The following is a 115,343-nucleotide window of genomic DNA, read 5'->3' as shown; positions in this document are numbered from 1 at the left end:
ACCAATGGAGTTATGGAGAATAGCCATTTGCTCCGAAAGCTCTTTCCCTTTTGTAACAATCAGACCCGCTAGTACATCATTATGTCCGCCCAAATATTTCGTTGCACTATGGATAACGATATCGGCCCCAAGCTCAATTGGACGTTGTAGATACGGTGTAAGCAGCGTGTTATCGACGATGGAGACGATGCCCTTTTTACGGGCCCATGTACATACAAGCTCAAGATCTGTAATCATCATCAATGGGTTTGTTGGTGTTTCAATAACAAGCCCCTTCGTATTGGACTGATAAGCACCTTCTAAAGCATCCAAATCATTCGTATCTACATAAGTAGCCGTTACACCGAAACGGGACATGATCCTTTCCAATAGACGATACGTACCTCCATATAAATCCAAGGAAACAATCAAATGATCACCTTGGCTGAAATATGCGAAAATCGTTTGCAATGCCGCCATGCCTGAGGAACACGCAAAGCCTGCATCTCCGGACTCGAGCTGAGCAATAGCGTCTTCTAGCACTTTACGCGTTGGACTCTTCGTACGCGCATAATCAAATCCAGTGCTCTGTCCCAGCTTAGGGTGGCGAAACGCAGTAGATTGATAAATAGGAAAGCTAACAGCACCTGTAACAGGTTCTTCAATAGAGCCAATTTGAGCAAGACGACTTTCGATTTTCAACAAGGGAATTTCCTCCTCAGGGGTATGTGTTCGATTTTACAATTGCGAGCTTGCCAAGCTTTCATTTATGTTTACCGTCAACTCAAAAGGTGTTTCTTGATATACATAATAGTTCAGCCAGTTCGAGAACAGCAAATTCGCATGGGCTCTCCAAGTGTTGTAAGGCAGTCTACTCGGATCGTTATTCGGGTAATAATTGTTCGGGATATCAATCGGCAGCCCTTTGGCCACATCGCGGTCATACTCCCATTTCAAGGAACAAGCATCATATTCCGAATGTCCTGTTACGAAAATATGCTTACCATCGCGTGTTGCGACGATATATACACCAGACTCATCGGATTCTGATAAAATTTCTAAATCCGGACATCGCTCAATATCTTCACGATTAATATCGGTGTGTCGTGATTGCGGAACATTGAATACTTCATCAAAACCGCGCAACAACTTCGTGTTCGGAACACTTACCGTATGTGGGAATACGCCAAATGTCTTCTTCTCTAGCCCATATTTGCGTACGCCGAAATGATGGTATAAGCCTGCTTGAGCCGCCCAACAAATATGCAGGGTGGAAGTCACATTCCGCTTGCTCCATTCAAGAATCTGCGTCAGCTCTTCCCAGTAATTCACATCTTCGAATTCCATTTGTTCTACGGGCGCACCCGTAATAATCATACCATCCAGCTTATCGTCTTTGATATCATCAAAAGTTTTGTAAAACATATCTAAATGTTCGAGGGACGTATTTTTGGAAGTATGAGTTTTCGGATGTAGCAACACGAACTCCACTTGCAGTGGCGTGTTTCCGATCAAGCGCAACAGCTGCGTCTCCGTCGTTTCTTTGGTCGGCATTAAGTTAAGCAGGGCAATGCGAAGTGGACGTATATCCTGATGATACGCGACGGATTCATCCATGGTGAAGATGTTCTCTTGGTTTAAAATTTCTTTGGCAGGCAGGTTGTCAGGAATCTTGATCGGCATCCTGTTCACTCCTCTTCTTTAATTTAGGTTTAGTTGAAAAATCTATGAGAAATGCAAAAATGACCTTCTCTGGAATCAGAGAAAGGCCATGAAAAATCAAAGTCAATGTCCTTCTCTTATCTCCCAGATTCGCTGTAAACAGCGTTTCCGCAAGAATTAGCACCGTGCTCCCCTTTTTGCAAAGGTTTGTCGGTTGCCGGGTGTCATAGGGCTAGTCCCTCCACCTACTCTTGATAAGAAAACGTAACGTATGCGATTAGGATTATCATACTATAAAATTAACGAAAGTCAAGATGGTAAGACTTGTACATGTCAGTGATCCTAAAAAAATTAGTAGTTGTAGCCAAGCTGTTATTAAAATGATACAATTTGTATTGTGGCAAGCTGTTTAAGTTTAGGTACGAAAGGTTATTACTAAGGATTAGCTTTTCATAGCAGATGTTTCTAAACGAATAAGAATTTTTGAAGAAATGAGGGCTATAATGTCAACCCAAACATCGGATAATTTCTCTGCATTCGCCTCCTTACATCGTTATTTTGCCTTTATTGAAACCGACAAACCTACACTAGAGCAAGCCCAAATCGCTGTCTCACAGCTTCACCTCGTTTATGGAGCTGAGAGCGAAGATGATCTGATGAAGCGCGGCGGTCCTGAGATCATTCAAATGTACACAGACGTCAAAAATAAGATTTTAAATGCCGCCAAGTAAGTTTTGGCGGTTTTATTTTTTTGGCACAGACTTTGCCTATTCTCCATAAGCTAACTTATCGACATTTCCCCTTGTTACATCAAACTTTTTGGCTTGAAACAGGGTATATGAACGGGTATACTAGACAAGTATTCGACACGGACGGAAAAGGAGGGCATACGCTTGGACGGAGAACCGAGGAGTAGAACCTGCAAGGCGAATAAACAATTTCAAAGTGTAGGAATGAAGTCGGTTAATCCATCATCCAGAGCATTGCTCTTCTAGATGTACTAACCGGCTGATTCCATTCAAAGGGGTGGGCAGATGAAAACACGGTTGGTTCAAAATGGTATTTTTACGTTAGTTGATGATGTTACTGCTGCGCTGACACCTCCAAGCCAAGGCTTTTACTGGATTGATGCGGGGATCGAGGACTTGGAATTACTTCAGCCTCTTTTTCATTTGCATGATTTGGCCGTAGAAGATTGCCTTAGTGAGGAAGAACAGCGTCCTAAGATTGAATTTTATGATTCTCATTATTTCATTGTTATTAATAGTATTCGTTTCGATGATGAGGAAATTTTCTTACGCGCACTTAATCTATTTCTAAGCAAACATGTGATCATTACTGTAACAAGACAAAAAATTAATGAGCTGCGCGCACTCAAACCCTTCCTATGGGAGGAAGAAGTGAACAGCGCCGATCGTTTCTTATATCATTTGGTCGATCTCGTCGTCGATAACTATGTGGCGGTCGGTGACCGAATTGAAGCCAAAATTGAGAAGCTGGAAGAAGATATTCTAATGGCGACGAAGAAGTCGCATTTGAATGAAATTATCGGTCTTCGTTCTGAAATTTTATGGCTGAAAAAGATGCTTGTGCCTCAACGTGACGTTATTGGGACGCTCGGTAAAAAAGAGCTCAGATTGATCGATCATCAGCTCCAAAAGTACTTCGGCGACATTTATGAGAATGCCGTCAAAATCGTCGATACATTCGATACGCTCCGCGATCTTATGGGGAACTTACGAGAAGCTTATCAATCCAGCCTAGCGAACCGCGCCAATGATATCATGCGCGTGTTTACCGCGTTGACGACGATCTTCATGCCCTTGACATTCATTACCGGTGTTTTCGGGATGAATTTCGATAATATTCTCGGACTGCATCTAACCCCTCATGGGGATGAAATCGTGCTAGCCTTTATGGGCGTCCTCGGCATTGCCATGTATGTGCTGTTCCGCAAGAAAGAATGGCTATGATCGACTCAGATCGATGTATAGATAAAGGGTGACTTCTAGCAGAAACGTAGGAATACTGCCTAGAAGTCACCCTTTTTAGCATTTAACTTAGGATAGCTTGATTCTAACAAATTTCCGTTTCCCGACTTGCAGAATATCGCCATCCACCGGCATAATTTGCGCATGAATATCTGTCAGCTTCTGTTCGTTGATTTTCACAGCTCCTTGTTCTACGCTTCGCCTAGCTTCCCCATTCGACGCATGCAACGATAAGCTGACTAACAACTTGATAATGGACAAGCTTCCTGCTTCCAGATCGCTGCTGTCTAGGTTTACTTCCTCAATGCTATCTGGCAAAGCGCGCTTTTGAAAAACAGTAATAAAATGCTGTTCCGCCTCCTCAGCCGCTTCCACACCGTGGTACATCTCAACATACAATTTCGCCAGCCTAAGCTTGGCATCTCTCGGATGGATCGTACCCGCTTCGAGCCCTTGCTGCAGCTCATCGATTTCCTCATTCGACAAGGCTGTCGTTAACTCGAAATATTTGAGCATGAGCGTATCTGGAATGGACATGGTTTTACCGAAAATGTCATTCGGCTGCTCATCGATACCGATATAGTTACGCAGGCTTTTGCTCATCTTCTGAACGCCATCCAGTCCCTCGAGCAACGGCATCAGGATCGCCACCTGACCCTCTTTGATCTCATATGCCCCTTGAAGCGTGCGCCCCATCAAGATATTAAAAGTCTGATCGGTTCCACCGAGCTCAATATCACTTTCTAAAGAAACCGAGTCGTAGCCTTGCATAAGCGGGTAGAAAAATTCGTGCACATGTATCGGCTGATTCGCCGCATACCGCTTTGCAAAGTCATCTCTTTCTAGCATGCGAGCAACCGTCACTTTACCAGCAAGTCTTAGCACATCGTCAAAGCGCAGCTCACCTAACCAAGTGGAGTTATAGTAGAAGGATGTTTTGTTTATATCCAACACCTTGGCTAGCTGGGTCTGGTACGTTTGCGCGTTATGCTTTACGTCTTCCTCCGAAAGCTGTTTACGTGTCTCGGATTTCCCTGTCGGATCGCCGATGCGTCCCGTGAAATCACCAATAATTAGCTGAACCTCATGTCCCAAGTCTTGGAATTGATGAAGCTTGTGTAGGACGACCGTATGTCCGATGTGGATATCTGGTGCAGAGGGGTCTAGTCCTAGCTTTACTTTGAGTGGTGTCCCTGTCACTACCGCCTTCATAATCTTCATCTTCAGCGCTTCTTCTGGCACGATTTCCGCAGTGCCGCGTTTGAGGATACTTAATTGATGCTCAACTTGTTGCTGCTGTTCCACAGTAAGCTTATCCCAAGACAACATACGATCCCTCCATTCGATTGGTTATAAAAGAAAACAAAAAAGACAACCTCAACGTCCACAAAGGGACGAGAGATTGTCTCGCGGTACCACCCTAATTAAAGAGATTGGTTGCACGCCTACAAGCATGCCACTTCTCTTTCACTTAGAAAATTAACGACAAATAGTTTGCCGGGTGTAAGCTACTAGTGCTCGATAGAGCATGTTCCCTCCACCAACTCAGAACTGTAATTCGGACAATATGCTTGCATCGGTTTGCACCTTCCACCGACTCTCTGCAGCAGCGGCATTTCTCCTACTTCGGGCTTCGCCCATGTTCGTCATCGCTTTGACGGATATTAGATTATTGACCATTTAATCATATCCCACATCCCTTTGTCAATGCACATTAACTAGCTGCTTGGATCGCATTTCTTTCCTTCTCTCTGCGAAAACGTAACCGAAGCAGACGCAGCCACTCATAAGCACGATCGAGCTCTTTCCCCTTCAGTTCTTCCGTCCCGATGAGACTTTTGAGAACAGGCTTTAAATAGCGATCACCTTCAGATTCATATGCATTCCACGCTTTAATTTGCTCCTCCTCTGATATCGAAGATAGTTCAGCTTCCACGAGAGGGTCCATATCGTAGCCTTCACGATCCAAATCTTCCACCCACAACAGCAATTCTCTCCGCGGCATCGTCAGATTCGCCTGAAGATCCGCCAAGCTCCCGCCTCCAGCAACGATTTCTAACAGCTTGCGTTTGCTGACTTCACGATCAAGCTCGATTCGCAGCTTCTGCTCCTTCTGAGCAAGGAGCCAACCCTCGAACTTCATCGTATCCACATAGTTGGCAACCCAATCCAACGGAAAGCCGTTCGTGCGTGTGCACTCGCCTATCCGTCCAAGCAATTGATCGGCGTACTGTGCCGTTTTCTGCTCACCAAACCCAGGAATCTGTTGAAGCTCTTCCTTGGTCTGTGGCAAGAACACTGAAATCATCCGTAGGACACGGTTCGTTGCAAGGATATAGGGTGCCTTCTTCTCACGAGCAGCCTGCTCACGACGCCATGCACGCAGTGACTCGAACACCTCTTCATTCGGATTCTCCTCACAGTAATACGTTAGCATTTGTGTCATTTTCGCTTTACCTGATAGTCCTTGCGTAAGATCTAATTCCGTGTGTACCAACGGCCGAAAGCCGCTTCGAATTTTCTCACGCAAGCCTTGACGGAATGCAAATAGCATCTCATCCCAGCTTATTCCTTGGAACCATTCGTCTTGCGTAAGCTTACCCATCATGTCAGGTTCACTCCAATACACACTCCAAATCCCTTGTTCTTCGACAATCGAAACCTGCGCGGAAATCACTTGCTGATCCCCTGAATTCTTCTCTAACGTGTTAAGAAATACAATGTTCATCCCTTTCCATGCCTCCAGACGTTTATATGAAATAGTGTAAGAAAAACGAAAAAGCACCTCTTCCGCCCACTAGGCAGAAAAGGTGCTTCCCATTTCCAATATCCAAATCATACCATGTTTGTCAGTTAGGCGCAAGAACCGTTTTGCCCCCAGACCCTTATCGGTTATAATAGACCCATACTAGAAAGAGAATGGAGGGCCCTCATGTCTGATTATGACTTTTTATATGATCATCAAGAAGAAACAACAACGCGTTTTGTCTGTTTCGTTGGCAATGCTTTACACCGTTTTGACCTCGCTATCATGACCACAACCCGTTATTATGGCAAGAAGCTGGTTATCGATTTGCAATCGGGCCGCAGTGCTGTTATTGGACCGGACGATTTGAACGAAGAAGGCTACCTCGAGCATGTGTTTAAGATTAACGAAGAACAAGCTCAAGAGCTTACCGAATTTTTATCTCAAATTATCGGTTCCATACATTTTACGGATATTTAAGGGATTGTCGGGGGACACTGGAAAAAGCAAAACCTGAAAAGGAGGCTTATCCATGCGTAAGAAGTCACCACACATCAACAATGTAGAGGGATTAGGCTTCCTCTCAGAAGACCGCCTCGCTGCGTACACAGACCTCAAGTCGGTAGAATCACAGCGTAATGACATGATCCCCGAGGAGTTTCCCGAAGGGCCGTATGGCACAAGTATGTTGTCAGAATCCCTTGGGAAAAGCACCCCTTGGCGAGAGGATCAACGCCCTACCAACCGTTTTGCTTATGAGAATCGTGAGCTGCACGAAGGTATTACAAGAGACTATCCTGGAGCAGATGATGCTACGGGAGAGTCTACCGAAGGCTTGTCCTAGGTAAAAGAGAAACGCCACGAACACCCGGCAAAGGGATGTTCGTGGCGTTTTTAGTTGTTGATTATTTGCCCAGCAACTCTAAGTGTCTGCCAATATGATGACGAAGTCCTTCAGCAAAGGTATCTTCTTGATCAGCCAATGTTTGGAAGAACTCGTCTGCAAATGTGCGGCTTCCGTCTTCATTTTTCACTTGAAGAAGCAAACCATACGTGATGTGCAGCAATTGACGTGCATTATTTTCTTCCATGTAATCAGGCAATTGAGCATCTGATACATCACTAAGTGGAACGATTGCGTTGATATCTGTTGTCACGTGGTAGTAAGCTGTCGCTTCAACAAAGTGGTCAAGCGCAAATTGGTGCATACGGCGATACAGCGTAGGGTTCACTTTCGCTACAACACGTACCGCTTCGAGCCAATTTGTACCCGCTGTTTTGATGTGGAACAAACCATTCGTGTATTGCCCGATCAATGGGAACACACTGAATTTATCACTGCCGGAATGGATGCTTAGCTTGTATTCAAAATGAACAGCAATCGCAGCATGACTAGCTAGCTCACGCTCAAATTGCGCGATATCTCCGATGTAGTCGATCCCTTTTTGGAACTCACCACAGAAGCGTGGCGCCATGCTGAAAATCGTAACACCACGGTCACGTAGCTCATTGGCTACCAAATAATGTGCCTCTGGGGAAGTTGGCGTCGCTGTTTCATCAATGGAAATTTCGAAATCAACCGCACGATCAAGTGTAACGATATACTTACGGTAGATCGCTTCCATGAAATTAATAGCTGCATCATAGATCAGCACATCTTTCTTCAAAGCTTCCGCTGTATAAGCAAGAGTAGCTCCTGGTACATTTGGTGCTGTTTGCAGGTAGCGCTCTTCATAGCGGCTGCGCAGGCTAGCAGGCAGTTGCTCATATTTTGCTGCGATTTCTGCTTCGCTCATGGATTCAATCGTGTTGTCGATATTCTCGGAGCAATCTAGCGTCAACATCGTAAAACCAAGACGCAACGCGTACTCGATGTCCTCTTCTTTCTTCAAGTGGTCGCCATCAGCACCGTATCCGTCTGTATAGCCCTCTTGCAGAACCGCATAAGCCGCTGCATCCAATACATCCTCATAGGTGCGACCAGTCAAAGCTAGCTCACGAATACTTTGTTGCGCCAATACAGGACGAATATCTTTGCCGCGGATCGTTTGGATATGACCAGGACTTGCGATACCAAGTCGATCGCCTAAACCCATTGTTGCTACTTGTGTTCCGAACGCTTGTGGTGCTGTGTATGGCAAAAATTGATTGATAATCAAGCGATTTTCATGTGTAAGTGGGGCTACTTTCTCTCCATCTACGATTTCACCTTGCAGTTGGTCGAACAATTCGCCAGATCCTACGACGATTAGTCGTTTTCCCTCTGTTGTGCGTACCATAAGCAATGTTGTATCTCCCACTTGGGTGAGGGAAGATGTATACACTTTAATAACCTCGGATGAGAAGTCGTTTACTTTTCCTGCGCGTACTGCTTCTATAAGTGCGTTCATGTTCAATTTCCTCCTATTTGTGCAAGCGCTTGCTATTTCATCTATACATCCATTTTATCGCAAGTAAGGAGCGTTTTCTCTTCATCTATTCCTATTTTTCGCGAGAACTGTTCATATTTTTCACTAAAAAATATGATATACTTCAGTTACCTCATTTCCAAACAAGGAGCAGCGCCTATGTCACGTACCGTCACCTTCGGCAATGAAGATGAAGGCCCTTTCTACATCCAGCATATTCATCGCTCTGGATCTTTTGAGAGGACCCAGCACATGCATGATATGTATGAACTCTACTATTTATACGAAGGAGAACGCATGTATTTCATTCGTGATCGTTCCTATCTCATTCTTCCAGGAGATTTGGTCCTCATCAATCGACGTGAACTTCATGCCACCTCCGACTCAGATAAACTCGGTCATGCGAGAGTCGTCATTAATTTTAGCGACAGCATTTTGGAAGATACGAAAGAAGCGGCACCTTTCTTACTGGATGCCTTCACGCATGATACGCCTGTATTACGGCTCGATCTGCCCACTCGGCGTCTTGTTGAAGACATGCTAGGTAAATTAATCCATGAAGCCAAGGAGCCTGCAATGGGGCAAACTTTTGCCATGACACACTTTTTAATCGAGTTGTTACTATTCACGGCACGTTTCGTTCGCATACATCCGGTCACCTCACCCGAACACGTTTCTCCCCTGCACCGGAAAATATCTACTATCGTGCGATTTATTAACGCCCATTTCGCTGAACCGATGAGACTCGAGGAGCTTGCAGAACGATTCGAAATCAGCTCCGCCTATTTAAGCCGAATGTTTAAGGAAATCACCGGATTTTCGCTGGTTGAATATGTGAATCTCGTTCGAGTACAAGAAGCTCAGAGGCTGTTAGCTACAACGAGGTTGAAAGTCATCGTGATCGCTGAGCAAGTCGGCTTCGGTTCCCTCGTGCAATTCGGACGTGTGTTCCGTCAAATGACGAAAATGACACCGCTGCGTTATCGGCAGTCGGCTGTTTTGCAATAGATAGGTAGAACGAAACCGTGTTGCTTAGCTCGTTTCGAGACAATCTAAAAAGCCCGCACAATGCGGGCTTCACTTCCAAACTATTCTAACCGTTTAATACGGATCATTATACTTTTATAATCACCACGCAGGCTTACAGCAACACCAAGGTTCATAAGTGTTGAGCCCTGACGGACGAAGGGTTCTCCTTCATCTATATTCACCTCATAGGAGGCATGAGACACTAGGCCCTGTAGAAGCAAATGCCGAACTTCAGAGCCAAAATGTTGCGATTGCAGGAACGTAAACACAACGCTCTCGCTACGATCCTTGCTGTTATACTGATAAGCCGCTACATTCGAATCTCGCAATGATGACAGCCGATACATATCACCATTGAGAATAACCGGCCTGATCTCCTTATATAGCTCTACATATCTCTTCGCTTTCTCCATTTCTTCTGTCGACCATTTGCTGATGTTCGCCCCAATGCCCAAACCGCCCATCATTGCGCTATGGAATCGATAGGATAGAGGAAGACTCCTGCCGTTAAAACCGTGTGGTGATTCCGTCACCCAACACATCATGACGGAAGGACTGTAGGCGTAGGAGAACCCCTCCTGAATCGATATACGGTCGCGTGCATCCGTGTTATCACTTATCCATGCTTGATCAGCATAGCGCAGAATGCCTAGATCAATTCTCGCACCGCCGCCCGCGCAAGTCTCAAATTCCACATGGGGGAAGCGTCCCCTGAGTTCAGCCCAAATGTCATACAAGTGATCGACATGTTTGATCCACATGGAAGCACCCACATCCTGCCCCGAGGCAACCGTACCAGGCTCTGTTACGGTTCGGTTCATATCCCATTTGATAAATCGGATATCATACTTTGTAAGTAAGGTCGTCATGAAATGAAGGACAAATTGTTTCACTTCTGGCAGCCCCAAGTTCAATAATAATTGATTTCGCAGCTGCGTACCTTCGCGTGTCGGGAATTGATACACCCATTCCGGATGTGCTCGGAACAAGTCGCTGTTCGGATTGACAGACTCTGGCTCGACCCATAACCCGAATTCCATGCCCAGTTCCTTTACATAGTCGATTAACTCCTCAAGACCGTTGGGGAATTTCTCCGCATTGACATACCAGTCTCCTAAGCCCGCTCGGTCGCTATGGCGCTCGCCGAACCAGCCGTCGTCAACAACGAAACGTTCCACGCCTAGACGAGCTGCCTGCTGGGCCAGCTCCTTTTGCCCTTCTACAGTTACGGCGAATTCCGTCGCCTCCCATGAATTGTACAGCACTTTGCGCAGCTCACTTGTCGGCAGCACGTAATCCCTTTGGTACTTGTGCAGGTTGCGGCTCATCTGACCGAATCCACCAGATGTAAATCCGCCGACGAATACAGGTGTAGCATACACTTCACCAGGTGCGAGCACAAAGGCGCTGTCAAAATCATTCACGCCGCCTACAATTCGCACATGCCCGAATGTCGATTTCTCCGCAACGATTTTCCAGTTGCCGCTCCAACCAAGTGCCCCAAACCACACACTTCCCGAGGTTTCGTCGGCTTTTCCATTGTCGATAGCGAACCATGGATTAGCATGAGGCCCCGTAAAGCCTCTGCGTGATTCCAGCACCTTTTTCCCTTCGGACAAGACCGTCGATCTTAATTGATATTCCCCTGCCCAGCGACCTGTCACATGCGTCATTCTGTAATCAGGTAGAGCCTGCACCGTCCAGACTGCCGCCGTGACCTGCTCAATGCGAACGGACTCTGTCTGCGAATTACGCACGTGCACAAAGCGCTCAATCAGATCGTACTCAGGGATCGCTTTATAATGAACTTCGATATCTAATGGATAGTAACTATCCACCATCCGCAGTACGATTTCATTTTCGCCCACAACTCGATATCCTTCATACCTCAGCTTCAAGTCACGTACACCGTCTGCAAATGAAACTTTCAGCGCTGGTTCAGCATAATTACAGCCACCCCAGCCTCCATACTCCTCCGTTTCCCGATCGATTTCTGCATCGAATGAGCTGTGCAGCCTACTTTTCAATAAATACCCACAATCCGCTGCTTCAACGTGTGCGCCCCAATATAAGTGCTGAATGATGCCTTTCTCATTAATCCCGAACACATACGAAGATTTATCAGTGCGAATTTCGAAGATGTTCGCTTGTTCCAAAACCGTTACAGACACCTATACCGTCCCCCTTATGTCTCCATGAATCTATCCCTTGATCGCCCCAGCGGCAATCCCTTTGATGATGAATCTCTGCATGAATAAGAAAAAAATGATGATCGGAATCATGCCCATAACCGCATAAGCGAAAGCAAGATTCAAGTCACTGCTGTATTGACCGAAAAAGAAGTACTGCTGCAGGGGAATGGTGCGGTAGTTTTTGTCCTGCAGGTAGAGCAGTGGAAGTAAGAAGTCATTCCAAATGTACAACGCATTCAGGACGAGTACCGTAGCCGTTACCGGCTTGAGCAAAGGCATCACAACTCGGATAAAAATACCCGGTGTCGAGCAGCCATCAATCCTAGCAGCTTCTTCAATTTCACGTGAAATACCTTTCACGAAACCTGTGTAAAACAATACACCCATCTGCACGCCGAAACCGCCATAGATCAGCGCTAGTCCCCAATGTGAATTCACGAGATGGAATGATTTGCCGATCTGGTACAACGGCAGCATGATCACTTGAAAAGGGACCATCATACCCGATAGAAATAGGATAAAAATGAAGTTGTAAAATGGCTTACTTCTGCGCGCAATTGCATATCCAGCCAATGCAGAAGCAAAGATAATCAAAGCAACCGAGATGCCGGTTACAATCAAGCTATTTATAAATGCTGCGGGATACTTGGACGTACTCCAAGCGTGCGTGTAATTAACAAAATTCAAGCTCGTCGGCAGCGAATAGAAGGAATCGAAGGTTTGCTTCGCTGTTTTGAGTGACATCAGTAAGGCAACATACATCGGAAACACAAACAGAATAGCCAGAATTGCAACCGCAACAAACGTGCTGTATCGTGTGATTTTCATTACATCTCCACTTCCCGTCTTCTGAAAATGGATAATTGTACAATCGTCACGATGACCAGGATGACGAAGAAAATCATCGATAACGCCATGCCGTAGCCTGCTTTAAAGGAGTTAAAGGCTGTTTTATAAATGAAGGTTGTAATAACCTCCGTTGCAAAGCCCGGTCCCCCCTGAGTGGTTACCCAAACGAGATCAAACACTTTGAGCGAGCCCGTCAACACGAGCAACAGATTAATTGTAATCGACGGCGCAAGCAGTGGTAATGTCACATGCCAAAACGCTCGACCTGCTCCAGCACCATCCATTTTGGCACTCTCTACAAGCTCGCTCGGAATGCCCTGTAAACCAGCGATATAGATAATCATAGGTGCACCTACACCCTGCCACAGGGCTACAAGAATCAATCCGAATAAAGCATGATCGGGATTGCCAAGCGGACTTGTCACATCCAGACCGAATAGGGTCAGCAGCTTGGGGAAGCCTGTGCTGAAGTTATATTTCCAAATAAATCCAGATAATACAATAGAGAGAATACTCGGCAGGAAGAAAATCGTCCGAAACAAGTTCTTAAACTTCAAATAAGAATCCAGAAGCAACGCCAGTAGAAGAGATAGCCCATTCACAAGCACCATTAGAATAAATGCATATTTAAACGTATTTCCAAGCGCGGCCCATACATCCGAGTCTTGAAAAGCATGCACGTAGTTTTCCCACCCAATATATGTCAGCTTCCGTGATACACCATCCCAACTTGTGAAGGAATATCGCGTTCCTATCACAAATGGAATGAGGACGGCTAACGTAAATAACAGAATACCCGGAATAAGGAACAGAACATACCAGAACTCACCACGGATCATTCGTTTCATATTTCCCATAGGTTAAATTCCCTTTCTGATAAATAACGGCATAGGCAGTAGCCTATGCCGTTATAACGCTGTCGTTATTTGTGGTTTTTGGCAACCCAGTCATCCAGATCCTTAATGATTTGATCAGGTGTTGCTTTCTTGAAGAACACTTTTTGAACATATTGCGTAAATTGTGAATTCCAATCAATGGTCGTCGTAATAAAGGATTGCGAATCATACGTTAACCCTTTATCAAAATACGGCTTAAGATCATTGACCGCTGGCGCGATGTCTGTTGAGGCACCTTTGACAAAGCTAAGCGAGTTAATATTTTTCACCCAAGCATCTCCGCCCTCTTTGCTGGCCATGAAGGCAAGGAATTTCAACGCTGCCTCTTTATTCGCTGATTTGCTGTTTACGGCAAGAGAGGCATCCGGGTTGAATTCAAGCTTATTCAAGCTTTCATCATTGCTGAACGGATACGGGAAGTAGCCCATGCCTGTTTTGTATAATTCCGGATTCTTCTTCTGAATATCCGCTAAAGGCCAAGTTCCCATGTACATCATTCCTACATCGCCTTTGGAGAAGAGGTCTACGACGCCATTGTAATCGACGCCAAGCTGATCCTTATTACCGAGGTCAAACAAGTCTTGTGCATGAGCAATAACCGTTTTGGACGCAGGGTTGTCAGCGAATTTCGCTGTGCCCTTTTCTATTTTGGTGAAAAAGTCCGCCTGTTTCTCTACCAGTGTTGTATTACTTGGCAGGTCTCGGCTCAACCACATGCCTAACGTCCAGTTATCTTTCCAGCCAAGGGCGAAAGGAGTTTTGCCCGCTTCCTTTATTTTTTTGGCCGCAGCAATCATCGCATCGTACGTCCTAGGAACCTGGAGGCCGAGATCGCTGAATATTTTTTTGTTATAGAAAACGGCAATTGGGGTAGCGTTAACTGGCATGATATAGTTTTTACCGTCGGTTGCTTGCGCTTTCAATACGCTAGGATCGAAGTTGGACATGAAATCCTTACCCGTCAAATCCTCAAGGTAACCGCCATCATGGAGCAGCTTCGTATTGCTGCCCGCATTTAATGTAAACACATCCACGATGTCGCCGCTGGCCATTTTCGTTTTCAATAAAGTGTAGTAATCATCATATTTAACAGGCTGTACTTCGACCTTGATGTTAGGGTTTTGCTTTTCGAACTGCTCGACGATTTTGGCTACACCGTCCGTAACATCACTTTTGAAATGCATAAACGAAATCGTAACTGGCTTCTCTACTTTTGCCGTTGCGGTCGCAGTAGCAGCTGACTTAGTCTCGCTGCTTGCAGCTGGTGCTGCCGTGCTTGCCGTATTGCTGTTGCTGCCGCATGCTGACAATAATATAGCCACCATCGTTGCCGAAACACTTACACTTGCAAACTTGTTCATATCTGTAACCCCTCTTCCTCGTTTTCGGTTTAGAACAGTGCACGCTCGTTCTGAATCCTATCTTACGCTCTGAAAGAAGGAATCGTAATAAAATAAATTGTCGTTCTGATGTTCAAAATTTTGGTAGTTAAGTCTTAGCCGCATACTTCTCTCGGTATTCTGAAGGCGTTTGTCCCGTGAACTTTTTGAACACTTGGCTGAAGTATCGTTGGTTCTCATAGCCCACAAGCTCGGATATCTCACTAATTTTATATTCGGACATGTGCAGCAGCTCGCATGATTTTTCCATCCGTTTACGCGTCACATACTCAATAAAGTTCTCAGAGGTCACGGATTTAAACTGCTTGCTTAAGTAACTTGGGTCGAGATGAAAGCGAGTAGCGATGTCGATCAGACTGATGTCTTCAAAATAGTGCGTATCCAAATAGGCAGCAATCTCGTGCATAGAATGAACGGATGAGGTCGTCCCCTTGCTCGCATGATACTCCTCAGTAGCCTCGGAGAACTGTTCGATGAAGTGGTTGAACTGACTGTGATCCACGATGCCTGCAAGTGAACGTGCATCAAATAGCTGCGGATAAACAATCACCATGTCTGACATCTCAGCGGCGGCCATTTCTGTTAGCTTCTTCAGCGATCGCTGTCCCTCACGGATGGTCAATCCACTCATTTTATCCGCTTTGCGCAGCAAATTCCGCAGCAGCTCGCGACACTCGCCCCCATTCCCTGCCGCCAATGCTTGCTGCAAGGTCTTCAGCTCAAACACCGTTAACAACTCCGATGCAGCAGGGGACGCTCCTGTGTATTGTTCCTGGGAGTTCAGTAAAAAATCGGTCGCATACAGCGTATTATTTCTCAACTGATCATTGGCCATGTCATAAGCCTCTGGCAGCCGTTCCAATTTAGTGAACACTCGGCTTAAACCAGCTACCACGTCAAGCTGCAGCATCTGGTTTATCACGTTATGGAAGGACGTAAGTAAGTGTCGGATATGCTTCTCATCATAGGATGACTCTGGTGCGTATAGACAAAGACTCATCCTATCGTCCGACTTATAAATAAGCGGTGCAACATCCAGTCTTTCAGAGGAGAGTACCTCAGCCAAAATATTTTCGATACTATACATTAACAAATCTGCATTCCCATGAAATTTTTTTATAGAGATGTCCTGAAAGTTGCGGAACATACAGACAGCTAGCCGAAAACTGCCTCTGGCGCTAGAGATTGCAAGTTCTTCCGCTTGCGTTTGGATATCTATGACATTCGTGATACGGCGGCTCGTGACATGTTGGAAGAACACTTCTCTGCGGAGCTGCCACATGTCTTGGGTGAATTTCTTTTGCTGCTGCAGTGTCAAATGGTTGTGGCTTGCCTCCATGGCTTTCACCAACGCACTTTTCAAATCCAACAGGGAAATCGGCTTCAGCACGTACTCACAAGCCTGATAAGTCACTGCCGCTTTCATATATTCAAATTGCGAGTAGCCGCTAATGACAATCACCTTAATCTCGGCATAATTGGTATACAAGGCTTCTAAAAACTGTTGACCGTTCATGACCGGCATGTTCATGTCCGTCACAATAATATGAGGCTTGCTAATACGTATAAGCTCCAACGCTTCTTCGCCATGTCGCGCTTCGGCAATAACCTCCACGTCCAGAGCTAGCTCACTAATCATTTTGCAAACGGACTTCCTTCCCAATGATTCGTCATCCACGACCATTACTTTGTACAAAGCTGTCACCCCTATAATAATTGTACGGAATTCGTATGCGAATCGCCGTTCCGATGCCTAACTCACTCTCCACCTCAAGGCCAAATGGCGATCCATAAACGAGTCTTAATCGTTCATGCACATTTTTGAGCCCGATGGATACTCCGTAGAAAACGTCGGACGATTTGTTCTCGAACGATGATCGCAGCGCAACCAACTTATCGGTTTCGATGCCTGGTCCGTTATCCTGCACCGTCAGCACAATGGAATCCGATTCCCGCAGCACGCTCACGCAGATCCGCAGCGACTGCCCCTCATCCCGCTTGCTGAACGCATGCACAATAACATTCTCAATAATCGGCTGCATGACGAATCGAATGATCGCACAGTCCATCAGATCAGTTGCGACGTCGAACTCAATCTCCAGCGTCTCCTCAAAGCGGAGCTGTTGGATGTACAAGTAGTTATTCACGTGCGCAAGCTCCTGACCAATCGTCGAGGCGACATTGCCTTCATAGAAGCTGTACCGAAACATGTCTCCTAACGCACGGCACATCTCGTGAATTTCATAATCCCCGATCAGTACAGCTTTGCCACCGATCGTCTGCAACGTATTGTAAAGAAAATGCGGATTAATCTGCATTTGAAGCGCTAGAATTTGTGCTTCTTTATTGAGAAGCTGCATTTCGTATTTGGATTCAATCAACTCACGAATTTTATCTGTCATGAAATTAAAATTGCCCGTCAGCTCCGAGATATCATCACGATAATTGACATTCTGAGGCAGACTGACATGGAAATTGCCTTTGCGAACAGTTTTCATCGCTTTTCCGAGCAGCTTGATGGGTCGGGTAATATAATGCTGCGCGAGAATCGAGAGCAGTGAAATGCTCAGCATCACGAAAATAAACGCCCCAATCGTAGTAAGCAAAATGTTCCTGCGGTTCTGTTCAAGTTCAGGATTCGGATACACAATGGAAAGCGAAATATTGCCATAATTGAGTCGGGAGGTAGCGACGAATAAATCTTTCTTTTTCAAAAATTGAATGTTCTTAGGATCATTTTGTGAGCTGATCTCCGGCTTTTCATATTTCGGTATGATATCCGCATATTTGCCATTCGTCTGATAAAAGGGCTCGCCGCTGGCGTTCTGCAAGACGATGATGTTCGGCGAATGATTATTCGCTTCAATCATCTTCGATAATTCCTTGCTCTGAATGTAAAATACGAGCGTACCGAACTTCGTTCTATAGAATGGATCATAAATAGGAATGGAATAAACAAAAAAATCCTGCTGTAGTGTGACATCCTTATAGGTAAACATAAGCGCCTGTTGAAATGGCAAATCGAGCATCTCCTTGTAATGAGGAATGCTCTGATCCATTTTGACGGACTCGTAGCTAGCCGCTCTAGACCATGAATCTTCCAGCTTATTTTCTTTGCCGAAGATCATGATCTTAATAATGTCTTTGTTTTTATTCTGTATCAGCAAATCATAGTTCTTAATCGATTCCCTGAGCAAAATGATATCGGCATCATTATAATTAGCCCCATGCTCCATGAGATTCAGGATGCGTTCGAAACCATATATTTGTAGGGCAGATGAAGAAATATTGCTGAAATATTGATCTAAATACCCCGATAAATACTCGGCATTCTGATCCGAACTTCGAAACATCGAATTTTCCAAAGAACGCGTACTCGACTTAAAAAAAATCATCGAGAGTACAAGCATGGGGATCAAGGAGATCAGGACACTGCTCCAAACAATTTTCGTACGGATGCTCCTATTAATAAATAGCCACCTGATCATGCCATCCCAACTTCCCTGTTGTTCAAATTAAAATTGGATCGATTATACCACATTGTAACATCAATCCTGCTGCTTACAAATTCAACTTTTTGTAGTCTTGATGTTCAAATTTTTGGTTTACTCATAACGCTAAACAGGTACCCACCGTCTAGACACTTGTTCAAAGTGTCCAACAATGAGTACCTGTTTTTTTTAAAATCTCATGTTACTTTTTGTTTTTGTCCAAGATCGCTGTTGCATCTTTACGGAAAGAGACTGCCGCTTCTTGAACCGTTATTTTCTTGTACATTATTTTCTCAGCTGTATCTTTTAGCAGTTTCTCGATTTCGATGGAACCAACTGGGTTCGGAGGATCCATTGGCGCACTGTTTTTCTCAGCCCAAGCGACATAGTCAAATACTTTGATTTCATTCGGGCTTAACAGCGGCTTCAAAGATTCTTTCACTTTGGATGCTACTGGTACTCCACGCTCGCCTTTAATGATTTTATTCGCTTCAATATCATTGATCCAGAAATCAATAAATTTAGCAGCTTCCTCTTGTACTTTGGAACTGCTTGATATAGACCAGTACATACTTGGTTTCAAGAATAACCCTTTGTTTGCATCAGGACCTGGCATTGGCTGCAGAACAAGCTCACGTTTCGAAGCTGTAGCTAGACCAATAAATTGATTAGACCAACCATTGGAGGAAATGGAATTACCCAATGTCAACTCGTCATCTTCTGGTGTGCCTTTCTTTTGTGCAGCCTTATCAAGCGCCAGCACGCTTCCAGCGTCATAATATTTCTTAGAGCGAGTGAAATAATCAACAAACAGCTTATCGTCGGTATAACCTAGGGCTGTGCCTTCTGCGTTATACATTTTTTGCCCAAGCGTACGCAGGTAATATGGGAAGAAAACGTCATCTCGGAATCCGCCCGTGATTTTGCCTGCGGCTTTCGCTTTTTCAGTAATCGCATCCAAATCATTCCATGTCCAGTTCTTTTCAGGAGGCGTAATATTTGCTTTTTTCAACATCTCGAAGTCCATAATGCTGGTCAAAGCATTAACCCCTATGTTCATAGCTACGAGCTTCCCGCCTACTTGACCACCTGAGACAGCATTTGGACTAACGTCATCCACGTTAAGAATTTTGCTCTTCGTAAAAGTCGTCAAATCCGCCAATTGGTTTCTTCCACCGTATTGTGTCAAATAAGAGATGTCCATCTGTATAATATCTGGCAGTTGATTCGCAGCAGCTTGAGGAGCAAGCTTCTTCCAATAATCATCGAAGGCTGCATATTCAGCTTCAATTTTCACGTTCGGATGTGCTTTCTCATACATTTCAATAACTTTCAGCGTATAATCGTGACGCGCTTGACCGCCCCACCAGGCCATGCGAAGCTTTACTGGGTCCTTACTTGCACTTACTGTTGCACTAGGAGTCGTTGTTGTTGTTGGCGCTGTTGTAGCTCCTCCACTTTGGTTACTAGAAGTACCCGAAGAACAAGCGGTTGCTGTGAAAATCATGGATAATGACATTAATGTAACTACTGCCTTTTTCATGGTTTTTCTCCCCTTTGTACGTACATTTCGAAATCGTAATCGCTTACATTTCTATTATCTGCTAAAAATTAACATTCGTTAATCAAAAAAACCGTCATCTTTGTTCAATTTTCAGTTTCCGCTACGGGTAGCAAAGTAAAAAAGACAGCACCTGAGTACAGGCACTGTCCCTATTTAATGAATTATCCGATCAATCTTATTAATCCTTTATACGCAATTTCATCGAATTTGCTAATGACCTTCTCCCGATCCATCGCCCACGCGCAATCTTCAAGTGCACAAGCGACCGGCGCATCCAAGCGAATTGTCGCCAGATCAAGCGAAAGATGCAGCATATCCAGCTCCGCTTCGATCTTCGCACGCACGCCTTTCGGAAGTGCAGCTAAGTTCTCGAGGATACCAGCAATGTTCACATATTCGTTGAGCAATTTGGTTGCTGTTTTTTCCCCAATTCCTTTGACCCCTGGATAATTGTCTGCGGTATCACCCGTTAACCCCTTCAGATCAATAATTTGGGCTGGAGTAAGGCTTTTCTCCTCCATGAGTGTTTCTAGCGTGTACACCATGTAGTTGGATTGCCCTTTTTTCATAATAATAACTTCGGTATTCTCATCCACGAGCTGGAGCATATCATGATCCCCGGTTAAGATCTGGACTTTCGTGTGGGGGCTATAGAAACGAGCCAAGGTGCCGATACAATCATCTGCTTCATAACCTGGGACGCCGACATTCGGAATATTGAAGCTGGCTGTCACTTCTTTGACCAGATCAAATTGTGGGATTAACTCTTCTGGAGCAGGTCCACGATTCGCTTTGTAGGCTTCAAATTTCTCCGTACGGAAGGTCTTACTTCCCATATCCCAACAACACACGACGTGAGTCGGTTTGAACGTGCCAATCGCATCAAGCAAATATTTCAGAAATCCGTACACACCATTGATCGGCACGCCATGATCAGTTCTCATGATATAACCACTTGATGATGTTGCATAATAACCGCGAAATAATAAGGCCATGCCGTCTACGAGCAGCACAGATTCAGATGAATTTTGTGACATTAATAATAGCTCCCATTCCTGTGAAAATATGAATTATTCATTACAAGTAGTATAGCACGCCATACAGGTTCCCGACACGCAAAAACCCGCCATCAGCAAAAGTTACCAAGGACGGGTTAGCGTGTGCTATATAATTAGCGGCTCGTATGCCATTTAATTTCCTGAATGAATTCCGACACGGACTCTTTCAAACGCGAAGTGATTTCATCATCGAGGATCGCTTGTCCTTGATCTCCCCATGTCACTTGTTTATCCAACACATACACACCTTGTAAAATATTCTGTGCGCCTAGGACAGACAACACTGGTTTGAGTGCATAATCAATCGCGAGCAAGTGCGCGTAGGTTCCTCCAACCGCTAATGGAAGTACGATTTTACGCTCGAGTCCTTTTTGCGGCAGCAGATCCAAGAATGCTTTCAACACGCCTGTGTAGGAAGCTTTGTAGACGGGCGTAGCTACGAAAACAGCATCTGCTTCAGCCACACGCTTACTCGCATCTACAATGGCTTCACTGTCGAATTTCGCATATAACAAATCCTCAGCCGGCAGGTCGCGAACCTTGATCCAATCTACTTCTAAACCTGCTTGCAGAAGCTCGCTCTTAGCAACTTCAATTACACCATGTAATCGGGAGGTTGGGGTTGGACTTCCTGAAATAATTACTACTTTAGCCATTTGATTCACGCTCCATTAGCAATTTGTGGGTGAAAAAAGAGACTCCGCCTCCATGTATTCGGGTACATAGTGGGAGTCTCCTGCTGTTCGGTCGACTTATTTCAATTCATAGTAATTCACTTGGAATTATATTACCATGGCTTCTATGTGACGTCAATCCATCATCTCAAAAGAAATTCCAGCCCGGCAACCATCTTAAAAAGAACGAGTATTTCGCTGGTATAATCATCCCCGATAGAATCGGATAGAACAGTGCGAATAGCACGAAGACGGCAGCTAAGTAGCCGTAGACCCATCTTCTTCGCTGCAGCGGTCCTTGCTCCAAATAGTCCTTGATGTAATAGGTCAAGATCAGTACCAAGAACGGTACCATTGCAAAATAGTGATAAATAAACGTTAGTCGCGGTACCAACATCCAAGGTAAGTACTGTGAGCAGTAAGCAATAAGCAGCATGCGCAGCAATTTATCCTTGCGTTTGAATGCGAGATAGAAGGACATCAGCACGGTAATAAAACCTGGCCACCACACCAACGGATTACCGAAGGAAACGATGCTCGAAAGCATGCCCTGCGGCATCAGCTTCGCTTGATAATACCAGATCGGGCGTATCATCATCGGCCATTCCCACCATGGTGAGGAGAACGGATGCGTAGCGACGAGATCCTTGTGGTATTTGTACATATGAACCTGATAAGTGACAACATCCTTCAACTGATGTCCAGGACCTGGAACCATCATGAAAGGGATATAGGATAGTGTATAGACGCCTAACGGTACAATAACAAACATGAGTACGCACCATAGTATGGTAAGCAATGTGTTGCTTACGAAAAGCTTTTGTACCCTTAGGAGCTTCGTAGATTCTTCCACCGAGAGAAGATCATCATATACGCCCCCGCTCTCCTCCATTTCAACTTCATCACGACTGTTCTCCCTCAGTACGCGCTTGGCAAATTGGTACTCTCTGTATCGCTCCCATAACGAGATGAATAAGAGGACGGCCAAGCCGGCACCGCCGTAAATGACAATCCATTTGGAAGCAGCACCGATCCCGAAGAACAAACCGGAAAGTCCCAGTGGGATTAGCGTCGTCCACAGCTTTTCACGGAAGAAGCTCAACGTTGTATACCGATACATGAAATAGAACATGAGCATAATGAAAAATACACCGTACACATCAATCGTGGAAATTCTTGTTTGGGCAAAATGCATGAAATCAAAGCTGAGTAAAAAGGCAGCAATAAGGGCATATTCGGAACGGCCAAACATCCGCTTCGCGAACACATACATAATTGGAATCATGCCTACTCCGAATAGCGTACCGATAATACGCCAGCCGAATGGATTTAAACCGAACACGTAAATACCGATGGAAATGAATATTTTGCCCAGCGGCGGATGTGTGCTTTCATAAGGCTCAATCTTGTGAAGATGCTCATACGCTGTTCTTGCATGATAAATCTCATCGAAATACGTGCCATTCATGTATGTAGGTGTATAGGGGACGACACTTGGCTCATCAAATAAATGAGCTGTTTTCCCGTTATCGGCAGCGTCAACATCTACTTCCTTCAGACTAGCGATCTGTAATGGCGTCGTTCCCCCATCTCCGAAAATTCCGATTTCATGAAGATGCAGCTTCGCACTCTCTTGTGTATCGATCACAATTTTGACATAGCGAGCTTCTTTATTCGCTTCTATGGTATGCCAGGTGAACACCTTCGTGTGGTCGGATTTAACCGCCATGGCGTCCTGCCACTGTTCACCATCATTCGAAAACCAATACGAGTAAGCACCTTCCCCAACGCCAGCAAAGCTATTAATGCGTGTAATCTGATGCGTGCTGCCGAGATCAGCAATGACCGTCTCTCCTCCACGTGTTGGCTGCCAGAACGTCGTGGGATCCTTATGTCCGCCTAGATGGAATAGCGCAATGATCGCATAAACCACCATAAGAACACCTAAATATAAGACATCTTTACGCGAGAAAAAGCGCCCGCGCTTCCCTCTTTCTATATGATCCTCTCCCTTATGGAAAATTGCCTTCCAAAGTGAGGTTTCTCTGAGATTCGTTGCTTTCTCTTCCAGATCATCTTCCATTGGAAGAACTTCGACCTTGTTGTCAACTAGAGGCATAGTTTCCTCCACAGTTTCATCCCCATCTGATTTCACGAAAAGCCTCCATCCCAATATACAAGCATAAACAAACATCATAACATTGATCGCCGAAACCGTCAGCATCAAAGGATTATATCGCGGAATGTGATAGTCCTGATGAAAGCTCCGCAGGAGTACATCACCAATATTGATAAAATGCGTAATACTAAAGCCGATAAACAGCCATAGAATTCGGCGATCCTTTAAGTATATGAAGCTCGTTAATGCTAACAATAGACCGTAGTGCAAGTAGCGCTCATGCATTTTGGTCATACACATAAACATTGCCGTGATAAATACGAACGATATGTATAAGACGGCACCGCGTTTATTTTTACCTAGCCAATAAAGTAGACAGACGTATCCGATGGACAGAATCATTAATACGACTCCGATCCATTTATAAGACAAATGCCAGAAACCACTGTTGATGTCCACGAAGTTCCCGCCAAGAAGTGCGAACAGATTAAACGCGTTGAGTGATGCATATGGATAGGAAGCTAACGTGCCCGAGTACAATTCGATCATCCAGCCATAGCCTCTGCCCATTGCAAAAGGAAGTGAAAGAACAGCCATTGTGGCTACGCCTGTCAACACGCTAAGCAGCCAAACCATCAACTTGCGTGCCCTTATTACATCTATCAATAGGAAAATACCGAACAGCAGCGCTTGAGGTTTAAGTAACAGAGCAAGTGCGATAAAGAACGCGGCTTGCGGCAGTTTGCCTTTCATCTGCATCAATAACGTAGCCACAATAAATAACATGAAAAAAGAATCTACCTGTCCCCATACCGCGGAATTCGCCCAAATGGCTGGATTGAAGGCAAATAGGGCAGCAATCCAGAGCGCCTGTTTCCAGGTACGTGCTCCCTCATGTTTACTCATCGCTAGTCGAAATAACAGATAAATAGTCCCAAGATCTGCAAGGATTGCTGGAAGCTTAAGAATAAGTAAGGAGCTGCTGCTTTCCCAAGGAATAGACAGCTTATGATGTACAAAGCCCACAACGTATAGGACATACATGTAGCCAGGGGGATAATCTAGAAAATAATCTTTGGCATTCGTATATAAGTCCCTTAATCCTACTGTATAAGCGCGATCTGCCCACGCCATGAACGTTCGCACGTCCGTATCATAGCCTACCCATGTGGGGGCCAAAACCAGTCTAAGTATGAGGGCAATCAGAAGCATGAATCCTAAAAGAAAAAATGTATAGGGAGCTACTCCCCGTTGCTTGAACCAGCTGACCATGCGACATCTCCTTAGCTTGAACTATTCTCATTATACCTGTCCACACTCTTGCAGAAAAGGAAAAAAGCACCGACGGTTAGTCAGTGCTTGGGTTCAATCTTTTCGATGCGCTCACAAATGTCATGCAACCAATCATAATCCCCTGTCAGTGAGGCACAGAGCGATAAATTTTCTAATTTTAATCGATTCCATACATAAGTCGCGTTCGCTTCCATGCATAGCATTAATTCCTCTTGCTCGCCTCGAGTTAGCTCTCGGGCTCTACGTAGTGTCCATAATTCCGCCATACGTTGATGAACGGCTAACATCATTCTTAGCCCCCTGCCGGGTGGAGTCGCTTTCATTAGCTAGTATAGACAAACTTAGAAGACTCGAAACAGTGTCCTACTCTCTTTGTCGTCATTGCTTTTTATGTGAAAAAGGAAGAAAGCAAGAGAGCTCGTCCACTCTCTTGCTCCTTCTTGCTCTCAATTGGGTACGATCATTAAGGAATATGAACAACAGCAATTTTATCAATTGGGAAATAGAATACAGTACCAGCACCATTAGCAATAACAACATTGCCATTTTGGATACCTAGAAATCTACCTTGATGATTTGGTGTAGTGCCAGCATGAATCGTAATAACCGTACCAAGTCCAACATGAGCCAAAGTAGCATATACGGAGCAACTCATTGTGTTTTCCTCCCTTCAAACTTTATATGATATCGTATGCTAGTTCTTTATTTTTGGTATAGACAAATGAATACTAGGATTCGTATATTTTGAGAATAGTAATCTGACGAAAGGTATACAAACGAAAAATAACCCCTTCAGTCTCAATTCTCATTGAGATCGAAAGGGTTATTGGTTTCTAGCTATGCAGAGGATACTTCTTCAGAATCACTAGCGGAATCCGTGCCTTCTAGGAAGAATTGCACGAGCTTTGCATGTTTTTTCAACGATTTCTCGTGAATGAGGTTAATTTTCCCATTATCCAACGAGCCAAATACATAGATTAACTCTTCATTGTCATGTGACCAATCGAAGCCTTCTAGCAATTGTAAGGACTGCGTCCACTCATCATTATATTCGCCATTCGGGAATAAGAATCGATTCGCATACAGGGCAATACTTTCCTGAATCACACGGTTCGCGGATGTATATTGTGCCAAACCTGGCTGCTCTGGCATCATTGGTAGAATCGTATTGAAGAATTGATGCAAGATTTCAACATACGTCGATGGATCATGTCGAATTTTACGTTGCAGTTCATAAGAAGGCTGCATTCTACCCGAGAACAGCATCGTCGCCGTTGCATACAACCAGCTGAAACATGTAAAGTTACGGTTAAAAGAGGTCAAGTTACTGCGTCTCTCCACACCCGCCGCCTTCAGATACACATTGTGATCTACGACCTGCTGAATAACTAGATTAAGCGGATCAATGGAGTCAAAGGAATGACCGAGTTCTTTACTAACCAGCTGCACTTTGGAGTTGATGTCACCAAATAACTGCTGCTCTTCTTCCTCCGTTAAGCCGATATAAATTTGCACAGCAAGCTGTGTTTCCATCAGGTCCAAACGTCTACCCTCAAGTTGATTAATCGTGCCTTCTGTTTCCTCAACCTCTTGCTTAATCTCCGCATCGTCACTAAACTTCCGTTGCTTAATCTTCAGCAGAGCCAGCTTCTTCTCATAGCGTCGTACTTCTTTCTGCATCTGATCGTTCACATAGCCAAGTGCTAGAATCCGATGCTGACCATCTAGGATGGAAAGCTTAGAGCCGTGTCGCAAGAGGAATTCCTTCGCTCCCTTAGAGAGTTGGTTCACTTCGCGAAGCGATAAGGTAACAGGACCGAAGAACACATGGTCCAATTCGCGTTCTTGCAAATAAGTCGAAATCTTCCTGCGCTGCATGTTACTCAGCTTCCGTTGAACCATGGGATCGATCATCGTATAGTTCAGCAGGTCCTGAACGCGCAAAGCTACAGTCGCGAGACCGAACTTTTCGCAGAAAGGATGGATAGTCATTTTTAGGCGTAATCCTTCCATTAGCTCACGTCCTCCTTATTCGCAAAACTAGCTTTATAGTCTTCTGCATCACTGATTAGGAATGCATTCTGATCTTGATAGAAGCTCTTAATGTGGTTGTAAGCTTTCATGATACGTGTACGTCTTGGGAGACGATCCTTCTCTTCTCCAGCATAAATACTGTTCCAGTTGACATGCGGCAATATTTTCAAAGCATGCTCAAGTGCATAGCGATTAAAGCTGCCTGTTTTCGTCGCTTCTTCATGCATGAAGAGGGCTAACGCAATTTGGATATTCTCAGACCACACAATTTCACCCTTAGTCGGTGATGGCAAGTGTGTCAATAATCCGTTAAAGTAGCCGCCTGCCAGCGAAATAAGCTCCTGCAAATCTTTGTCCGCATATTGATAGTTGTTATTACGAGCAGCCGATTTCATTCGTCCTTCAAACAATCCCACTAGAATTTCAATCAACAAATGGTAGGAGAATAAATACTCCGGCGATTTGCCACGCTCTGAGAACATATCCACAGTTAGCTTCTGCATCGCAGGCGCTTTCGCTGCTAACTCTGTAGCTGCCACATGATAGAACCGGCGTTGATCACGAAGAACAGCCAAGTTGCCACCAAGCTTACGAGGAAGCTTGTTAATATCGGAGAATAATTGACGTTCTTGACGCGCATTAATGTCTAGATAGGTCATTGTTGAGATTGGGAACGCATATAACCGACGCAACTTCTCCGTAATCTCATCCATTTTGTCATATTCACGACGATCTTTCGCTCGTGCCATCTGACTTTGCAATGTTTCCATAATCCGTTGGAAAGCTGCCAAGCGATGCTGACCGTCAACGACATACAATTTCTCAATCGGCTGTAAGCGAAGGGCTTGATGGTCCTCATCGTAATGTCCTGCGCCTCTTGCTGAGAAAATGATGCCAGGGAAATAGATTGGCTGGCGATCTTCCAAATATAAATTCACATAGTCAATTAACTTTGAGAGGTTCCGCGGAATAATCGCACGTTGTACTTCTAAATCCACCTCAAAAATAGAAAATAGTTTGCTAATAGGTAATGTAGCAGCGATTGTCGCTTGACCGAACGTCTGTCCTAAAATTCCGGGAATCTCTACGTACGATGACGGCTTCTGTTCAGCTAACAGCTCCGATAGTGAAGAAATGGCATCCATATACTTACCCCTTTCAACGTATAAATTTTCTCAATCTTATACCTAAATATGTCTCTCATTCTCCTATTTTTACCAAAATCTCTAACTTTCATTCTAAGGTCCGAAGCCAATCTCCTATTCGCCTTGCTGCCTCAAGTAATCGAGCTTCTTCTTGCACTAAAGCAATACGGACAAATCCTTCTCCTTCAGCGCCAAATGCATCGCCAGGAATAACAACAACACCTGTCTGAAACAACATTTCCCGGGAAATTTGTCGAGACGTCCACCCCTTAGGGACTTCCGCCCAAATAAACATTGTTGCTTTTGGTGGTGGAATGATCCAACCCGCATCATTTAATGCCGAAATAAATGAATTTCGTCTTTTCTCATACATACTTGAGACAGAATGATCGCTTTCCATATCTTCTTCTAATGCTGCAATACCTGCTGCTTGTATAGCCCCAAATACCCCGTAATCAATATTCGATTTCAGCGTCTTCAGTGCCTTAACTGCATCTGCATGACCGGTTAGAAATGCGATGCGACAACCTGCCATATTGAAGCTTTTCGATAAAGAATGGAATTCAATAGCAACCTCCTTAGCACCTTCAATCTCCAAAATGCTCATGGGCTTATAGCCGTCAAAAGCCATTTCGGAATAGGCAAGATCATGTACTATAAGCAAATCGTGCTTCTTCGCATACGAAATCAAATACTCAAAGAAAGCATGATCTGCAACAGCAGACAACGGATTGCTTGGGTAGTTTAGCAAGATGAATTTCGCCTTAGCAGCCACGTCATCTGGGATGTCCTCTAGTTGCGGTAAAAAATGATTTGCTGCACGCAGCGGTAGTAAATAGGGTTCAACCCCTGCCAAGACAAGGCTTGCCGAATATATGGGATAACCTGGATCAGGGACAATGGCCATATCCCCAGGATCACAGAGAGAAAGCGCTAAGTGAGCAAGCCCATCTTGTGAGCCCATTAAGGTTAAGATCTCAGTTTCAGCATCTAGCTGCACACCGAATCGATACTTATACCATTTGGCTACCGCTTCGCGAAAGGCCAAACTCCCTTCGGATGTTGGGTAACCGTAATGTGTAGGATTACGAACTGCCTCTGCCATTGCTTCCAAAATGCGATCTGAGGGAGGCTGGTCAGGACTTCCTATACCTAAATCTATGACGTCTACCCCTTGGTTCATAACCTCTCTCTTCCATTCAGCAACTTCCGAAAAAATAGCCGAGCCTAGCTGCTGCAGCCGTCTGGATCCTTTAAATGTCATAGATAGCTTCCTCATTATGTGAAATGTGATGTTAGGAAATGATGCCGACCTGATGAACGAGTCTTATCATATAGAGCAAAAACAAGATTAATACCAAATAAGAGATCCCAAACTTCCAGCGGGTCTTAACGGGTACGTCATAATAGCTTTCTTGCATCCCTAGTGGTGAGTATTCCACTTGAACCTGGAGGCCGAGATGCAAGCCATCCTCTTTATTCATGCGTTCTGCTTTTACTAGTTGCACTCGCTTAACAATCGCCTGCACAGGCAAATATGCGTGCCCTTCGAATCCAATCGCATGCCATGACATAATCAAAGTTTGTCGGCCCGCACCTGGTCCTTGCAGCTCCGAATAGGTGATATAGTCCAAGTCACGTGTATGGCTTTCACCTGGGATCATATAGCCTTGTTGCAGCAAATGATTAGCCGGAAATTCGAATCGTGTAGCGACAGTTACGCGTTCTTCTTTATGGCGATACCGCACATATTTCTTGTATAAATCCCAGGCAAACATCGCCCAGATGATCAAGAAAATAATCTTACTCGAAAAGTAACTATCGAGATACACAATAAGGATGAGCCCGCCAACTAAGCCAACCAACCATAACCAGCGTGTTACGGCTGTTGAGATTCGTCCGCCGTCCAAGGGATGTATTGGCAGCAAGTTGATCAGATTCAGATAAAAAGCAGCGTAGGCAACGGAAACGATCACTGCTGAATCAAAATAAACACCTACACCAAAAGCGGCAACGCCTCCAAGAGTCCCCAGAACAGGACCTCCTATACCTATAAAGGCTTCCGTTGCTGCATCAGTTGGATTCTTTTTCATCGTGATCAACGCACCGAGGAATGGGATGAAGACTGGTGCCGAGACGGGTAACCCCTTCATCTTCGCTGCAAGCACATGACCTAACTCATGGATGAGGATCATAAGTACCAGACCAATGGCAAACGGCAATGGCGCCAGGTAAGCGTAAGCCCAGATCGTGATAAACATCGAGATGACAGCGCCGCCAATTTTCCCAAACTTCAAAGCGGCAAGCAGCAGCTTGCCTTGTGATAAGAGGACAGCGATAAATCCGCCAATGGCTAATGGTGACTTCTTGCGTGTTGGTTTCTGGTTGTCTCCCACGTCCTTATCACCCTTTCGCCCAAACATCCTCAAACACATCTTCTTTGAAGCCTACGGTCACTTTATGTCCATCCGTTACAATAGGTCGCTTAATTAATCGCCCATTCGAGGCTAGCAAATCAAGCATTTGTTCTTGTGACATACCTGGCAGTTTGTCTTTCAAATTCATCTCTTTGTAGACATCACCTGATGTATTGAAAAACTTCTTAATCTCAAAACCACTTAGCTTAAGTAATTCTGCAAGTTCTATCGCTGAAGGTGGCGTTTCAAATAAAGGGACCTGCTCTGTAATCTCAATTTCATGTGCTTTCAGCCACTTTACAGTACTCCTACACGTCCCACATTTATCGTAACCATACACTTTAACTCCCACGTTGTAATAACTCCTTTATGCTGTATGTTGATCAAATAGAACTACTTAAAATTTTGGGCTAATTATGAAGGAAAGTCAAGTAATTGCAAAGAAAAACCATCCAAAAATTGGCATGGTTTCGGTTTTATTACCTTTTTTCATCTAACCATTGCTCAAGTTGAGATAAATCGGCAGGTAATGGCGCGTTAAATTCGGTCCATTCCCTTGTACCTGGGTGTACGAAGCCCAGTTTATACGCATGAAGTGCTTGACGAATCAAGCGTTCGCCAGCTTCTAGTTCAGCTGCAAGCTCCCCGTACTGAGGCAATGTGTACATCTTATCCCCCAACAGTGGATGGCCCAGATGGCGCATATGCACACGAATTTGATGCGTACGCCCCGTTTCCAGCCAAATTCGGACAAGAGCAGCTTTCTCGAATTGTTTCACGACCTCATAGTGGGTTACCGCACGGTATCCGTCAGGCCTAACAATACGCACATGCGGCTGCTCGTCATCACGATCAATGGGCTCATCGATCGTTCCTGTAGGCGCAGCAACCGTACCCCAGACGAAGGCGAGGTACTCTTTTTTCACGAGATGCTGAATCATTTGTTCAGAAATTTGTTGGTGCACATAAGGTGTTTTCGCAATGGCTAGGACACCCGAAGTTTCTTGATCCAATCGATGCACCGGGCGGAAACGGCACGTAATCCCTGCTTGCTGCCAGTGGAAAACAACGCCATTCGCAATTGTATTCACATAATGACCATGTGTCGGATGGACAATGATGCCCGCATCTTTAGCTAAGATGAGCAGATGCTCATCTTCATGTAGAATGTGCAGCGGAAGCTCCTGAGGCAGAATATCCTCCGATTGCTCTTCCTCCATCCGAATTTCTACACGATCGCCAGCCTTCACTTTGATATTGATGTATTGCCTTTCCCCATTAACCGTAATCCCACGCTCTGTAAGCTTGATTCGAGATAACAATTTCCGTGAGACCATCAATCTTTTTTGGAGCACCGTTTTGAGAATGAAGCCTTCTTCCTCTGGCGGAATAACGTATACTAATGGTTCATAGTAGCTCATGATTTACGTTTAAACACCTCAGCACTGCGTATATATTCTACATCAGCAATTCCCTCTCGGAAGTTCGCTGTGCGAGCAATCGTGAAGAAAAAGTCCGATAATCGGTTCAAATAGCGGCGCACCTCGGGATTAATCTCCTGTGTACGGGCTAGTGTAACGACAAGACGTTCAGCTCTACGGCAAACCGTACGACATACATGTAACGTAGAGGATACGGTCCCGCCTCCAGGCAAAATAAAACGAGTGATATCTGGCGTCTCAGCATCATATTTATCAATCCAAGCTTCTAACGCATCTACCATATCTGCCGTTACTTTATAAGGACGCAAATCCTGCTTCATCAGTGCAAGATCTGAACCGCAATCGAACAGCTCATGCTGAACTTGCAGCAAATCAGGCAATAAATCCGGGTATTTCTGCGGATCCATGAAACTCATCGCTTGACCTAGAAAGCTATTCAGCTCATCCGTCGTTCCATAGGCCTCGACACGATCATCATCTTTGTCCACACGACCACCAATCACACCGGTTTGGCCAGCATCTCCCGTACGCGTATATATTTTCATCTTAAAACCCCTCCCGTTTCGTAGGATGTGTTACATCCATCATCTCATAAACGCGCTTCATATCCAAGTGAGCTCGTACATGGTCAGCCAATCGATCAAATGCAGCTTCCCGGCGCTCCTTATAACGTAGTCCTTGTAAGATTGGGGATAAACCCTTTTGTAATCGAATCTGGTTCAACCAAGCTCTACGGAAATCATCATTGTGCAAAATACCATGGATATAGGTTCCCCACACACGGCCATCTAGCGAAACGGCTCCGTCAGGATGCAGGGAAGTTTCATGAGGTTCCTCTAATTCCGTGCTTAATTGAGGAGCTATTTGAAAAGGAGGTACGTTTTCATGCACATATTGCGTCCTGCCCATGTGAATTTCATAGCCGTCGATCACAAAGTTCGATGCGAAAAGCGTGCTGGCACCTTGTACCCTTACCGTTCGTTTATCCGGTGTGAACACCGTTTCTGTCGGAAGCAGCCCTAAGCCTTCAAGCCTAGCATGCTCCGATTCGTACCTGCCAGGATCCGAGAGTGTGACACCTAGCATTTGATAACCTGCACAAATACCAACAATCCAACCTTTGTCCTCATGAGCAAAAGAAACTAATCGCGCAGCCAGTCCCGACTCCTTCAGATAGTGCAAATCTTCCATCGTATTCTTACTTCCTGGAAGTAAGACGACGTCCGGCTCTCCCCATTCAGCTAAGGAATCAATATATCTGAAATGAATGTCGGATTCTTCTTGCAGCGGATCAAAATCTGTGAAGTTCGAAAGACGAGGCAAACGAATGACTGCAACGTCCAATTGATCTGATTTTTTTCCTTGATGGTTCGTAGACCTTCTGCTTTGCGTACGTTTGGAATCGAGTGATGCTGAGTCCTCGTCCTCAATACCAAGCTGGTGCAAATAAGGAATAACGCCAAGCACTGGCTTCCCTGTGCGCTCTTCCAGCCAATCCAAACCAGGCTTCAGCAAGCTGACATCCCCGCGAAATTTATTAATAATAAAGCCTTTCACCCGGTCTCGTTCCTCTGGGGTCAAGATTTCAAGCGTACCCACAATGGAAGCAAAAACCCCACCACGATCAATATCAGCAACCAGCAGCACCGGTGAATCTGCCCAACCAGCCAGCCTCATATTGACGATGTCGCGATCTTTCAGATTGACTTCCGCCGGACTTCCTGCCCCTTCTAGAACGACAATGTCATATTCGCTTCGCAAGCGTTCTAAAGCATCTTTCACGATCGCTTCCGCTTTTGGCAAATAAGACTCTCTATACGCCCGTGCATCCAAATCTGCATAAGGCTTCCCATGAACAACAACTTGAGCGACCATGTCTTGTTTAGGTTTGAGCAGAATCGGGTTCATATCTGTCGTAGCGACAATTCGGCAAGCATCTGCTTGCACACCTTGCGCTCTGCCTATTTCTTTGCCATCGAATGTGATGTAAGAGTTGAGGGACATATTTTGCGATTTAAAAGGCGCTGTCTGCCAACCGTCCTGCACAAAAATACGGCATAAGGCCGCCGTAAGAATACTTTTGCCAACATCGGAAGCTGTGCCTTGAATCATGAGAACTGCTGACTTTGATTCACGCATGGCCTGTACCTCCACTCCTTGTTAAATCATTCATCATCCTGCGTAAGGCTTGTAGTAAACCCTCATTATCCTCGCGAAGACGAATGGCTACGCGACAATAACGTTCATTCAACCCTTCGAATAATGAAGCATCCCGAATTAGAATTCCTTGGCGCCCCATATACTTTTGAGCCTGTTTTACACTAATCCCACTCGACACAGGAAATGAAAACAACAAGAAGTTCACATCACTTGGTACTACTTCCAAGCCGATATGACGCAGTTGCTCTATCAGCCAAGGCTTCTCGACGTTCAGCCACTCCATTGTGGACTGTTCGAACGCTTCATCTCCCAGCACTGCAACCCCCATCTGTTGAGCGAGATAATTCACACTCCATTGTACCTGCTGCTGTCGCAATTGCTGGATAAGATCAGGGTGAGCTACCATAAAACCTAAACGAATGCCTGGGATTGAATAAAATTTCGTCATTGAACGGATCACAATCAGGTCTTGGTTTGTTGAGGCAAGTTTCAGCAGCGAATGTTCAGACTCCTGTGGAACAAAATCCATAAAAGCCTCGTCGAGCACAAGCTTACGCCCACTCTGAAGCAGATTGCTTAGCACGTTGCGAGGAATCAGTTTACCTGTCGGATTATTGGGATGCCCGAGGAAAAACAAGTCAACTATTGGCAGCGCTGCTTCGACATCTTGCCATTGTAGTTCAAATTGATGCTCAGGAAGTAAGGAGATATTCGTTAGCCTGCCACCCGTTTTGTGAACCGCTTCCTCATACTCGCTAAAAGATGGCCTAGCAAGCCCCGTCACGCTTGGCTTCACTACCCGGATGATCAAATCAATCAGCTCTGCGGCACCATTTCCAACTAAAATACTCTCTGGATCAATCTCATATTTCTGAGCTAGTTTTCGGCGAAGCTCACGCACCGCAGGATCTGGATATTTGACGATATCGCGCCAGCTCGCTGTTAGAATCTCCTTGACCACCTCAGGAGGCCCAAGAGGATTCATATTCGAGCTGTAATCCAGAAACTGTTCCTTAGGCAGATTAAAAGCTTCTTCCGCTGTCCACAGATCACCTCCATGTCCATAACGCTCTAACATAATGGTCATTCCTTTCACGAAAAGATGACAGATCCTATCCTACATACCAAAGATGATAATGACAGCTAACAACAGCACGCTCTCCAGCAGCTCATTTAAAGCGCCATATGTATCTCCTGTAAGTCCGCCAAGCTTGCTGCTGATATAAGCTGCAATTCCGCTTCCAACTAACGTGGTGATGGCCATAAAGCTTATAACAATACTCCAGTTCGGTAACGAAATTGTGTAGTTATTGTAAATGCATAGCGTAGTCGTTAATAGGGCTACTAAAAGAGATACTGTGACATGCTTGCTGTTAACACCACGAAACAGACTGCCTAACCCCGAATTCGGCCTTGCATAAGGCCAGATTCGAATGGCTGCCACCATAAACCAACGACTCCATATCGGCACGATGGCCAGTAAGAGAAGCATGTTACCTCGTTCCCCTGCTTGGTTGGCATCCAGTATGGTATAGAGCAAGGAAAATTTTAGTAAAAGATGCAGGACGCACACAATAACGCCCATTGCACCCACGCGGCTATCTTTCATAATCTCAAGCATTTGCTCGCGAGGACGGTGACTGAGAATCCCATCTGCCGTATCCATTAGGCCATCCAGATGCAGTCCGCCTGTGAGAATGACCCATAACGTTAGGAGCAGGATGGATGCTGGCATGGTTGGCAGCACGTGGGAGAGCCCAGTTCCCGCCAACAGGAGAAGCAGTCCGATTATGAAGCCAACAAGCGGGTAAAACATAGAGCTGCGCTGAAATACGCGCTCGGTATAATCAATCTGCACCGGAATCGGCAGACGCGTTAGGAATTGAAATGCGGCTACACAGGCTCGCAGCCAGTCTACCAAAGCATGAGTACGACGCACAGGAGTCCTCCCATCACTACAAAACTGACGCCGTAGAGCATGCTCACGGCGTTCACGATATCCCGCTGCGTTCGCGGACGCAGCGGCCAGCCCAAGCGGGCGCGCTCACTAGCCGCGCCGCCATAGACGTTCAGCCCGCCGAGTTCGATCCCGAGTGCCCCGGCTACCGCCGACTCCGGGATCCCGCTGTTCGGGCTGGGGTGTAGATGCGCGAAGCGGCGAATCGCCGCCGCCGCGCGCGGAGCTGAGAGGCCCGGCTTCGCCAGGGCCACGAGGATCAGCAGGATCCCGGTGAGCCGCGCCGGGATCCAGTTCAGGGCGTCGTCCCAGCGGGCCGACGCGGTGCCGAAATGACGGTATCTGTCATTTCGGTAGCCGACCATCGAATCCAGCGTATTCGATGCACGGTATAGCATCGCCAGCGGGGCACCGCCGATGAGCGCATAGAACAAGGGCGCGATGACCGCGTCCACGATGTTCTCCGCGACCGTCTCCACGACGGCTCGCGTGAGCTCCTCCTCGTGGAGCGCATCGGTATCCCGGCCAACGATGTAGCCGGTGTACTTGCGAGCATCCACGAGATTGCCCTCACGCAGCGGATTGTAGACCAGATACGCAGCATCCTTTAAGCCTTTGATCGCCACCGTCGTGGAGATGAGCCAGGTTGATACTGCGTACCCTAGCCACGGATGAATATCATTTGCGAAATGTACCAGCACAAGAACCACAATAAAACTCAGTGTAATTGTGGACAGCATGAGTAGGAAGCCCTTCAGGCGCAGCCACTTTGGATGGTTACCTTCTATGGGACTCGATATATCTTCTCTCGGATGCAGTCTATCTTCTACCCAGCGGATCCAGCGTCCAATGAGTATAACGGGATGCGTGGGCCATTTCGGATCACCAATCAGCCAGTCTAATGCTATTGCAGCAGCCGTCATCCAGACGATTTCCTGCCATGTATATATCCACATAAGGGCTTCACCATTCCGTACTTACTTCTCGATTAGTCTAAAATATAGGCATTACTTTTTAATTCGATCGGAATACCGACCGTAACCAGAAAAACCTGCAGACAGACTTCAGCTACACGCTGATTCATCCGTCCAGCCAAATCTCTGAATTGACGGCCAAGCGGGTATTCCGGCACAATACCGTCGCCCACTTCATTCGTAACTAAAATAAGTTGTCCACTGTAGGAGGACACGACATCCACGAGCTCGTCAATTTGATTGGATACGAGTTGAACTGCATGGCTCTCCTGCTCGTAATAGAGCAGCCAGTTCGTCAGCCAGAGTGTCAGGCAGTCCACTAACACCACGGCATCCTCGCCGCTCTCCTGAAGCTGCGTGAGACAGTCTCGCAGCGCATACGGCTCCTCCCGGGTTTCCCAAGGGAATCCCGAGTGAAGCCTCGTCTGCTGGTGCAGACCTACCCGCTCCTTCATTTCCTCATCGTAGATGTGGGAGGTCGCGATGTAAACCCCACGCTCGCAGCGATGCATCGCCAGCTTCTCCGCAAAGGAGCTCTTGCCGCTGCGCGCGCCGCCCGTTACCAGAACCGCCATCGTGTTCGCCTCCTTCTCTCTGCTTGTTACTCCCTCGAAACGCCTGCGCTTTCGAAGGTCGCCATTTCCTTCATGATCTTGCCTGCGGCATCGATCAAGTTGAACACAAGCACTGCGCCTGTGCCTTCGCCAAGTCGCATATCCATCTGCAGCATCGCTGCGAGGCCAACCGACTCGAGCACCTTCGCATGCCCCTGCTCCTGCGATAAGTGCGAGGCGAGCATGTAGGACGCGCTTAGCGGAGCTAATCGGATCGCCACAAGCGCTGCGGTCGACGAGATGAAGCCGTCGACGACAACCGGGCAGCGATGCTTCGCTGCGCCCAAGATCACTCCAACGAGACCGGCGATCTCCAATCCGCCGACCTTACTCAACACCTCAAGCGCATACTCACCACTTGAGCCTTCTTCTGCACTTGCACTTGCACTTGCACTTGCACCAGCACTCGCTCCTGCCCCACGCTCACGTAACCCATTCACGTCCAGCGCCGTATTCACAACCGACTGCTTATGCAGCCAAGTCGTATCATCAATGCCCGTTCCACGGCCTACAGCAAGACAAGTGTCTAATCCCGTCAACGCGCACAAAATCGCTGCGCTCGCCGTTGTATTACCAATCCCCATTTCGCCCGTAGCGAAAAGTCGGTACCCTTTTGCCACTAAATCGTCCACAATTTCACTGCCAGCTACTATCGCTTGGGTCGTCTCCTCCAAGGTAAGAGCCGCTTCCTTCGCCATGTTGCGCGTGCCTTTTCTAACTTTGCGAGAGACAAGATTCGGATGCTCCAAATCTGCATTAACCCCCATATCCACACAAACTACATCAGCTCCGGCATGTCTAGCAAGAACATTAACAGCAGCCCCGCCATATAGGAAATTAAGCACCATTTGCGGTGTCACTGCCGCTGGGAAGGCACTGATGCCTTCCTCACAAACACCATGATCACCAGCCATGACAATAACCGCTTTTTTCTCAAAAGTCGGCATCACTTCACCTGTAATCCCAGCGACTTGGCGTGCGATATCCTCAAGCTTTCCCAAGCTTCCTTGCGGCTTCGTCAATTGATTCAAATGGTTATTGGCTTGAAGAGCCACCTCTTGATGGATCGGTTCAATCGCGTTAATCAAGTTATGTAAATTGTTCATTATCATCTTCCTCCGGACTCTCATTATTTCCCAGGTTGTAATAATATCTGCGGTACCTCACTAATAGGATGCTTAAGAACAATCGGCTCTGTTCCGTATACTTCAGCTATTTGTGTACTTGTAATAATTTCTGCAGGCGTTCCAAGGGCCGTTACTCGCCCCTCATGTACGATCATCAATCTCGTGCAATACTGCGCTGCCAAATTCAAATCATGCAGAACAGCTATAACCGTTAGTTCCGACTCCTGCTGCCAAGAACGAATATAATCCATCATCTGTATTTGATAACCGATATCTAGAAAAGTAGTTGGCTCATCGAGCATGAGCAAGCTTGGTTGCTGGGCCATCACCTTGGCCAACGCAACGCGCTGCCGCTCCCCGCCACTCAGACGTTCAATCGTACGGTCTACAAGCCCTTCCAACTCAAGCTTTGTGATAATAGCATCAATGAGTCCATCCGATTCAGTCGTATCTTCCCCTAGCCAATTCTGGAACGGGTAGCGTCCCATCTCCACGACTTCACGAACTGTGAAGCCAACTGGGGGCAAAGCATCTTGCTGAAGAACAGCGAGCCATTTGGCAAGCTCTTTTCGCGAATACGAGGATACCTTCTTTCCTTTTAAAAGCACACTGCCACTACTGACAGGATCCATGCCTGAGAGAAGTCGAAGCAGGGTAGATTTCCCGCTGCCATTGGGTCCAATAATCCCAAAAAACTCCCCCTGCCCAACCTCAAAACTCATATTATCCAGCACTTGTTGCTCTCGAAAGCTCTGAAAAAGCCCCTCCACTTGAATCATCGTGATCAACCTCTCAACGTTTTCTTATCTTTATGGAGCAGATAGGCAAAAAATGGTGCACCCAGAAACGCCGTAACCACTCCGAGAGGAATTTCTGTAGGACTAAGGAGAGTTCGGGCCAAAGTATCTGCCCATAACACATAAATCCCACCGCCGATCGCAGACAAAGGAATGATTAGTCGATAGTCCGGACCAACCAACAGTCGTACCAAGTGCGGTACGATCAGCCCAACAAAGCCAATCACCCCTGCTACAGACACAGCAGCCGCCGTAATCAACGTGGAAGCGATCAGTACGATCAGTTTCGTACGCTCGACATGAACACCGAGATGAGCAGCTTGGCGCTCTCCCAATGCCAGCAGATTTAAAGATCTCGCATAGCTTAGCAGAATCACGATGCCTATTACGAGATAAGGTAAAATCATATACGTATATGACCATCCGCGCATCGATAGACTGCCCATAAGCCAGAAAAGAATTTCATTAATCGTTTGATCCGATATCGCTACCAAAAAGGATACAAACGCACCTAGAAATGCTTGCATAACAACGCCGGATAAAATCAGCGTTTCCATCTTCAGCTTCCCATCAATCATCGCTAACTTCAAGACTAAGAATAGGGAAATAAGGCCTGTCACGAAAGCCACAATCGGAATCGACCATTGTCCGAACCAAGCATATTGCAGCCCGAAATAAATAAGAAAAGCAGCCCCGACAGAAGCTCCTGAAGATACACCGAGCGAATAAGGATCGGCGAGTGGATTGCGCAGAACCCCTTGAAAACCAGCACCGGCTATGGAGAGTACTGCCCCAACAAGGATACCCAGAAGCAGGCGAGGGATTCGTACTTTATTAATGATTTGTTCAGACGATTGTGGCCAGTCCACCTCAATATGACTTCCTATCCAAGGAAGATGTTTCGCCAGAATCCCCACAATATGCGAAATTGGAAGCTGAGCTGAGCCGATGGATAAACTCACCACAATAGAAAGAAGAAGGAGTATAACGCCTACTCCTCCTCCAAGCATTAATTTTCTTTTCATTATTTCACCAATTCAGGATAGATCCCTTTCGCTATTTCCAGCAGCCCCTCCGTCAATCTCGGACCTGGGCGACTTACGGAGTTCTGGTCGAGACCTACCACACGTTTATTTTTCACGGCATCAATGGCATCCCACCCACCGCGTGAACGAATGATTTCTTCTAACGGCTTTTTACTTTTGAAATCGACAATTCCATTCGCGAACAAGATGACATTCGGATTTTGCTGAATGATCTTCTCTTCACTGATCTCGTACCAGCCAGCTTTATCCGCAGCAACGTTAATCCCCCCAGCTAGGGTAATCAATTCATCCATGAACACGCCGCTGCCCACAGTCCAACCTGGTGCAAACTCGATGTATACTTTTTTCTTGTTCTCCTGCTTCACGTCTTTCACGGCATCAACAACCTTTTGACGATCCGTTTTCATTTTGGCAACAACTTTTTCCGCTTGCTCTTGATGATCCGTAATCTGTCCGAATGTTAGAATATTGTTCATGGCATCATCTAACGTTTTGGGATCTACTTTAAATACGTTAATGTTCATCGTACGAAGTTTCTCAACGGATGTAGTATCCATCGAAACACCAGTGATAACAACATTCGCATTCGTAGCAATGACAGCCTCCACGTTTGGCTTTGTAATGCTGCCTAGCTTCGGCTTCGATTTAGCCGCTTCGGGATAATCATCGAAATCCGAGACACCAACAATATTGGCTTCTAGTCCAATGGCAAACAGCGTTTCTGTCTCTGATGGCGACACGGATGCGATTCGCTCTGGCGCTTTATCGAACGTAAACTCTTTGCCTGTTGCATCTTTTACTTTCAAAGGATATGTCGTTTTCTTTGCTGCAGCAGGTGCTGCCGACGATGTCGTAGTTGGCGCCTTCGTCCCCACACCGCCTAGTTTCGATGGATCCGTTATTTCTGTTTCCTTCTTCGCACAAGCCGCTAACGAGATCGCGGTTGCTACCGCTAGTGTAAGAATAAGACCCCTTTTGAAATTGCTCTGTTTCATCACTTAAACCCTCTTTCCTTATTTTCAATTCATAGTCTAAAATAAAAAAGTCCCCTTGTTCACTAGGAACGGAGGAGACGATAAATCGCGGTATATGGCAACGGACTTACGTGCGCTGCTTCCTGATTTAACGCGATCCTTTTCCTCGAAGGATGTTGTATCGGCACCATAGGCAGGTATCCTGACTCTTCAGACTTATACAAGACTGAATTACAGTGGCGGGACCGTGCCGGATTCAAACCGGCTTCCCCTTAACTAATAATGTTCCATTTGGAGCATTACCAGTACCTATAGTTGCAAATTAAGCTATTTGTCGATTATAGACGTTCTCTTATTTTTGCGCAATAATTTGGATGACTTTCAATGCCTCGTCCATTTTCGGAGCATTCTGTGGAATGAACGCATATAACCCTTTACCTTCAAAGCCTTGCTCTTTCATCCATTTGTTTCCAGCAAGCGGAATGCCGTACAGATGCTTCTCCGCGGCCTTACCTTCTTCTTTGATCTCGATAACCCCATCTGGGTAATCCTTAGGGTTGATTATGTTATCCAATGAAACGAATCCCGCTTGGTTGCTCAAGCCTTTGAACTGCTCTTCTCCCAAGATGAAGATCCCGTTACCACCAGCAGCTAGCTCCACAATCATTTTTTCCAATGAAAAAATAGGTGATGTATTCAGCTTTACAGTAGGAATTTCGCCTATCTTGGATTTCAAAGATACTTCCAACTTCTCCGCCGCATCACTTGGAAACCCGTTAGGTCCCATCATAAACACCGATACATCTGCCTTCGGTCCACCACAAGCTGTAAGCATTAACATCATTCCTAGCATGACAACGAATAACCATTTTGCTTTCATGTGTTTGTAATTCCCTCCGTAAAGTACTCTCTCTTTATCGATAATCGCCAGAAAAGTCGGTTTTCACCGACTTTTCTTTCCAGATGTCATATATTCATTTATTTTTTGATCCAGCATCGTACTTAATTCAACAACCGCATCAGATGTCATTTCTCGACCTTCCATGACCATCTGTTCCATTTTACGCCTCAACGTATTGATCTCTTCTTCAAGTAAAGCTAGGGAATTTTGCTTCTTGGCATTTCTGGTCAGCCAACGCTGTCCGAACTCTTGCTCGCGAATTTGAAATTGCTTCTGAAAGTTAGTAAGCTGATATTCCATAAAAGCCACGCTCATCCCTCCTTACTCTTAGAATACCAGTTTTCGTCTCCTATGAACATATGAATTTATAAAGAATATTATAATTTCCTCAAGAAATTACCGATTCTCTCTAATGCTTCATTCAGTTGGGAAACACTATAGGCATAAGAGCACCGTAGAAATCCTTCTCCACCTAAACCAAATACATCACCAGGTACTGCAGCTACCTTAGACTCATACAAAAGTCGCTGTGCGAATTCGTCTGAGGTTAATCCTGTTGCCACAATGCTTGGGAACGCATAGAATGCGCCCTGTGGTTCATGACATTCAAGTCCGACTTCACGGAAGCCTTTGACAACTAATCGTCTCCGTTGATTATAGGATTCAATCATCCGGTCTTTCTCTTCCAATCCATTCGTCAACGCTTCATGAGCGGCTACTTGCCCCATGACAGGTGCACACATGACCGTATATTGGTGAATCTTGGTCATTGCCGAGATTAGCTCTCTGTGACCGCAAGCATACCCCATCCGCCAGCCTGTCATTGCGAAAGCCTTGGAGAATCCGCTAACGAGAATCGTCCGATCCTGCATCCCAGGAACTGCTGCGAAGCTCACATGCTTCTGCCCGTACGTCAATTCCGCATAAATTTCATCAGAAATGACAATCAGATCATGTTCTTCAACAACTTTCGCAATCGGCAACCAGTCTTCATACGTCATAATGCCGCCAGTTGGATTACTAGGATAGCAGAGAATTAATATTTTGGATTTTGGCGTAATCGCATCGCGAAGTGCCTTTTCCGTCAATTTAAACTGATCCTTTGCAAAAGTTTCGATACCCACTGGCACACCACCACTAATAGCCGTGATTGGCGAGTATGAAATATAACAAGGCTCAGGTATCAGAATCTCATCCCCAGGTGTAATGAGTGAACGCAGCGCTAGATCGATAGCTTCACTGCCGCCTACCGTTACAAGCACCTCGTTCGAAGGCTCATATTTCACTTTAAAAGAGGTATACAAATAGTTCGCAATCGCTTCTCGTAGTTCAGGAATACCAGAGTTTGGCGTATATTTCGTTCTGCCGCGCTCCAAGGAATGTACAGCTGCTTCACGAACGTGCCAAGGTGTGGAAAAGTCAGGTTCGCCAACACCTAGTGAGATGATGTCCTCTTTACTATTGCTTACGAGATCAAAAAACTTCCGAATCCCAGAAGGCTTCATTTCACGTACCGCAGGAGCGAGGTAGTCCTTCATCGATTTTTTGCTAGTTTGAATCGTAGTCTCATCCTTGATCATAGCGCTACCTCTCCCTTACGGCGAAACAAGCATTCGGTGATCATCTTCTTGATCTTCGAAAATAATGCCGTCTTGTTTGTATTTTTTCAAAATAAAATTCGTTTTCGTAGAAAGCACACGGTCGATTGGCGACAACTTGTTGGAAACGAATGAAGCCACCTGTTTGAGCGAGCTCCCCTCAATCTCAACGAGCAAATCATACGCGCCAGACATGAGATAAACCGATTTGACTTCCGGATATAAATAGATCCGTTCCGCAATCGCATCAAACCCGCGCCCGCGCTCCGGCGTAATTTGTACTTCAATTAGGGCGGTAACCTTTTCGTCATCTACTTTGCTCCAGTTCACGACCGTCGCGTATTTGACAATGACCTTATCCGCTTCCATCTCGCTTATCGCTCGCGCAACTTCGGCCTCCGCCGTTCCTAACATGGTGGCGATCAGATCCGCGCTCCTGCGGGCGTCTTCCTTTAGTAAATCGAGAATTTTAAGCTTCAAAGTATCCATGGTTAAACCTACCTTTCTGAGATATGTTTCGTTCATCCATTCATCTTACAATGAATTGCTGTCCTAATTCAATTACTGATCGCTGATGAAAGCCAGAATATTTATATATATTTGAAAATTCCGCTAGGATTGGCAAAATAAAAAGCCACTGGATAACCATCCGAGTGGCTCAATGCTCCCAATTCACCTCGTATAAGGGTTAAAAGAGATCCATACTTAAATATCGCTCGCCTGTATCTGGTGCAATACAAAGCACTCGCTTTCCTGCCCCGAGCTTTCTTGCAACCTGCATCCCTGTCCATACTGAGGCTCCAGCAGAAGGACCGACAAGAATGCCTTCCTTACTCGCCAAATCCTTCATCATTTGGATAGCATCCTCATCTGCTACTTGTACAATCTCATCATAGATGCTTGTGTTCAAAATAGCCGGGACAAAGCCTGGACTTGTTCCCACGAGCTTATGTGGTCCAGGGCTTCCACCTGAAAGCACAGGTGACCCCTTCGGCTCCACCACATAAATCTGGATGTTCGGCAAATGCTCACGAAGCACTTCACCAGTCCCCGTAATCGTACCTCCAGTTCCTGAGGTAGCAACAAAAGCATCCAGTTTGCCCTCCATTTGCTGCAAAATTTCAGGTGCAGTCGTTACGCGATGAATACTCGGATTCGCTGGATTTTCAAACTGCTGTGGAATAAAGCTGCCAGGGATTTGATCCCGTAACTCCACAGCTTTCGCAATGGCACCTGGCATCCGCAAAGCGGCTGGTGTTAGAACCACTTCGGCACCATAGGCTTTCAGGATATTAATGCGTTCCTTGCTCATATTGTCCGGCATAATCAAGATGGCCTTGTAGCCCTTGGCCGCCGCGTTCATCGCGAGTCCGATCCCCGTATTTCCGCTAGTAGGCTCAATAATTGTCGCACCTGGCTGAAGTTGTCCTGACTTCTCAGCCTGATCAATGAGATTCCATGCAGCCCGGTCCTTCACGCTTCCGCTCGGATTGAAATACTCCAATTTCACATACAACTCAGCAGCTTCCGGTTCCAATAAGCGATTTACGCGCACCGCGGGGGTATCTCCGATCAGCTCTGTGATGCTATTCACCATTTTTGGTGGCATTGGTGCCCCCTCCTCATCCCTTACTCATGCTACTCACATTTTCACGCTGAAACCTAGCCGCTGTCAAGACTTGACTGCAGGTAACTGGTTTCGAATGAATACCCAAGAGAAAAATGTTGAGCTTCCGATGACGAGTAACAGCACATTGATGACAAGCGGCTCTTTACTCCAAGAAATAACACATATAAATAAAAGTACGCCACATACGCGCCCTACATTCAGTGATAACTCACGCAGAACAATATACTCTTCTCGCTGTTTGGCACTTTCATCATCCGATCCAATTAAGTCAAACACAACGGACACCATTGGAATGGAGTACATGGGGAAAAAAAGTGCAGAACCGATCCCGAATATCAGCAATGTGCTGAAAGACATTTTCCAGAAAAATGGCAAAATCACAAGAACAACCATCACCGAGCCAATGAACATACTCATTTTCCGAAAAGAAGGACGAATGAAACGCCCTGCTGCCCAGAAGCTAACTAACGCTACGGATGAAGTAATTAGAGCGAAATTACCTAGACTGGCTTCACTTGAAGTCGATATGTACACGAGCAATCCAATCATAAATCCAAATACACCCTCACGCACGCCTTGAAAAAGTAAAGCCAGACTTACTCGCTTCCAAGGTGTTTGAGGTTGCCTAAGGATTCGCAGAGGCAATAGCCATTCGTAGGTGCCACTCAATTTCCTCTTCTTCAGAAAAAAACTGACCACAACGCCTAATAGAAATATGCCTAACGAGATGGAAAAGATAAGACGATATCCCGCTCCATCCCCTAACGTAACGATGAGTAAACCTGAAATCCAAGGAGCGATAATCCCTGCACCAGCACCCAATAAGCCAACCCAACCATTGAATCGATCTCGATTATCTGGATCTGTCACTTCAAAGTAAACAACGTTGAAAGCAATCCAGAACAAGCCTACAGAGATCCCTTGGACCATACCTAACCAAACGAAGTAGTGGACACTGCTAGTCCCCATCCAGAGCACCAGCATGTAAAAACACGCTGATATGGATACACCAATACGTAAGCAATTCATTTTATTGTGTTCTTTTACCCACTTTCCAGCCAACCAAAAGGTAATAGCCATCGTCAAATGGGTTGTTAAGGTAAACCAGCCGATTAACGTAAAGTCATTTTTGGCTTTCCACAAATAAACACCGACGAATGTACCCGATAAGGCATTTGCTCCGCCGAATAGTGCATGAACAACGAGCAAAAGGATCGCTTGAGCATCCAGTTTCCCTTTACTTTTCACATTCGTTTGATTCGTTTGCATACTCCTCCTCCTAATTGAGACCGATTATAGGCTTTTGTTAACCTTCCCCTTTGGAGTGAAATTATGAGGCGAATGCACGCAAAAAAACCGAATCCACAAGGACTCGGTTTCATTTCTAACGATCTTATTCTGATTTGATGCGTTCAACCATCAGTAATCGGTCCGTGTCTGAAAGCACTTTCTCAACTCGGAAACAAGATGGACACACATAAACATCCGTCGTGAAAGGGCCTGTTAAGAACGCACTCCCTAACGTTTTGGGAATCGTGGGGGTGAAGGAAGCTCCGCTTGTCACTTCAGTTCCAGCTAGGAGCAAGAATTCATGACAACTTGAGCACTCAGGTGCTTCTTCCTGCTCATCCGTTAATTGTTGGACCTTCTCGCCATACTTATCAAGTGGCTCATCGGAATCATCCCAAGCCAATGATAAATCCTCATCGGATTCGGCATATTCTTGCTCATTGAAACGAAGCTTCTGCCCTGTTTGCTTAACCTTCAAATCAATGCTGCGGTAATCATTCAATTCATTAAAACAGTGTGGACACTCATCCTCTGGTCCAATTTCGGGATCCCAAACGATCTCGGTTTGACACCACGGACATACAACTTCTTCATTGCTACTCATTGCGAAATCCTCCAGCTAATTGCATCTAGGCATATTTCCATACATAATAAACCCCTGCCGCTACAAACACAAGCGCGATAGCAAACAAGGTTCCCCACAGGTATTTCATTGTTCAAGCCTCCAAGACTATGTATGATACTAAGTTACACATGCTCCAACCACATAGGATAAGGAGACAGACAACGTTAAGGATAAGAAACCTACCGCACGATTATCCTTCTTAATTTCCTCATCAATTTTGAAATAAGGCGTTAGGAACTCAAAGATAAAGTATGCGACCAACAACAGCACGAAGCCATATCCGGCCCAAACGAGAGAGTGAATCATGGTGTCATTGTTTAAAATGGCGAAACGGAACAAGTTGCAAATCCCAAAAATTTTCCCACCAGTAGCCATGGCGACCGATAGATTTCCTTTTTTAATTTCAGCCCAATCATCATACTTCGTAACCATTTCGAAGATAGTAAGGAAAACAACAAGCGCGACCACTGCTACAGCAAAAAAAGCAAGCGTAGCTAAATACGGATTACTTAACAAGACATCCACCTCTTCGTTCATATCATCTCCTGCCTTCCTTTACACAAGTAGAGAGATTTTAACGAAATCCCTTATTCCCTATATATGGTAGTAGAGACTGAGTATGACTCAGTCTCTCGCAGGTACAACTAGTATATCATTAGGATTGTTTTTTTTCAGCAAGCTTAGCTTTCATTGCAGCCAATTCATCATTGATCTCACTGCTGCTTCCACCCAAACCAGCAATCTCATCATCTAAGCTGCGGTTTTTGGAGCGAATCTCTCCACTTGCTTGTGCTTCAGCTTCCATTTGAAGAACCTTTTCACTCATACGATCAAAGCCTTTAGCAGCATTGTCTGTACCAAATCCAGACATTGCTTGGTTGATTTGTTTTTGTGCTTTCGCTGTTTCTGCGCGAGCAATTAACAAATCTTTTTTGTTTTTCATTTTATTAAACTCGTCTTTCATCTCCGCCAACTGCCCACGAAGCTGATCCGCATTTGTTTTGGCTAGATCATATTGACGTTTCAGTTCATCATAACGACCTTGGTGCTCTTTCTTATCTTCCAGTGCGCGGCGGGCCAAATCTTCATTCCCTGCTTCCAGGGCTTTCATAGCCTGCTCTGTACGTTTTGTAACCATCTCTTCGGACTCTTCAAATTGCAATTTAAATTTCTTCTCGATAGCAATTTGTTTCGCAACTGCCGTTTCAGCTTCCAAAATATCTTCTTCCATATCGCGTAAAAACTGATTTAACATTTTGACAGGATCTTCTGCCTTATCCAATAAATCATTAACTGAAGCCATTGTCATATCACGAAGTCTTTTGAAAATTCCCATCTAAAATTCCTCCTAAGGTTTAATACTCTTTTATATCTATTTCATACGCATTACCGAAGAATGAGTTTCAAAAAGGATCAAAAATTTAAAAGTTATTTCAATTCGACAACCGTAACCCCAGCTCCGCCTTCATTGTAATTGCCCATCCGATAGCTCTTCACGTGTCGATGTCGACGCAAATATTCTTGCATTCCCGTTCTAAGGACACCTGTTCCTTTACCATGAATCAAATACACTTGGCCAAAATTACTCAAGAAGGATTCATCTAAGAAGCGGTCTGCCTCAATCAAAGCTTCTTCCATATTCATGCCGCGCATATCCAATTCCATTTTGACATTATCATCGCGGGTTCGCTTGAGAGTCGTAGCCACTTTCTGCGGTTGCTTCGACTGTGGCGCATTGCCAGTTTTTTCAAGGTTGGATAACTGAACTTTCATTTTCATAATACCCAATTGAACATTGGCTTCGGTTGTTCCCACTAGCTCAACAACGTGTCCTTTTTGTCCTAATGAAATGACTCTGACTTCATCTCCAGCTTCTATTCGCTCAGGACGCTTCTTCAATGCACGCACTTGCTTGCTGCGCAGTTCTGGTGTTGCTTGATCCAGACGTCGCTTCGCCTCAACTAGCTTGTGGTCCTTGACACCACCGGCTTCTTCCAGTGCCATGCGACGCAGGTCCGCAATGACTTCGTCAGCTTCGCGGCGAGCTTTGACAACAGCTTCGCGAGCATCGCGCTCCGCTTTTTCGAGCAGCTTATCACGTTGCTCATCGAATTTGAGCTGCTGAGCCTCCAACGATTTGCGCATCGCTTCAGCTTCTTTACGCAACTCTTCCGCAGCATAACGTTCAGATTCTGCGATCAGGCGATTTTCCTCGAGGGACGCAATCATCGACTCTACGCGCTGATCTTCCTCTCCTACCTGTGTTCGCGCATGTTCAATAATGCGACGAGACAATCCAAGCCGCTCAGCAATAGCAAAAGCATTACTTCGCCCAGGAACACCGACTAACAAGCGATATGTCGGACTAAGCGTTTGAATATCAAACTCCATGCTAGCGTTAATCGTACCTTGTTTCTGATAAGCATACGCCTTCAATTCCGAGTAATGCGTTGTTGCAATAATGCGGCAGCCAATTTGATGAATATAGTCCAAAATTGAAATCGCCAGTGCGGATCCTTCAGCAGGATCAGTACCCGCGCCTAACTCATCTAGCAATACTAAGCTTTTCGGTGTCATATCGCGCAAAATGCTAATGATATTCGTCATATGACTCGAAAACGTACTTAAGTTTTGCTCAATACTTTGTTCATCGCCAATATCCGCATAGATGGCATCAAATACGCAGAGCTGCGTCCCTTCTTCAGCGGGTACAAACAGTCCAGACATCGCCATCAGACTCAGAAGTCCAACCGTTTTAAGAGAAACCGTCTTACCGCCTGTATTTGGGCCAGTGACGATAATTTGTGAGTAATCGTTGCCCAACTCCAGATCGAGTGGCACAACGGCATCCGCCGCGATCAACGGGTGTCTTCCTCTTTTAATCTTAATAAAGCCTCTATCATTCAATCTTGGCATTGTAGCCTTTAATTCTCTAGCTAGACCTGCTTTGGCAAAAGTAAAATCAAGCTCTGCTAACTGATCCACATCCAAAACAAGCACTTCCACTTGTTCAGCAACTAGCTCAGTCAATGCCCGCAGAATTTTCTCAATTTCAGCCTCTTCTTTAAATTTGAGTTCACGAATTTTATTATTTAATTGCACGATAGCATCTGGTTCTATATATAGTGTCGCACCCGAAGCTGACTGATCATGAATCATTCCGCCAAAGCTGGAACGATACTCTGATTTCACAGGAATAACGAATCGGTCATTCCGAATCGTTATGAGCACATCCTGCAGCATCTTCTGGACAGAAGAATTACGAATCATTTGTTCCAATCTTTCGCGCACTCTACCTTCACCTGTGCGAAGCTCACTTCGAACTCGCCCTAATTCAGGGCTAGCTCCATCAACAACTACTGCATTTTCGTCGATGCAGCTATTGATTTTATCTTCTAGTTGTTTATTTTCTGTCAACAACTCCACTTGCGCCTTTAACATTGGGATCGCATATTCCTCATGAGCAGCAAGCACAAATCGCTTCAATCTACGCGATCCAAACATCGTAGTTGAGATTTCCAACAGCTCTGTCGGATTCAGCATGCCACCAATTCTAGCTCTATGCAGAGGCGCACGAATATCTCGGATGCCCCCGAAAGGTGCATTCCCTTTTAACCTCTCTACATTTACCGCCTCATCAGTAGCTTGTAAGCGAAGCTTAACGAGTTCGAAATCTCCTTTAGGTTCCAGCTTCTCCGCTGTCTCTTTACCTAATGATGTCGAAGCATGATGAGCTACTTTATGTAAAATCTTCTGATATTCTAATGTTTTTATTATTTTCGGATTCAATGTTCCAACCTCTTTTCTCTACCCTATATTATAAACCAAATAGATCCTGATTAGCTACGGAGACAATGATTATATGGAAGATACTGCCCACCATAATTATTACAAAGTTGGATACACTAAGTCGTGCATCTAATCCTCTGCCAAAGGAATTGCAAATCTTCACAATCAAAGCATCTTTTCAAAAAATCGTTTTTTTGTCAATGGTCCTATTCCATGACAGAAAGAAGGAGGTTCACGACATGCATCTTCTTGGACATCTGGTAAGGTTTATTGTTTCAGCTTTGGTTTTAATGTTTGTAAGCTGGTTAGTTCCAGGGTTCTCAGTCGGCGGATTTTGGAGTGCATTTTTCTTGGCACTCGTTATCGCAATCGCGGCTTGGATCATTGAAGGAATCTTCGGCAAGCAAATCACCCCATTTGGCAGAGGACTCGTAGGTTTTATTGTGAGCGCATTAGTCATTTGGGCCGCTCAATTTATTGTGACCAATGTGTCTACGAGCATGATAGGTGCCATTTTAGCTGCTTTAGTCATTGGGATCATCGACCTATTCATTCCAGTGAAAACCCCTTTCGAACAGGGGATCACTGGTAGAGAAGATCGTCGATAAACTTGTCAGTTTCCATAACTGATAGCTAAAGTAAAGCCAAAAAAAAGATCGGCCTGCAGCGTTCTCACTCGCCGGGCCGATCTTTTCTTTGTGGTTTCACCAGTTTGTCACTGTAATTTGGAAATAGGTCGTGTACAATAATAAAGATATTATTATGTATACGGAGGGGTACCCATGAAAAAACTTACAATTCTTATGATGGGACTAGCAGTACTTATTGCCATCACAGCATGTGGAAACAAAGACTCCAAAACAACAACAGAAGCTACAACAACACCAGCTACAACTACGGCAGCCACAGCTTCCCCAGCCGCTACTACGAAAGCTGCAGCAGGTGGACAAGAAGTTGTATTAAAAGCTACAAATTTTCAATTTGATAAAACCGAATATCGTATCAAAAAAGGCGAGTCTGTCACAATCACACTTGACAATTCTCAAGGTATTCACGGAGCATCCATTAAAGAGTTTAACATCAACCTCAACAATGGAAATAAAACCGTTACCTTTACACCAGATAAAACAGGATCATTCCCTATCACTTGCTCCATCATGTGCGGATCTGGCCATGCGAATATGAAAACGACGCTTATCGTTGAATAATTACTAATACTTGCTCAATTAACCTTTTCACGACTTCTGTGATAAGGTTTTTCTTTATTTTCAGACGACTTGAAAATATCGTAAAAAATGCGGATACAAAAACACAGATATACACGCATTCATCCACTTTTTAAACATATCTTCTTCAGCATATTTAACGTCTCTAGAAGTCCTAAACAGGAAGCTTGCTAGAATGCTCGTATTCTTCCTAACTCTGATGCTTTTCTCTTCACTCTTTGGTTGCTCAATATTGCCTGCTTTAGATTCTGCAGTTAGCATTTCTGTCTTAAGCTTCCCCATTCGGGCATATTGCTTGTGTAAGGCTAATTGAATTTTTTCAAGTATCAACTTAGCAGTCCGATAGTTCACACTAAGCAAATTTGCAAAAGCTGGGACCGAATAGGTAAATTCATCTTGAATCAATATTCGAATGGCTTTGAACCAGAGTAATAAAGGTAACTTCGATTTATGCATGACAGTACCAGCAGTAATAGATATTTGAGTCCGGCACTCCTTACATTCGAGTAAACTACGTGTTTTCACTTTATAAAATGAATTATGATCACATCTCGGACAAGAGAACCCATTCGCCCAACGACTTCTCATTAAGAACTGCTCACACTCTTCCTCTGATTGGAAAGCATTACTCATTGAACCTATTAGATGCATTTCCATATCAGATCCACCCCATCAATAGAACTTGTGTTCCTATATGTATTATATCGAACATTTGTTTCCATGTAAAGAAAAAAATGTTTATTTTGGCGAGAGTACTCTGGATTATTATCTTTTCTGAGATACCTACAATTGATTACCATTGTCCACTTGTTTAAGCTACTTTTGATACAACACTCAAGGCGCCTCGTATGGGGAGGAGATCTGTAACAGCTTTCAATGGAGATGCGCCCTTCCTTTAAGGAAGAAGTGGGTTCGAGTTAGATTTCATTGTGTACCTGATTTGTGTAAAATGGAATTCTTTCGGGGTAGAGTAAGTGATGTGGGTTCGAAATAAATTGCCTAATTGCTTAACCGTTTTGTTAATAAATCGAATTATTTTAGGTGAGTAGTGATGCGGGTCCGAGTTGGACTGACTCATTATTTACCTGATTTGTGTGGGAGTGGAATTATTTGACGATGGAGTAGTGATGCGGGCTCGATTTCGATTTACTTACGTTATCTATTTGGGGGAATCGACTAATTTTGAAATTGTAGATACTTCAGAAAAAATGTTTCGCGATATAGCTGCCCCACGGCAGGCCTACCGATGCTACTTGAACCTCAACCTCTCACTCTACACCTCCGCTCTTCTCTACCCTCTCTTCTCTCTTCTCTCTTCTCTCTTCTTATCTCTTATCTCTTATCTCTTATCTCTTATCTCTTATCTCTCATTCCTTATCTCTCATTCCTTATCTCTCATTCCTTATCTCTCATTCCTTATCCCTTATCCCTTATCCCTTATCCCTTTTCCCTTTTCCCTTATCCCTTATCCCTTATCCCTTATCCCTTTTGCATTATATATGTCTCCCCCTAAAACAAATAAAAACTACCGCACTTTTTTTCAAAAGGCAATAGTTTCTATAGGGAGATTCCTTGTTTCCACAGGTCATGAAGTTTCCCCGCAACCTGCGGCAGCTCGTTAATTAAATACGGAGCTATAGATGAGCTTGCTAGCAGCTTCTGGGGGCCATCTGATGGAATGATAGTCATCACATTTACAGCAATTACAATGATGAGCAGTGCTTCTGCTAACCCCAGTAATGCGCCGCTCCAACGGTTAATGGTGCTTAGCCCTGGAGTTTTGGCAAGAACATTCAAGGCTCTGCCAATGACCATGAGTGCAAGTTTAACACCAAAAAACAGGAGCGCAAAGGCAATGGCATTTAGAATATAAGTATCTAAATTGAGTCCTTTTACGATGAATTCATATTTTTGATAATTTTGATAAGTTGGTAATGAGATCGCACTCTTGAGTAACGGAGCAAGATCCTTGTAAAAATAAAAGGCAACTAGATAAGCGAGAATCATACCCGAAATAGAAACGATTTGTGAAATAAATCCTCTAAAGTAGCCAATCAACAGTCCTAAGGCAATGACAGACATTAAGACGTAATCAAGTAGGTTCACTGTCACTTAGGGCTACCCAATTGGACTATCAGCTTCTACAAGCTCAATCCATTCGTTGTATTCGATTTGAAGTTTAGCATATTCTTCACGCAATTTTCGGTATTCCTCTTTGACTGCATGAAGTTCTTCTTGTTGAGCTTCGTCGTTCATACTCAGCTGTAGGAGCTCTTCTTTTTCCTGCTGAGCTTGAGCCCAAATAAGTTCTTTCTGCTCTTCAAATTCTTGAGCTCGTGTTTCTCGTTCTATCTGCATTTGCGCAAGTAATTCCTCAATTTTCCCTTGATAATGCTGAATGATCGTTGCCTTTTGCTCCTCAAGCTGTTGTTGGAACGATGCTTGTTGTTTGTGATAGTGACCTTCTAGATCACCCTTCGCCTCTTCAAATCGGCGGGCTTTAGCCTCTTCTTCTTCCTGATATAACAACGCGAGCGAGTCAATATCCTCTTTATGAGCGCTCGCTGCTACTTCTAACTCAGCTTGGTGTTTCTGTTTAATCACATGAATCTCAGCATGATGACCACGCACGATGGCTGCTATTTCGTTATGATTTTTCGTATTGTTCAAGGTTAACTCATCTCGGTGCTGCTTAGAGAGCGATTCCAATTCATTGTGATGCTTCTCTGAAATTGAACTTAATTCAGATTGGTGCAGTTCCGAAATTGCCTGCAGTTCATTTTGGTGGTTCTCAGAAATTGCACTCAATTCATTTTGGTGTTGATTTGTGAGAAGAGCAATCTCATTTTGATGATTTTCTGTCAGAGAAGCAATTTCGAAATGGTGCTCATCAATTTGATTTGCTAATTCACTTTGGAGTTTATCCGTAATTACTGTTAACTCCGTTTGGTATTCCTCTGAAATTGTTTCAATTTCATTGAGATGACTATCTGAAATAGCTACTAATTCTGCTTGATGCTCTTCTGACATGATTGCGATTGCTGCTTGTTGTTCTTCAGTTAAGATCGCGGTTGCAACTTGATGCTCCTCAACCAAAAGTGCTATTGCAGCTTGATGCCCGTCTGTAAGTGTCCCAATAGCGGATTGATGCTCTTGTCTCAAAGACGCTAATTGAGATTGATGCTCCCGAGCCATGGAAGCTTGTACTTCCTGGTGCTGCACGGTTATAGATTTGATTTGTGCTTGGTACTGCTTATGGATGACATCGATATCAGAACCGGTTTGCTTGGATAGTAATGCCAACGCATCTTGGTGCTGAAGTTCTGCGTTTTCTTTATCTTGCAGATGTAACTGGATAAGTGATTGTTTCTCTTCTTGCATCTGTTGGTGCAAACTTTCATTTTCTTTGCGATGTGCTTCCGCGATGACATCTAACTCAACTTTATGCTGTTCAGTTAACTTAAGAAGCTGTTGCGATTTATGTTGCTGCGCTTGCTCAAGCTGCTTTTTGCTTTGTTGATACTGTTGTTTTTCTTGATCAAGCTGCTGCTTGCTTTGTTGATGCTGTTGTTTTTCTTGGTCAAGCTGCTGTTTGACTTGTAAGCCTTGGCGTTTCTCCTGATCAAGCTGTTGCTTGAGCTGTTCTATTTGTTTATTTGCTTGCTCTTGTTGTTGTTTCACTTGATCATTCTGTTGTTTGGCTTGTTCGATCTGTTGTTTCGTTTGATCAATCTGTTGTTTGGCTTGAACCTGCTGTTGCTTCGCTTGTTCAAGTTGTTGCTTGGCCTGCTCTAACTGTTGATTACTAAGTTCATACTTCTGTTTCATTTGCAGCATTTGCTGATTCGATTGTTCTTGTTCTTGTCTTACTTTTATCATTTCTTGCTTATATTGTTTTTCTAGTTCTGGGATTTGTTGCAGCTTCCCGTTTTGCTCAGCGAGTAAGGCTTGGTTCTTGTCATCCTCTTGCTTTAATTCGTGATACCGTGTTGTGAGCTTCTCGTAGGCGATTTTCGTCGCTTCCTGCTCTTTCTGAACTTTGCTAAGCTCTTCCAAAATTTCATTCATTCGGAAGCACTCATCAGCCATGTTTACTGCGGCTAAAACAGCAATCCGCTGCGAATCCAAACGGGGGTAACCTTTGGCAATGCGGAACATTTGGTCATTCACATATTCTGCAACGGCCTTCATATGGTTGGTGCTTGTATCTGCTTTGAGCTTGTATTGGTGTCCATATATATCAACAGTAATTCTTGTTTTATCTTCAGTAGTCAAATTAAAATCCTCCCTTAAGATGAAAGGCTGGCCCTATCGAGAATAATTTCGATAAGACCAGCCTATATTCCTGCAACCTATAAGGAAAGTTACACTATTTTCTTAACTCTGCCTCAAATTGTTGTTCAAGTATTGCCACAACTTTGGCGTGGAGTTCAGTTACTTCTTCATCAAGCAAAGTTCTGTCTGCATGACGGTACACAAGTGCGATTGCTACGCTTTTACGATTAGCACCAAGGCGCTCTCCCGTATAGATATCAAATACCTGAATGGACTCCAACAATTCCCCTGCAACCTCGGAAATCGCTTGCTCCATAAGTCCAACTGGGACGCTTGTATTCACCACTACGGCAATATCACGCCCAATAGACGGATAACGAGGTAACAGCTTATAAACAATCTCCTCGCCAGCAGCTTCCAAGATAGGCGCTAGTTCAACTTCAAGCACATACGTATCGTCCAGATCACGCTGTTGTTGTGCAGTCGGATGTAGCTGGCCTATACGACCAATGACTTTTGGACCTTCAGCGGAAGCCAGTGAGATTTCAGCTGTACGACCTGGGTGGAAGCCTTCTGGTGCTGCTGACGTATATGTTAGTCCCTTAATTCCAAGGTACGCGATTAAACGATCAAAGATCCCTTTGATGTCGTAGAAATCAACAGCCTCTGCCTTCTGAGCCCAGTGAGCTTGGCGGCGTTTACCTGTCAATACGATCGATAGTAACAGTTTTTCTTGCGGTAGAGCCGTAAGCACTGCTTCGTCAGTAATGAATGCTTTGCCAATTTCAAAAATAGCGACATCATCCATCGTACGATTGCGATTATAGCTAACAACATCAAGCAAATGTGGTACTAGGCTAGTGCGCAGCTGACTGCGGTCTTCGCTCATCGGCATCGCGAGTGGAATTGGCTTCGCTGCCCGGTATAGACCAGGAATAGCATCTACTTGCGCTTGTGGATTCACCTCAGCATCTGCGACACCGTGAGACCGCGGGTTGGTGAAGGAATAAGTAATCACTTCATTCAATCCACTTTGCGTCAAGATATTGCGTGTAATCCGGCGGATGGATTGCTCTTTGGACAGTGACCCTGGCGTCGTAACACCGGTCATCAAGGTTGTCGGGATGTTATCATAGCCGAAGAGACGTGCCACTTCTTCGATCAAATCGACATCACGCGTAATGTCTCCGCGGCGGCTCGGCACATGCACGAGCAGCTTGCCTTCGCCAGCTTGCTCGAATGTGAAATGCAAGCGCGAAAGGATTTGTCCCATCTCGGTCAAGGAAAGCGATGTGCCGAGATAGTTGTTCACGCGGTCAGCAGCAAGCTCGATGCTGACCGCCTTGTGCGTTCCGCTAGCGGCTTCTACGATGCCGTCAGCGACTTTACCTCCTGCGTATTGCGCAATCAGCGCAGCAGCACGATTCAGTGCCGGAATCACCGATTCCGGGTTCACTTCTTTCTCGAAGCGAAGGCTCGCTTCCGAGCGCAGACCTAACTGGCGCGATGTGCGGCGCACAGAGCTGCCAGCGAACTTTGCGGATTCCAGAAGGATCCGCGAAGTTCCATCAGTCACTTCGGAGTTGGCTCCGCCCATAACTCCAGCGATCGCAACAGGCTTGGTGCCGTCCGTGACGAGCAGCATGTGCGGTTCAAGGGTACGTTCCACATCATCAAGCGTAACGAGCTTCTCGCCTGCTTCAGCGAGTCGTACGTCGATGTGTCCGTTGTTCAGCTGCTCCGCGTCAAACGCGTGAAGCGGCTGGCCGTACTCCAACATCACGAAGTTGGTGATGTCGACGATGTTGTTGATGGGGCGGATGCCCGCAGCCATCAAGCGGTTCTGGATCCACAGCGGAGAAGTGCCCACGCGCACGCCTTCGATCAGGCGAGCCGCGTAGTGCGTGCACTGCTCCGTCGCTGTGATCTTCACGCTGATGCGGTCCGCAGCCTTCACACCGGCAGTTCCTGCCGCTTGAAGCGCAGCTTCCGCATCAGGCAGTTTTACTTCGCGGCCAAGGATCGCCGCGATCTCGTAAGCCGCTCCGAGCATGCTCAAGCAATCGGAGCGGTTCGGCGTCAAGTCAAGCTCCATGACTTTATCGCTAATCGCCAATACATCTAGAATCGATTGACCAATTTCCGTATCCTCCGGCAATACCAAGATACCTTCTTGGATTTCCTTCGGAAGCAATTTATCGTTCAATCCAAGCTCTTTTGCGGAGCAGATCATCCCTTGGGATTCTACACCGCGCAGCTTAGCGCGCTTGATTTCCAGTCCACCTGGAAGAACAGCGCCGATCATCGCGACAGGAACTTTTTGACCAGCATCAATATTTTTGGCGCCGCAAACGATTTGTAAATCTTCGCCTTGCCCGGCATCAATCACACAAACGCTTAGTTTGTCTGCATCTGGATGCTTCTCACGGGATTTTACAAATCCAACAACGACGTTGGAAACACCTTTATTGCGATCCTCGACGATATCCACTTCGATACCGCTGCGGGTTAATTTTTCAGCTAATTCCTCGGCTGTGAAGCCTGTTACATCCACGTATTCGGACAACCATTGATATGAAACGTTCATGCTTATACCCTCCTTTTCCTATTGCTTACACATGTAAAAATTGTTTTAAGAAACGCAAATCATTCGTATAGAAATGGCGAATATCTTCGATACCATATTTCAACATAGCGATACGCTCAACACCCATACCGAATGCGAAGCCTGTGTATTCCTTCGGATCATAGCCACCCATTTCAAGAACTCGCGGATGAACCATGCCCGCTCCGAGAATCTCCAACCAACCTGTTTGCTTACACGTACGGCAGCCTTCCCCCCCACACATTGCACAGCTCACATCGACTTCAACACTCGGCTCTGTGAAGGGGAAGAAACTTGGACGCATGCGAATTTTGGTCGCTGGGCCATACATTTCTTGTACGAACTGTAGCAATGTCCCTTTGAGATCACTCATCCGCACATTGCGGTCAATGACCAGACCTTCAATTTGTTGAAACATGTGTGAGTGAGTCGCGTCGTCGTCATCGCGGCGGTATACTTTACCCGGACAGATGATTTTGATCGGAACTTCCCCTTTGCGCTTCTCCATTGTTCTTACTTGAACAGGGGATGTTTGCGTGCGCATCAAAATTTCTTCCGTAATATAGAACGAATCCTGCATATCACGAGCCGGATGATCCTTCGGCAGGTTCAAAGCTTCGAAGTTGTAATAGTCTTGCTCAACCTCTGGACCCTCTGCAATGGTGTAGCCCATCCCGATGAAAATATCTTCAATCTCTTGAATAACTTTGCTTAGAGGATGTACAGCACCTTGCTGGGAAGGACGTCCTGGTAACGTAACGTCGATCATTTCAGAACGAAGTCTGTTTTCAGTTTCTTCCTTCGTGTACGCTGCTTGTTTCTCTTCAATAACAGCTTCAATCGCTGCGCGAACATCATTCGCCACTTGGCCAATGACCGGTCTTTCCTCAGCACTTAACGCGCCCATGCCGCGAAGAACTTCGGTTAATGGTCCTTTTTTGCCCAAATATTTCACTCTTAAATCGTTCAGTTCCTGCTGACTTCCTACGCCGCTTAGCTCCTGCAGCGCTTCCTGCTTCAAAGCTTCTAACCGCTCTTTCATCGAAATCCCTCCTGATTTAGGCCTCTGAATCGCCCTTTATGAAAACACAAAAAAGACTTTCCGCTCCCTCGCAAGGGACGAAAAGCCGTGGTACCACCCTAATTAGATTCGTCTATGTCCAGTTGACAAATAAACGAGTCTCACTTCATTCCAGATAACGGACGATGTGTCCGGTTCCCTCTATTGAGAAGCTGCTTAGCGCTTCTGTTCAAAGGACTGCTCGGGAGTGAACTTCCACAGCCTGATTCTCGGGGCCAGCTCTCAATCATTGGCTTTCCCTCCCTGTCAAGAAGCACTGCGTACTCTTCTCCGTCAAAGCATTTCCACGTATATGTACCAGTTATTATATGCAAGATACAAAGGATATGCAAGTACATCACTCCTTGGTTTTCTGAAATTTTCAGAAATATCCTATTGACTTCATTCATCGACAGGTTTATATTTTACTTAAACAGTTTAAATATTATTAGATTTAATTATTATATTATTTAATTATTAGACAATTCTAACAATTCACAAGGAGGTCATAACTTGGAAGATGAATTGACTGACTATACCAATCGCTTCCGCACAGCATTTGAGACGGCGCATCGCAGATTAGCTCATGTGGTAATTGCTGAAATAGACTCAGAGCTAACACCACGGCATTTATTTATGTTAGCGATGATCTCAAAGGAACAATCACCGAAACAATCTCAGCTTGCAGAGAAGCTAGGTGTAAAGCCAAGTGCAATAACCGTCATGATTGATCGACTTGTCCAAAGTGGGCATGTTATACGTAAGCATCATGAGACTGATCGCCGTATTGTACTCGTTGAAAATACGCCTAAGGGAAATGAAATTCTCGCTGAAGCCACCGAAATTCAGAAGAAAGTAATTGCTCGCGGATTATCTCAGCTTCCCCCGGATGAACTTCATATTTTCGTAAATGCATTCGAAAAATTTACTTCATTTTATTAATTTCATTACATCAAAGGAGCGATACAGATGGAAAATATTCAAAAAGCAGCGCCTAAGGATGTCTCCGAAGCAGCTGCACCTGAGCTCAAAAACAGGGGACTCCTCCTCACTGGCTTGATCATTGCTATGCTGTTCGGAGCTTTGGACGGTACGATCGTAGGAACAGCAATGCCGCGTATCGTTGGTGAGTTCGGCGGACTCGGACTGATGACCTGGTTAACGACAGCTTACATGCTGACTTCCACGGTTATCGTACCCATCGCTGGTAAACTGGCTGATTTAATGGGCCGCCGCGTCATCTATGTAACAGGACTCATCATCTTCATCGTTGCTTCAGCGCTATGCGGAATGTCTCAGAACATGACGGAACTTATCCTGTTCCGCGGTTTGCAAGGTCTTGGCGGTGGTATCATGATGCCGATGGCTATGATTATTATCGGGGATTTATTCACAGGTAAACAGCGTGCCAAATGGCAAGGTGTTTTTGGAGCGATATTCGGTTTATCCTCCGTTATCGGGCCACAAGTTGGTGGTTGGATCGTAGATGCTTGGGACTGGCGTTGGGTGTTTTACATCAACCTGCCTGTTGGTATTCTAGCTGTTATTCTGATCTCGATTGCCTTACCGAAGCATAAATCAGTAGGGAAAGTTAAGTTCGATATCCCAGGTATCGTCACCATGATTGTCGGTGTAGTGAGTTTACTTCTTGCGCTTACGTTTGGCGGTAGTGAGTATGCTTGGGGCTCTTGGCAGATTATTGGCCTGTTCGTACTAGCTGTCGTATCCTTAGTTGCCTTCGTATTCATTGAAAGCAAAGCACAAGAGCCAATCCTTCCTGTGCGTTTGTTCAAAAATAGAACCTTCTCCACCATTAACGGCGTAGGCTTCCTGATGGCGGTTGGTATGTTCGGTGCTATAATGTTCGTTCCTTTGTTCATGCAAGGGATTGTCGGAATTAGCGCGTCCGCTTCTGGTACCGTTATGACACCACTCATGATTACAATGATTGCTGCCAGCGTTGTTTCAGGCCAATTGATTGATAAGATTGGTGTTCGAAGACAAATGCTCATCGGTATGATTGTCATGGCTGTTGGCTTTATTTTCCTTAGCACAATGGGTATTTCTACGACGAAGTTGATCGCTTCTAGCTACATGGTTCTACTTGGTTTAGGAATGGGGCTTGTTATGCCAATTCTGACCCTCGCTTTACAAGAGAGCTTCCCGAAATCGGAGCTTGGTGTGGTAACGTCTTCCAGCCAATTTTTCCGTCAAATCGGCGGTACCTTCGGGATGACGATTCTCGGCGCTATTATGAATCATAAATCAACGATTTTGCTTGAACAAAATTTAGAGCCAGTAGTGAAACAGTTCCCCGCGGAAGTAGGCAGTCCGTTAATTGACATGATTCATAAGAACCCGCAGTCGCTCTACTCCTCCCTATTAAGTCCTGAGGCGTTGGCCAAATTGCCAAAAGAATTAGTGGATAGGTTGCCAATCATTAAAGATGCACTTGTTTCCTCGCTTCATCAAGTGTTTATCTACGGTCTAGTATTCGTGTTACTCGGCGCGATCCTTACGCTATTCGTTGGGAACATTAAACTTTCGGACCGTAAATCGAAGAAAAAAGAAGATGGTGAAGATGATAACCAAGTTTCCCCTCATCTTGCTCACTAAAAAAAGCTCCCTTCCTCTACTTGAGGTTGGGAGCTTCTTTCATGTTAATCAATGGTCCCCATTTGACTGAGAGGGAAAATGCGAAATACGGCTTTGCCGATAATATCTTTTTCAGCTACAAAAGGTGTTGCCGGCCACAAATGAGAATCATAGCTGTCGTTACGATTATCGCCTAAGAAGAAGTATTTCCCTTCGGGCACAGTCACTTCGTGAAAAGTATATGTCATAGGCGCTTGGATATAGGGCTCGTCTACTTTAGCTCCGTTCCTATATAAAGCTCCATCTCTGACCTCAATCGTGTCGCCAGGCAATCCAATCAAACGCTTCACATAGCGATCCTTATTCCCTTCAATCGGGGGCCAAAACACTACGATATCGCCGAATTCAAAGTCAGTTAAAGGCTTCATTTTCTCAACAATCAGCTCGTCTTGTAATTGAATAGTAGGCAGCATCGAACCGGTTGGAACTGTCATTGCTTGCGCAACATAGGTATTAACGACAAGCGCGATAATAACTGCAAACGCTATAGTAGGCACCCATTCTTTCAATAGGCCTAGCACATTTTTTTTGAACAATAGAAACAACATCCTTTCTCCTTAAATTACTCTTATTTACACAGTAACCCATTTATGAAAAGCTTACATTAAACTAAAATAAAATGTTGTTGTATAATGAATTTGGATACCTTAAATAAGGAGAGTGCTTAACATGAAATATCGTAGACTTGGTAAAACAGATCTGAAAGTTTCCATCGTAGGTGTTGGTACTTGGCAATTCGGCGGTGAGTGGGGATTAACCTATACACAAGCAGAAGCGGACGCGATTTTGGATCAAGCTGCAGAGCTTGGTATTAACTTAATTGATACGGCAGAATGCTATGGTGATCACCTTTCCGAGTCATTTATCGGTAATTATTTATCCCGCCGCGATCGCTCTAAGTGGGTTGTAGCGACAAAATTCGGTCATCATTTCCATGACTTATTCACACGAACTGATGAATTTAGCGCAGAAGCCGTCATTAAACAGCTTGACGCATCTCTTGAAGCTTTACATACGGATTATATTGACTTATACCAATTCCATTCCGGACCTGATGCTTTATTCGATAATGATGATCTATGGACGACCCTTGATAAACAAGTACAGGCTGGCAAAATCCGTCACCTAGGCACGTCGATCGGCAGTAATGCCAATATTCATCAAACTGCCGCATCCACGAAGGTGAATTCCAAAGCGATTCAAGTTGTCTACAACCGTCTGGATCGTGCGCCAGAAGATCAGGTTTTCCAATCTTGTATCGATCAAGACCTCGGCGTACTCGCACGTGTACCGTTAGCCAGTGGCTATCTAAGCGGTAAATATAAACCAGGCGCCGTATTTAGTAACACGGACGTTCGGCATCGTCACGATGCTGACAGCGTAAGACAGAAGCTAGAGGAAGTTCAACGTATTCAGCAAAACGAAGTGCCAGAAGGTATGGATATGGCCAAGTGGGCATTGGCTTGGTGCTTGAAGCATGACGCGGTTACATCCGTTATTCCAGGCTGCAAAAACCCAGAGCAAGTCATTGCGAATGCAGCAGCAACAGAGCTGATTAGCGACAATCATCCGCAAGCTTGGAAAGCCTAGAGAAGAGGAAGGACTGACTTCGCCATGCCTCACCAACAGCACGATGAAACCTGGAAGAAGCTTCATAGCCACATCGACGAATGGGTTGCTGTTAGCAAAACGCATACGTCAGAAGGTCATGTCGCTTCCTATATTCCTGAGCTAGCTAACGCTTCTGAGGATATTCTCGGTTTATGCATCATGGATAGCGAAGGGCAAACGATCCTATCCGGTGATTCTAACTTTTGCTTCACCTTGCAAAGTATTTCGAAAGTCTTTTCACTCATTCTTGCACTCATGGATAATGGCGAAGACGTTGTATTCTCCAAAGTTGGAATGGAGCCGACTGGTGATGACTTCAACTCGATGTTGAAGCTCGAGCTTATCGAGCCAGGCATCCCATTCAATCCGCTTATTAACGCCGGAGCGATTGCGATTTCTTCGCTAATCGCGGGGAATAGTACGGATGAACAGGTCGAACGTATCCTGCATTTCTTCAGGGAAATTGCAGATAACCCTTCGCTCTCCATTAATCAAAATGTGTTCAAGTCCGAGTCAGATACGGCTCACCGCAATCGTTCTTTAGCTTATTTCCTCAAGGATAACGGTGTCTTGGACAAGGAAGTTGACGATGTCCTTCGTGTATATTTCAGCCACTGCTCCATCGAGGTGAATTGCACGGATCTAGCCAGAATGGCGCTCGTACTCGCTCATAACGGTGTGGATCCGATCCGCAAGCAACGTCTCATCCCGCGGCGCTTCGTGCAAATTGCTAAGACCTTCATGTTTACCTGTGGGATGTACAATGCCTCTGGTGAATTCGCCATGAATGTCGGGCTACCTGCGAAAAGCGGTGTGTCCGGCAGCATCCTGACGATGGTGCCGGGACAATACGGCATTGGCATCGTTGGACCCGCACTGAACCGTAAAGGCAACAGCACGGCAGGTGTGCATCTGCTTGGCATTCTGTCGCAGGAGTTCGACTGGAGCATGTTTTAACCCGGCTTCCTCCATGCGTACAAAAAAGAACCTTCCCATCCGACTTTCGTTAAGTCTTGGGGAAGGTTCTTTCTTATGTGTATGTGTATACCTTTATTGCATCGATTGCTTGATGCGTTGGAGGGCTTCTATTAATTCATCCACTTCGTGCTCATTCAGTCGAATCGTCACATAGTTCGGTGAAATGCCGCCGTCATTGACTTCAATTAGAGCGGAATCATCTTTGTCATCGAGTTTAACGGAGAGATGGTCTTTATCTAGGACTTGAACCCAAGCCATGGTTATCCTCCTCGCATAGTCAATCTACCTTTCAAACTTAATACACAATGAAGTCTTTGGTATACACTGTCTCATTATCTTCCGTATCCATGACGCGCATTTCTAACTCCCAGTTGCCTCTAAAAGGTAGGTAAGGCCCTTCCGATTTGTAACTAAATTTAGCAAAACCGTAGGACTCCTCTTCCTTATTATCTGTATAGATCGTTAATGGGATAGAAATCGGTGCAATCTCTTTATCGTCCTTATTATGCAAAATCAAGAGAACCTGCTTAGGTTGACCTGACTTTTCAGGCAGCCATACTTTGGCGACGAAGCTGTTATTGCCTGGAATTTTGGGCGTAATATCAACCGAAACATGGACCTTCTCTCCCATCTGATGCCACTGAAGCGGCTCATTAGCAGGAATTGGTGCCATATAGGTAAGCAGTCCCACAAGCACAACAATGATGACCATAAGTGATAAATCCAGCTTTACCCAAACAATTGATTGATTGACTTGCTTTTTGCGTAGGAAGAGTCGAATCACGAACCCCAGCACGGCGACAAGCACCACTACGCCTACCTTCACAAGCAGGAGAATTCCCCACGTTGTGTACGTTAAGTAACGCAGATTGGGTAAGAATAGTAAAACAGAAAGGATCCCTGAAACGGTTAAAACAAGGATCGAGATCAGTGCGAATTTGGAAAACTTCTGCATGTAACTACCTAGCCCCGTCTTGTTATGGCGCCATTTTACATACAGGAGAATTAATCCGCCAACCCAACAAGCTGCGGCTACGAGATGAATAAAATCGAGCCCAATCGTCGCCCACAGAGGTGAGAAGGAGGCTGCGTGGCCGCTGAAGCTTTTGACTGCCAGAAGAGCCAAGGCCCAACTCACATCCAACCATGCCACCCTGCCCAGTATTACAAAGCCTATAAATGATAAGACAAGAAGAAGTACCCATGAAATCCCAATATTAGTCGCACTTAGCAGCTGCCATATTTCATCCACACCGCCGCCGCCCAATAAATCCTCGATATGCGTGAAAATGAGCAGCAATAGGGCAACAATATGTCCGCGTTGCAGATTGAGCGACCAAGCAGAGAGAGATTTCTGAGCTTCTTCACCTTGGGTTCTCACCAATCGTAACCAGAATGCCCAACCCGTCAAGGCCAACAGCATCAGAAACCATAAGCCGCGGGAAGCGTATTGCAGCAACCCCTTGGTCGTCAGCGGCCCTGCGCTGTGATCGTGTCCCGTATGAGCGGATGGTACATCAAGTAGATCCTCCTGAGGCGGATTCCCAACCGTGATCGGATAACTTCCACCCACAGGATGACCATCTGCTGAGATGACGTGGTAACTAATCAAATACACGCCTTCTGCCAACTTCGGCACATCCAGCTTGATCCCCATTTGATCCTTATTCATTATCGCTTTGCGATTCGTTATCTCAGCTCCGCTATGATCATAAACCTTAATATAAAAGAGTCCGCTGTCTAATTGTTCATTGAACGTGACGGACACCACAGCTGGCGAGCTTTCAAGCTTGGCTCCCGCTTCTGGTGTCGCTTCAACTAATGAAGCATGCGCAGAGACGGATTGGGGCACAAGGACAGCACTCAAAAGCATGATCGCTAACACAGCAATCAAGCCCATCGGCAATCGTAGAAACCACATTTTGCTTCGTTGTTGTAATAATCCCATCATCAATATCCCCTAATCCGCTATCGGTCTACGGCCAGCAAACCCATCTTGCTCTCCGTGATAATAACGAATCTGATCCTCTCCTTGCTTCCAACACAGCAACACTTCTTGTCCATTCATGACAGCCGGGAAATCAACAAGTCCTGTATCGATATCCTTCAGCTCGATTCCTGTTTTCTGAAAACTTTGAATGAGTCCACGCGCTTCAATTTGAAGAAATTCCAACGCGGCTTCCAGCACGAAAAAGGGATCCTTTTCCGTGCTGGGCATCGAAGCATATTCATTCTTCTTATGGCGTAACTCCATATATTTGTCCTCAAATTCACGCTTCAAGGCTTGCATCTTCTTCAATTCCTGATCAACAAACGGCAATAAATGATTGGCCTCTTCCAAAGAGAACCATCTCTTCTCCGACATAACGCACCTCCATATCCTTTATTTTAGCAAAAAAACAGACGAACTACGAATTCCACTACTCCGTCTCCGCCTTATCATGAACGTGATGATGCCCATGATGATGACTGTGTCCATGACTTTGACTATGCTCATCCACATGTGTAACAGACAGCTCCGCGTAGGCAACACCTTTTAACACTTGTATGCGTTGCTGCAGCTCTCGAAGCTTCTGCACTTCACCGCGAACAACGAGTATTTCCAAGCATTGCTGATGGTTTAAATGGATATGCATCGTTGAAATAATGGCATGATGGTAGTCATGTTGAAGATCCATTAGCGTGATCGGCAAATCACGGCTATCGTGGTCATATACCATAACAATGGTGCCCGCAACCATTTCTGTTGGCTGCATACTGCTTGAGGTCAAAAGCGCCTTGCGTGCCAAATCACGAATCGCCTCCGAGCGATTATCATACCCTTGTAAAGCAATCAACCGGTCGAATTGCTCGATTAGAGATTGCGGCATCGAAATTCCAAAACGTACCAGATTGTCTTTATCCGACATTGATCTTGCTCCTTCATATGTATCTTCGTCTATCATTCTACTGTATCAGAAAGTGCTGAAGTCGCAAACCTCCTTCAAGGGAAATTGAACCCTAGACAACGTTCATGTGGCGAAAATGCAAAAAAGGAGAGGACATAGCCCCTCCTTTCCTAGACAAGTTTCATTAACTGTTTGACGCGATTCTCCAGCTCCACGAGTGAGAATGGCTTCGTCATATAATCATCGGCTCCCATTAGCAGACCTTTCGCGACGTCCGCTTCCTTCTTCTTACCAGAAAGCATCAGTACCTTCAGATCCTTGGATCGCGCATTCGTATCCGTCTTGAGCTTCTCTAAGATCGTAAAACCATCAAGTCCAGGCAAGATGCCATCCAAAATACAAGCATCGAAAACTTGATCACTCAATAGCTGCCATGCGGCTTCACCATCAGAAACCTGCGTAATAACAATCGGCAAGTGCTCCAACTGCGAAATCAGGATCGCTCTGAGAATCGGATCATCGTCTACGATCAAGAGCTTTTTCTTCTGCAGCTGGGCATTCGCATGGGCAACCAACTTCGTGAATTGTGCACCCTCATCTTCTAGGTCAGCCAGAACAATGCGATTCTTGCCTTGCTGCTTCGCTTGATACATCGCATCGTCTGCTTTCGCTACCCACTCTGCAATTGTGATCCCTGCCTGCCATTCCGCTACCCCAGCTGAGAACGTAATGGAGAACGTTTGACCCTCATTCTGTGCTACGGGCTTCACACGAACTTTATCCAAAACATCTTGCATGATAGACCTAGCTTGATCCACCGTCGTATTCGGAAGTGCGATTACAAACTCTTCACCACCAAAACGTGCCAATAAATCTGTCGAACGTAGATTGACTTGCATCAAATGAGCCAAGCCTTGGAGCACCAAATCCCCTACGTGATGTCCATACGTATCATTGACGTTTTTGAAGCTGTCAATATCGATAAACACGAGAGAAATTGGCGCTGGATAGCGCTCGATACGCTGTAACTCTAATCCAATCTGCAGATCAAAATAACGGCGATTAAACACACCTGTCAGCGGGTCTCGGAAGGCCAACTGTTCGAAATTCCGTGTCCGCTTGAGGAGTCCGTAAATGCGCGCCGCCAATTCTTCATATTGAAATGGCTTCGTCACATAATCATCCGCCCCTAAATGGAAACAACGAACTTTATCGCTGATATCATCACGACCGGATAGCACGATAAGCGGCAGCCATTTCAGAGTAGGATCTTCTTTGAGAAAGTCAAATAGCTCATAGCCTGACTGAGGGTGCATCATAAGGTCTAGGGTAACAAGATCATACGTATGCTCACGCAATAATCTTTTCGCTGACTCCACATCAGCAGCTTCATCAACGACACAATCATCAAGTTGCAATCGTCTAGTCAAATAAGATCGAAGCGCATCGTCATCATCAACAAGTAAAATACGACTTTTGAGCGTTCGAAGCATGGAGCCTGTAACAGGATCCTTTTCCTCATCCATCTGAATTTCCGTTAAACCGATATCCAATTCCATTTTCAATTCAAGCAATAATTCAACCGTTCGTTCAATGCTTTCATGTACAGGACTCGTCGAAAGAAGCAACTCATTATCCTGCTTCTCAATGGCTAGGGTCCATTCCCATTTCCGTACGATGTCTTCTGCTAATTTACCGATTCTTAAATAACCAAAGACTGGCGCACTCCCTTTGAGAGTATGTGCAATCCGATAGCATTGTTGCAAATCCTCAAGGATTGGCTTCATCTGAACCGCTGTCAGCAAGGACTGCAACTGCTGCAGTTGCTTATCATATTCACGAATAAACAGCTTTCTTCCTTGTTTAAGGATTCTTGCATCACGATCGGATTCAAAAGCTGAATCTTTGGATCTCTCTATATTTCTGTGGCTCATAGCAGACAATCACCCTTTATAAGCTTAATCTAACTGATCCTAGTGAATCTATATCCAACCTAGCGTTGCAAGAGCTGCCCGATGGTATCTAATAATTGAAGTGGACTGAAAGGCTTTACAATGTATGTGGTAACACCCGCTGCCTTCGCTTTCTCTTTATCTTTCTCCAGCGCTTTGGCTGTCAGCAGAATCACCGGCAAGTCCTTGTTCACATTATCACTTTGTCTCAACCAGGAGCAAACCTCTACACCCGTACGCTCCGGCATCATGTAATCCAGGATAATTAAATCGTAGGCTTCCTTGCTGAGCTGCTCAATCGCTTGTTGACCATCCTCAACCTCGGTGATGACGTATCCCTCATCCGATAACGTCTCCGTCAGCAGAAAGCGAAGTGCCAATTCATCATCGGCTAGCAAAATTTTGTAAGCTGACATGTTCTCTCTCCTCGAGTCCATAAATTAGTACTAATTATAGCATCATATCTGAGGCCATGACAGGAAAATGTCGGAAAAACTCGAATAGAGTCACGCCTACTTATTATGCAGGTGATATTTCCATGAGGAGCCATGAATAGCTGGAAGTCCACGCGGATTAGGATAACAATACACCCACCCTTCCTTCTCCAAAATGGCGTCTTTTACCCAAATACGCTCGTATTCATTGTCCGCGTGATCTGGACCGTAATACGTTTCCAAAATGTCCATAGCAGCCAGTCCCTCTTCGGTTACTTCAATCCATTCCCCTTCAACCTTATGTTCATCGTCTGTAAGTACTAACGCAGGATAAGGCCCTACATCATATAAACGTCCATAGATCGCGCCAGGTTGCACTCCCAGTAAATACGGAGAGACAACATGATGATTGCTTTCCCCCACCAGTAGCGTGCCATATACAAATACAGATATCATCTCTCTGTTCCTCCTATACATCTACATCCTCTGTATGAATTATTTCGGCATGTAAACTAGGATTTCCTACAAAAAAAAAAGCAGCATCACGATGGATGCTGCTGCTATGCCTGATTGGTTGTTAATTCACGTGTTTTGACGATAATTTTGCGGATGCTGTCTTCGGACAAATGAAACACCTTGATCAGCTCCAACACCGTCGAACCCGTTTGATACAAACGGAAAATCTCACGATTTCTCCGCTCAATGATGATGCGAGTGCCGTTATTTTCTCCCCAGCCAGCACGTTTCTGCTCTTTTTTAGGGATATAGACGATTTCGCCTTGGATATATTCTTGTAATTGTTTTAATAGGTTAGGGGGAAGAACATCTTTCCCGTTCTTGTAACTCATGGATGAAAACCTCCTCAAATTGTGCAAAGCTTAACTTTGACTGATTTGCAGAGAGTATCTTCATCGCCCCTTAACCTCCTACCATTCTCAAAAATGGAATAAAAAAAACACGATCATAATCGTGCCTGTCGGTTGTATATGCAATTATACAATTCAGGTGAACGGTTATTCCACGAATGATATTCAGTTAGGAGACGAGTACCTCTGCGGCGGCCGCAACATTCATCGCTACTGTCATTGTCATTGTGTTCATTAAAAAGCACTCCCTTCACCGTAGTTTATTGTTGTGTTCACTTCGTGTTCACATTTCTCATTATATGTAAAAAGCTTCTCGCTGTCTACTCGTTCGTAAAAGTTATGCGAGGGCCTAGTGGCCCCCGCTTGGAACAGTGACCTCTGCTTACGCAGAGATCACCTCTGTTTGCGTTGTAATCACCTTGATCACTCCTTTCCGAAGGCATTAGCCGGCCGGCTACATACCTATTAACTCATATTGCCGAGCAGGTCTCAAGTGAAAGAATGGTTATAGGAATTCTTTCCTTGTGAGCGGGAAGTGAGTGACGACTTTCGCTGCTCATTGCTCGCGGCTTCTGCGAGTTAGCTGGAAAAGCTCCAGTTAATTTCCTCATTTTTCGGTAAAAAACAGATTTAACGGGAAAACCTACAGCTAAATTTTGAATTTAACCCGCTTTATGATGAAATCGGATAAATTAGCTACAGGAAATCCAGTTATTTTCTAAGAATGAGATAAAACCCTGTGATTAGCTGTAGGTTTTCCAGTTATTCTACTTTACAACAATAATCTTAGGTCCCGAGTATTGGCAATACGAGCAGGACGGTTGGGATGTGTAGAGTGTTTCTGCAAGTTGTTGGAGGATGTATTAGGAGTAGAACTGTATGATGAGTGGTAAGTGATTGGTGTTAGCCGGTTGAGTATGAGTTTGGGACGATTAGGACTGGCTGGCGTAGAGTTTAGTTAGGTAGATGAGGGGGCTGGTGGGAATTGTTGTGTTGACTAGCTAGTGGGGTTGTGGGGAGAAAAAAAGACCTAGCGAATTCACTAGGTCCCCAGCGGCTTGATTTCGATGCCGCTTTTGTTTAACAGCGCGCGGATATCGCGCGCGAATTCCACGGCGTGCACCCCATCGCCGTGGATACAGATCGTGTCCGCGCGCATGCTCAGGTCCTCTCCCGTAAGGGAGAGAACCTTGCCTTCGCGGACAAGCCGCTCTACCTGCGCCGCAGCCTCGGCGGCGCTTTCAAGCAGCGCCCCCGCCTGATCGCGGGGCGTCAAAGAGCCGTCCCGCTGGTAGCTGCGGTCCGCGAAAGCCTCGCTCGCGGTCCGCAGCCCCGCGGCGGTGCCCGCCCGCAGCAGCTCGCTGCCGGGCGGTCCATACAGCGTCAGCTCCGTGCTGACGCTGGCCGTTGCAGCCGCAATCGCGGCGGCTATCTCATGGCGCTTCGCGGCCATGTGGTAAAGCGCGCCATGCGGCTTGACGTGCTGCAGGCGTCCGCCTTCGGCGTGGACGAACGCCTGCAGCGCCCCGAGCTGATACAACGTCAGCTCGTAAGCCTCTGCCGGCGTGATCGCGATCTCGCGCCGGCCGAAGCCTTGCAGATCGGGAAGGCCCGGATGGGCCCCGATCGCAACGCCCTTGCGCAGGCACAGCTGAACTGTGCTGCGCATGGTTGCGGGGTCGCCTGCGTGGAACCCGCAGGCGATGTTGGCGGAGCTGACGTAGTCGAGGAGCTCCGCGTCGCGGCCGAGGCGATAGGCGCCGAAGCCTTCGCCCATGTCACAATTCAAGTCAATGCGCAGCATGACGATTTCACTCCCCATTTAGATGAATGCCACTCAGCATCACTATTCACTCATTTTTTACTCATTTCTTTCTTTACTCATTTCAATCTTCACTCAAATCACTCTAACGATTACACTTACTCATCCCATTCACACATTTCCTACTCAATCCACTGTAAAGTGCATTTTTATCATTCTTCGGGGTGTGGGAGTGGAGAGGGCGTGGGGGTACTATCGGCAGATGTCATGGGAGTCATTCAGATAATTGAAGATCATTTGAGTAATTTTACTAAATAACTGTATTTTCTCCATCTAATCAAGGAGCATTTGGGCAAATTTACGATTTAACTGTATGTTCTCCAGTTAATTTTAACCATTTCCTTCCCATTGGATGATTTAAGGGAAATTAACTGGAGTTTTTCCATTTAAATACCAGAAACATTACAAAGCGCCAAAAATAGCTGGAGATTTTCCAGTTAAGTTGCTAAGGGGGAGGCAGGTAGGGCTCGTCAGGCTCAAAGGGTTCTTAAAGTTAGTCGGGTACGTCAAGTTAGTCAGCTTCTTAGGCTTCGTAGGGTTCCTCGGGCTATGGATTCGTCATGTTCACAAACCCCTTAACCAAGCCCTTATCCCCGCCCCCATCACCTTAAGATCCATCGCCTGAAGCAACAGCTGCTCCTGTGCTTCCAGATGTGTAACCTCCTGAAAGCGAAGCTGTCCACCTGGCTTCACCTGTGCCATCAGCGGCAGATCTGCCGTGATTACGTGACCGATGCGGGGGTATCCACCTGTTGTTTGACAATCAGCCATCAAGAGAATGGGTTGTCCACTTGAGGGAACCTGGATCGTGCCTGCAACGACAGCCTCAGAGATCATTTCGTAGGATAAGCCAGACTCAAGCTCAAGCTTAGGTTCACTCGATAGCCGATACCCCATTCGATCGGATTGGGAGGTCACGAGAAAGCTTTGAGAAAGCAATCTCGACCAGCTGTTAGGTGTAAATGAGGAGGCTTCCTTCCCCTTCACGATCCGTATTATCGGATTGTCGCGATAGTCAGGACGAATCATTGAACTCACAAACTTGCTGCCTCGTTCAACCTCGTTCACAACTTCTAAAGCCAGCCCATCCTTCTCTACTTCCAATACATCCCCAGCACGAATTGCCCTTCCTTCATATCCACCAATAGCCGCTCGCTGATAGGTGCTGCGACTTCCGAGTACGTAATCCGCCTTGAACCCACCGTACACAGCTAGATACGTTCTACACCCATGGGCTGCATATTGTAGGTGCAGCTCATTGCCTGAATAAAGGATAAAGGGCTGCCATAAGGGTGCTGCCATACCATCTACTTCTGCCCTCATGTCTGCTCCACAAATGGCCACCAGCATATCACTTTGTGCAATTAGAATCGGCCCCTGAAGTGTCATTTCCAAGGTAGCAGCTTCCGGGCCATTACCAACCAACAGATTGGCTGCCCGGTGTGCAAACTGATCCATCGGTCCAGACACAATGACACCATGTTTGCGAAAACCATAGCGGCCCTCATCCTGAATGGTGGACAATAGGCCAGGTTTAATGACCTCAAAGCTCATGACTCGCATTCCCTTCCTCTAACGCATGAAACTGCTCTGATGTGATCGCCACAAATTTCACTTGATCACCAACCTTGAGTAAAGATGGGGGAACATTGTCCGGACGAAACATACGAAGTGGCGTTCGACCGATAAGCTGCCAGCCTCCAGGTGTTTCAAAAGGATAAATACCCGTCTGCGCCCCGCCAATACCAACTGAACCGGCTGGAATTTGTGTGCGCGGCACTGATTTACGCGGTGTAGCAAGCCTTTCATCCATCCCGCCCAAATAAGGAAAACCAGGTGCGAAACCAATCATATAAACGGGATACACACGAGAAGTATGCCAAGACACAATTTCTTCCGTACTCACCTGATGATAATCCGCTACATCTGCCAGATCAGGTCCAAATGTAGCCTCATAACAGACTGGAATTTCCCTGATAGCTCCTAACTTCCCGACTAACCCTTCACTATCTCCCTGCATATACGCATCTAGTAACTGCTCAATGCTTTGCAGGACATCGTCATACGGAAGCCATTCTGCTGTCCCATTGGATCGCCCACTTTTTAACACAACGTCAGAAGAATAGTTATAAATGCGGAATGCATCATAATAAATTGTAATGGTTGTATAAGCGGCGACTAGCTCAATGAAGCCATCTCGCCAGTTATTTTCCAAATAATTCACTACTTGCCTGACCTTATGTAGATTCGTTAACGAAATGTCTTCACCTATGCGAATCACAATCGCTGAGTCTCCAAGCGGATGGCATTCGTAGGTAAGTTTGGTCATGCGAAATGCTGCTTTTTCAACCAATTAGCGCAAACATCAGGCCAAACATACGCTTCTGGATGATCGGCTGCGATTCCAATGCCGTGTCGTCCTGATTCGAAGACATGCAGGTCGAAAGGAACGTTATTACGGCTAAGCGCGCTGGCAAAAAGCAAACTATTTTCAACTGGAACCGCTGCATCATCTGCTGTGTGCCACAAGAAGGTTGGTGGCGTATCTGTCGTTACTTGAAGTTCATTGCTTAAGTTATTGACTAATTCTTCACTAGCATCTGCGCCTATCAAATTAATTCGTGAACCTTGGTGCGCGTTCACACCAAATGAAATAACCGGATAACACAGCACCATCAGATTCGGACGGGAGCTGTGGTGTTCAATTGGATCCGCGGAGGTTTGATCTCCCGCATCGTAGTGCGTACCCGCTGTTGCTGCCAAATGCCCGCCTGCCGAAAAACCAAGAATGCCAATGCGGTTCGCATCGACTCCCCATGCCTCGGCATGATGTCTCACGGTACGAATGGCCCGCTGCGCATCTTGCAAGGGAACAGGATGTTTATAGGGTGCTACGCGATAGTTCAACACATAAGCGGATATGCCTAAACCATTCAGCCATTTGGCAATAGGGTCGCCTTCATGAGGGGCACGTCTGCCGTAACCACCGCCTGGACATACAATAACTGCTGCACGTAAGCCGTCTCCCTCTGCTGGATATAAGGTTAAGCTTGGGCAGCCTTGGTTTTCCTCACTTTGACTGTCTTGTGTCGCTCCTGGCCATAATTCAATCGTCGTCCCTGTGTTCAATGTGAAACCCCCTCATGTGATTAACGTACTAAGTTAATAATAGCCAATCCTTACCCAGTAGAAAAGCATCTATTTCAATTCTGAAGGAGCGATTCAACATGATTGTAGTTACAACAGAAACCATTGCCGGTTATGAGGTTACAGAAGTTCTAGGCAGTACCTTCGGTGTCGTCGTGCGGGCCCGAGGCATTGGCGGAGATATTATGGCCTCTCTTAAAGGGTTAATCGGCGGAGAAGTCACGCAGTATACGCAAATGGTGGAGGATGGACGCAGGCAAGCCATGGACCGGTTGGTCAAGAATGCCGCTGCCATGGGCGGGGATGCGATTGTCATGATGCGGTTCGACAGCGGGGATATTGGTCAAAATATGAGCGAAATCGTCGCGTATGGCACTGCCGTTCGGACGCGAAGGCTATGAGCGGGGAATTATCTATTTTGCTCGTATACGGTTTGTGGGTTTTAGGCTTCCTTATACTACTTCTTCTGGGTTATCTCGTTTACGACAAACGCTACAAAACAGATGGGGCCGCGACACCGCAATCGCCTCCAAACGGATTTCTTTTTACACCTGAAGTTTTCATAGATCCCAAAGACGGATTCACCTATCGGGTTTACTACAATCCTCGAACGGGAGATCGTGCTTATATTCGTGAAAAGTAGCTTTTTCAGAAAGAAAAAGCCTGGCAAAAGCCGAGGATCTTACGATTCTCTTGCTCTTGTCAGGCTTTTTACATACATGTCGAAACTATTTCCAAACAACTTTCCAGTTATGGTTTACGCTCGCCTCGATCGTCCCTCGTTCCATAATATAGCCTGCCAGCAGCTCAGCTACATCTGTTGGAATATCTTTGACAACGGGCTTATTCTGGAACATGGCATAGTTGCCTCCGCCTGCAGCGCGATAATTGTTCATGACCACATCGAATGAGGCGTCGAGCACAATCGGTTCCCCTTCAAAATCCAGCTGAACAACCCGATCCCCAACTGGACGAGTAACGTTTAACGTATAGGAGATTCCCTCCCACATATCGTAATTGTAATGGGCAGGCTTCGGTTCCATGAAGGACTTGCTTACTTGCAGCTCTCCATTTTCCGCTGTTTCAAAATACTCCGCAGACTGCTCCAAGGCATCCTTAATATCTTGACCTGAGATTCGAATGACCTTGAGCGTGTTCGGATAGATATAGTTGGAAACGATATCCCGCATGGTAATATCCGATGGAAATCCAGGTGAAACGTTATCGAATAATGCTGTGTTCGAAATCTGAGCACCCGACAGTTCCATCTGTACCTTGTTAATAAACTCAATCAATGCATTGTCTTCCGTACGAATCTGCATAGGATCTCTGACGAGCATGTCACCCGTAAGCTTCCCAATGGGTTGATCCAACCACAACTGTGTCTTCGCCTCGTAAGAACTGATCTGCTGAAGCAGCTCCACGTCTGGCTCCACATTCGCAACAGATAGAAGCTCCGATTGCTTAGAAGCAATTCGCCATTTCCCTTCTACCTGCTCTAGCACGATGTCCACCTTCCCTAGCGTTACACCGGCTGTTCCAGGTTGAACGATGGTTACACCGTTAATTTGGACCCCAGCAATGCTTCGATGCTGATGACCTGTGAGCAGAACGTCTATCCCTTCTACTTCCATACACAGTTGATACCCTTGATTCTCGCCTGTCAGCGGTTCCGTAGGCTCACCAGTTGCGATATCTCTTTCAAATCCACCATGGTAGGAAACAACAACGACATCTACCTGTTCCTGCTCTTTAAGGAATTGTATCCATGTACGAGCAGCGGCAATAGGGTCTTCAAAACGCAGACCGACAATATGTTTCGGGTCTTCCCAATTCGGAATATACGGCGTTGTTAAGCCAAGAATCCCTACACGCACGCCGTCCGCAAATTGCTTAATCAGATATGGTTTACCAAAGAATGGCTCTCCCGTCTCCTCATTCACAATATTGGCACACAACCAAGGGAAATTAGATTCTCGAACTGCCTTCTGGAGCACGTCCATGCCATAATTGAATTCATGATTTCCCAGTACAGCCGCATCATACTCCAAATAGTTCAGACCCAGCACCATAGGATTCATAGGTTCATTATCCAAGCGTGCGTGGTGATAGGCGAGAGGCGTTCCTTGAATCAGGTCCCCGTTATCCAATACAATGACATGCGCTTCCTTGGCGCGTTCCTGTGAGATTAGGGTCGCGATTTTCGACAACCCCACATCATTGGGATGATTATTTGCATAATGAATGGGAAACATATTCCCATGGAGGTCGCTCGTTTCTAAAATCGTAATATGACTTGTTCGTGCTTGTCCAATCTGCGTCAAGCGATTCACTCCAGTTCTTAATTATTGTAAAGTTTTACATATCAGTTGTCAGTTTAACAAATACTTCACACTATCTTCCATATATCTTATGATAATGTTATAGTACAACATAGATAAAAAGTAAATATTTAAACGGAGGTCAAAAAAAACATGAAAAAATTAACAGTACTAAGTTTGTCCATGGTTGTAGCTGCAGGTGCACTTGTTGGCTGCGCGAAAAAAGACGAAACTCCAGCTGCTTCATCAACTGCTAAAGCTACTGCTGCAGCAACAGCGGCGGCAACGGCTACTCCGGCGGCAGCTGCAGGTTTCATTCCTAAAGAACTTAAAGTACAATTCGTACCTTCCCAAAATGCAGAGACACTTGAAGCAAAAGCTAAGCCGCTTGAAAAATTGCTTGGAGATAAACTAGGAATCCCAGTAAAGGTTTCCGTTTCCACAGATTACAACGTTGTTATCGAAGCGATGTCCTCCAAACAAGTTGATGTTGGTTTCTTGCCACCAAGTAACTATGTTGTTGCCCACGATAACCGTAAAGCTGCTGATCTTCTTGTACAAGCACAACGTTTTGGCGTTGATGATGCAACAGGTCAACCAACGAAAGAACTTGTTGATTTCTACAAATCCGAAATTCTTGTTAAAGCCGATTCACCAATTAAATCCGTTGCTGATTTGAAAGGTAAGAAAATGGGCTGGCAAGGTGTTACTTCCGCAGCTGGTTATGTATACCCAGGTCTTGTATTGAAGCAAGCTGGTGTGGATCCAGTGAAAGATGTTACAGGTGTTCAATTCCAAGGACATGACAAAGCGGTTATCGCACTTCTTAACGGCCAAGTTGATGCAGTAGGCGTGTTCCAAGATATCCGTACTAACATGTTGAAAGATTACCCTGAAATCTTCAAACAAACGAAAGTTCTTTCTTTCTCCGACAAAATTCCAAACGATACAATCGCTGTTCGTTCCGATATGGATGCGGCTTGGAAGAAGAAAATTCAAGATGCTTTCATCGCGATCGGTAACGATCCAGAAGGTAAAAAAGTGATCATCGATGTATACACACACCAAGGTTATGTAGCTACGACTGATGATAAATTCAACATCGTTCGTGAAGCTAATAAAGCAATGGGCTTGAAATAATTTCAAAATAATTGTAAATTAAATTACACACGACAGAACAAACCACCGCAGCATGTGTCTAACATCCATGACGCGGTGGTTTTTCCCTTCTAAAATTTACATTCTATACCAGACTTTCCTTGCATATTATGAATGTGGCACGCCCGTCCAAGCTCATCGTTTACTTTCATCTATCAAACGTTTACTAAGTCGGTCGTGTCATAACTCATTGTGGGGTGAAAAACGGGATGTACGAAATGCTGATCATGCGTAAAACAGAAGTGATTATTCGGTGCGGCACCGATGAAGTTCGAGGCGTCATTGCGCAGTATTACCCAGAATTTCAGCTTTTAAAAATAAACAACATTATGATCCCAATCACCTTAATTGAACAAATTGAAATTATAGGGCCGGATGAACCCCTCACGCAAGCTACGCATCGGCTACGTGAGCCTCGTATCCTCCATTTGGTTGCGCAAGGTGGAGTCATCAGTAAGTAAAGTGGCTCTTGAAGTAAAAAGGCAGTTCCTGAAGGTTATAACCTTCAGGAACTGCCTTTTTTGTTCGTCTAGCTCATAGGTTATACGATTCGTTTCCGCAGTGTTCCCGAGATATAGTCAATAACCGATACAGTGACGATAATCCCAATTAAGATAATACCTACACGCGGCCACTGCCTTGCATTCAATGCGAAGATTAACGGTGTCCCTATTCCTCCAGCACCAATGACGCCAAGTAAGGTTGCGGAACGGACATTAATTTCAAAACGGTACAACGTATACGAAATGAAATCTGGTATGACCTGTGGAATAACGGCGAATGACATCCGCTGCCAGAAATTCGCTCCAACGGCTGTCATGGCCTCGGTAGGCCCCATATCCATATTCTCAATGGCCTCGGCATACAATTTGCCCAACATCCCTACAGAATGCAAGCCAAGAGCCATTACGCCCGCGTAGGCGTTCGGTCCAACTGCTTTAATAAAGATCAAAGCCATAATGATTTCTGGAATCGTACGAACGACGCTTAGGAATAGCTTCCCAGTACCAGAAACAGCACGGTACTTGCTCATATTCGCCGCGGCCCAGAAAGCAAAAGGAAGACAAACGATCGCGGATACGAAGTTACCTAAATAGGAAATCGATAAGGTTTCAAGCAAGGAACGAAGTAAATCTTCGCCTTCTGGGATATAGACATATGCCCAGTCTGGGTGGAATAATCCACTGATCATCGCTTTTGTAAGAATCCAAGTGGTTGGTTGGAATCCAGTTAGCTCCAAGCCAGTTAACGCCCATACAAGAAGACCGATCACAGCTACTACGCCAATAATTTTATACGTGTTAGCTTGTGTTTCAGACATCGGTTTGGCACTGCCTTTTAGCAAATACGTGCGGAATCGTGTGCTCACCAAATCAATGATGACGACGATCAATAACGTATAAATAACAATGGCACAAGACTGATCATAACGGAACAGATCGAGTGTGTTTTTGAGCAATAAGCCAATACCACCTGCGCCAACCAGACCGAGGATTGCAGATGCACGAATACTCACTTCAAAGGTGTACAAAAAATGGGCCAAGTACGTAGGAGCAACTTGTGGCAGAACCCCAAAGCGGATCAGCTTCAGTTTATTAGCTCCAACTGCCGTCATCGCTTCAAGAGGACCAGGGTCGATCGCTTCCGTTGATTCATAAGAAAGTTTTGAAATAATACCAAAAGTAAAGAAAATTAGAGCTAACGTACCTGCTGTTGGACCAAAGCCTACTAATACGGCAAATAAGGCTGCATAGAGCAAATCAGGAATGGTACGAACAAAATTCATAATAAATCGAGCAGGATAGGACAACCACGGCGACGATGTTACGTTACGTGCAGCCAACAACGCCATTGGGAACGCGAATAACGCTCCAACAATTGTGCCTAGGATGGACATTTGTATGGTTTGGGCCATCGGCTTCCAAATATCAGCGAAGAATAGCCAATCTGGCGGAAACATTTCTGCGATGAATTTCATGATCTCCGGCGTACCAGTAGCTAATCTTGTCAGCGTCGCATCTGTCTGATAAATGCTGCCGATTAAGAAAAGCACCATGATTGCGATGATCATATAAAACTTGGTGCGCGGAGGCTTTTTGACGGTTGCTACACTCATCCCTCCTGCACCCCCAGCAGCTCATCTTTCTTGATGGCGCGGCCGTAGATCTCGGAGAACACATCATCCGTCGCATCAGCAACAGGTCCATCGTACACGACCTTCCCTGCACGAAGTCCGATAATGCGTGTCGCGTACTCGCGTGCCAAATCGATAAAGTGAAGGTTGACGACGGTTGTTATCCCGAGGTCTTTGTTAATCCGTTTCAGATCATCCATAACTTGACGAGTCGTAAGCGGATCCAATGACGCGACCGGCTCGTCCGCCAAGATGATCTTAGCTTCTTGTGCCAGCGCTCTTGCAATGGAAACACGTTGCTGTTGACCGCCGGACAATTCATCAGCGCGCGAATACGCTTTTTCACGGATATTAACCCGCTCCAGTGCTTTGAGCGAAAGCTCAAGGTCCGCTTTAGGGAACAATCCAAACATCGTGCGAAGGGTGGAATGATACCCAACGCGACCGGAAAGGACGTTTCGAATAACCGTGGATCTTTTGACTAAATTAAAGGTCTGGAAAATCATCCCGATGTCTCTACGCATCCGACGCAACTGTGCGCCATTCGCTTTGGTAATGGATTTCCCATCGATTAGAATCTCACCGCTTGTCGTCTCATGCAGACGATTAATTGAACGTAGCAGTGTGGATTTACCAGCGCCTGATAAACCTACGATTACAACGAACTCCCCTGGGTGTATGGTAAGGTTAATGTCATTTAGGCCAACAGTACCATTTGGATATACCTTTGAAAGATGTTTAAACTCAATCATGATTCGTCCTACTTTCTTTTACACAATTTCAAGTGCTAGACAGACTACTTTCAACGAATAATTGAAAAATCCTTTTTTCTATCATTACCTTTAGAAAAAATTCATATTCCATTGTTCACCATGCACAAAAAAATGACCTCATGCGCTTGCGCAGAGGCCCCCATCTCTTTTATGGATTGTACTTTGCACCCCAGCGCTCCTCAATCTTCATGCCTCTCCAGACGGCAATCGAAACGATCCACGCGACGACGAACATCCCAACCAGAATAAAGCCTAACGTACCAAAATCAATCTCTTGCAGCCACGTCCAGAACGTACCTTCCATACTGAATTCCTCGGAAAGCACCTGTCCAAGCTCGATCACACCAATTATTAACGCCGCTACAACCGCAAGTGCAGTAACGGTCAAATTGTAATATAACTTGCGCACTGGCGTATGAAAAGCCCATTTGTACGCTTTTGTCATAAACATACCATCTGCCGTATCGAATAGGCTCATCCCAGCTGCGAACAAGAGCGGCAGCGAAATTACACCAATGAACGGAATTGCATCCTTCGCCGCATGAGCGGAAATAGCCAGTAAGGCGATTTCACTTGCCGTATCAAAGCCTAAACCGAATAGGAAGCCTAACGGATAGACATGCCAGCTTTTAGTGATGAACGAGAATAACGGTTTAATGAGTCGCGCAATGAACCCACGCGATTCTAACAGCTCTTCAAACTCGTCGTTATCGTATTTGCCGCCGCGAAACTTCAGAAACATTTTATAGAGGCTAATAAGGATTAACAGATTGATAATACCAATGATGACCAGGAATAGTCCAGAGACAGAAGCGCCGATCACACCGCCAAAACGCTGCATCCATGGAAGCTCACGAGCTGCCCATTGCACGGAGAAGGCCGTTACAATCGCCATGACGAATACGACTGACGAATGGCCTAATGAAAAGTAAAAACCGACACCAAGTGGATTTTTCTTCTGTTGTACTAGCTTACGTACCGTATTGTCGATAGCAGCAATATGATCAACATCGAACGCATGACGCATCCCTAACGTGTAAGCCAGTAGTCCGATCCCCCAGAAAGCGGGAGATGTTTTGGCCACGGTATATAAACCGATCAGCCCTAATACGTGTAGGAGGATGATAAAGCCAACGTATCCGGCCCAGCTTTTCCTATCCTCCAGCAAAGATTTCCACATGGTAAATTAACCCCACCTTCCCCATTCGTGTTACGATTTACTAATAATGTAGCACAAGCGTGTGGGAATTGAGAAGTACCGCATCTATTTTTTGTGAAGAATTCTAAATGAGATCTGATATAATAGAAACCGTTCCAATCCTACAGCTATCATTTCTTGGGAAGTCTATTCCATACTTTTATTTTATTAAGGAGCTGATCCTCTGCATGACTATGCGAAAATACAAGCTTTTTACGGTACTGGTGCCCGTCTTTATTATTGGCGGCTTTGAATATATTCGTCATGAATTTTTACTGCGCTATTTGACGATGGAAGCCGGCAATTTCACGATCACAGTAATTACGCTGCTCCTCTCGTATCTCTTCGCTTCCTGGATGTTTACCAGCATGGAACGCAGCAATGAGAAAATCCTACTCAGTGAAGCCCGCAGAGCGGTCTTCGAAGAGCGTGAGCGTCTGGCTCGGGAGCTGCATGACGATTTGGCGCAGACCCTCTTCTTCTTGAACGTGAAGCTGCGTCAAGGTGACATCGAAGAAGCAAAAGCCGCTGTTTCCGAAATCGACAATTCACTTCGCCAAGCTATTTTCAATCTGAGAACGCCGCCAGAAGAAGGTACTTCCTTTGGGCAACGCATTCATACCTACTTAGACAATTGGCGGTTAGTCACAGGCATTGAACTCCAAGAAACCGTGAAAATCACCGAAAACAGCTTCTCACCTAATGAGGAAATCCTCCTTTTCGGCATTATGCAAGAGGCTTTCACTAACATCCGCAAGCATTCGATGGCAACAGATGCTACTTTCCATTTGGAAGATGACAACCATCACTGGCGAATGCACATCACGGACAATGGGTGCGGACTGCAGCCCGATACGAAAGCTAATGCTAAGAGCACGACTTACGGCATCGATCTCATGCAAAAACGAGCTTCCGAGCTTGGGGCTACGCTTGAGCTTCTGAGCGAGAAAGACGCTGGCACGGAACTGATTGTACAAGCTGAAAGAAAGGTGAACAGCTAATGCCCGATCTTATGCCGTTTCGCGTTCTTATTGTTGATGATCATCCCTTAGCACGCAAAGCGATACAAAGCATGCTTGCGCCATGCGCTGATTTCTTCATTGTTGGAGAAGCAAGTACAGGAGAAGATGCCATTCGACTTTGTGGAGAGCTTGCTCCCGATGTCGTCTTGATGGATATCCATATGTCACCGATGGACGGATTAAAGGCTACACGGCACATTAAACAAGCCTATGGCGGGATACGCATCGTTATGCTCACCGTTTCGGATGATGTTGCTGATCTCTTCACGGCTTTGCAATTCGGCGCACAAGGGTATTTGCTCAAAAATATGGATCCCGATGAATGGCTCAGCTATCTGCGTGCCCTGCTTGATGATAATTCAGAGGTGGCGCGCGGCATGGCAGACAAACTATTCGAACGTTTCCGTTCTCCGGTTGGCGCGCAAACAGAAGGCCCGAGCCCTCACATGCTGACGTCACGCGAACAAGAAATTACCGCCTATGTCGCACAAGGGGATAATAATAGAGTCATTGCCGAGAAGCTGCTCATCTCCGAGCATACGGTGAAAAATCACATGAAAAATATTCTCGTGAAGCTATCCTTAGAGAATCGCGTGCAGCTCACCGCATTCGCCATTAAACACGGACTGACACGAAAAGGACAAAACTAGTCGAAAAAATAGCCCAGTCGAGTCATACTCTTATGCTTGTCTATCAGGTAAGATGGACAACATGGTAAGAGTTGATATCGAAAGGGGAAATAAATGCCATGTTTAAAAAATTCATGTTAACCGCAAGCTCGATGATGATCGCATCCTTGCTACTAGTGGGAATTGCTAGTGCTCATGTCACTGTATATCCGAAAGAAGCTACCCAAGGCAGCTATGAAGTTTTCACTGTACGTGTACCTTCTGAGAAGGAAAGTGCTACTGTTAAAGTCGAGGTCAAATTCCCTCTTGATTCCGTAGCTGTATCTCGTTTTGAACCTAAAGCAGGTTGGAAGTACGATATCGCCAAAGACGCTGCCGGCAAAATCACTGGCGTTACTTGGACAGCAACGGGTGATGGACTAGGAGCAACTGAATTCGGTGATTTCAGCATGCAAGGTAAAGTCGCTGATACCGCTACTCAAATCGTTTGGAAGGCTTACCAAACTTACAAGGATGGATCTGTTGTAGAATGGGTTGGGGCGAACGGCTCCGACAAACCCGCTTCTGTCACTACCGTTAAAGCAAAAGCTGCCGCTGGTGCGACTACAGATAGCCACGGGAATGTAACGGCTGGCACAGCATCTGCTGGAGATAGTTCGGAATCGAACACGTCGCTGTACCTGTCCATTGCTGCTGTTGTTCTTGGCGCGTTAGCGTTGATCGTATCGTTGGTTAGAAAACGTAAATAAAGTGAGTGAAACTTCTTCATGAACGAAAGCCTCCAATCGTTGCTCTGTTTCGGACAGAGTAACTACTGGGGGCTTTTGCGCTCGAGTTAGTCGGTTTCATCGACTAACTACACTCCAATTGCCTCTGGTGTGCTCATGTTAGTCGGATTCATCGACTAACTACACTCCAATTGCCTCTAATGCACTCGAGTTAGTCGGTTTCATCGACTAACTCCTCTCCAATTGCCTCTGGTGCGCTCGAGTTAGTCGGTTTCATCGACTAACTACACTCCAATTGCCTCTGGTGTGCTCATGTTAGTCGGTTTCATCGACTAACTCCTCTCCAATTGCCTCTAACTCCACTCCAATTACCTCTAGCGCACTCGAGTTAGTCGGTTTCATCGAATAACTACACTCCAATTGCCTCTAATGCACTCGAGTTAGTCGGTTTCATCGACTAACTCCTCTCCAATTGCCTCTAACGCACTCGAGTTAGTCGGTTTCATCGACTAACTCCTCTCCAATTGCCTCTAATGCGCTCGAGTTAGTCGGTTTCATCGACTAACTCCTCTCCAATTGCCTCTAACGCACTCGAGTTAGTCGGTTTCATCGACTAACTCCTACCCAATTATCCAGTGAAGCCGTATTTGTTACTTATTAATCAAAAAGCCTTGAGCACCCATCTGTGCAAAAACAGTGGGAGTGCTCAAGGCTTTTTTTGTCAGATGACCTAATTCCGTTCGTAAATTCGGAAATAGTACTCATACGGATTCTTCTCGTTACGCTCGCCTTGCTCCGACGATACCAAAGTCCAATTGGACAAGTCGAGATCCGACATAAAGGTATCCGCTTCAAACTCATCCTCGATGTAAGTGATGTACATACGATTCACATGGGAGGCAAATAGTTTGAAGATCTCTGCTCCGCCGATGACGAACAGTTCCTGGTCACGGAATGCATCAATCGCTTCGTCTACCGAGTGAATAACTTCGCAGCCCTCGGCTTGGTACGCGGTATTTTGCGTGAGAATGACATTTCGTCTTCCAGGAAGCGGCTTGCCGATCGACTCGTACGTTTTGCGTCCCATCAGGATGGGATGCCCCATCGTCACGTTTTTGAAAAATTTCAAATCGCCTGGCAAATGCCAAGGCAGCTTATTATTGACGCCAATGGCGCGGTTACGATCCATGGCAAAAATAAATGAGATACTCATACGGCGAATACTCCTTTCGTTACAGCAGTTTCCTTAGATCGCAATCGGCGCCTTAATGCCCGGCAGCGGTGTGTAATTAAGAAATTCAAAATCATCGAATTGGTATTCGAAGATGGAAGCTGGCTTCCTTTTGATTTGAAGCGTTGGCAGCTCTTGCGGCTCTCTCAGTAACTGTTTATTCACTTGTTCAACATGATTCTGATAAATGTGCACGTCGCCGCCGTTCCAGATCAGATCCCCTACTTCCAGATCACACTGCTGAGCAATCATATGGGTTAACAGGGCATACGACGCCAGATTAAAAGGCAGACCCAAGAACGTGTCCACGGACCTCATTTGAAACATGCATGATAACCGACCGTTCGCTACATAAAATTGAAACGCATAGTGGCAAGGCGGTAACGCCATGTTATCCACTTCCGCAGGGTTCCAAGCGCTGACTAAGTGTCTGCGTGAATCTGGATTCGTCTTGATTTGATGAATCAGCTTCTCAATTTGATCGATAATTTGCCCATTTGGCGCCAGCCATGTACGCCACTGTGCACCGTATACGCGGCCAAGATTTCCATTTTCGTCAGCCCACTCATCCCAGATCGAAACACCATTATCGCGCAAATATTGAACATTCGTGCTGCCGCTTATGAACCACAGCAGTTCATGAACAATCGATTTGATGTGCAGCTTCTTCGTTGTTAAAAGAGGGAAACCTTCGCTCAGGTTGATTCGCATCTGACGTCCAAAGACAGAAATCGTTCCTGTTCCCGTGCGATCTCCCTTTTCTACACCTTGATCTAAGACATCCTTAAGCAATTCTAAATAAGCTTTCATAATTTAATCATTCCCCACATTTTCGACATATCTTCTATTATAACATCATCCAATTCGACAATTCATCTCAAATTCCACCCGTATACAAGAAAACCAGGTTTGTTCATAATTAAATATGAATTACCAACTATTACCAAGGAGTGATTTTATGTCCAAAAGGATCTTATTTCTAACTGGTGATGCTGTAGAAGTATTGGAAGTATACTATCCCTATTACCGTGTACTAGAGGAGGGATACGAAGCTGTTATCGCATCTCCTACGAAGAAAGTACTTCGTACCGTCGTTCACGATTTTGTTGAAGATTGGGAAACGTATACCGAGAAACCTGGGCATCTGCTTCCCTCCCACGTCGCTTTCGCCGATGTTGATCCCAGCCAGTTCGATGGACTCATCATTCCGGGCGGTAGAGCTCCCGAATATATTCGTTCGAGTGAAGATGTTCCACGCATCCTTCGTCATTTCCTTGAAGCGGATAAGCCGATCGGTGCCATCTGCCATGGTGCACAAGTATTCGCCGCTCTGAAAGACAGATCCCTTTTCGAGGGGCGCACATTAACGGCGTATAACGCATGTCGCTTGGATGTTGAAGCACTTGGAGCGACCTATACAACCGATACGCTTCATGTCGATGGGAAACTCGTCAGCGGTCATGCATGGCCGGATTTACCAGGCTTTATGCGGGAGTTTTTGAAATTATTGGCCTAATCAGATTACATAGATTATAAAAAGAAACGGGACTGTCTCCTAAGTAGTCTACACTACTCGTGGGACAGTCCCATTTCCTTACTCCGCCACCATCCGATTGGTCAGTGCTCCGAGTTTCTCAATCTCAATCGTCACGATATCCCCATCTTTCAAATATACCTGTTTGTCTGGCGGATACCCTAAAACAACACCCTCAGGTGTCCCTGTTAAAATGATATCTCCCGGCATTAACGTCATATGCTGTGAAATGTAGCTGACGATTTCATCGCAATGGAAGATCATATCCGAAGTATTCGAGTGCTGTCTTACCTCTCCATTTACAACCGTTTTAATCTCAAGATCGTTCGGGTTGCCAATTTCATCAGCTGTCACAATATAGGGACCGATAGGCGCAAATTGATCACACGATTTCCCCAATAGCCATTGCTGCGTCCTTACCTGTAAATCGCGGGCAGACAAATCATTCGCATTACAGTACCCAAAGACGTGAGAAAGTGCTTGTTCCTTCGAAATATATTTCGCTGTTTTACCAATGACAATGGCTAATTCCGCTTCATAATCCACTTTCTCCGAAACCTTAGGTAACGAAATGTCCTCCCCATGACTCGCTAAGGCGTTATTGAACTTGTTGAACAGAATGGGAAATTGCGGGATTTGTGCATTCGTTTCCTCCGCATGTCTGCGATAATTAAGTCCCACGCATATGATTTTATTCGGATGCGTGACGCAGGGCCCAAGGGTTAATGTAGATTCATCCAATAGATAAGCGGTTTGATCTGCATCCGAAACAAGGACCCATTCTATAAATGAAAGCAGATGGTTCAAAGCCTCGGCACCGCCATAAATAACCTCATGGATGGTTGTCGGAATTGCTTTCTCTTCCGTAACTGCGGAGAGTGCCGCCACAACATCGACCACACCTTGCTCTATTTTGACACCTAATCGGTAGTCACCTTTATGAAGAAACGAAAGGAATTTCATGTGCCGTATACTCCTATCATTAGATTATTGATTAACAAGTTCCTTCAACACGGACTCGATGATCGTAAGTGTTGTGTCGACGTCCTCATCGGTATGAGAGTAACTAATATGATTGCGTTTAATGTTCATCGGCATTTTGAAGATGCCCTTCTCGATCAACTTCTTACGATAGGTTACGTATAGCTCTGCATCATTTTGCTGCAAATCCGAGTAGTTCTTCGGCTCGCTATTCATAAAGTATGTCGTCCATACGGAACCAAAACCTGCCACATAAGCCTCGATGCCAAGTCGTTCATGAATGCCACGTATGCCCGAACGCATCTTCTCGCCCAACCGGAAAATATGCTCATGTACCGGTTCGTTCTCCATCAGTTCCAGTGTTGCAATTGAAGCTGCCGTGCCTACGGAGTGCCCGTTATAGGTGCCTGCAAACCACACATCTCCACCTGGGTACGTATTGAAACGCTGCATATATTCACGTTTACCCGCTACAGCGGCGATCGGATAACCATTCGCCATCGCTTTACCCATCGTTGTCAAATCAGGTGTAACGCCAGCAACCTTCTGATAACCGCCAATATCATGGCGGAAGCCTGTAATTACTTCATCAAAGATAAGCAGTGCTCCATGTGCGGTGCAAAGCTCACGAAGCCCTTCCAAGAAGCCAGGCTGCGGCATTACGCAACCGATGTTATGGGGAATCGGCTCAACAATCAACGATGCGATTTGCCCTTTATTCTCACGGAAGGTCCTTTCAACATCATCCAGATCATTAAATGTACAAACTAAGGTATTATCAATCGCTTCATCTAACATACCAGCAGAGCCCGGATCCCTTTTGCCAATCATATCCCAAGAACTAAGCATGTTACGTGCGACATAATCGTGCCAGCCGTGATAGCAGCCTTGAAATTTGATCAGCTTGTTACGTCCTGTAATCGCACGGGTTAAACGAATCGCATGGTAGGTGGCTTCAGATCCTGAATTACAAAAAAGCACTTGTTCTGACGAAGGGACGTGCGTACAAATTTTACGAGCTAATTCTACTTCTAGATCCGTACAGCCGACGCCGTACAAATCCGTTCGTTCAATGGCTTCAATCACTTTACGATTGACGTAGGGATGGCTGTGCCCCAAAATAATCGGGCCAAATGCACCTTGATAATCGATGTATTTCTTGCCATCTGCATCATAAATATAAGCGCCCTCACCTTTCGTAAACACCTTCATAGGATTCACGTTACGAATGGACGTATGTACCCCACCTGGCGAGTATAATTTCGATTCCTCATACAGCTCAATATTCTTTGACATATCTCATACCTCCTGAAAATGATTTATTATAGGGATGCGGTCAGGCCGAGTATCTCTGGCGTGTTGCGATGAATGATGTCTTCGATGATCTGCTCTGGAATGTGCGGCATCTTCGTACCTTCAACCAAGTGATTAATATTCCGAAACAAGTCAATGGTTTGTTGTGTGCTGAAGAAAGGATAATCGGAGCCGAATAAAATCTTATGTGTGACCCCATACTCCATGGCTGAAACGAGTGCGTTATAGAACTGCCATGGTCGTGAACCTAATGCCGATAAATCCATATACATATTGGCATTTTTGCGAACTACAGCAATACATTCATCCACCCAAGGATGACCCATATGTGCAATAACCATTTTCAGATTAGGAAATGCGCGGGCTATTGGATCTAATGCTGCTGGCCTGGACGCATCGAGGTATCCTTCGGGTACAAAAGAGGTGCCTTGATGCCACATAATGGGCAATCCCAATTCATCCGCTTTGGCATACAACTCAAAATGACGTTGCTCACCAGGGTAAAAATTCTGATAAATCGGCCCCAGTTTAAGTCCGCTAAGGCCATATTCCTTGATAGCCTCTTCTAGCAGCCGATCCGCAGCTGGCCTGTTTGGGTCGATGCTTGCAAAGCCGAATAATCGTCCACGATGCTTAGTTACATACTCAGCAACAACCTGATTAGGTACTTGGATGCCGGTAGCAGGAGCGTCAAAAGCAAGCACGATAGCCCCATCAAAAGCACGTATATTTTCTTCATGCATCTCTGGCGTAGCGATGATATCCATATCCTCTCCCCAACTGCGCTTTACCGCAGCTAGGAAGGGGCCATTGGTTTGACCGGGAAGAAATAAATGTGTATGACAATCAAAAATCATCTTCTGCACCACCTTTTAGCTAACATGTAGTCTTTCAAAAATGCGTTAATGCCGTTTTTATGGCATCGGAAAGAGACCGTACTCCATCCGGCAATAGCCCTATCGAGTCGATCTGTTTCATTGCTATATTTTAAAGGGAATTATTTATCGTTTATTGGCCTCATCCATGTGAGAATCCTTACGTGACTGCAGGGAAGGGTGTGTCTCATCATCCTCCATGAAGCCCTTGGTTCCTTTCTTGAACTCCCTTAAGGTCTTGCCAAACGCACGACCTAATTCAGGCAGCTTCTTGGGACCGAACAATACCAGTGCAGTTATAATTAGTAACATAATAGTTGAAGCACTAAAATGCGGCACATAACTCACTCCTTCTGGTTAGACAACTTTTGAACGACAACGTTCGTGATTGGATGCTGTTCTCACACAGAACTAACGGTTAGACGCTCTTCGATATGAGAACACAATACCTCTTCCGTTTCCAAGCCTGCCCAATACATTTTGAGTTCTTGGTTTATACCTGATAACTCGCTTGCACTTATAGCTAAATCCGTGAAATATCGAAAACCAGGTATCGTCTCGCGAAATAGTGAAAATCTGGACGGCAGATAGCGTTTCTCTTCCCCGACCCACTCTGCGGCAGATTTTCTGGCGGGAAGACTGTACGTGTGCTGACGAACGAAAAGTTGGGCCTTATAGCTAGTTAGATATTCCACTAACTTGACCGCCGCGTCCTTCACTTGTGACTTCCGATTAACAGCAAGTCCCGTGTTAAGCAGCATCGTCATCGGTGTACCAAAATGCGGTACAGGGGCAATGTCAAAGGACAGCCTCTCACCGAGTAAGTAATTTAAGTAGAAGTAACTGGTCATGATGATCGACGCTTTGCCTTTGGCTAAGAGCAGCTCGGATTCACCCGTTGTAATGCCTTCTGATAAAGAAGGAATACTGTGCTTCATCTCACCACAATAGCGAAGTGCATCCATCATAGCTGTACCAGCAAGTTTAAGTCTGCCATCTTCATGACGCTCGAACTTCCCGCCTGTCTGCAACAGAAGCAGTGGCCAACGATTTGGCGAATACAAGTCACAGTGAAAACCGAGGCGTTCATTTGGAATCGCCAGTTTTGACGAATAGGTGATCAGATCCTTCCACTGCCAGCTGCTATCCGGCTCCGGCAAGTTCGCCTCATGGAAATGTTCCCGGTTATAACAAAGAATAAGCGGTGAATAAATAAAAGGTTGCACAAGCTGACGACCATCTGCCACAAAAGCATCCGATAAGAATGAATACAGTTCTGGATTCCGTTCCGTCGGCTCCAGCATACCTTCTTCACCCATTTCTACACATTCCTGAAAATCCTTAAAGTTCATCATGACCACGTCGAGAAGACCGCTGGACAAGTACTCGCTGATATAACTGTAATTATTGCTTGAAGTAGGAACAGCTTGCACCCGAATATGTGGGTTTTCCTTTTGAAAACTGGATAGCAGCCTGTGGATATCCGCCTCATCCGTAACGGAGCTATGGAAGCCAAGCTTCACTGTGACGAAAGCGCCTTCAGGAGCACCGACAACCTTGGTTCCGACACGAGGGATTTTCTCAATAAGTCCCTCTGCAACCAGAACGTCCAGCCCTTTTCGTACCGATTGATTGCTTAAATTGTATTCCGCGGCGAATGTTTTCTCGGAAGGTAAATATTCCCCTACCGGCCGCTTTCCTGTCAAAATATCTTCTCTCAATGTGTTGACGAGTTCGCTCAGGCGCGTGCGAGATGAGCTGCGAGTTGTCCGTTTTTCCATCTATAAACCTCATTTCCATCCGATACACTGACAAGATCAGGAAACATGGGCACATCCTGTATCTGCATTGTTATTTGTATTATAGCAACGACCCACCATCACATGTCAATGTACATCAGGTTTCACAACATAACGTTACCGGATATGCGATGAAACCCTTCATTCCATTAATTCTGCCTGTTTTTCTTATGCCTACTATCAAGAAATCGATAAATTGCCTACACTATGTTTCACCGTATCACTTTCTGCTGGAAGTGCAGTCCGATTGACGCCTTCTTCCACGCAAGAAGTCATGAAGAAGTAGGTACCGTTGCCAAATGCGTCAGCCGACACTTCATACTTCCCTCCAGTAAATTGAGAGCCGATCGCTTTCAATTTATTCATCCCACCTTGAATGGAGAAATGTGCTGTACTAGCATCCGAGGCAACACTCGTACAGTTTCCGAAATTCCAAGTAACGACATTCGTTGCATCTACACTTTTCAAAAACGCCTTCTCACCATTTACTCCGCTGAATATCGCACTGCCGTCAATGGTGATCCATTGGTCAGGCTTATTCTTCGGATTGTTGACATCTCCCACCTTATCCCAAGCACCGGTGAGCAAGAAGCAGCAATCCACGAGACCGCCACCTTGCATGATAATTTCACGCGTACCAACCTTCACAGTACCTCCTACTTGAGGGAGGCCTTTGAACCACGTATTAATGAGTGTAAGTTTATTAATGCTTCCGAGTGTGACCTCTTCAATATTGTAGAATTCACTGTTAAGAATAGTGAGTTCACCGTTGCTCGGCGTATATCCTACTTGGGTCGTTCCACTGCGGATCGGACGGGCGATTTCGTAGCCCTTCAGCATGCCGAAGGAGCAGCTATCGATGATGTTCTTCCTTTTGGCACGCGAGGAGCCTTTGGATATCGTCACCATCTCTTGCGCCGTACAGCCTCTCATCTGCAAGCCATCCATATTCACCCAGAATGAACCTGAATTAGCCATTTTCACACCAGGTTTGGTGTACGTAACGACGGCATGGCAATCCTCAAGTGTCAAGTCAGTTAACCGCTTGCTCGCGACAATTCGCGATGCGATATGCTTCTTAACGGTCACACGCTTCGCGCTGTCCCCCCAGGTCGTGCCGCTGTTTGCAAATGATAAAAGCCCAGAGTTGTTGATGTAAGTCAGATCATGTTCGTATTGACCGTGCGTAACGAACGGACCGTACTCATCGCCATCACCGTGACAGTTCTCAACCATACAATAAGCTGCACAGGTAAAATCATTCAAGTGACGTGCATTGCTCGTATTGCAATCTCGGATATGCCCATACAACACGTTGATCTGCTGCGTCAAATAGCCAGTTCCGCCCCAATCGCGTTCTTCTGGGTTCATCAATTGGCAGCGTTCTGTCACATAATGCGTATTGTATCTCCGCATAACGACAGGCCAGAATACTTTGCTAGCCTTGATACCCGATGCATCGCATTCTACAGCGAATTCATAAGCGACCGGATTCGAACCAATCTGATCCCATGTCGGAAATGGCCTGAGACTAGTGCCGTTAGGCGGCACAGGTATACCGATAAAATTCATGTTGCGCACATGGCACCGGAAGGCAGGATTCACTTTTTTATATGTAATCGGACGCCCCTTTGCAAGCAGCCAACCGAGCTTATAGTTAAACCTGACGTGGGTGGCATCGAGAATTTCGGTCACTTTGATCAGGTAATCTAGTTCACGTTGAGCACCGCCAGCCGCGTTGTTCTTAATCTGCGCGTGCCACCAGCTATCCACTTCAAACATCGATGAATCAGCCACTTCAAATATATCTGAATATTCAGATATATCTTCCGTTAACGTAACCGTTTGCGTCACACCAGTTGCGACACCTTGGAAAAACATGACCGCTCCGAAGGGGTTATCCAACGTGTTCAGTTCGATCCCCTCGGTCGTGACGGTGTGGCCGTGGAAATCAATTTCGATATCGCTGCGGTGATACACATGGCGCTTTATGAAATTAAGGTCTGAGTGCGCTTCGACACGGTGAATCGTTAAATCGTTGATCAACACATCCAGCGCAACATCTGCATTTATACTCTTGTCGAAAATGCCAAACCACCGGAAGTCGCCTACTCCCTGATGTACGACTTCAAAGCAACCTTCTCCTTTGGGTGGCTTGACTCCCTTAGCTGCATCATACTGCTCGCGTCCATTGCCGCCATTCGTCAACCTGTGAACGGTACCGCCATTGTCAGCTTTGGTACTGTCCGCTACAAACCGAACCAGTTTGCCGCCTCCGTCACCGCTCTTGTTGTAACCGCCAACGAACACATGCTGGCCGTCTTTCATCTGACCCATTGGGAGTGATTTTAGTTCAGCCACATTGATAACTTGCAGTACGCGATCGCCGTCCTTACTGTCTTTATCGTCTTTGCCATCTTTGTCGTTCGACGACCCATTATCCGCCGATGCGAATCGGGGGCCTAAGACACTGCCAGCCAACATGACGCCGCCAAGCCCTATCGTTGCCAAAACTTTACGTCTACTGATGGCCTCATTCGACTTACCGTTCGTATGATTCTCCTCGTTGCTTACGTCTGTCGCATTCGATTTTCCCTTTTTGTCATCTAGGAAGAACATCGTTGAACAACTCCTCTTCGTAAGGGGGATAGGTAAGACAACTATTTACATCGCTACTTGCGAAGCTCAGGCGGCAATAGGAAGTCAAAATCGCAGCCCTCATCCGCTTGCAGCACACGTTCCAAGAATAGGAGACCATACCCTCGATCATAGGCAGGTGGAGGAGCCTCCCACTTCGCTTTGCGTTCTCGAAGCGTTTCTTCATCTACATGTAACTCCAGCTTGCGCATATCGATGTCGAGTTCGATCTCATCGCCGTTCTGCACGAGCCCTAGTGGTCCACCGATGGCTGCTTCAGGAGCAACATGCACAATCAAGGTGCCGTACGAAGTACCGCTGATGCGGGCATCCGAAATACGTACCATGTCGCGCACCCCTTGCATGAGCAGCTTCTTCGGAATTGGGATTTGCCCGATTTCCGGCATCGCTGGCGCGCCTTTCGGTCCAGCGTTCTTCAACACGAGGACACTGTTCTCATCGACATCCAAATCTGGATCGTCAATCCGTGCATTCAGATCGGCCGGCGATTCGAAGACGACGGCGCGTCCACGGTGTTTTTTGAGATGCGGTGAAACCGCCGTTTGCTTGATTAGTGCACCGTTCGGAGAGAGGTTTCCGCGCAGCACCGCAATACCGCCTTGCGGAGCAATGGGCTGCTCAAGCGGATAGATCAGCTCGCGGTCAGTTACTAGCACGCCTCGCAGGTTCTCTGTCACTGTTTGGCCAGTAACGGTCAAACAATTGCCGTTTAGCAGCGGTTCAATTTCCTTCATCAGCGACGGCACGCCGCCTGCTTCGAAAAACTCTTCCATTTGATATTTGCCAGATGGGCGAACGTTCAGGATAAATGGCGTCGTTGCGCTAATTTCATCGAACCTTTCAAGCGGTAATCGGTAGCCAAGTCGTCCAGCAATAGCTACCAAATGGATGATTGCGTTGGTTGATCCTGCGCATGCCATCGTAACTCGAATTGCGTTATCCAGTGATTCCTTTGTAATAATGTCACGCGGTCGGATGTTGCGACGGACGAGCTCCACGATCTGTTTCCCTGTCTGCTCGGACATATGTCGCCGTCTGGAATCTGGGGCAGGAATTGCCGCACAGCCAGGGAGTGCCATACCAAGCGCTTCGGCAATCGCCGCCATTGTACTGGCCGTCCCCATCACCATGCAGTGACCATCACTGCGGCAAATAGCATTCTCAGCAATGGTGAGCTGCTCGTCTGAGATGTTGCCCGCTTTGTGCTCAAGCGTAAACTGATAACAGTCGGTGCAGGCACCAAGCGTCTGGCCGTTTAATTTGCCGTTCAGCATCGGACCGCCGGTAAGGACTATCGCTGGAATATTAGCACTCACCGCAGCCATCAACTGCGCAGGTACCGTTTTGTCACATCCGCCCAGAAGCACAACGCCATCGATCGGATGCGCTTTGACCATTTCTTCCGTGTCCATCGCCATGAGATTCCGAAGCAGCATCGTCGTTGGCTTAACATATGGTTCGCCAATCGAAATAGTCGGGAATTCCATGGGCAGACCACCGGCTTGCCATACACCACGCTTTACATAGTCAGTCAATTCTCTAAAGTGAGAGTGGCATTTATTCAACTCGCTGAATGTGTTGCAAATACCGATGACCGGCTTTTTTAAATCGTCGTCCGTGTAGCCCATGGATTTCGTAAATGAACGATGGATAAACCCCCAAAGCCCTGTGTCGTTAAAATATTTGTCACCACGAAGTTTATCTTCCTCATTTACCCCATGCTTGTTGTCCTCATCTGCCATGTTAGTAAGTCCTCCTTGCACGCAATCCTGATGTATGGTTACAAAAGTTTACAAATCACAAGCATTGGCAAGATGACCTCCGTCCACAACTAGTGTCGTGCCCGTTATGTAGGATGCTTCGTCTGATGCCAAGAATAGAAATGCGTTCGCTACTTCCTCAATGGTACCGAGCCTGCGCATCGGGGTTCGTTCCGTCAATGAAAGTGTGACTTCCGATTTCTCCTTCAGTTCGCGATCCAGCGGTGTATCGATGAAGCCAGGCGCAACGCTATTAACACGAATGTTATTCTGAGCCAAATCAACAGCCATCGACTGCGTTAGCAAAACAACGCCGCCTTTGGATGCATTGTAATGAGCCAATACGGCACTTCCGGCTAAGCCATTTTTCGAGGCCATATTGACGATCGAACCGTGAATCCCACCAGCAATCATCCCCTTCGCCACCCATTGGCTCAGTTGGAACGCCGCATTCAAATTTATGTTGATCACCTGCTGCCAACGAAAGAGAGGGATGTCAATGAACGACTCACGTGTTGCAATGCCAGCGTTATTGACCAAAATGTCGATGCCATCCCAGTAAGCCCACGCTTTTTCAGCAGCCTTGTCCACTTGCTCCGGCACACTTAAGTCACAGACGACGGTTGCAACTTGAGGTGTTTGCCCCCTATCTATGGCTTGCTTTCGAATTGTGTCTGCAGATGCTTCAAGCTGATCCGCCCTGTAATCAAGCAATACGACACTTGCTCCTTCTTGCACGAACTTATGTGCAATCCCTTGACCGATGCCTCTGGCACTTCCTGTAATCAATGCTCGTTTTCCTTGCAATCGCACGCGGGAAGCCCTCCATTCCCTAGGTAGTTCACAAACCTGCAAAGTCAGACTGGCGAACATGCCATGCATTCGACAGTCTGAGTTGCTTGATCCGAAGAACGACTACGATTTAGTTGTCCGATTTAAACTTAATCGGTTTGCCTTTGGCTGTGGATGTAAGTTCCGCATAGTTATCGAAAATCGCTTTGCCGCCGAATTTCGTCATCACTTCTTGGCGATATTGCGGCCAGTTAGCAGCGTCCTTCTCTTTATACAAGATTTGAACGTGCAGCTCATTCATTCGCTTGCGCATGGCTCCGATATCCATACCTTCTTTAACAGTAAGAGCGGTACCCACTGACGGAAGAATCTTATATGAGTTGATTTTTTCAACAATTTTCTTATCTCGCTCGGTTACTTTAGGATCAATGATATTCAAACTGAACACTTCCGGTTTACGCGGTGTAAACCAACCATACACTTCAATAAAGTTGTTATTGTCGATCACATCTTTTTTGTAGGCGTCCTGATTGACTTCGATGTCTTTTCCATTACGTTTGTAATCCACGTTTTCTTTCCCGTAACGCGTCAGCAAGAAGCCTTCCTCTCCAGCGAGCCAATCCAGAATTTCAATAGAGCGCTGTACTTTGGCATCTGAGCTTTTGGAGCTGATCAAGAACGGGTTTTGTGGAATCGTCTCTACCCAAGTACCGGTTTTCTCCCACGGATGGAACGGCTCCCAGTCTGCTGTTGTTTGACCTGCAGCCTTCGCTTTCATTTGCAATCCAGCCGGATTGTTATCGAAAGCAAGGTCTCTGCCTTGACCAATCACAATACCTGCTTTACCTTGTGCAGCTTTGTCAAAATGTTGACCATACTTGTTCAGGAACCAGTCCGGATCGACAACTTTCATGTCCAGTAGTGCCTTGATATCTGTAAGCACATTTTGCATGCGGATATCGGTACGAACGTCGATGAACTGGTCATTTTCTACATATGTGTCACCAGCAAAGCCGTTTTTCAGGAATTCTGGGAAGTCCATCGAAATGCTTGCACCGCCGCCTGCCGCTGTAAAACCATACGTATCGTTCTTGCCATTACCGTCTGGATCATTGAACGTAAAAGCTTTCATGACACTCACTAGCTCGTCGTAGTTCGTCGGCATTTTTAAATTAAGCTTGTCGAGCCAGTCTTTCCGAATATAGAAGGTACGGTAGTAACTAGTTTCGTACGGAACAGGGGCACGCTTGAATGCACCTTGTACCTGATACGACTTCAACGTTGCTTCCGACACCCAATTCTTGAAGTAGTTTGGCATTTTGGCCGGTGTGACAATCCCCGTCAAATCTCTCGCAACACCATCACGGATGTAATTATTAGAAGGTACACCGTCTGCGTAGAACACGTCGGGAATGTCGCCAGATGCGATCATCGTATTCAATTTATTGGTATAGTCTTGGCCAAACGGCAAGTAGGTCATTTTCAGTGAGACATTGAATTTCTCTTCAATCGCTTTCTTCACGAAGTCTTTATCGGCCGAAGGAAGTTGGGCGCTTGCATCTGCGATAACCATCCAACTCAGGTCTAGTTTTTCCTTCTTGGCATCTGGGCTCGACGACGTTGTCACCGCCGTATTAGTTGGGGAACTAGAAGCCTCCTCTTTCGAACTCGTGCATGCGACAAGGACCAGCGAAGATGCTAATAATAGCGTAGTTACTTTTGATAACGTTTTCAAATGAAAGACCCCCCTGTTCGTTTTAGAAGAATGAGAACGCGTATGAAACTACTTTCAAGCCATTACTTCCGTCAAATCAATGGATACGAATCGTTTGCGTAATAACCACTGTAGATCTACTTCCCGTTGTCACCTCCTCGTACTTAATACGTGACTGGCTTACAGCCAATTGTAGTAAAGTTGCTGTTAGGCTTATCCTTTGACAGCACCTAACAGCATGCCTTTGACGAAATATTTTTGTAGAAACGGATACACGATTAGAACTGGTATGATCGCCACCACAACGGTTGCCATCTTGATGGTTTCCGGCGGCATGGTATTTAATGAAGATTGAGAAATCGCAAGCTCCTGACTAATGGCCGGTGACACAATCATATTCCGCAGCACAACCTGTATCGGATATAGACTGCGATCATTTAAATACATGACCCCGCCGAAGTAAGCATTCCAGTGATTCACACCGTAGAACAATCCCAACGTTGCCATAATCGGCATCGAGAGCGGCAGCACAATCCGCATAAGTGTACCAATGTCGCTGCAGCCATCGACTTTCGCCGCCTCTTCAATTTCATAGGGAAGGCCTTCGAAGAAGGTCTTCATGATCAGAATATTAAAGGACGAGACAAGACCTGGAATGATAAGTGCCCATAATGAATCCATCAAGCCCGTGGCTTTCACCGTCAAATACATGGGGATGATCCCCCCTGAGAACAACATGGTAAACACGATGCCCATCAGGACGATATTGCGCCCCGGTAAAAATTTCTTCGATAACGGATAGGCCAGCATCGTCGTAATGGCTAGGTTGCACGCTGTACCAACGACCGTTACGAATATCGATACTTGCAGAGCTTTGGGCACAGTGTTGCTGGAGAAAATCGTTTTGAATGCTTCGAATGTGATCGCATGCGGTACGATGACAAATCCACCGTTCTTGAGCACTTCCGTATAGGGTGTGATGGACATAATGAAGACAAAGTAGATTGGAAACAGCGTTGCTAAACAGAAAAGTCCGAGTACGGTGTAAAGAACGGCATCTACAATGCGGTCTGATTTGGTTTTCTTAAGCATGAATGGCATAACGATGCCTCCTTTACCAGATGCCGGACCCGCCGACTTTTTTGGCCAGTTTATTCGCTCCAATAACGAGCACTAGACCGATTACTGATTTGAAAACGCCCATAGCCGCTGGGACACTGAATTCCATTTGTTCAATACCTCGGCGGAAGATCCAGGTGTCTAGGATATCTCCCACATCGTAAACGCGTGCGTTCAAGAATATGTATACTTGTTCGAAGCCGGCATCCATAATATGTCCGATTCGCAAGATTAACAGTAAGATGAACACTTCGCGAATACCTGGGAGCGTAATATGCCACAATTGCCGCCAACGACCTGCGCCATCTACAACAGCTGCTTCATATAATTCGTGGTTGATCGAGGCCAGTGCTGCCAAATAAATGATGGCTCCGAAACCAGTGCTTTTCCAAATATCTGACGTTACTAGCAGGGAACGGAAATAGTCCGAGTTGGTCAACACATCAAGTTCTCCCCAACCCATATCTCGAAAGAACGTCGTAACTAGCCCCGCACCAGGCGCAAAGAATGAAAACACAAGACCGTACACGATAATCCATGATAAGAAATGAGGCCCATAGGTGATCGTTTGTACAATTCTTTTGAACCAAGGAGCACGAATTTCATTTAAAATAAGTGCCAACATGACGTCTGGAAGCATGTTAAACAAAATACGATACACACTGATCAGAAGCGTATTTCGGACTAAACTAGGAAACTCCGGCGAGGCGAATATCGTTCGAAAATTATCGAAGCCAACCCATTCACTCCCCCATAATCCCTTCATGAGGTTATACTTCTTAAACGCAATCACGAGTCCGAACATCGGCACATAGTGATAAATAATGTAATACGCGATCCCCGGAACCATAAGTAAATACAACCATTTGTATCGGAGAAACGTTTTCCAAACATGCGTGGTCATTCGTCTTCTTCCTATGTGTTCACCAGATATCGACTTCACACTTGCTCGCATACCCCATCACCTCCTTTATTAATTGTTAAAGGAATCTGCTACTCCGGCGGGATTGGGTTGTTCATATCGCACGACAATACCCATCGATTTCTGCGGCTTTTCAAAGCAGCTTTGATACATGGTAGGTAACTCTTCGAGTGCGCACTCATTGGTAATCAGCGATTGAATATCAATCCTTTTCTGTGCGATCAAACGTAAAAACTCCCCCATGTTCCTGCCTTCCGTCCAACGAACATAGCCTATCGGGTAATCGACCCCTTGCTGCTCATAGGTTTCCTCATAGCGACCAGGACCGCCCGCACGTGAAATATGAACACTCGCTTCTTTCATAAATAGCAGATCCCGATCAAATTCCGTTCCAGTATCCCCGACGATCACAACACGACCGCGATCCCGCAGCCAACCAATTGCATCATCTATCATACTAAACTTCCGGTTGCTCGCACAAAGCATAACCGCATCTGCACCTTTACAGCCTGGATCGGATTCCACAGCCTTCTGAAGCTCATCCTTAGTGCGGCAGGCAATTGCACCAATAGCCTCAAGCGTTCGGCAGCGTTCCTCAATTAACTCTAAACCAATGACTTTATAAGACGCTGCATGCGCAATACGGGCAATGACTTGCCCAAGTATGCCAAGCCCCGCGATAATAATCGTTTCCCCAAAGCTTAGTTTAGCTTGACGCAAGGCATGAATCGCAATAGCACCAATACCGACAAATGCCGCTTCCTCCTGAGTCACGCCTTCTGGCACAGGTACAACCAAATGCTTGGGAACAAGCAGGAGTTCCCTATGCGCTGGCACCCCATAACAAGCCACTCGTTGTCCAGGGATGACGTGTGTAACACCTTCCCCTATCTCCATAACAATGCCACTAGCACTATAGCCTAAATTGGCATCCCCATTATTGGTTATCATCATTAGCTCGGTACCTACACTAACGACTGAGTATTCCGTCTTCACTTTGACAAATTGAGGAATCATTTCCGGGTTCGGAAGCTCCAACACTTGTGCTGACCCATTGATGCCCTTTACTGCTTTCATAACCCCTACCTCTTTTCTGGTTTATTTCTAATTTATAAAGTACATCACAATGACTAGTTAATTCTTTTGTGGTTTGTTTCTGATGTTTTTTATTATAAGTAGCTGACATGCGTGTTGTCAATAACTTTTTAATTTGGAATCGCTTACAGTGTTAGTTATTCTAACATTAAGTAACCAATTTCCCTTCATTACATAACATGGATATGACATAAAATAAGCCTATCTATGAAAAGACAGGCTCCAAAGGTTATTAAATTATGATGTTTCCCTCTTTATGTCTCACCCTATCCGATTCAACCGGAAGAGATGACCTATCGACTCCTTCTTCTACACAGGCCATCATGAGTAAATAGGAATCATGGCTGAACGCTCTCTCCGCAATCTCATACTTGCCTCCAGAGAAACGAGAACCTATCGCTCTCATTTTATTAGAGCCGTTATGTATGTTGAAATGCGCCGTCTCGGCATCCATTGCTGAGCTTTTGCACTCGCCGATCACCCACGTTACGATTCCTGACACGTCGCCTCGTTTCAAATAGGCCTTTGCTGCATTCGTCCCACTGAACACCGTGCCGCCATCGACCGTAATGGACTGGTCACTTGCACCTTTCTCATAGGGATGAAATGCGCCCATCAAAATCATGCCGCTATTTTCACAACCACCGCCTTGCATAACCACTTCAGGACACCAAACTTGAATGGGTTTTGCCTCTGGAGAAGCTCCTTTAAACCATGTATTCATCAAAACTAGTTTGTTAATACTACCTAGGGAATTATCATCAACGTTGTGAAATTGGCAATTCTGCATCGTGAAATCCGTCATAACTGGCCGAAATCCTACATGGGGATTATCGGGCATACGAGCGATTTCAACCCCCTTTGTCATGCCAAATGAACAACCATCCGCAAGATTACTTCGCTGTGAACGAGATGAGCTCTGTGAAAGTGTAAGCATCGTGTCCGCCGTACAGCCTCGCATTTGCAGCCCATCTGCGTTAGCCCAAATCGTACCGGAATCCACTAATCCCTCTTTCCAGACGGCATGAACATCCTCCAGTGTCAAATCTGTAATTCGCTTGTGTGCAACTACACGCGAAGCCACATGCTTTTTCACGGAGATTCGTTTCGCACTATCTCCCCATGTTGTACCACTGTTGGCAAATGATAATAAACCTGAATTCCCGATAAACGTCAGATCATGCTCGTATTGACCGTGTGTGACAAAAGAGCCATGTTCATCACCATCACCATGGCAGTTCTCCACCATGCAGTATGCTCCGCATGTGAAATCGTTTAAGTGACGGGCGTTGCTTGTATGGCAATCTCGGACATGACCGTACAACACGTTGAGTTGCTGCGTCAGGTATCCGGTTCCTCCCCAGATCACTTCCTCTGGGTTCATTAGCTTGCAACGCTCCGTCACAAAATGAGTGCAATAACGCCGCTCAATGACCGGCCAGAATACCTTAGTGGCTGTGACGTCGCTAACATTGCAAGCAACGGCGAATTCATAGGCAATGGGATGTGATCCTATCTGATCCCAATCTTCAGATGGCTTTATGCTCGTCGACCCATTATCAGGCACAGAAACACCTATAAAGTTCATATTCCTGATGTGACTGTGTATGACAGGCTGCATTTTCTTGTACGTGATTTCCCGTCCCGCAGCAAGCGTCCATCCGAGCTTATAATTCACACGAATATGGCTATCGTCTATGATTTCTGTGACCTGCACCATATAATCCAACTCGCGCTGCGCATAGCCTTCCGGATGGTTCTGAATCCTCGCTACCCACCAGTCTCCCACCTCAAAAGACGTCGTATCTAGCACCTCTAGCACGTCGGTTTGCTCTAGAAGATTAGCAGAGAGTGTAAGAGTCTGTGTTTCTCCTGTTGCTTTCCCCTGAAAAAAAATAACAGCTCCGAATGGATTGCTTTTCGCATTTAGCTCGATCCCGACTGTTGTGACACGACGCCCTCCAAAATCGAGTTCGATGTTGCTGCGGTCGTACGTATGTCTTCTGACAAAGTTAAGATCAGAATGTGACTCAATCCGATGAATCGATACATCGTTCACCATCGCATCCAAGGCGTCGTCTGCATCCCTTGTCGCGTCTAGAATGCCGAACCACCGAAAATCTCCTACCCCGTTATGTACGGTCTTCCATCGACCGCTCCCACCATGTCTAGGATCATGAATCGTGCCGCCGTTGTCGGCTTCGGTGCTGCCAATCATCCAACGAACTAGCTTGGAGCCACCGTCTCCCTTTTGATAATACCCATCCACATAGACAAGCTGCCCATCCTTAATCGTATTAACTTGATACGCTAATAACTCTTCCAGATTTGATAGTTGTATCATCCTATGGCCTCCGTTTACTTCACTTTGCCTTCGAAGCGAATTTTTCAAATCCCATTCTGATTCTCATCTAGTTCACTAATAAAACCTATTCACTTGAATTCCATTGTATCTGGTTTGTTTCAGATTTGTTTCCAAGTTCATAATTCAATAATTCCACTCCGTTGTCAACCTTTTTCTACAAGCATCGATCTATTCAAATTAGCTGTCGCTTACGTTCATTTTGTGCAGATATTGTTTAGGTGTACAGCCGTTGAATCGTTTGAACAACTCATAGAAATGCGCCATATTTCCTATTCCAACCGACTCTGCGATTTCGTTCACACTCCGTTTTTCAGTAACGAGCAGCCGCTCCGCTTTTGAAATACGCTTCTGGTTAACATAGTCGATAAATGAGGCTCCCATCTTGTTCTTAAAATATTTCGAAAAGTACGAATAACTCATACCAGCGATTCGACTGACCTCTCCCATATCGATCTTCTCCGTCAAATGCTCGTCCACATAAACAACAAGCGACCGAATGATATCCGCATCCCCATCCACATTGCCATGTGTCGTTAACAGATCCCGATTGTCATGGCGAAGCAGCATTAAGAGCAGATGCTTGATGTGCATGCTCACCGCAATTTCATACCCTTTCTTAGTTCCCATAACTTCATCATGGGTATCCGTAATAATCTTGGCAATTTCTTTCTTCACTTGATCATTTTCTTGGAAAATATAATTGAGCGCTTCTAACGGATGAAAAATCTCCAAAAAATCTCGATAATACCTCATCATTGCCGGATCAAAATAAGGCTGGAGGTCAATGTGTAGAACGATATAGACGAGATCCTTATCACTTATTTTGCGTCCTCTATGCAGCTGGGAGGAGCCGATTAGCATCACATCCCCGGCTTTGAGCGAGTAGACTTGATTCGGTGTCTGAATTTCGTGGATACCTTGCTCAACTAAAATGAATTCAATCTCTTTATGATAATGCCAGGTATTTCCGTACTCTTTTTCTGCCCCTGACTGGGTGAATCGCCACACTTTCATGCATAATGAGGGGTTCTGATAAGGGATAGGCTCTTTATAAATATGCATGGCTCACAAACACCGCTCTTTCCCTGATGACAAATTTGGATATAAACTGAATAAATGTCCGCATATACGCTACCTTACAATACCTATATCATATTACTTAGTTACATATTTTCATACGATAATATGAGGAGTGAATTTGGCATGAAAATAGCGATCGTTGGTTGCGGGGGGATGGGGAATGTGCACGCCCTCAGCTATGTCAATATGCCTGATGTGGAGTTGACAGGTGTATGCGATCTGGATATCGAGCTAGCACAAGCACTTTCCGTTAAGACAGGAGCACCTGCTTATACGACTTTTGAAGCCATGCTGAACGAGGCTGATTTCGATATCGTCAGTGTGACACTGCCAAGCTACTTACATAAGGAATATACGTTAAAAGCGGCACAAGCTGGCAAACATGTGATATGCGAGAAACCACTTGCCCTTAATTTAGAGGATGCAGCAGCTATGATCCAAGGTTGCGAGCAATACGGCGTCCGCTTGTTTGTCGGACACGTCGTTCGCTTCTTCCCTGAATATGTACAAATGAAGCAAGCCATTGATGAGGGCAAGTTAGGACGAGTCGGCGTCATTCATGCCAAACGAATCGGTTCACACCCTGGTGATGTCAGACCATGGTTCAAAGATTCCGAGAAAAGCGGAGGCGTCATTACCGATCTCATGATCCACGATATTGATTTTCTACGTTGGGCTATCGGCGATGTGAAGTCCGTATATGGCTTGAACCAACGCGTCAATGACTTGGATTATGCGCTAGTCACACTTCTTTTTGAAAACGGAGCCGTTGCCAACGTGGAAGCCTTCTGGGGTTACCAAGGACCGTTCCAAACCGCCGTGGAAATTGCAGGCAGCAAAGGCATCATCCGCAGCGACAGCCAAAAAAGCAGTTCACTCCACATCTGCAAAGCCCCTTCCGATTCAGAAGGCAGACGTTTCGCGGAAGTTCCGCAAAGTCCGGGATACGCTAGTCCTTATGATTTGGAGATTGCCCATTTCATCCAGTGCATCCGAGATGGAAGTGAGCCTATCGTTACTGCGAACGATGCCTATAAAGCACTAGAAATTACGATGGCTGCACTGGAATCAGTTCGTACGGGGAAATCTGTCCAACTGAAGACGAGCTCAACGTTCGGGGAGGAAACAGTATGAAGAAATTAAAAGTAGGTATGATCAGTTTCGCGCACGGCCATGCATACTCTTATTTGGAATCACTACGAGCAATCCCGCAGGTGGAGGTCACGGGTTTTGCAGACGAGAGTCACAGCCGCGTGGAAAAAGTAACCGCTGCATACGGATTGCCTCATTATGAGCGTTATCAGGATTTACTCGCTACGGATCTGGATGCTGTTGTCATTTGTTCCGAGAACGTGCACCACGCAGAGATCACGATCGCAGCGGCGAAAGCAGGCAAGCACGTGCTTTGTGAAAAACCGCTTGGCGTTTCAGTCTCGGAAATGGAGGCCATGATTGCCGCCTGTAAAGAAAACGGTGTTCAATTGATGACCGCATTCCCTTGCCGCTATTTGGCCTCAGTTGTTAAAGCCAAGGAGGCAATCGAACACGGCGAAATCGGTGAGATCGTGGCCATAAAGGGAACCAATCGTGGCTCACTCCCTTCAGGCTGGTTCCTCCAGTCCGAGCTATCTGGCGGCGGTGCCTTATTAGATCATACTGTACACGTCATGGACTTGATGAATTGGATGACCCAATCCGAAGTGAAAGAAGTCTATGCTTATGCGGCTACATTATTCAATGAAAATTTAGAGATCGATGATGCGGGCATGATCCATGTCAAATTCGCGAATGGGGTAATCGGCGTCTTAGACACAAGCTGGTCGCGGAATGCCGCTTTCCCTACTTGGGGAGATGTGACGATGACGATTGTGGGTACGAAAGGAACGCTCTCCATCGATGCTTTTGCTCAAAAGAACGAGCTATATAGCTTAGATAACGGAAAAGGCCAATGGAACTTCTGGGGTGACTCCATGGATGCTTACTTAGTGAAAGCATTTGTTCAAGCGTTGCTGAATGGCGAACAGGTGCCGATCACAGGGGAAGATGGATTACGTTCAACTGTTGTCGCCTTAGCGGGTTACAAATCCGTGGCACTAGGCCAACCCGTGTTGCTGTAAGCGTAAGCTAGACGATATGCACAAGTCAGTAATAATTGCCACCCGGCCCAAAGATGCTTTTTCCTGCAAAATATGATACATTTCATGAAATAGGAAGTCACCTCTATGAGCGGACCTACGGACCTATCTGCTTATAGAAGAGGTTCGCAAACTCCCTCTCTAAAAAACTATGAAATGAGGATTTACCCATGGCAGGAAGAAGTAATGAAGACTTGAAAGAGATTACCCTTCTGGGCAATCAAGGCACGAAATATGTGTTCAATTATGACCCTACACTCTTAGAAGCATTTGATAATAAACACCCCGATCGGGCTTATTTCGTCAAATTTAACTTCCCGGAGTTCACAAGCTTATGTCCTGTAACTGGACAACCGGATTTCGCTACCCTCTACATTTCGTATATTCCTACGATCAAAATGGTCGAGAGCAAGTCCTTGAAACTATACCTTTTCAGCTTCCGCAACCACGGAGATTTCCACGAGGATTGTGTCAATATTATTATGAATGATCTCATCGATTTGATGAATCCGCGCTATATCGAAGTATGGGGCAAGTTCACGCCTCGCGGCGGCATCTCCATTGATCCTTACTGTAACTGGGGTCAACCAGGTACGAAGTACGAAGCCATGGCTGAGCATCGCTTGATGAATCACGATCTATATCCAGAGAAAATTGATAACCGCTAAGATACTAGCAGAAATAAAAAAGCTTGATCAATTCCCAGTAGTGCACTGGGCTTGATCAAGCTTTTTTATTTCTTATATATCCTTGTCTTTGTCCTTGCCCCGGATTACCGTCAAGAGATAAGACATCATGGACGAATCTTCTGCGGTAACGACAATAGCAATTTCATTCGGACCAGGATGCAATTTGATTGTTTTAGAAGGAGAACCGCTTACAACAGTTCCTCCGTCTACGGTCACGGTAGCTGTGCTATCTGATGTGGTTGGTGTTACTTGTATTTTAGAATTCCCAGTAGATACATTGACCGTTTGGGTTGTAAGCAAAGGGTTAAATACAAACGTACCCACGTCGATAGTTAGGTTACCTAAATTCGCATTGTCTGAGAGTAAACGCGTTACCACTAGTCGATAAGTCTTCGTCGTTGTATCTTCTGCGGTAACGACAAGTACTATGACATTTTCACCAACCTGCAGTTGAACGGCATTGGAAGGTGATCCACTAACAACTGGAGCACCGTTTACGGTCAAAGCAGCCTCGCCGCTTCCTGTCGTTGGTGAAATGATAAGCTCAGACGTGCTTTTTGGAACAGAAGACACATACTCCGTCACTGCTGGATCAAATGCCGGGCTTAATGTACCAGCATTCACCTCCAAACCACTTAACGTACTGTCCGTAGAAGGCCATACCTCTGTCGCAGTAACTCCAGCTGCCTTATCATAATTGGTGCCCAAATTGTTTAAGCGATTCTTATTTACCAGAATGTTAGCGCCAGCTTGTAATTGAATGCCATTTGCATTTCCAGTAAGGACATTTCCTTCAATTTGTACATTCTGAGGATCACCAGCGCCGATAAAGTTAGCATTCTGATCCCCTCTATCATGCTCCAGCAAAATGCCCCAATAATTAGACGCCGTATTATTTCGAATGATGTTATTAACAATACGAGTTCCCGGCCCATTTAGAATATTGATACCTACTGCATTTTCGACCGATGTTGTATTTTCGATAATATTGTTCTCAATCAACGTTTCTGGCGTACCCATCGTGACAACAATGCCTTCTCGCGAATTACGGATCACATTGTCATGAATGTGGTTATTTGGGCCGGATTTACTATGATTAGAAGGAGCCGTTCCCCCCGTATTACCAAGGCCCACACCTCCGCCTGTCAAAATATTCTCGATGGTGTTGCCGTACACCTCATTTAAATATTCTAACTCACCATGAAGATCAATGGCGTCTAATTTGGTATTCATATAATGATTGTTACGCAAAACGTTATTGTGCGCGACATTTTGGATTAGGGAACCATGACGTAAATACGGTCCTTCAAACGTTGAATCTTCAACAACATTCCAATACGTATCATTGTCGAAACCAAGTCGATCCACCTTCGGCATCCCTTGAATGGAGGTTCCGTAACCTGCTCCGCCTCCACCTAGATCTGTTGCATTTCGGAATGTGCTGTGGCGAACAACCACATCATGACTGTTCTCAATACGGATAGCCATCCGTCTAAAACGTTCCACCGTAACATGATCAATCGTCACATTATAGGATGGAATTTCTCCATAGTTAGCTATAGCAATGCTGCTATCGGGACCACCTGCATCGGGATTGTTCGTTGCATGCTCGAGAGAGAATGAGCGATTCCAAGTCGATGTGATCGTCAAGTTTGAAACCTTAATATCGTGTTGACTTGATGACTTCACAACGGAACTATTTTTAATATCATCGATGCTGGATTTCAAGATAGTGCCACTTTCACTTTCACCACGTAAATTCACGCCGGACTTCAACTTCAAATTCACAAAGCCATCTGGCGAAGTGATTAGGTTATACACACCGTTTGGCAGGTAAACTTCGTCTCCTGGAGAAGCAGCATTAATGGCATTTTGAATCGCAACACGGTCATCATTCGCATTATCTGCAGGATCCGCACCATAACTAGTTACATTAAGGGTTGCTCCTGTGACAGGGTTCGGTGTATGCAGCGCATGTACAGTGCCATCTGGATTCGTTAATCCTGCTTTGGTGAAAGGAACCGTCACTGGAGGAGCAGTTGGTGTAATGTTCGGTACTATGGCAACTGGAGTGTCGCCTGTTAGATAGGGTGCATAGATCATGACATCCGTTAAGCTGGTAAACGTGCTGCCATCTGAGTTCCCATGTCCTATGATACGCACGAAACGAGCATCCGTATCTGGAATATCAAAAGCTTGCATATTCGCTGTGGTCGCACGGCTGTTTCCACTCCATACATTTGTCCATGCTATAGCATCATTAGAAGTCTCAATATCGATTCGAGTGGAGCGCAGATCACCTTTATAAAATGCAATACCTACATAGCCGATTCGTTTGGTTTGACCTAAATCAAACATGATATACTGACCGTCACCTGATGCTGACCAACGACTGTATAAGTTATTATCTAATGTATTGCTCTCCACATTCCCGTCACTGCTGCTCGCATTTACATCGACAATCGGAATCGGTGTAACAGGCGCTGACAAGGTTGTTGTGTTGTAGGTCAAAGGTTCTGTAGAGTAGTTTCCAGCTACGTCTCCAGCATAGACGGCATAAGATACACTAGTATTCGGTGTCAGGCCTTGAGCCGTATACGTGTTACTGCCCGCAATGGTCGCTGTAAGTGCGCCATCTTGGTAAAGCTTATAGTTTGCTACGGAGCTATCATCTGTTGCTGCTGGCCAAACAAGCTGCACAAAGTCTGTACCTAGATTCATTGACTTTAAGGCAGCACCTGCAGGCCATTGTGGCGGCGTAGTATCGCTTTGCACAATGCGCTTCACAAGAAGCTGCGTTTCCGGATTAGAGACGGAGGTATTATCTTTGGAATAGATGTTGACTGATTTCCCTGATGATAGCGAATCTGCAACCACAAAGGATACGATGCCATCCGCTAAATGTTGCCTCACATAGTCAGAGACATCAATGTCATGATAAATCGGCTTAGCGCCATTTAAGGTAGTAATCGTAAATTGACTGACCTGCTCCATTTGCTGAAGATCTTTTTGAAGGGCAGAAGCATTGTTCCATGTAAACGTATTTTCCTGCCACGAATTGTCGTTTAATCCGAAAACCTGAAAATCCGCTGTCGTCAGGTTGGTTCCTAATTTAGCAGATACTTGCAAAATAAATTTATAACTCGGATCTGAAGCTGCCGTCACATCAAATTTAAAATACATGTATTTCTTTTGGGTACTCGTAGAAGAGATACTGAAGAGTCCGTCCGTTGTACCATTCCTTCTATCGTAATTCGTATCCGCGAGTGTTGGCGTAGCCGTATCTCCGCTCTTCCACGCGATCGCTGCATCCGCCGCAGGGGGAAGTTTCATAACCTCAACCTCAAGATCTGCTGCCATTCCTGCTATAGGAAGGAGCAACGACAATATCATGGAAAACATAAGCATGATTGCAAACTTTTTTTGGACATTATGAAATTTCATTGTAGCAAAACTCCTTATCCTTAAATTATTATAATTGTAAGCGTATACATAAATGATGATACATGCTTTCCGCTCGATTTAATTGTCATTTATTTAGGTTCGGGAGTGACTAAATTCGGATTTCCACAAAAAAACCGATCCCAGAAGGATCGGTTCAAGTTCATTCATCCACCTTATCTTAGTACAAAGGCTGTGGTGTATACGGCTGCGGACATTGCGGGAACGGCAAAATATCTCTCACTTGATTAAATGTATAGTGCTTCGTAGCGAATTGCGTATGGTATAAATATTCAATGACGTAGATCGAGCCACCTTGTACACTGCACAAAATGCCGGATACCCCGGTACCATCCATCAGGGAAATACCAACCGGCCTCCCGATTAAAGCGTAAGCTTTTTGCTGAATAGGCATAAGTCATCATCTCCTGATCTCACCCTATGTCATCATCCGCCCAAAGGTTCAAGATCATTTCAACTTTTCCA

106 protein-coding genes, 3 riboswitches and 1 other annotated feature (2 of these 110 only partly in view) are annotated in these 115,343 nt (G+C 45.6%); of the genes, 22 read left to right on the top strand and 84 right to left on the bottom strand.

Features of this window, described 5'->3' with window-relative positions:
- Nucleotides 1-681, bottom strand: the 5' portion of a protein-coding gene (locus ASL11_RS03055) for an aminotransferase class I/II-fold pyridoxal phosphate-dependent enzyme (RefSeq protein WP_056609647.1). 489 nt of this gene lie to the left of the window's left edge; only the first 681 of its 1,170 coding nucleotides appear in the window; the start codon lies at nucleotides 679-681; its stop codon lies off the left edge, out of view.
- A gap of 36 nt (nucleotides 682-717) precedes the next feature.
- A complete protein-coding gene (gene metA, locus ASL11_RS03050) occupies nucleotides 718-1,662 on the bottom strand; it encodes a homoserine O-acetyltransferase MetA (protein ID WP_056609483.1) in 945 nt (314 codons plus the stop codon).
- Between the two features lie 113 nt (nucleotides 1,663-1,775).
- Nucleotides 1,776-1,902: riboswitch (SAM riboswitch) on the bottom strand.
- A gap of 242 nt (nucleotides 1,903-2,144) precedes the next feature.
- Between metA and ASL11_RS03040 the strand changes: the two genes are divergently transcribed.
- Both ASL11_RS03040 and corA read left to right on the top strand, forming a co-directional pair.
- Nucleotides 2,145-2,372 (top strand): hypothetical protein, encoded by a 228-nt coding sequence (locus ASL11_RS03040; protein ID WP_056609479.1) that lies wholly within the window; start codon nucleotides 2,145-2,147, stop codon nucleotides 2,370-2,372.
- Nucleotides 2,373-2,675: 303 nt separating this feature from the next.
- Entirely contained in the window at nucleotides 2,676-3,614 is a 939-nt protein-coding gene (corA, locus tag ASL11_RS03035) for a magnesium/cobalt transporter CorA (RefSeq protein WP_056609477.1), read from the top strand.
- Nucleotides 3,615-3,701: 87 nt separating this feature from the next.
- Here corA and tyrS read toward each other — a convergent pair whose 3' ends face one another.
- A complete protein-coding gene (gene tyrS, locus ASL11_RS03030; RefSeq protein ID WP_056609645.1) occupies nucleotides 3,702-4,958 on the bottom strand; it encodes a tyrosine--tRNA ligase in 1,257 nt (418 codons plus the stop codon).
- Between the two features lie 61 nt (nucleotides 4,959-5,019).
- Nucleotides 5,020-5,281, bottom strand: a binding site (T-box leader).
- A gap of 65 nt (nucleotides 5,282-5,346) precedes the next feature.
- Nucleotides 5,347-6,360: an HRDC domain-containing protein gene (locus ASL11_RS03025; RefSeq protein ID WP_056609474.1), complete on the bottom strand. Its 1,014-nt coding sequence runs from the start codon at nucleotides 6,358-6,360 to the stop codon at nucleotides 5,347-5,349.
- Nucleotides 6,361-6,564: 204 nt separating this feature from the next.
- Here ASL11_RS03025 and ASL11_RS03020 point away from each other — a divergent pair, with 204 nt between their 5' ends.
- The gene (locus ASL11_RS03020) at nucleotides 6,565-6,858 is read left to right on the top strand and encodes a DUF3055 domain-containing protein (protein WP_056609472.1); all 294 of its coding nucleotides are present in this window, start codon (nucleotides 6,565-6,567) and stop codon (nucleotides 6,856-6,858) included.
- Nucleotides 6,859-6,910: 52 nt separating this feature from the next.
- Nucleotides 6,911-7,222: a hypothetical protein gene (locus ASL11_RS03015; protein WP_056609470.1), complete on the top strand. Its 312-nt coding sequence runs from the start codon at nucleotides 6,911-6,913 to the stop codon at nucleotides 7,220-7,222.
- Nucleotides 7,223-7,283: 61 nt separating this feature from the next.
- Here the strand turns inward: ASL11_RS03015 and ASL11_RS03010 are convergent, their stop codons facing one another.
- On the bottom strand, nucleotides 7,284-8,768 hold the full coding sequence (locus ASL11_RS03010) for a tagaturonate epimerase family protein (protein ID WP_056609467.1): 1,485 nt from the start codon (nucleotides 8,766-8,768) through the stop codon (nucleotides 7,284-7,286).
- Nucleotides 8,769-8,945: 177 nt separating this feature from the next.
- Here ASL11_RS03010 and ASL11_RS03005 point away from each other — a divergent pair, with 177 nt between their 5' ends.
- A complete protein-coding gene (locus ASL11_RS03005; RefSeq protein WP_056609465.1) occupies nucleotides 8,946-9,794 on the top strand; it encodes an AraC family transcriptional regulator in 849 nt (282 codons plus the stop codon).
- An 80-nt stretch (nucleotides 9,795-9,874) separates the two neighbouring features.
- Here the strand turns inward: ASL11_RS03005 and ASL11_RS03000 are convergent, their stop codons facing one another.
- The 38 genes from ASL11_RS03000 to ASL11_RS02815 all read right to left on the bottom strand — a co-directional run bounded on the left by ASL11_RS03000 (nucleotide 9,875) and on the right by ASL11_RS02815 (nucleotide 51,871).
- Nucleotides 9,875-11,986 carry an alpha-galactosidase gene (locus ASL11_RS03000; protein WP_056609463.1) on the bottom strand — a complete coding sequence of 704 codons (2,112 nt, stop codon included), beginning with the start codon at nucleotides 11,984-11,986 and terminating at the stop codon, nucleotides 9,875-9,877.
- 30 nt (nucleotides 11,987-12,016) lie between these two features.
- Nucleotides 12,017-12,835, bottom strand: coding sequence for a carbohydrate ABC transporter permease (locus ASL11_RS02995; RefSeq protein ID WP_056609461.1), 819 nt, complete (start codon nucleotides 12,833-12,835; stop codon nucleotides 12,017-12,019).
- A complete protein-coding gene (locus ASL11_RS02990) occupies nucleotides 12,835-13,713 on the bottom strand; it encodes a carbohydrate ABC transporter permease (protein ID WP_056609459.1) in 879 nt (292 codons plus the stop codon). The genes ASL11_RS02995 and ASL11_RS02990 overlap by 1 nt, the downstream gene beginning before the upstream one ends.
- Before the next feature lie 65 nt (nucleotides 13,714-13,778).
- Nucleotides 13,779-15,113, bottom strand: a complete 1,335-nt coding sequence (locus ASL11_RS02985; protein ID WP_056609457.1) for an ABC transporter substrate-binding protein — start codon at nucleotides 15,111-15,113, stop codon at nucleotides 13,779-13,781.
- Nucleotides 15,114-15,240: 127 nt separating this feature from the next.
- Nucleotides 15,241-16,848 carry a response regulator transcription factor gene (locus ASL11_RS02980; RefSeq protein WP_082595214.1) on the bottom strand — a complete coding sequence of 536 codons (1,608 nt, stop codon included), beginning with the start codon at nucleotides 16,846-16,848 and terminating at the stop codon, nucleotides 15,241-15,243.
- A complete protein-coding gene (locus ASL11_RS02975) occupies nucleotides 16,823-18,640 on the bottom strand; it encodes a sensor histidine kinase (protein WP_056609453.1) in 1,818 nt (605 codons plus the stop codon). The genes ASL11_RS02980 and ASL11_RS02975 overlap by 26 nt, the downstream gene beginning before the upstream one ends.
- A gap of 205 nt (nucleotides 18,641-18,845) precedes the next feature.
- Nucleotides 18,846-20,186, bottom strand: coding sequence for an ABC transporter substrate-binding protein (locus tag ASL11_RS02970; protein ID WP_056609450.1), 1,341 nt, complete (start codon nucleotides 20,184-20,186; stop codon nucleotides 18,846-18,848).
- Between the two features lie 182 nt (nucleotides 20,187-20,368).
- Nucleotides 20,369-21,244: a 5'-3' exonuclease gene (locus tag ASL11_RS02965; RefSeq protein ID WP_056609449.1), complete on the bottom strand. Its 876-nt coding sequence runs from the start codon at nucleotides 21,242-21,244 to the stop codon at nucleotides 20,369-20,371.
- 134 nt (nucleotides 21,245-21,378) lie between these two features.
- A complete protein-coding gene (gene ssuE / locus ASL11_RS02960; RefSeq protein ID WP_056609446.1) occupies nucleotides 21,379-21,921 on the bottom strand; it encodes an NADPH-dependent FMN reductase in 543 nt (180 codons plus the stop codon).
- A gap of 166 nt (nucleotides 21,922-22,087) precedes the next feature.
- On the bottom strand, nucleotides 22,088-25,330 hold the full coding sequence (locus ASL11_RS02955) for a glycosyltransferase family 39 protein (protein ID WP_056609445.1): 3,243 nt from the start codon (nucleotides 25,328-25,330) through the stop codon (nucleotides 22,088-22,090).
- A gap of 80 nt (nucleotides 25,331-25,410) precedes the next feature.
- Entirely contained in the window at nucleotides 25,411-25,641 is a 231-nt protein-coding gene (locus ASL11_RS02950; protein ID WP_235550349.1) for a DUF7667 family protein, read from the bottom strand.
- Nucleotides 25,642-25,814: 173 nt separating this feature from the next.
- Nucleotides 25,815-26,006, bottom strand: a complete 192-nt coding sequence (locus ASL11_RS02945; protein ID WP_056609441.1) for a hypothetical protein — start codon at nucleotides 26,004-26,006, stop codon at nucleotides 25,815-25,817.
- Between the two features lie 182 nt (nucleotides 26,007-26,188).
- Entirely contained in the window at nucleotides 26,189-27,364 is a 1,176-nt protein-coding gene (locus tag ASL11_RS02940) for a DNA sulfur modification protein DndB (RefSeq protein WP_056609439.1), read from the bottom strand.
- A complete protein-coding gene (locus ASL11_RS02935; RefSeq protein WP_056609438.1) occupies nucleotides 27,364-28,530 on the bottom strand; it encodes a DNA sulfur modification protein DndB in 1,167 nt (388 codons plus the stop codon). Before ASL11_RS02935 ends, ASL11_RS02940 begins: the two co-directional genes overlap by 1 nt.
- An 88-nt stretch (nucleotides 28,531-28,618) precedes the next feature.
- Nucleotides 28,619-29,794, bottom strand: coding sequence for an aminotransferase class I/II-fold pyridoxal phosphate-dependent enzyme (locus ASL11_RS02930; protein ID WP_056609436.1), 1,176 nt, complete (start codon nucleotides 29,792-29,794; stop codon nucleotides 28,619-28,621).
- A 31-nt stretch (nucleotides 29,795-29,825) separates the two neighbouring features.
- Nucleotides 29,826-30,926: a site-2 protease family protein gene (locus ASL11_RS02925; protein ID WP_157256785.1), complete on the bottom strand. Its 1,101-nt coding sequence runs from the start codon at nucleotides 30,924-30,926 to the stop codon at nucleotides 29,826-29,828.
- Nucleotides 30,927-30,933: 7 nt separating this feature from the next.
- Nucleotides 30,934-31,299, bottom strand: coding sequence for an arsenate reductase family protein (locus ASL11_RS02920; RefSeq protein ID WP_056609432.1), 366 nt, complete (start codon nucleotides 31,297-31,299; stop codon nucleotides 30,934-30,936).
- A gap of 127 nt (nucleotides 31,300-31,426) precedes the next feature.
- On the bottom strand, nucleotides 31,427-32,368 hold the full coding sequence (locus tag ASL11_RS02915; protein WP_056609430.1) for an RluA family pseudouridine synthase: 942 nt from the start codon (nucleotides 32,366-32,368) through the stop codon (nucleotides 31,427-31,429).
- On the bottom strand, nucleotides 32,365-32,934 hold the full coding sequence (locus tag ASL11_RS02910) for a cob(I)yrinic acid a,c-diamide adenosyltransferase (RefSeq protein ID WP_056609429.1): 570 nt from the start codon (nucleotides 32,932-32,934) through the stop codon (nucleotides 32,365-32,367). Before ASL11_RS02910 ends, ASL11_RS02915 begins: the two co-directional genes overlap by 4 nt.
- A 1-nt stretch (nucleotide 32,935) precedes the next feature.
- The gene (locus ASL11_RS02905) at nucleotides 32,936-34,528 is read right to left on the bottom strand and encodes a cobyric acid synthase (RefSeq protein ID WP_056609427.1); all 1,593 of its coding nucleotides are present in this window, start codon (nucleotides 34,526-34,528) and stop codon (nucleotides 32,936-32,938) included.
- Nucleotides 34,521-35,627, bottom strand: coding sequence for a threonine-phosphate decarboxylase CobD (gene cobD, locus ASL11_RS02900; RefSeq protein WP_056609424.1), 1,107 nt, complete (start codon nucleotides 35,625-35,627; stop codon nucleotides 34,521-34,523). The genes ASL11_RS02905 and cobD overlap by 8 nt, the downstream gene beginning before the upstream one ends.
- A gap of 39 nt (nucleotides 35,628-35,666) precedes the next feature.
- Nucleotides 35,667-36,488, bottom strand: a complete 822-nt coding sequence (gene cobS / locus ASL11_RS02895; RefSeq protein WP_056609422.1) for an adenosylcobinamide-GDP ribazoletransferase — start codon at nucleotides 36,486-36,488, stop codon at nucleotides 35,667-35,669.
- On the bottom strand, nucleotides 36,464-37,462 hold the full coding sequence (gene cbiB / locus ASL11_RS02890; protein ID WP_056609421.1) for an adenosylcobinamide-phosphate synthase CbiB: 999 nt from the start codon (nucleotides 37,460-37,462) through the stop codon (nucleotides 36,464-36,466). Before cbiB ends, cobS begins: the two co-directional genes overlap by 25 nt.
- 32 nt (nucleotides 37,463-37,494) lie before the next feature.
- A complete protein-coding gene (gene cobU / locus ASL11_RS02885) occupies nucleotides 37,495-38,055 on the bottom strand; it encodes a bifunctional adenosylcobinamide kinase/adenosylcobinamide-phosphate guanylyltransferase (RefSeq protein WP_056609419.1) in 561 nt (186 codons plus the stop codon).
- A 26-nt stretch (nucleotides 38,056-38,081) separates the two neighbouring features.
- Nucleotides 38,082-39,200: a nicotinate-nucleotide--dimethylbenzimidazole phosphoribosyltransferase gene (locus ASL11_RS02880; protein ID WP_056609417.1), complete on the bottom strand. Its 1,119-nt coding sequence runs from the start codon at nucleotides 39,198-39,200 to the stop codon at nucleotides 38,082-38,084.
- Between the two features lie 23 nt (nucleotides 39,201-39,223).
- The gene (locus ASL11_RS02875; protein WP_056609415.1) at nucleotides 39,224-40,000 is read right to left on the bottom strand and encodes a heme ABC transporter ATP-binding protein; all 777 of its coding nucleotides are present in this window, start codon (nucleotides 39,998-40,000) and stop codon (nucleotides 39,224-39,226) included.
- A gap of 5 nt (nucleotides 40,001-40,005) precedes the next feature.
- Nucleotides 40,006-41,043 (bottom strand): FecCD family ABC transporter permease, encoded by a 1,038-nt coding sequence (locus tag ASL11_RS02870; protein ID WP_056609413.1) that lies wholly within the window; start codon nucleotides 41,041-41,043, stop codon nucleotides 40,006-40,008.
- Nucleotides 41,043-42,059: an ABC transporter substrate-binding protein gene (locus ASL11_RS02865; protein ID WP_056609411.1), complete on the bottom strand. Its 1,017-nt coding sequence runs from the start codon at nucleotides 42,057-42,059 to the stop codon at nucleotides 41,043-41,045. The genes ASL11_RS02870 and ASL11_RS02865 overlap by 1 nt, the downstream gene beginning before the upstream one ends.
- A 154-nt stretch (nucleotides 42,060-42,213) precedes the next feature.
- A riboswitch (cobalamin riboswitch) is annotated at nucleotides 42,214-42,366 on the bottom strand.
- 24 nt (nucleotides 42,367-42,390) lie between these two features.
- The gene (locus tag ASL11_RS02860) at nucleotides 42,391-42,918 is read right to left on the bottom strand and encodes a hypothetical protein (RefSeq protein ID WP_056609409.1); all 528 of its coding nucleotides are present in this window, start codon (nucleotides 42,916-42,918) and stop codon (nucleotides 42,391-42,393) included.
- A 63-nt stretch (nucleotides 42,919-42,981) separates the two neighbouring features.
- Nucleotides 42,982-43,239 (bottom strand): aspartyl-phosphate phosphatase Spo0E family protein, encoded by a 258-nt coding sequence (locus ASL11_RS02855; RefSeq protein ID WP_235550360.1) that lies wholly within the window; start codon nucleotides 43,237-43,239, stop codon nucleotides 42,982-42,984.
- A gap of 77 nt (nucleotides 43,240-43,316) precedes the next feature.
- Nucleotides 43,317-44,519: an aminotransferase class I/II-fold pyridoxal phosphate-dependent enzyme gene (locus tag ASL11_RS02850; protein ID WP_056609406.1), complete on the bottom strand. Its 1,203-nt coding sequence runs from the start codon at nucleotides 44,517-44,519 to the stop codon at nucleotides 43,317-43,319.
- Nucleotides 44,520-44,534: 15 nt separating this feature from the next.
- Nucleotides 44,535-45,026, bottom strand: coding sequence for an Lrp/AsnC family transcriptional regulator (locus ASL11_RS02845; protein WP_056609404.1), 492 nt, complete (start codon nucleotides 45,024-45,026; stop codon nucleotides 44,535-44,537).
- Nucleotides 45,027-45,225: 199 nt separating this feature from the next.
- Nucleotides 45,226-46,146, bottom strand: coding sequence for a cysteine synthase A (cysK, locus tag ASL11_RS02840; RefSeq protein WP_056609402.1), 921 nt, complete (start codon nucleotides 46,144-46,146; stop codon nucleotides 45,226-45,228).
- 63 nt (nucleotides 46,147-46,209) lie between these two features.
- A complete protein-coding gene (locus ASL11_RS02835; protein ID WP_056609399.1) occupies nucleotides 46,210-47,436 on the bottom strand; it encodes an MFS transporter in 1,227 nt (408 codons plus the stop codon).
- 124 nt (nucleotides 47,437-47,560) lie between these two features.
- Complete coding sequence (locus ASL11_RS02830; RefSeq protein ID WP_056609397.1) at nucleotides 47,561-48,061, bottom strand: hypothetical protein; 501 nt, start codon at nucleotides 48,059-48,061, stop codon at nucleotides 47,561-47,563.
- A 138-nt stretch (nucleotides 48,062-48,199) separates the two neighbouring features.
- Nucleotides 48,200-48,619 (bottom strand): DUF350 domain-containing protein, encoded by a 420-nt coding sequence (locus ASL11_RS02825; protein WP_056609395.1) that lies wholly within the window; start codon nucleotides 48,617-48,619, stop codon nucleotides 48,200-48,202.
- Nucleotides 48,620-48,737: 118 nt separating this feature from the next.
- The gene (locus tag ASL11_RS02820) at nucleotides 48,738-49,418 is read right to left on the bottom strand and encodes a PspA/IM30 family protein (protein ID WP_056609392.1); all 681 of its coding nucleotides are present in this window, start codon (nucleotides 49,416-49,418) and stop codon (nucleotides 48,738-48,740) included.
- 92 nt (nucleotides 49,419-49,510) lie between these two features.
- Nucleotides 49,511-51,871, bottom strand: coding sequence for an endonuclease MutS2 (locus tag ASL11_RS02815; protein ID WP_056609389.1), 2,361 nt, complete (start codon nucleotides 51,869-51,871; stop codon nucleotides 49,511-49,513).
- A gap of 239 nt (nucleotides 51,872-52,110) precedes the next feature.
- Between ASL11_RS02815 and ASL11_RS02810 the strand changes: the two genes are divergently transcribed.
- Both ASL11_RS02810 and ASL11_RS02805 read left to right on the top strand, forming a co-directional pair.
- Nucleotides 52,111-52,479 (top strand): phage holin family protein, encoded by a 369-nt coding sequence (locus tag ASL11_RS02810; protein ID WP_056609386.1) that lies wholly within the window; start codon nucleotides 52,111-52,113, stop codon nucleotides 52,477-52,479.
- Nucleotides 52,480-52,653: 174 nt separating this feature from the next.
- Nucleotides 52,654-53,079, top strand: a complete 426-nt coding sequence (locus ASL11_RS02805) for a cupredoxin domain-containing protein (RefSeq protein ID WP_056609384.1) — start codon at nucleotides 52,654-52,656, stop codon at nucleotides 53,077-53,079.
- 60 nt (nucleotides 53,080-53,139) lie between these two features.
- Here ASL11_RS02805 and ASL11_RS02800 read toward each other — a convergent pair whose 3' ends face one another.
- From ASL11_RS02800 to pheS, 5 genes are all read right to left on the bottom strand, one after another.
- The gene (locus ASL11_RS02800) at nucleotides 53,140-53,754 is read right to left on the bottom strand and encodes a transposase (protein ID WP_056609382.1); all 615 of its coding nucleotides are present in this window, start codon (nucleotides 53,752-53,754) and stop codon (nucleotides 53,140-53,142) included.
- A 900-nt stretch (nucleotides 53,755-54,654) separates the two neighbouring features.
- On the bottom strand, nucleotides 54,655-55,209 hold the full coding sequence (locus ASL11_RS02795; protein ID WP_235550348.1) for a CvpA family protein: 555 nt from the start codon (nucleotides 55,207-55,209) through the stop codon (nucleotides 54,655-54,657).
- 6 nt (nucleotides 55,210-55,215) lie between these two features.
- The gene (gene zapA / locus ASL11_RS02790) at nucleotides 55,216-57,372 is read right to left on the bottom strand and encodes a cell division protein ZapA (protein WP_056609380.1); all 2,157 of its coding nucleotides are present in this window, start codon (nucleotides 57,370-57,372) and stop codon (nucleotides 55,216-55,218) included.
- Between the two features lie 94 nt (nucleotides 57,373-57,466).
- Nucleotides 57,467-59,959, bottom strand: coding sequence for a phenylalanine--tRNA ligase subunit beta (pheT, locus tag ASL11_RS02785; RefSeq protein WP_056609378.1), 2,493 nt, complete (start codon nucleotides 59,957-59,959; stop codon nucleotides 57,467-57,469).
- 25 nt (nucleotides 59,960-59,984) lie between these two features.
- On the bottom strand, nucleotides 59,985-61,019 hold the full coding sequence (pheS, locus tag ASL11_RS02780) for a phenylalanine--tRNA ligase subunit alpha (protein ID WP_056609376.1): 1,035 nt from the start codon (nucleotides 61,017-61,019) through the stop codon (nucleotides 59,985-59,987).
- Nucleotides 61,020-61,550: 531 nt separating this feature from the next.
- Between pheS and ASL11_RS02775 the strand changes: the two genes are divergently transcribed.
- Both ASL11_RS02775 and ASL11_RS02770 read left to right on the top strand, forming a co-directional pair.
- Nucleotides 61,551-61,979: a MarR family winged helix-turn-helix transcriptional regulator gene (locus ASL11_RS02775; RefSeq protein WP_056609374.1), complete on the top strand. Its 429-nt coding sequence runs from the start codon at nucleotides 61,551-61,553 to the stop codon at nucleotides 61,977-61,979.
- Between the two features lie 126 nt (nucleotides 61,980-62,105).
- The gene (locus ASL11_RS02770) at nucleotides 62,106-63,653 is read left to right on the top strand and encodes an MDR family MFS transporter (RefSeq protein WP_056609641.1); all 1,548 of its coding nucleotides are present in this window, start codon (nucleotides 62,106-62,108) and stop codon (nucleotides 63,651-63,653) included.
- Between the two features lie 44 nt (nucleotides 63,654-63,697).
- Here ASL11_RS02770 and lepB read toward each other — a convergent pair whose 3' ends face one another.
- Entirely contained in the window at nucleotides 63,698-64,228 is a 531-nt protein-coding gene (gene lepB, locus ASL11_RS02765; RefSeq protein WP_235550347.1) for a signal peptidase I, read from the bottom strand.
- Between the two features lie 133 nt (nucleotides 64,229-64,361).
- Here lepB and ASL11_RS02760 point away from each other — a divergent pair, with 133 nt between their 5' ends.
- On the top strand, nucleotides 64,362-65,282 hold the full coding sequence (locus tag ASL11_RS02760) for an aldo/keto reductase (protein ID WP_056609370.1): 921 nt from the start codon (nucleotides 64,362-64,364) through the stop codon (nucleotides 65,280-65,282).
- A 24-nt stretch (nucleotides 65,283-65,306) separates the two neighbouring features.
- The gene (gene glsA, locus ASL11_RS02755; RefSeq protein ID WP_056609368.1) at nucleotides 65,307-66,260 is read left to right on the top strand and encodes a glutaminase A; all 954 of its coding nucleotides are present in this window, start codon (nucleotides 65,307-65,309) and stop codon (nucleotides 66,258-66,260) included.
- Between the two features lie 93 nt (nucleotides 66,261-66,353).
- Here glsA and ASL11_RS02750 read toward each other — a convergent pair whose 3' ends face one another.
- From ASL11_RS02750 to ASL11_RS02695, 12 genes are all read right to left on the bottom strand, one after another.
- A complete protein-coding gene (locus tag ASL11_RS02750; RefSeq protein ID WP_056609366.1) occupies nucleotides 66,354-66,539 on the bottom strand; it encodes a hypothetical protein in 186 nt (61 codons plus the stop codon).
- A 37-nt stretch (nucleotides 66,540-66,576) separates the two neighbouring features.
- Nucleotides 66,577-68,232 (bottom strand): copper resistance CopC/CopD family protein, encoded by a 1,656-nt coding sequence (locus ASL11_RS02745; RefSeq protein ID WP_082595212.1) that lies wholly within the window; start codon nucleotides 68,230-68,232, stop codon nucleotides 66,577-66,579.
- A 9-nt stretch (nucleotides 68,233-68,241) separates the two neighbouring features.
- Nucleotides 68,242-68,646, bottom strand: a complete 405-nt coding sequence (locus ASL11_RS02740) for a DUF2203 domain-containing protein (RefSeq protein WP_056609362.1) — start codon at nucleotides 68,644-68,646, stop codon at nucleotides 68,242-68,244.
- Between the two features lie 55 nt (nucleotides 68,647-68,701).
- Entirely contained in the window at nucleotides 68,702-69,190 is a 489-nt protein-coding gene (gene nikR, locus ASL11_RS02735) for a nickel-responsive transcriptional regulator NikR (protein ID WP_056609640.1), read from the bottom strand.
- A 149-nt stretch (nucleotides 69,191-69,339) separates the two neighbouring features.
- Nucleotides 69,340-71,103, bottom strand: coding sequence for a diguanylate cyclase (locus tag ASL11_RS02730; protein WP_056609358.1), 1,764 nt, complete (start codon nucleotides 71,101-71,103; stop codon nucleotides 69,340-69,342).
- A gap of 59 nt (nucleotides 71,104-71,162) precedes the next feature.
- Nucleotides 71,163-71,537 (bottom strand): response regulator, encoded by a 375-nt coding sequence (locus tag ASL11_RS02725; RefSeq protein ID WP_056609356.1) that lies wholly within the window; start codon nucleotides 71,535-71,537, stop codon nucleotides 71,163-71,165.
- Nucleotides 71,538-71,633: 96 nt separating this feature from the next.
- Nucleotides 71,634-72,011: a gamma-glutamylcyclotransferase family protein gene (locus tag ASL11_RS02720; RefSeq protein WP_056609354.1), complete on the bottom strand. Its 378-nt coding sequence runs from the start codon at nucleotides 72,009-72,011 to the stop codon at nucleotides 71,634-71,636.
- A 104-nt stretch (nucleotides 72,012-72,115) separates the two neighbouring features.
- A complete protein-coding gene (locus ASL11_RS02715; RefSeq protein ID WP_056609352.1) occupies nucleotides 72,116-72,403 on the bottom strand; it encodes a CD3324 family protein in 288 nt (95 codons plus the stop codon).
- Between the two features lie 1,060 nt (nucleotides 72,404-73,463).
- Nucleotides 73,464-74,225 (bottom strand): LamB/YcsF family protein, encoded by a 762-nt coding sequence (locus ASL11_RS02710; protein WP_056609351.1) that lies wholly within the window; start codon nucleotides 74,223-74,225, stop codon nucleotides 73,464-73,466.
- A 582-nt stretch (nucleotides 74,226-74,807) separates the two neighbouring features.
- The gene (locus ASL11_RS02705) at nucleotides 74,808-75,797 is read right to left on the bottom strand and encodes a biotin-dependent carboxyltransferase family protein (RefSeq protein ID WP_056609349.1); all 990 of its coding nucleotides are present in this window, start codon (nucleotides 75,795-75,797) and stop codon (nucleotides 74,808-74,810) included.
- Nucleotides 75,787-76,572 carry a 5-oxoprolinase subunit PxpB gene (pxpB, locus tag ASL11_RS02700; RefSeq protein WP_063795446.1) on the bottom strand — a complete coding sequence of 262 codons (786 nt, stop codon included), beginning with the start codon at nucleotides 76,570-76,572 and terminating at the stop codon, nucleotides 75,787-75,789. Before pxpB ends, ASL11_RS02705 begins: the two co-directional genes overlap by 11 nt.
- A complete protein-coding gene (locus ASL11_RS02695) occupies nucleotides 76,569-77,372 on the bottom strand; it encodes an alpha/beta hydrolase (RefSeq protein ID WP_157256783.1) in 804 nt (267 codons plus the stop codon). The genes pxpB and ASL11_RS02695 overlap by 4 nt, the downstream gene beginning before the upstream one ends.
- A 98-nt stretch (nucleotides 77,373-77,470) precedes the next feature.
- Here ASL11_RS02695 and ASL11_RS02690 point away from each other — a divergent pair, with 98 nt between their 5' ends.
- Nucleotides 77,471-77,791, top strand: a complete 321-nt coding sequence (locus ASL11_RS02690; protein ID WP_056609345.1) for a YbjQ family protein — start codon at nucleotides 77,471-77,473, stop codon at nucleotides 77,789-77,791.
- The gene (locus ASL11_RS02685; protein ID WP_056609343.1) at nucleotides 77,788-78,033 is read left to right on the top strand and encodes a hypothetical protein; all 246 of its coding nucleotides are present in this window, start codon (nucleotides 77,788-77,790) and stop codon (nucleotides 78,031-78,033) included. Before ASL11_RS02690 ends, ASL11_RS02685 begins: the two co-directional genes overlap by 4 nt.
- 85 nt (nucleotides 78,034-78,118) lie before the next feature.
- Here ASL11_RS02685 and ASL11_RS02680 read toward each other — a convergent pair whose 3' ends face one another.
- Complete coding sequence (locus ASL11_RS02680; protein WP_442953016.1) at nucleotides 78,119-79,723, bottom strand: bifunctional metallophosphatase/5'-nucleotidase; 1,605 nt, start codon at nucleotides 79,721-79,723, stop codon at nucleotides 78,119-78,121.
- Between the two features lie 141 nt (nucleotides 79,724-79,864).
- Between ASL11_RS02680 and ASL11_RS02675 the strand changes: the two genes are divergently transcribed.
- The gene (locus ASL11_RS02675; RefSeq protein WP_056609341.1) at nucleotides 79,865-80,851 is read left to right on the top strand and encodes a phosphate/phosphite/phosphonate ABC transporter substrate-binding protein; all 987 of its coding nucleotides are present in this window, start codon (nucleotides 79,865-79,867) and stop codon (nucleotides 80,849-80,851) included.
- A 227-nt stretch (nucleotides 80,852-81,078) separates the two neighbouring features.
- Entirely contained in the window at nucleotides 81,079-81,330 is a 252-nt protein-coding gene (locus tag ASL11_RS02670; RefSeq protein ID WP_056609338.1) for a hypothetical protein, read from the top strand.
- An 80-nt stretch (nucleotides 81,331-81,410) separates the two neighbouring features.
- On the opposite strand, the gene phnE is transcribed toward ASL11_RS02670, so the two are convergent.
- The 3 genes from phnE to ASL11_RS02655 all read right to left on the bottom strand — a co-directional run bounded on the left by phnE (nucleotide 81,411) and on the right by ASL11_RS02655 (nucleotide 84,956).
- The gene (phnE, locus tag ASL11_RS38100; RefSeq protein WP_082595210.1) at nucleotides 81,411-82,985 is read right to left on the bottom strand and encodes a phosphonate ABC transporter, permease protein PhnE; all 1,575 of its coding nucleotides are present in this window, start codon (nucleotides 82,983-82,985) and stop codon (nucleotides 81,411-81,413) included.
- Nucleotides 82,982-83,755: a phosphonate ABC transporter ATP-binding protein gene (gene phnC / locus ASL11_RS02660; RefSeq protein WP_056609336.1), complete on the bottom strand. Its 774-nt coding sequence runs from the start codon at nucleotides 83,753-83,755 to the stop codon at nucleotides 82,982-82,984. Before phnC ends, phnE begins: the two co-directional genes overlap by 4 nt.
- A 169-nt stretch (nucleotides 83,756-83,924) precedes the next feature.
- Nucleotides 83,925-84,956 (bottom strand): HoxN/HupN/NixA family nickel/cobalt transporter, encoded by a 1,032-nt coding sequence (locus ASL11_RS02655; RefSeq protein WP_056609334.1) that lies wholly within the window; start codon nucleotides 84,954-84,956, stop codon nucleotides 83,925-83,927.
- Nucleotides 84,957-85,162: 206 nt separating this feature from the next.
- On the opposite strand from ASL11_RS02655, the gene ASL11_RS02650 reads away from it, so the two are divergent.
- From ASL11_RS02650 to ASL11_RS02640, 3 genes are all read left to right on the top strand, one after another.
- Nucleotides 85,163-85,975 carry a sensor histidine kinase gene (locus ASL11_RS02650; RefSeq protein ID WP_056609331.1) on the top strand — a complete coding sequence of 271 codons (813 nt, stop codon included), beginning with the start codon at nucleotides 85,163-85,165 and terminating at the stop codon, nucleotides 85,973-85,975.
- Nucleotides 85,975-86,646 carry a response regulator gene (locus tag ASL11_RS02645; protein ID WP_056609329.1) on the top strand — a complete coding sequence of 224 codons (672 nt, stop codon included), beginning with the start codon at nucleotides 85,975-85,977 and terminating at the stop codon, nucleotides 86,644-86,646. The genes ASL11_RS02650 and ASL11_RS02645 overlap by 1 nt, the downstream gene beginning before the upstream one ends.
- A gap of 98 nt (nucleotides 86,647-86,744) precedes the next feature.
- On the top strand, nucleotides 86,745-87,374 hold the full coding sequence (locus tag ASL11_RS02640) for a YcnI family copper-binding membrane protein (protein ID WP_056609327.1): 630 nt from the start codon (nucleotides 86,745-86,747) through the stop codon (nucleotides 87,372-87,374).
- A 709-nt stretch (nucleotides 87,375-88,083) separates the two neighbouring features.
- Here the strand turns inward: ASL11_RS02640 and ASL11_RS02635 are convergent.
- Nucleotides 88,084-88,566: a dihydrofolate reductase gene (locus tag ASL11_RS02635; RefSeq protein ID WP_056609326.1), complete on the bottom strand. Its 483-nt coding sequence runs from the start codon at nucleotides 88,564-88,566 to the stop codon at nucleotides 88,084-88,086.
- A gap of 33 nt (nucleotides 88,567-88,599) precedes the next feature.
- Complete coding sequence (gene thyA / locus ASL11_RS02630; protein ID WP_056609324.1) at nucleotides 88,600-89,394, bottom strand: thymidylate synthase; 795 nt, start codon at nucleotides 89,392-89,394, stop codon at nucleotides 88,600-88,602.
- Nucleotides 89,395-89,542: 148 nt separating this feature from the next.
- Between thyA and ASL11_RS02625 the strand changes: the two genes are divergently transcribed.
- Nucleotides 89,543-90,100: a DJ-1/PfpI family protein gene (locus ASL11_RS02625; protein WP_056609321.1), complete on the top strand. Its 558-nt coding sequence runs from the start codon at nucleotides 89,543-89,545 to the stop codon at nucleotides 90,098-90,100.
- 78 nt (nucleotides 90,101-90,178) lie between these two features.
- Here ASL11_RS02625 and ASL11_RS02620 read toward each other — a convergent pair whose 3' ends face one another.
- From ASL11_RS02620 to ASL11_RS02555, 14 genes are all read right to left on the bottom strand, one after another.
- Nucleotides 90,179-91,081, bottom strand: coding sequence for a fumarylacetoacetate hydrolase family protein (locus tag ASL11_RS02620; protein WP_056609319.1), 903 nt, complete (start codon nucleotides 91,079-91,081; stop codon nucleotides 90,179-90,181).
- A gap of 24 nt (nucleotides 91,082-91,105) precedes the next feature.
- On the bottom strand, nucleotides 91,106-92,395 hold the full coding sequence (locus tag ASL11_RS02615; RefSeq protein WP_056609317.1) for an aspartate aminotransferase family protein: 1,290 nt from the start codon (nucleotides 92,393-92,395) through the stop codon (nucleotides 91,106-91,108).
- A 26-nt stretch (nucleotides 92,396-92,421) separates the two neighbouring features.
- The gene (locus ASL11_RS02610) at nucleotides 92,422-93,270 is read right to left on the bottom strand and encodes an amidohydrolase family protein (protein WP_056609314.1); all 849 of its coding nucleotides are present in this window, start codon (nucleotides 93,268-93,270) and stop codon (nucleotides 92,422-92,424) included.
- Nucleotides 93,271-93,414: 144 nt separating this feature from the next.
- A complete protein-coding gene (locus ASL11_RS02605) occupies nucleotides 93,415-93,600 on the bottom strand; it encodes a twin-arginine translocase TatA/TatE family subunit (RefSeq protein WP_056609632.1) in 186 nt (61 codons plus the stop codon).
- An 89-nt stretch (nucleotides 93,601-93,689) separates the two neighbouring features.
- A complete protein-coding gene (locus ASL11_RS02600) occupies nucleotides 93,690-95,069 on the bottom strand; it encodes an extracellular solute-binding protein (protein ID WP_056609312.1) in 1,380 nt (459 codons plus the stop codon).
- A gap of 198 nt (nucleotides 95,070-95,267) precedes the next feature.
- Nucleotides 95,268-97,706: a hypothetical protein gene (locus ASL11_RS02595; protein WP_056609310.1), complete on the bottom strand. Its 2,439-nt coding sequence runs from the start codon at nucleotides 97,704-97,706 to the stop codon at nucleotides 95,268-95,270.
- A gap of 53 nt (nucleotides 97,707-97,759) precedes the next feature.
- The gene (locus ASL11_RS02590; RefSeq protein WP_056609309.1) at nucleotides 97,760-99,487 is read right to left on the bottom strand and encodes an IlvD/Edd family dehydratase; all 1,728 of its coding nucleotides are present in this window, start codon (nucleotides 99,485-99,487) and stop codon (nucleotides 97,760-97,762) included.
- 48 nt (nucleotides 99,488-99,535) lie between these two features.
- A complete protein-coding gene (locus ASL11_RS02585) occupies nucleotides 99,536-100,318 on the bottom strand; it encodes an SDR family NAD(P)-dependent oxidoreductase (protein ID WP_056609307.1) in 783 nt (260 codons plus the stop codon).
- A 109-nt stretch (nucleotides 100,319-100,427) separates the two neighbouring features.
- Complete coding sequence (locus ASL11_RS02580; RefSeq protein WP_056609305.1) at nucleotides 100,428-102,032, bottom strand: extracellular solute-binding protein; 1,605 nt, start codon at nucleotides 102,030-102,032, stop codon at nucleotides 100,428-100,430.
- A gap of 192 nt (nucleotides 102,033-102,224) precedes the next feature.
- Entirely contained in the window at nucleotides 102,225-103,112 is an 888-nt protein-coding gene (locus ASL11_RS02575) for a carbohydrate ABC transporter permease (protein WP_056609303.1), read from the bottom strand.
- 13 nt (nucleotides 103,113-103,125) lie between these two features.
- Complete coding sequence (locus ASL11_RS02570; protein WP_063795445.1) at nucleotides 103,126-104,085, bottom strand: ABC transporter permease; 960 nt, start codon at nucleotides 104,083-104,085, stop codon at nucleotides 103,126-103,128.
- Between the two features lie 18 nt (nucleotides 104,086-104,103).
- Nucleotides 104,104-105,129 (bottom strand): zinc-dependent alcohol dehydrogenase, encoded by a 1,026-nt coding sequence (locus ASL11_RS02565; RefSeq protein ID WP_056609301.1) that lies wholly within the window; start codon nucleotides 105,127-105,129, stop codon nucleotides 104,104-104,106.
- Nucleotides 105,130-105,379: 250 nt separating this feature from the next.
- Complete coding sequence (locus tag ASL11_RS02560) at nucleotides 105,380-107,491, bottom strand: hypothetical protein (protein ID WP_056609299.1); 2,112 nt, start codon at nucleotides 107,489-107,491, stop codon at nucleotides 105,380-105,382.
- Nucleotides 107,492-107,689: 198 nt separating this feature from the next.
- Entirely contained in the window at nucleotides 107,690-108,574 is an 885-nt protein-coding gene (locus tag ASL11_RS02555) for an AraC family transcriptional regulator (protein WP_056609297.1), read from the bottom strand.
- A 141-nt stretch (nucleotides 108,575-108,715) separates the two neighbouring features.
- On the opposite strand from ASL11_RS02555, the gene ASL11_RS02550 reads away from it, so the two are divergent.
- From ASL11_RS02550 to queF, 3 genes are all read left to right on the top strand, one after another.
- The gene (locus tag ASL11_RS02550) at nucleotides 108,716-109,726 is read left to right on the top strand and encodes a Gfo/Idh/MocA family protein (RefSeq protein ID WP_056609295.1); all 1,011 of its coding nucleotides are present in this window, start codon (nucleotides 108,716-108,718) and stop codon (nucleotides 109,724-109,726) included.
- On the top strand, nucleotides 109,723-110,709 hold the full coding sequence (locus tag ASL11_RS02545; RefSeq protein ID WP_056609293.1) for a Gfo/Idh/MocA family protein: 987 nt from the start codon (nucleotides 109,723-109,725) through the stop codon (nucleotides 110,707-110,709). The genes ASL11_RS02550 and ASL11_RS02545 overlap by 4 nt, the downstream gene beginning before the upstream one ends.
- A 133-nt stretch (nucleotides 110,710-110,842) precedes the next feature.
- Nucleotides 110,843-110,886: riboswitch (PreQ1 riboswitch) on the top strand.
- A gap of 11 nt (nucleotides 110,887-110,897) precedes the next feature.
- Nucleotides 110,898-111,395 (top strand): preQ(1) synthase, encoded by a 498-nt coding sequence (queF, locus tag ASL11_RS02540; RefSeq protein WP_056609292.1) that lies wholly within the window; start codon nucleotides 110,898-110,900, stop codon nucleotides 111,393-111,395.
- Between the two features lie 72 nt (nucleotides 111,396-111,467).
- On the opposite strand, the gene ASL11_RS02535 is transcribed toward queF, so the two are convergent.
- From ASL11_RS02535 to ASL11_RS02525, 3 genes are all read right to left on the bottom strand, one after another.
- Nucleotides 111,468-114,860, bottom strand: coding sequence for a cadherin-like beta sandwich domain-containing protein (locus ASL11_RS02535; RefSeq protein ID WP_056609290.1), 3,393 nt, complete (start codon nucleotides 114,858-114,860; stop codon nucleotides 111,468-111,470).
- 178 nt (nucleotides 114,861-115,038) lie between these two features.
- Nucleotides 115,039-115,272: a hypothetical protein gene (locus tag ASL11_RS02530; RefSeq protein WP_056609288.1), complete on the bottom strand. Its 234-nt coding sequence runs from the start codon at nucleotides 115,270-115,272 to the stop codon at nucleotides 115,039-115,041.
- A gap of 54 nt (nucleotides 115,273-115,326) precedes the next feature.
- Nucleotides 115,327-115,343 carry the 3' end of a molybdopterin oxidoreductase family protein gene (locus ASL11_RS02525; RefSeq protein WP_235550346.1) on the bottom strand. 2,041 nt of this gene lie beyond the right edge of the window, so only the last 17 of its 2,058 coding nucleotides appear in the window; the start codon falls outside the window, past its right edge — the gene reads right to left on this strand; the stop codon is at nucleotides 115,327-115,329.

Source organism: Paenibacillus sp. Soil750 (genome assembly GCF_001428045.1).
Taxonomy (GTDB): Bacteria; Bacillota; Bacilli; order Paenibacillales; family NBRC-103111; genus Paenibacillus_E; species Paenibacillus_E allorhizoplanae.
This window is presented reverse-complemented; position numbering and strand designations above follow the sequence as displayed.

Bases quoted from the DNA above. Each gene is read 5' to 3' on its own strand.
- metA (WP_056609483.1), bottom strand. From the start codon at position 1,662: ATGCCGATCAAGATTCCTGACAACCTGCCTGCCAAAGAAATTTTAAAC.
- ASL11_RS03040 (WP_056609479.1), top strand. From the start codon at position 2,145: ATGTCAACCCAAACATCGGATAATTTCTCTGCATTCGCCTCCTTACAT.
- corA (WP_056609477.1), top strand. From the start codon at position 2,676: ATGAAAACACGGTTGGTTCAAAATGGTATTTTTACGTTAGTTGATGAT.
- ASL11_RS03025 (WP_056609474.1), bottom strand. From the start codon at position 6,360: ATGAACATTGTATTTCTTAACACGTTAGAGAAGAATTCAGGGGATCAG.
- ASL11_RS03020 (WP_056609472.1), top strand. From the start codon at position 6,565: ATGTCTGATTATGACTTTTTATATGATCATCAAGAAGAAACAACAACG.
- ASL11_RS03015 (WP_056609470.1), top strand. From the start codon at position 6,911: ATGCGTAAGAAGTCACCACACATCAACAATGTAGAGGGATTAGGCTTC.
- ASL11_RS03010 (WP_056609467.1), bottom strand. From the start codon at position 8,768: ATGAACGCACTTATAGAAGCAGTACGCGCAGGAAAAGTAAACGACTTC.
- ASL11_RS03005 (WP_056609465.1), top strand. From the start codon at position 8,946: ATGTCACGTACCGTCACCTTCGGCAATGAAGATGAAGGCCCTTTCTAC.
- ASL11_RS02995 (WP_056609461.1), bottom strand. From the start codon at position 12,835: ATGAAAATCACACGATACAGCACGTTTGTTGCGGTTGCAATTCTGGCT.
- ASL11_RS02990 (WP_056609459.1), bottom strand. From the start codon at position 13,713: ATGGGAAATATGAAACGAATGATCCGTGGTGAGTTCTGGTATGTTCTG.
- ASL11_RS02985 (WP_056609457.1), bottom strand. From the start codon at position 15,113: ATGAACAAGTTTGCAAGTGTAAGTGTTTCGGCAACGATGGTGGCTATA.
- ASL11_RS02975 (WP_056609453.1), bottom strand. From the start codon at position 18,640: ATGATCAGGTGGCTATTTATTAATAGGAGCATCCGTACGAAAATTGTT.
- ASL11_RS02970 (WP_056609450.1), bottom strand. From the start codon at position 20,186: ATGAAAAAGGCAGTAGTTACATTAATGTCATTATCCATGATTTTCACA.
- ASL11_RS02965 (WP_056609449.1), bottom strand. From the start codon at position 21,244: ATGTCACAAAATTCATCTGAATCTGTGCTGCTCGTAGACGGCATGGCC.
- ssuE (WP_056609446.1), bottom strand. From the start codon at position 21,921: ATGGCTAAAGTAGTAATTATTTCAGGAAGTCCAACCCCAACCTCCCGA.
- ASL11_RS02955 (WP_056609445.1), bottom strand. From the start codon at position 25,330: ATGGTCAGCTGGTTCAAGCAACGGGGAGTAGCTCCCTATACATTTTTT.
- ASL11_RS02950 (WP_235550349.1), bottom strand. From the start codon at position 25,641: ATGATGTTAGCCGTTCATCAACGTATGGCGGAATTATGGACACTACGT.
- ASL11_RS02945 (WP_056609441.1), bottom strand. From the start codon at position 26,006: ATGAGTTGCTCCGTATATGCTACTTTGGCTCATGTTGGACTTGGTACG.
- ASL11_RS02940 (WP_056609439.1), bottom strand. From the start codon at position 27,364: ATGGAAGGATTACGCCTAAAAATGACTATCCATCCTTTCTGCGAAAAG.
- ASL11_RS02935 (WP_056609438.1), bottom strand. From the start codon at position 28,530: ATGGATGCCATTTCTTCACTATCGGAGCTGTTAGCTGAACAGAAGCCG.
- ASL11_RS02930 (WP_056609436.1), bottom strand. From the start codon at position 29,794: ATGACATTTAAAGGATCCAGACGGCTGCAGCAGCTAGGCTCGGCTATT.
- ASL11_RS02915 (WP_056609430.1), bottom strand. From the start codon at position 32,368: ATGAGCTACTATGAACCATTAGTATACGTTATTCCGCCAGAGGAAGAA.
- ASL11_RS02910 (WP_056609429.1), bottom strand. From the start codon at position 32,934: ATGAAAATATATACGCGTACGGGAGATGCTGGCCAAACCGGTGTGATT.
- ASL11_RS02905 (WP_056609427.1), bottom strand. From the start codon at position 34,528: ATGCGTGAATCAAAGTCAGCAGTTCTCATGATTCAAGGCACAGCTTCC.
- cobD (WP_056609424.1), bottom strand. From the start codon at position 35,627: ATGTTAGAGCGTTATGGACATGGAGGTGATCTGTGGACAGCGGAAGAA.
- cbiB (WP_056609421.1), bottom strand. From the start codon at position 37,462: ATGTGGATATATACATGGCAGGAAATCGTCTGGATGACGGCTGCTGCA.
- cobU (WP_056609419.1), bottom strand. From the start codon at position 38,055: ATGGCGGTTCTGGTAACGGGCGGCGCGCGCAGCGGCAAGAGCTCCTTT.
- ASL11_RS02880 (WP_056609417.1), bottom strand. From the start codon at position 39,200: ATGAACAATTTACATAACTTGATTAACGCGATTGAACCGATCCATCAA.
- ASL11_RS02875 (WP_056609415.1), bottom strand. From the start codon at position 40,000: ATGATTCAAGTGGAGGGGCTTTTTCAGAGCTTTCGAGAGCAACAAGTG.
- ASL11_RS02870 (WP_056609413.1), bottom strand. From the start codon at position 41,043: ATGAAAAGAAAATTAATGCTTGGAGGAGGAGTAGGCGTTATACTCCTT.
- ASL11_RS02865 (WP_056609411.1), bottom strand. From the start codon at position 42,059: ATGAAACAGAGCAATTTCAAAAGGGGTCTTATTCTTACACTAGCGGTA.
- ASL11_RS02860 (WP_056609409.1), bottom strand. From the start codon at position 42,918: ATGAAAGCAAAATGGTTATTCGTTGTCATGCTAGGAATGATGTTAATG.
- ASL11_RS02855 (WP_235550360.1), bottom strand. From the start codon at position 43,239: ATGGAATATCAGCTTACTAACTTTCAGAAGCAATTTCAAATTCGCGAG.
- ASL11_RS02850 (WP_056609406.1), bottom strand. From the start codon at position 44,519: ATGATCAAGGATGAGACTACGATTCAAACTAGCAAAAAATCGATGAAG.
- ASL11_RS02845 (WP_056609404.1), bottom strand. From the start codon at position 45,026: ATGGATACTTTGAAGCTTAAAATTCTCGATTTACTAAAGGAAGACGCC.
- cysK (WP_056609402.1), bottom strand. From the start codon at position 46,146: ATGCCACCAAAAATGGTGAATAGCATCACAGAGCTGATCGGAGATACC.
- ASL11_RS02835 (WP_056609399.1), bottom strand. From the start codon at position 47,436: ATGCAAACGAATCAAACGAATGTGAAAAGTAAAGGGAAACTGGATGCT.
- ASL11_RS02830 (WP_056609397.1), bottom strand. From the start codon at position 48,061: ATGAGTAGCAATGAAGAAGTTGTATGTCCGTGGTGTCAAACCGAGATC.
- ASL11_RS02825 (WP_056609395.1), bottom strand. From the start codon at position 48,619: ATGAACGAAGAGGTGGATGTCTTGTTAAGTAATCCGTATTTAGCTACG.
- ASL11_RS02820 (WP_056609392.1), bottom strand. From the start codon at position 49,418: ATGGGAATTTTCAAAAGACTTCGTGATATGACAATGGCTTCAGTTAAT.
- ASL11_RS02810 (WP_056609386.1), top strand. From the start codon at position 52,111: ATGCATCTTCTTGGACATCTGGTAAGGTTTATTGTTTCAGCTTTGGTT.
- ASL11_RS02805 (WP_056609384.1), top strand. From the start codon at position 52,654: ATGAAAAAACTTACAATTCTTATGATGGGACTAGCAGTACTTATTGCC.
- ASL11_RS02800 (WP_056609382.1), bottom strand. From the start codon at position 53,754: ATGGAAATGCATCTAATAGGTTCAATGAGTAATGCTTTCCAATCAGAG.
- pheT (WP_056609378.1), bottom strand. From the start codon at position 59,959: ATGAACGTTTCATATCAATGGTTGTCCGAATACGTGGATGTAACAGGC.
- pheS (WP_056609376.1), bottom strand. From the start codon at position 61,019: ATGAAAGAGCGGTTAGAAGCTTTGAAGCAGGAAGCGCTGCAGGAGCTA.
- ASL11_RS02770 (WP_056609641.1), top strand. From the start codon at position 62,106: ATGCTGTTCGGAGCTTTGGACGGTACGATCGTAGGAACAGCAATGCCG.
- ASL11_RS02760 (WP_056609370.1), top strand. From the start codon at position 64,362: ATGAAATATCGTAGACTTGGTAAAACAGATCTGAAAGTTTCCATCGTA.
- glsA (WP_056609368.1), top strand. From the start codon at position 65,307: ATGCCTCACCAACAGCACGATGAAACCTGGAAGAAGCTTCATAGCCAC.
- ASL11_RS02750 (WP_056609366.1), bottom strand. From the start codon at position 66,539: ATGGCTTGGGTTCAAGTCCTAGATAAAGACCATCTCTCCGTTAAACTC.
- ASL11_RS02745 (WP_082595212.1), bottom strand. From the start codon at position 68,232: ATGATGGGATTATTACAACAACGAAGCAAAATGTGGTTTCTACGATTG.
- ASL11_RS02740 (WP_056609362.1), bottom strand. From the start codon at position 68,646: ATGTCGGAGAAGAGATGGTTCTCTTTGGAAGAGGCCAATCATTTATTG.
- nikR (WP_056609640.1), bottom strand. From the start codon at position 69,190: ATGTCGGATAAAGACAATCTGGTACGTTTTGGAATTTCGATGCCGCAA.
- ASL11_RS02730 (WP_056609358.1), bottom strand. From the start codon at position 71,103: ATGAGCCACAGAAATATAGAGAGATCCAAAGATTCAGCTTTTGAATCC.
- ASL11_RS02725 (WP_056609356.1), bottom strand. From the start codon at position 71,537: ATGTCAGCTTACAAAATTTTGCTAGCCGATGATGAATTGGCACTTCGC.
- ASL11_RS02720 (WP_056609354.1), bottom strand. From the start codon at position 72,011: ATGATATCTGTATTTGTATATGGCACGCTACTGGTGGGGGAAAGCAAT.
- ASL11_RS02715 (WP_056609352.1), bottom strand. From the start codon at position 72,403: ATGAGTTACAAGAACGGGAAAGATGTTCTTCCCCCTAACCTATTAAAA.
- ASL11_RS02710 (WP_056609351.1), bottom strand. From the start codon at position 74,225: ATGCTGCGCATTGACTTGAATTGTGACATGGGCGAAGGCTTCGGCGCC.
- ASL11_RS02705 (WP_056609349.1), bottom strand. From the start codon at position 75,797: ATGAGCTTTGAGGTCATTAAACCTGGCCTATTGTCCACCATTCAGGAT.
- pxpB (WP_063795446.1), bottom strand. From the start codon at position 76,572: ATGACCAAACTTACCTACGAATGCCATCCGCTTGGAGACTCAGCGATT.
- ASL11_RS02690 (WP_056609345.1), top strand. From the start codon at position 77,471: ATGATTGTAGTTACAACAGAAACCATTGCCGGTTATGAGGTTACAGAA.
- ASL11_RS02685 (WP_056609343.1), top strand. From the start codon at position 77,788: ATGAGCGGGGAATTATCTATTTTGCTCGTATACGGTTTGTGGGTTTTA.
- ASL11_RS02675 (WP_056609341.1), top strand. From the start codon at position 79,865: ATGAAAAAATTAACAGTACTAAGTTTGTCCATGGTTGTAGCTGCAGGT.
- ASL11_RS02670 (WP_056609338.1), top strand. From the start codon at position 81,079: ATGTACGAAATGCTGATCATGCGTAAAACAGAAGTGATTATTCGGTGC.
- phnE (WP_082595210.1), bottom strand. From the start codon at position 82,985: ATGAGTGTAGCAACCGTCAAAAAGCCTCCGCGCACCAAGTTTTATATG.
- phnC (WP_056609336.1), bottom strand. From the start codon at position 83,755: ATGATTGAGTTTAAACATCTTTCAAAGGTATATCCAAATGGTACTGTT.
- ASL11_RS02655 (WP_056609334.1), bottom strand. From the start codon at position 84,956: ATGTGGAAATCTTTGCTGGAGGATAGGAAAAGCTGGGCCGGATACGTT.
- ASL11_RS02650 (WP_056609331.1), top strand. From the start codon at position 85,163: ATGACTATGCGAAAATACAAGCTTTTTACGGTACTGGTGCCCGTCTTT.
- ASL11_RS02645 (WP_056609329.1), top strand. From the start codon at position 85,975: ATGCCCGATCTTATGCCGTTTCGCGTTCTTATTGTTGATGATCATCCC.
- ASL11_RS02640 (WP_056609327.1), top strand. From the start codon at position 86,745: ATGTTTAAAAAATTCATGTTAACCGCAAGCTCGATGATGATCGCATCC.
- ASL11_RS02635 (WP_056609326.1), bottom strand. From the start codon at position 88,566: ATGAGTATCTCATTTATTTTTGCCATGGATCGTAACCGCGCCATTGGC.
- thyA (WP_056609324.1), bottom strand. From the start codon at position 89,394: ATGAAAGCTTATTTAGAATTGCTTAAGGATGTCTTAGATCAAGGTGTA.
- ASL11_RS02625 (WP_056609321.1), top strand. From the start codon at position 89,543: ATGTCCAAAAGGATCTTATTTCTAACTGGTGATGCTGTAGAAGTATTG.
- ASL11_RS02620 (WP_056609319.1), bottom strand. From the start codon at position 91,081: ATGAAATTCCTTTCGTTTCTTCATAAAGGTGACTACCGATTAGGTGTC.
- ASL11_RS02615 (WP_056609317.1), bottom strand. From the start codon at position 92,395: ATGTCAAAGAATATTGAGCTGTATGAGGAATCGAAATTATACTCGCCA.
- ASL11_RS02610 (WP_056609314.1), bottom strand. From the start codon at position 93,270: ATGATTTTTGATTGTCATACACATTTATTTCTTCCCGGTCAAACCAAT.
- ASL11_RS02605 (WP_056609632.1), bottom strand. From the start codon at position 93,600: ATGTTACTAATTATAACTGCACTGGTATTGTTCGGTCCCAAGAAGCTG.
- ASL11_RS02600 (WP_056609312.1), bottom strand. From the start codon at position 95,069: ATGGAAAAACGGACAACTCGCAGCTCATCTCGCACGCGCCTGAGCGAA.
- ASL11_RS02595 (WP_056609310.1), bottom strand. From the start codon at position 97,706: ATGTTCTTCCTAGATGACAAAAAGGGAAAATCGAATGCGACAGACGTA.
- ASL11_RS02590 (WP_056609309.1), bottom strand. From the start codon at position 99,487: ATGGCAGATGAGGACAACAAGCATGGGGTAAATGAGGAAGATAAACTT.
- ASL11_RS02575 (WP_056609303.1), bottom strand. From the start codon at position 103,112: ATGCCATTCATGCTTAAGAAAACCAAATCAGACCGCATTGTAGATGCC.
- ASL11_RS02570 (WP_063795445.1), bottom strand. From the start codon at position 104,085: ATGCGAGCAAGTGTGAAGTCGATATCTGGTGAACACATAGGAAGAAGA.
- ASL11_RS02565 (WP_056609301.1), bottom strand. From the start codon at position 105,129: ATGAAAGCAGTAAAGGGCATCAATGGGTCAGCACAAGTGTTGGAGCTT.
- ASL11_RS02560 (WP_056609299.1), bottom strand. From the start codon at position 107,491: ATGATACAACTATCAAATCTGGAAGAGTTATTAGCGTATCAAGTTAAT.
- ASL11_RS02555 (WP_056609297.1), bottom strand. From the start codon at position 108,574: ATGCATATTTATAAAGAGCCTATCCCTTATCAGAACCCCTCATTATGC.
- ASL11_RS02550 (WP_056609295.1), top strand. From the start codon at position 108,716: ATGAAAATAGCGATCGTTGGTTGCGGGGGGATGGGGAATGTGCACGCC.
- ASL11_RS02545 (WP_056609293.1), top strand. From the start codon at position 109,723: ATGAAGAAATTAAAAGTAGGTATGATCAGTTTCGCGCACGGCCATGCA.
- queF (WP_056609292.1), top strand. From the start codon at position 110,898: ATGGCAGGAAGAAGTAATGAAGACTTGAAAGAGATTACCCTTCTGGGC.
- ASL11_RS02535 (WP_056609290.1), bottom strand. From the start codon at position 114,860: ATGAAATTTCATAATGTCCAAAAAAAGTTTGCAATCATGCTTATGTTT.
- ASL11_RS02530 (WP_056609288.1), bottom strand. From the start codon at position 115,272: ATGCCTATTCAGCAAAAAGCTTACGCTTTAATCGGGAGGCCGGTTGGT.